The organism is Streptomyces sp. ICC4 (assembly GCF_003287915.1).
Classification (GTDB): domain Bacteria; phylum Actinomycetota; class Actinomycetes; order Streptomycetales; family Streptomycetaceae; genus Streptomyces; species Streptomyces tritrimontium.
The window spans coordinates 6,657,910-6,768,582 of sequence record NZ_CP030286.1 but is presented as its reverse complement, the minus strand read 5'-3'; the positions used below and the strand labels follow the sequence as shown (position 1 = coordinate 6,768,582).

The 110,673-nt window shown below is 71.9% G+C and carries 113 protein-coding genes, 1 tRNA gene, 3 pseudogenes and 1 riboswitch (2 of these 118 cut by a window edge); of the genes and pseudogenes, 69 read left to right on the top strand and 48 right to left on the bottom strand.

What is annotated here, in order from left to right; translation table 11 throughout:
• Positions 1-1,583: the 5' portion of a glycoside hydrolase family 20 protein gene (locus tag DRB89_RS31695; RefSeq protein WP_112453734.1), read on the bottom strand. The gene continues 58 nt to the left of window position 1, outside the view; only the first 1,583 of its 1,641 coding nucleotides appear in the window; it begins with the start codon at positions 1,581-1,583; its stop codon lies beyond the left edge, outside the window.
• A 613-nt stretch (positions 1,584-2,196) separates the two neighbouring features.
• On the opposite strand from DRB89_RS31695, the gene DRB89_RS31690 reads away from it, so the two are divergent.
• The 3 genes from DRB89_RS31690 (at position 2,197) to DRB89_RS31680 (ending at position 7,049) form a co-directional block, all read left to right on the top strand.
• The gene (locus tag DRB89_RS31690) at positions 2,197-5,094 is read left to right on the top strand and encodes a collagenase (RefSeq protein ID WP_239516423.1); all 2,898 of its coding nucleotides are present in this window, start codon (positions 2,197-2,199) and stop codon (positions 5,092-5,094) included.
• Positions 5,095-5,313: 219 nt separating this feature from the next.
• Entirely contained in the window at positions 5,314-6,147 is an 834-nt protein-coding gene (locus DRB89_RS31685; protein WP_112451883.1) for an SDR family oxidoreductase, read from the top strand.
• An 80-nt stretch (positions 6,148-6,227) separates the two neighbouring features.
• On the top strand, positions 6,228-7,049 hold the full coding sequence (locus DRB89_RS31680) for a hypothetical protein (RefSeq protein ID WP_162688808.1): 822 nt from the start codon (positions 6,228-6,230) through the stop codon (positions 7,047-7,049).
• 145 nt (positions 7,050-7,194) lie between these two features.
• Here the strand turns inward: DRB89_RS31680 and DRB89_RS31675 are convergent, their stop codons facing one another.
• Complete coding sequence (locus DRB89_RS31675; RefSeq protein WP_112463510.1) at positions 7,195-7,866, bottom strand: response regulator transcription factor; 672 nt, start codon at positions 7,864-7,866, stop codon at positions 7,195-7,197.
• The gene (locus tag DRB89_RS31670) at positions 7,863-9,056 is read right to left on the bottom strand and encodes a HAMP domain-containing sensor histidine kinase (RefSeq protein ID WP_112451886.1); all 1,194 of its coding nucleotides are present in this window, start codon (positions 9,054-9,056) and stop codon (positions 7,863-7,865) included. Before DRB89_RS31670 ends, DRB89_RS31675 begins: the two co-directional genes overlap by 4 nt.
• 109 nt (positions 9,057-9,165) lie before the next feature.
• On the opposite strand from DRB89_RS31670, the gene DRB89_RS31665 reads away from it, so the two are divergent.
• Positions 9,166-10,707, top strand: coding sequence for a hypothetical protein (locus tag DRB89_RS31665; RefSeq protein ID WP_112451887.1), 1,542 nt, complete (start codon positions 9,166-9,168; stop codon positions 10,705-10,707).
• Between the two features lie 120 nt (positions 10,708-10,827).
• Here the strand turns inward: DRB89_RS31665 and DRB89_RS31660 are convergent, their stop codons facing one another.
• Positions 10,828-12,885, bottom strand: coding sequence for a molybdopterin dinucleotide binding domain-containing protein (locus tag DRB89_RS31660; RefSeq protein WP_343234849.1), 2,058 nt, complete (start codon positions 12,883-12,885; stop codon positions 10,828-10,830).
• 191 nt (positions 12,886-13,076) lie between these two features.
• On the opposite strand from DRB89_RS31660, the gene DRB89_RS31655 reads away from it, so the two are divergent.
• From DRB89_RS31655 to DRB89_RS31635, 5 genes are read left to right on the top strand one after another with little or no spacing between them, the layout of a single operon-like run.
• Entirely contained in the window at positions 13,077-13,889 is an 813-nt protein-coding gene (locus tag DRB89_RS31655; protein WP_112451662.1) for a class I SAM-dependent methyltransferase, read from the top strand.
• Positions 13,886-15,457, top strand: coding sequence for an ABC transporter substrate-binding protein (locus DRB89_RS31650; protein ID WP_112451661.1), 1,572 nt, complete (start codon positions 13,886-13,888; stop codon positions 15,455-15,457). The genes DRB89_RS31655 and DRB89_RS31650 overlap by 4 nt, the downstream gene beginning before the upstream one ends.
• Entirely contained in the window at positions 15,454-16,401 is a 948-nt protein-coding gene (locus tag DRB89_RS31645; RefSeq protein WP_112451660.1) for an ABC transporter permease, read from the top strand. Before DRB89_RS31650 ends, DRB89_RS31645 begins: the two co-directional genes overlap by 4 nt.
• Positions 16,398-17,207: an ABC transporter permease subunit gene (locus DRB89_RS31640; protein WP_112451659.1), complete on the top strand. Its 810-nt coding sequence runs from the start codon at positions 16,398-16,400 to the stop codon at positions 17,205-17,207. Before DRB89_RS31645 ends, DRB89_RS31640 begins: the two co-directional genes overlap by 4 nt.
• Positions 17,204-18,676: an ATP-binding cassette domain-containing protein gene (locus DRB89_RS31635; RefSeq protein WP_112451658.1), complete on the top strand. Its 1,473-nt coding sequence runs from the start codon at positions 17,204-17,206 to the stop codon at positions 18,674-18,676. The genes DRB89_RS31640 and DRB89_RS31635 overlap by 4 nt, the downstream gene beginning before the upstream one ends.
• A 3-nt stretch (positions 18,677-18,679) precedes the next feature.
• On the opposite strand, the gene DRB89_RS31630 is transcribed toward DRB89_RS31635, so the two are convergent.
• From DRB89_RS31630 to rpsR, 6 genes are all read right to left on the bottom strand, one after another.
• Entirely contained in the window at positions 18,680-19,435 is a 756-nt protein-coding gene (locus tag DRB89_RS31630; protein WP_112451657.1) for a class I SAM-dependent methyltransferase, read from the bottom strand.
• A gap of 48 nt (positions 19,436-19,483) precedes the next feature.
• Entirely contained in the window at positions 19,484-20,683 is a 1,200-nt protein-coding gene (locus DRB89_RS31625; protein ID WP_112451656.1) for an aminotransferase class V-fold PLP-dependent enzyme, read from the bottom strand.
• Position 20,684: 1 nt separating this feature from the next.
• Positions 20,685-22,004: a pyridoxal-phosphate dependent enzyme gene (locus DRB89_RS31620; RefSeq protein ID WP_112451655.1), complete on the bottom strand. Its 1,320-nt coding sequence runs from the start codon at positions 22,002-22,004 to the stop codon at positions 20,685-20,687.
• Entirely contained in the window at positions 22,001-23,482 is a 1,482-nt protein-coding gene (locus tag DRB89_RS31615) for a Y4yA family PLP-dependent enzyme (RefSeq protein WP_112451654.1), read from the bottom strand. Before DRB89_RS31615 ends, DRB89_RS31620 begins: the two co-directional genes overlap by 4 nt.
• A 140-nt stretch (positions 23,483-23,622) precedes the next feature.
• On the bottom strand, positions 23,623-24,174 hold the full coding sequence (locus DRB89_RS31610; protein WP_112451653.1) for a GNAT family N-acetyltransferase: 552 nt from the start codon (positions 24,172-24,174) through the stop codon (positions 23,623-23,625).
• Between the two features lie 57 nt (positions 24,175-24,231).
• Positions 24,232-24,483 (bottom strand): 30S ribosomal protein S18, encoded by a 252-nt coding sequence (gene rpsR / locus DRB89_RS31605; protein WP_112463508.1) that lies wholly within the window; start codon positions 24,481-24,483, stop codon positions 24,232-24,234.
• A gap of 71 nt (positions 24,484-24,554) precedes the next feature.
• Here rpsR and DRB89_RS31600 point away from each other — a divergent pair, with 71 nt between their 5' ends.
• From DRB89_RS31600 to DRB89_RS31585, 4 genes are all read left to right on the top strand, one after another.
• Complete coding sequence (locus DRB89_RS31600) at positions 24,555-25,184, top strand: ATP-binding cassette domain-containing protein (protein ID WP_112463507.1); 630 nt, start codon at positions 24,555-24,557, stop codon at positions 25,182-25,184.
• Complete coding sequence (locus tag DRB89_RS31595; RefSeq protein ID WP_112448942.1) at positions 25,181-25,954, top strand: ABC transporter ATP-binding protein; 774 nt, start codon at positions 25,181-25,183, stop codon at positions 25,952-25,954. The genes DRB89_RS31600 and DRB89_RS31595 overlap by 4 nt, the downstream gene beginning before the upstream one ends.
• A gap of 131 nt (positions 25,955-26,085) precedes the next feature.
• Positions 26,086-26,934, top strand: coding sequence for an aldo/keto reductase (locus DRB89_RS31590; protein ID WP_112448943.1), 849 nt, complete (start codon positions 26,086-26,088; stop codon positions 26,932-26,934).
• Between the two features lie 17 nt (positions 26,935-26,951).
• Positions 26,952-27,383: an RICIN domain-containing protein gene (locus DRB89_RS31585; RefSeq protein ID WP_112453431.1), complete on the top strand. Its 432-nt coding sequence runs from the start codon at positions 26,952-26,954 to the stop codon at positions 27,381-27,383.
• Positions 27,384-27,445: 62 nt separating this feature from the next.
• On the opposite strand, the gene DRB89_RS31580 is transcribed toward DRB89_RS31585, so the two are convergent.
• Complete coding sequence (locus tag DRB89_RS31580; RefSeq protein ID WP_112463904.1) at positions 27,446-28,186, bottom strand: class I SAM-dependent methyltransferase; 741 nt, start codon at positions 28,184-28,186, stop codon at positions 27,446-27,448.
• Between the two features lie 17 nt (positions 28,187-28,203).
• Entirely contained in the window at positions 28,204-28,509 is a 306-nt protein-coding gene (locus DRB89_RS31575; protein WP_112448944.1) for a 4a-hydroxytetrahydrobiopterin dehydratase, read from the bottom strand.
• A gap of 217 nt (positions 28,510-28,726) precedes the next feature.
• On the opposite strand from DRB89_RS31575, the gene DRB89_RS31570 reads away from it, so the two are divergent.
• Both DRB89_RS31570 and DRB89_RS31565 read left to right on the top strand, forming a co-directional pair.
• Positions 28,727-30,541 carry an FAD-dependent oxidoreductase gene (locus tag DRB89_RS31570; protein WP_112448945.1) on the top strand — a complete coding sequence of 605 codons (1,815 nt, stop codon included), beginning with the start codon at positions 28,727-28,729 and terminating at the stop codon, positions 30,539-30,541.
• 23 nt (positions 30,542-30,564) lie between these two features.
• Positions 30,565-31,368, top strand: coding sequence for a helix-turn-helix transcriptional regulator (locus DRB89_RS31565; protein ID WP_112448946.1), 804 nt, complete (start codon positions 30,565-30,567; stop codon positions 31,366-31,368).
• Here the strand turns inward: DRB89_RS31565 and DRB89_RS31560 are convergent.
• Positions 31,354-31,776 carry a hypothetical protein gene (locus tag DRB89_RS31560; protein WP_112448947.1) on the bottom strand — a complete coding sequence of 141 codons (423 nt, stop codon included), beginning with the start codon at positions 31,774-31,776 and terminating at the stop codon, positions 31,354-31,356. The two genes, DRB89_RS31565 and DRB89_RS31560, sit on opposite strands and share 15 nt — an antisense overlap.
• Positions 31,777-32,068: 292 nt before the next feature.
• On the opposite strand from DRB89_RS31560, the gene DRB89_RS31555 reads away from it, so the two are divergent.
• From DRB89_RS31555 to DRB89_RS31510, 9 genes are all read left to right on the top strand, one after another.
• Complete coding sequence (locus tag DRB89_RS31555; RefSeq protein WP_112448948.1) at positions 32,069-33,136, top strand: hypothetical protein; 1,068 nt, start codon at positions 32,069-32,071, stop codon at positions 33,134-33,136.
• Positions 33,133-33,750 (top strand): toxin-antitoxin system, toxin component, encoded by a 618-nt coding sequence (locus tag DRB89_RS31550; protein WP_162688807.1) that lies wholly within the window; start codon positions 33,133-33,135, stop codon positions 33,748-33,750. Before DRB89_RS31555 ends, DRB89_RS31550 begins: the two co-directional genes overlap by 4 nt.
• A gap of 108 nt (positions 33,751-33,858) precedes the next feature.
• The gene (locus DRB89_RS31545; protein ID WP_204357729.1) at positions 33,859-35,337 is read left to right on the top strand and encodes an FAD-dependent oxidoreductase; all 1,479 of its coding nucleotides are present in this window, start codon (positions 33,859-33,861) and stop codon (positions 35,335-35,337) included.
• Complete coding sequence (locus DRB89_RS31540) at positions 35,334-35,822, top strand: hypothetical protein (protein WP_112448950.1); 489 nt, start codon at positions 35,334-35,336, stop codon at positions 35,820-35,822. Before DRB89_RS31545 ends, DRB89_RS31540 begins: the two co-directional genes overlap by 4 nt.
• Positions 35,823-36,738: 916 nt before the next feature.
• Entirely contained in the window at positions 36,739-36,930 is a 192-nt protein-coding gene (locus tag DRB89_RS31530; RefSeq protein ID WP_112451414.1) for a hypothetical protein, read from the top strand.
• A 148-nt stretch (positions 36,931-37,078) separates the two neighbouring features.
• Positions 37,079-37,705 (top strand): hypothetical protein, encoded by a 627-nt coding sequence (locus DRB89_RS45120; RefSeq protein WP_239516422.1) that lies wholly within the window; start codon positions 37,079-37,081, stop codon positions 37,703-37,705.
• Positions 37,702-39,438 carry a mobilization protein gene (locus tag DRB89_RS31520; RefSeq protein ID WP_239516421.1) on the top strand — a complete coding sequence of 579 codons (1,737 nt, stop codon included), beginning with the start codon at positions 37,702-37,704 and terminating at the stop codon, positions 39,436-39,438. Before DRB89_RS45120 ends, DRB89_RS31520 begins: the two co-directional genes overlap by 4 nt.
• Positions 39,439-39,518: 80 nt before the next feature.
• Complete coding sequence (locus DRB89_RS31515; protein WP_112451413.1) at positions 39,519-39,941, top strand: hypothetical protein; 423 nt, start codon at positions 39,519-39,521, stop codon at positions 39,939-39,941.
• 84 nt (positions 39,942-40,025) lie between these two features.
• The gene (locus DRB89_RS31510; protein WP_112451412.1) at positions 40,026-40,718 is read left to right on the top strand and encodes a hypothetical protein; all 693 of its coding nucleotides are present in this window, start codon (positions 40,026-40,028) and stop codon (positions 40,716-40,718) included.
• 243 nt (positions 40,719-40,961) lie between these two features.
• On the opposite strand, the gene DRB89_RS31505 is transcribed toward DRB89_RS31510, so the two are convergent.
• From DRB89_RS31505 to DRB89_RS31490, 4 genes are all read right to left on the bottom strand, one after another.
• The gene (locus DRB89_RS31505) at positions 40,962-41,870 is read right to left on the bottom strand and encodes a hypothetical protein (RefSeq protein WP_112451411.1); all 909 of its coding nucleotides are present in this window, start codon (positions 41,868-41,870) and stop codon (positions 40,962-40,964) included.
• A 98-nt stretch (positions 41,871-41,968) separates the two neighbouring features.
• The gene (locus DRB89_RS31500) at positions 41,969-42,715 is read right to left on the bottom strand and encodes a DUF317 domain-containing protein (protein WP_112451410.1); all 747 of its coding nucleotides are present in this window, start codon (positions 42,713-42,715) and stop codon (positions 41,969-41,971) included.
• Positions 42,716-42,739: 24 nt separating this feature from the next.
• Positions 42,740-43,033, bottom strand: a complete 294-nt coding sequence (locus tag DRB89_RS31495) for a hypothetical protein (protein WP_112453888.1) — start codon at positions 43,031-43,033, stop codon at positions 42,740-42,742.
• 52 nt (positions 43,034-43,085) lie between these two features.
• Positions 43,086-43,448, bottom strand: a complete 363-nt coding sequence (locus DRB89_RS31490; RefSeq protein ID WP_112453886.1) for a DUF317 domain-containing protein — start codon at positions 43,446-43,448, stop codon at positions 43,086-43,088.
• A gap of 301 nt (positions 43,449-43,749) precedes the next feature.
• On the opposite strand from DRB89_RS31490, the gene DRB89_RS31485 reads away from it, so the two are divergent.
• Positions 43,750-44,220, top strand: coding sequence for a hypothetical protein (locus DRB89_RS31485; protein WP_112451409.1), 471 nt, complete (start codon positions 43,750-43,752; stop codon positions 44,218-44,220).
• Positions 44,221-44,409: 189 nt separating this feature from the next.
• On the top strand, positions 44,410-45,438 hold the full coding sequence (locus tag DRB89_RS31480) for a hypothetical protein (RefSeq protein ID WP_112451408.1): 1,029 nt from the start codon (positions 44,410-44,412) through the stop codon (positions 45,436-45,438).
• Between the two features lie 11 nt (positions 45,439-45,449).
• Here the strand turns inward: DRB89_RS31480 and DRB89_RS31475 are convergent, their stop codons facing one another.
• Positions 45,450-45,767 carry a DUF6087 family protein gene (locus DRB89_RS31475; RefSeq protein ID WP_112451407.1) on the bottom strand — a complete coding sequence of 106 codons (318 nt, stop codon included), beginning with the start codon at positions 45,765-45,767 and terminating at the stop codon, positions 45,450-45,452.
• Positions 45,768-46,048: 281 nt separating this feature from the next.
• On the opposite strand from DRB89_RS31475, the gene DRB89_RS31470 reads away from it, so the two are divergent.
• Complete coding sequence (locus DRB89_RS31470) at positions 46,049-47,005, top strand: hypothetical protein (RefSeq protein ID WP_162688806.1); 957 nt, start codon at positions 46,049-46,051, stop codon at positions 47,003-47,005.
• Positions 47,006-47,129: 124 nt separating this feature from the next.
• Here DRB89_RS31470 and DRB89_RS31465 read toward each other — a convergent pair whose 3' ends face one another.
• A complete protein-coding gene (locus tag DRB89_RS31465; protein ID WP_239516420.1) occupies positions 47,130-47,384 on the bottom strand; it encodes an LPXTG cell wall anchor domain-containing protein in 255 nt (84 codons plus the stop codon).
• A gap of 72 nt (positions 47,385-47,456) precedes the next feature.
• Here DRB89_RS31465 and DRB89_RS31460 point away from each other — a divergent pair, with 72 nt between their 5' ends.
• From DRB89_RS31460 to DRB89_RS31385, 16 genes are all read left to right on the top strand, one after another.
• Positions 47,457-48,077: a DUF3631 domain-containing protein gene (locus DRB89_RS31460; protein ID WP_112451620.1), complete on the top strand. Its 621-nt coding sequence runs from the start codon at positions 47,457-47,459 to the stop codon at positions 48,075-48,077.
• On the top strand, positions 48,062-48,574 hold the full coding sequence (locus tag DRB89_RS31455) for a GNAT family N-acetyltransferase (RefSeq protein ID WP_239516419.1): 513 nt from the start codon (positions 48,062-48,064) through the stop codon (positions 48,572-48,574). Before DRB89_RS31460 ends, DRB89_RS31455 begins: the two co-directional genes overlap by 16 nt.
• Positions 48,571-49,266 (top strand): hypothetical protein, encoded by a 696-nt coding sequence (locus DRB89_RS31450; protein ID WP_112451621.1) that lies wholly within the window; start codon positions 48,571-48,573, stop codon positions 49,264-49,266. The genes DRB89_RS31455 and DRB89_RS31450 overlap by 4 nt, the downstream gene beginning before the upstream one ends.
• A gap of 30 nt (positions 49,267-49,296) precedes the next feature.
• Positions 49,297-50,007 carry a hypothetical protein gene (locus tag DRB89_RS31445; RefSeq protein ID WP_112451622.1) on the top strand — a complete coding sequence of 237 codons (711 nt, stop codon included), beginning with the start codon at positions 49,297-49,299 and terminating at the stop codon, positions 50,005-50,007.
• Positions 50,008-50,155: 148 nt separating this feature from the next.
• Positions 50,156-50,608 carry a hypothetical protein gene (locus DRB89_RS31440; protein ID WP_112451623.1) on the top strand — a complete coding sequence of 151 codons (453 nt, stop codon included), beginning with the start codon at positions 50,156-50,158 and terminating at the stop codon, positions 50,606-50,608.
• On the top strand, positions 50,605-51,057 hold the full coding sequence (locus DRB89_RS31435; protein WP_112451624.1) for a hypothetical protein: 453 nt from the start codon (positions 50,605-50,607) through the stop codon (positions 51,055-51,057). Before DRB89_RS31440 ends, DRB89_RS31435 begins: the two co-directional genes overlap by 4 nt.
• Positions 51,058-51,465 carry a hypothetical protein gene (locus tag DRB89_RS31430; RefSeq protein ID WP_112451625.1) on the top strand — a complete coding sequence of 136 codons (408 nt, stop codon included), beginning with the start codon at positions 51,058-51,060 and terminating at the stop codon, positions 51,463-51,465.
• 33 nt (positions 51,466-51,498) lie between these two features.
• On the top strand, positions 51,499-52,368 hold the full coding sequence (locus tag DRB89_RS31425; RefSeq protein WP_112451626.1) for a winged helix-turn-helix transcriptional regulator: 870 nt from the start codon (positions 51,499-51,501) through the stop codon (positions 52,366-52,368).
• The gene (locus tag DRB89_RS31420; protein WP_112451627.1) at positions 52,365-52,880 is read left to right on the top strand and encodes a hypothetical protein; all 516 of its coding nucleotides are present in this window, start codon (positions 52,365-52,367) and stop codon (positions 52,878-52,880) included. Before DRB89_RS31425 ends, DRB89_RS31420 begins: the two co-directional genes overlap by 4 nt.
• The gene (locus tag DRB89_RS31415) at positions 52,877-53,392 is read left to right on the top strand and encodes a hypothetical protein (RefSeq protein ID WP_112451628.1); all 516 of its coding nucleotides are present in this window, start codon (positions 52,877-52,879) and stop codon (positions 53,390-53,392) included. The genes DRB89_RS31420 and DRB89_RS31415 overlap by 4 nt, the downstream gene beginning before the upstream one ends.
• 8 nt (positions 53,393-53,400) lie before the next feature.
• Positions 53,401-54,663 carry an MFS transporter gene (locus DRB89_RS31410; RefSeq protein WP_112451629.1) on the top strand — a complete coding sequence of 421 codons (1,263 nt, stop codon included), beginning with the start codon at positions 53,401-53,403 and terminating at the stop codon, positions 54,661-54,663.
• A 35-nt stretch (positions 54,664-54,698) separates the two neighbouring features.
• Complete coding sequence (locus DRB89_RS31405) at positions 54,699-55,115, top strand: hypothetical protein (RefSeq protein ID WP_112451630.1); 417 nt, start codon at positions 54,699-54,701, stop codon at positions 55,113-55,115.
• Between the two features lie 56 nt (positions 55,116-55,171).
• The gene (locus DRB89_RS31400) at positions 55,172-56,449 is read left to right on the top strand and encodes an ATP-grasp domain-containing protein (RefSeq protein ID WP_204357864.1); all 1,278 of its coding nucleotides are present in this window, start codon (positions 55,172-55,174) and stop codon (positions 56,447-56,449) included.
• Positions 56,446-57,321, top strand: a complete 876-nt coding sequence (locus DRB89_RS31395) for a DUF317 domain-containing protein (RefSeq protein ID WP_112451631.1) — start codon at positions 56,446-56,448, stop codon at positions 57,319-57,321. Before DRB89_RS31400 ends, DRB89_RS31395 begins: the two co-directional genes overlap by 4 nt.
• Positions 57,322-57,336: 15 nt before the next feature.
• Complete coding sequence (locus DRB89_RS31390; RefSeq protein WP_112451632.1) at positions 57,337-58,173, top strand: hypothetical protein; 837 nt, start codon at positions 57,337-57,339, stop codon at positions 58,171-58,173.
• A 56-nt stretch (positions 58,174-58,229) separates the two neighbouring features.
• Entirely contained in the window at positions 58,230-59,141 is a 912-nt protein-coding gene (locus tag DRB89_RS31385; RefSeq protein ID WP_112463504.1) for a SpaA isopeptide-forming pilin-related protein, read from the top strand.
• Here DRB89_RS31385 and DRB89_RS31380 read toward each other — a convergent pair.
• The 4 genes from DRB89_RS31380 to DRB89_RS31365 all read right to left on the bottom strand — a co-directional run bounded on the left by DRB89_RS31380 (position 59,138) and on the right by DRB89_RS31365 (position 64,720).
• Positions 59,138-60,634, bottom strand: coding sequence for a hypothetical protein (locus DRB89_RS31380; RefSeq protein ID WP_239516418.1), 1,497 nt, complete (start codon positions 60,632-60,634; stop codon positions 59,138-59,140). The two genes, DRB89_RS31385 and DRB89_RS31380, sit on opposite strands and share 4 nt — an antisense overlap.
• A gap of 187 nt (positions 60,635-60,821) precedes the next feature.
• Positions 60,822-61,718, bottom strand: coding sequence for a geranyl diphosphate 2-C-methyltransferase (locus DRB89_RS31375; protein ID WP_112451594.1), 897 nt, complete (start codon positions 61,716-61,718; stop codon positions 60,822-60,824).
• 14 nt (positions 61,719-61,732) lie between these two features.
• Positions 61,733-63,136, bottom strand: a complete 1,404-nt coding sequence (locus DRB89_RS31370; RefSeq protein WP_112451595.1) for a family 2 encapsulin nanocompartment cargo protein terpene cyclase — start codon at positions 63,134-63,136, stop codon at positions 61,733-61,735.
• 171 nt (positions 63,137-63,307) lie between these two features.
• Positions 63,308-64,720, bottom strand: coding sequence for a family 2B encapsulin nanocompartment shell protein (locus DRB89_RS31365; RefSeq protein ID WP_112451596.1), 1,413 nt, complete (start codon positions 64,718-64,720; stop codon positions 63,308-63,310).
• Between the two features lie 472 nt (positions 64,721-65,192).
• Between DRB89_RS31365 and DRB89_RS31360 the strand changes: the two genes are divergently transcribed.
• The 3 genes from DRB89_RS31360 to DRB89_RS31350 all read left to right on the top strand — a co-directional run bounded on the left by DRB89_RS31360 (position 65,193) and on the right by DRB89_RS31350 (position 66,732).
• Entirely contained in the window at positions 65,193-65,426 is a 234-nt protein-coding gene (locus DRB89_RS31360; RefSeq protein ID WP_112451597.1) for a DUF6213 family protein, read from the top strand.
• A 210-nt stretch (positions 65,427-65,636) separates the two neighbouring features.
• The gene (locus tag DRB89_RS31355; protein WP_162688805.1) at positions 65,637-66,395 is read left to right on the top strand and encodes a VOC family protein; all 759 of its coding nucleotides are present in this window, start codon (positions 65,637-65,639) and stop codon (positions 66,393-66,395) included.
• Positions 66,396-66,417: 22 nt separating this feature from the next.
• The gene (locus tag DRB89_RS31350; RefSeq protein ID WP_112451599.1) at positions 66,418-66,732 is read left to right on the top strand and encodes a hypothetical protein; all 315 of its coding nucleotides are present in this window, start codon (positions 66,418-66,420) and stop codon (positions 66,730-66,732) included.
• An 8-nt stretch (positions 66,733-66,740) separates the two neighbouring features.
• Here the strand turns inward: DRB89_RS31350 and DRB89_RS31345 are convergent, their stop codons facing one another.
• Positions 66,741-67,064: a plasmid stabilization protein gene (locus tag DRB89_RS31345; RefSeq protein ID WP_112451600.1), complete on the bottom strand. Its 324-nt coding sequence runs from the start codon at positions 67,062-67,064 to the stop codon at positions 66,741-66,743.
• 79 nt (positions 67,065-67,143) lie between these two features.
• Positions 67,144-67,632: a flavin reductase family protein gene (locus tag DRB89_RS31340; protein WP_112451601.1), complete on the bottom strand. Its 489-nt coding sequence runs from the start codon at positions 67,630-67,632 to the stop codon at positions 67,144-67,146.
• 178 nt (positions 67,633-67,810) lie between these two features.
• Here DRB89_RS31340 and DRB89_RS31335 point away from each other — a divergent pair, with 178 nt between their 5' ends.
• Positions 67,811-68,176: an STAS domain-containing protein gene (locus DRB89_RS31335; RefSeq protein ID WP_112451602.1), complete on the top strand. Its 366-nt coding sequence runs from the start codon at positions 67,811-67,813 to the stop codon at positions 68,174-68,176.
• Positions 68,177-68,189: 13 nt separating this feature from the next.
• Positions 68,190-68,666 carry an ATP-binding protein gene (locus DRB89_RS31330; protein ID WP_112451603.1) on the top strand — a complete coding sequence of 159 codons (477 nt, stop codon included), beginning with the start codon at positions 68,190-68,192 and terminating at the stop codon, positions 68,664-68,666.
• Positions 68,667-68,678: 12 nt separating this feature from the next.
• Here the strand turns inward: DRB89_RS31330 and DRB89_RS31325 are convergent, their stop codons facing one another.
• The 4 genes from DRB89_RS31325 to DRB89_RS31310 all read right to left on the bottom strand — a co-directional run bounded on the left by DRB89_RS31325 (position 68,679) and on the right by DRB89_RS31310 (position 73,683).
• Complete coding sequence (locus DRB89_RS31325) at positions 68,679-71,462, bottom strand: SpoIIE family protein phosphatase (protein ID WP_112463503.1); 2,784 nt, start codon at positions 71,460-71,462, stop codon at positions 68,679-68,681.
• A 108-nt stretch (positions 71,463-71,570) separates the two neighbouring features.
• A complete protein-coding gene (locus DRB89_RS31320; protein WP_162688803.1) occupies positions 71,571-71,837 on the bottom strand; it encodes a hypothetical protein in 267 nt (88 codons plus the stop codon).
• A gap of 95 nt (positions 71,838-71,932) precedes the next feature.
• Positions 71,933-72,883 (bottom strand): class I SAM-dependent methyltransferase, encoded by a 951-nt coding sequence (locus tag DRB89_RS31315; RefSeq protein WP_112451491.1) that lies wholly within the window; start codon positions 72,881-72,883, stop codon positions 71,933-71,935.
• 164 nt (positions 72,884-73,047) lie between these two features.
• Positions 73,048-73,683, bottom strand: coding sequence for an XRE family transcriptional regulator (locus tag DRB89_RS31310; RefSeq protein ID WP_112451490.1), 636 nt, complete (start codon positions 73,681-73,683; stop codon positions 73,048-73,050).
• An 88-nt stretch (positions 73,684-73,771) separates the two neighbouring features.
• On the opposite strand from DRB89_RS31310, the gene DRB89_RS31305 reads away from it, so the two are divergent.
• Positions 73,772-74,800 carry an NAD(P)/FAD-dependent oxidoreductase gene (locus DRB89_RS31305; protein WP_112451489.1) on the top strand — a complete coding sequence of 343 codons (1,029 nt, stop codon included), beginning with the start codon at positions 73,772-73,774 and terminating at the stop codon, positions 74,798-74,800.
• 41 nt (positions 74,801-74,841) lie between these two features.
• Positions 74,842-75,090, top strand: a pseudogene (locus tag DRB89_RS45115) (MFS transporter); the annotation flags it as partial.
• Between the two features lie 126 nt (positions 75,091-75,216).
• Here DRB89_RS45115 and DRB89_RS31295 read toward each other — a convergent pair.
• From DRB89_RS31295 to DRB89_RS31275, 6 genes are all read right to left on the bottom strand, one after another.
• Positions 75,217-75,948 (bottom strand): hypothetical protein, encoded by a 732-nt coding sequence (locus tag DRB89_RS31295; protein ID WP_112451488.1) that lies wholly within the window; start codon positions 75,946-75,948, stop codon positions 75,217-75,219.
• A 212-nt stretch (positions 75,949-76,160) separates the two neighbouring features.
• Entirely contained in the window at positions 76,161-76,652 is a 492-nt protein-coding gene (locus tag DRB89_RS31290; protein WP_112451487.1) for a hypothetical protein, read from the bottom strand.
• A 147-nt stretch (positions 76,653-76,799) separates the two neighbouring features.
• The gene (locus tag DRB89_RS45110) at positions 76,800-77,063 is read right to left on the bottom strand and encodes a carotenoid oxygenase family protein (protein ID WP_239516417.1); all 264 of its coding nucleotides are present in this window, start codon (positions 77,061-77,063) and stop codon (positions 76,800-76,802) included.
• Positions 77,026-77,547, bottom strand: coding sequence for a carotenoid oxygenase family protein (locus DRB89_RS45105; protein WP_239516416.1), 522 nt, complete (start codon positions 77,545-77,547; stop codon positions 77,026-77,028). Before DRB89_RS45105 ends, DRB89_RS45110 begins: the two co-directional genes overlap by 38 nt.
• A 124-nt stretch (positions 77,548-77,671) precedes the next feature.
• Positions 77,672-78,112, bottom strand: a complete 441-nt coding sequence (locus tag DRB89_RS31280) for an SRPBCC family protein (RefSeq protein ID WP_112451486.1) — start codon at positions 78,110-78,112, stop codon at positions 77,672-77,674.
• 150 nt (positions 78,113-78,262) lie between these two features.
• Positions 78,263-78,829 (bottom strand): TetR/AcrR family transcriptional regulator, encoded by a 567-nt coding sequence (locus DRB89_RS31275; RefSeq protein WP_112451485.1) that lies wholly within the window; start codon positions 78,827-78,829, stop codon positions 78,263-78,265.
• Between the two features lie 177 nt (positions 78,830-79,006).
• Between DRB89_RS31275 and DRB89_RS31270 the strand changes: the two genes are divergently transcribed.
• From DRB89_RS31270 to DRB89_RS31260, 3 genes are all read left to right on the top strand, one after another.
• Positions 79,007-80,194: a PP2C family protein-serine/threonine phosphatase gene (locus tag DRB89_RS31270; protein ID WP_112463902.1), complete on the top strand. Its 1,188-nt coding sequence runs from the start codon at positions 79,007-79,009 to the stop codon at positions 80,192-80,194.
• 122 nt (positions 80,195-80,316) lie between these two features.
• Positions 80,317-81,153 carry an NmrA family NAD(P)-binding protein gene (locus DRB89_RS31265; protein WP_112451484.1) on the top strand — a complete coding sequence of 279 codons (837 nt, stop codon included), beginning with the start codon at positions 80,317-80,319 and terminating at the stop codon, positions 81,151-81,153.
• An 82-nt stretch (positions 81,154-81,235) separates the two neighbouring features.
• On the top strand, positions 81,236-81,835 hold the full coding sequence (locus DRB89_RS31260; RefSeq protein ID WP_112451483.1) for a TetR/AcrR family transcriptional regulator: 600 nt from the start codon (positions 81,236-81,238) through the stop codon (positions 81,833-81,835).
• A 324-nt stretch (positions 81,836-82,159) separates the two neighbouring features.
• On the opposite strand, the gene DRB89_RS43870 is transcribed toward DRB89_RS31260, so the two are convergent.
• Both DRB89_RS43870 and DRB89_RS31250 read right to left on the bottom strand, forming a co-directional pair.
• The gene (locus tag DRB89_RS43870) at positions 82,160-82,660 is read right to left on the bottom strand and encodes a hypothetical protein (RefSeq protein WP_112451482.1); all 501 of its coding nucleotides are present in this window, start codon (positions 82,658-82,660) and stop codon (positions 82,160-82,162) included.
• A gap of 241 nt (positions 82,661-82,901) precedes the next feature.
• Positions 82,902-83,315 carry a hypothetical protein gene (locus DRB89_RS31250; RefSeq protein ID WP_112449862.1) on the bottom strand — a complete coding sequence of 138 codons (414 nt, stop codon included), beginning with the start codon at positions 83,313-83,315 and terminating at the stop codon, positions 82,902-82,904.
• A 252-nt stretch (positions 83,316-83,567) separates the two neighbouring features.
• On the opposite strand from DRB89_RS31250, the gene DRB89_RS31245 reads away from it, so the two are divergent.
• The gene (locus DRB89_RS31245) at positions 83,568-84,320 is read left to right on the top strand and encodes an MBL fold metallo-hydrolase (protein ID WP_112449863.1); all 753 of its coding nucleotides are present in this window, start codon (positions 83,568-83,570) and stop codon (positions 84,318-84,320) included.
• 135 nt (positions 84,321-84,455) lie between these two features.
• On the opposite strand, the gene DRB89_RS31240 is transcribed toward DRB89_RS31245, so the two are convergent.
• Entirely contained in the window at positions 84,456-85,721 is a 1,266-nt protein-coding gene (locus tag DRB89_RS31240; protein ID WP_112449864.1) for a PTS transporter subunit EIIC, read from the bottom strand.
• Positions 85,722-86,077: 356 nt separating this feature from the next.
• Positions 86,078-87,379: a PTS transporter subunit EIIC gene (locus tag DRB89_RS31235; RefSeq protein WP_112449865.1), complete on the bottom strand. Its 1,302-nt coding sequence runs from the start codon at positions 87,377-87,379 to the stop codon at positions 86,078-86,080.
• Between the two features lie 164 nt (positions 87,380-87,543).
• On the opposite strand from DRB89_RS31235, the gene DRB89_RS31230 reads away from it, so the two are divergent.
• The 4 genes from DRB89_RS31230 to rdgB all read left to right on the top strand — a co-directional run bounded on the left by DRB89_RS31230 (position 87,544) and on the right by rdgB (position 90,048).
• Positions 87,544-87,891, top strand: a complete 348-nt coding sequence (locus DRB89_RS31230) for a PTS glucose/sucrose transporter subunit IIB (protein ID WP_275431979.1) — start codon at positions 87,544-87,546, stop codon at positions 87,889-87,891.
• Positions 87,892-88,020: 129 nt separating this feature from the next.
• The gene (gene rph, locus DRB89_RS31225; RefSeq protein WP_112449867.1) at positions 88,021-88,752 is read left to right on the top strand and encodes a ribonuclease PH; all 732 of its coding nucleotides are present in this window, start codon (positions 88,021-88,023) and stop codon (positions 88,750-88,752) included.
• A gap of 187 nt (positions 88,753-88,939) precedes the next feature.
• Complete coding sequence (locus DRB89_RS31220) at positions 88,940-89,326, top strand: hypothetical protein (RefSeq protein ID WP_112449868.1); 387 nt, start codon at positions 88,940-88,942, stop codon at positions 89,324-89,326.
• 92 nt (positions 89,327-89,418) lie between these two features.
• A complete protein-coding gene (gene rdgB, locus DRB89_RS31215; RefSeq protein WP_112449869.1) occupies positions 89,419-90,048 on the top strand; it encodes an RdgB/HAM1 family non-canonical purine NTP pyrophosphatase in 630 nt (209 codons plus the stop codon).
• A 62-nt stretch (positions 90,049-90,110) separates the two neighbouring features.
• Here the strand turns inward: rdgB and DRB89_RS31210 are convergent.
• Both DRB89_RS31210 and bcp read right to left on the bottom strand, forming a co-directional pair.
• Positions 90,111-90,193, bottom strand: a tRNA-Leu gene (locus DRB89_RS31210).
• 190 nt (positions 90,194-90,383) lie between these two features.
• Positions 90,384-90,851 (bottom strand): thioredoxin-dependent thiol peroxidase, encoded by a 468-nt coding sequence (bcp, locus tag DRB89_RS31205; RefSeq protein ID WP_112449870.1) that lies wholly within the window; start codon positions 90,849-90,851, stop codon positions 90,384-90,386.
• Between the two features lie 123 nt (positions 90,852-90,974).
• On the opposite strand from bcp, the gene DRB89_RS31200 reads away from it, so the two are divergent.
• The 3 genes from DRB89_RS31200 (at position 90,975) to DRB89_RS31190 (ending at position 92,180) form a co-directional block, all read left to right on the top strand.
• Positions 90,975-91,292, top strand: a complete 318-nt coding sequence (locus tag DRB89_RS31200) for a DUF3618 domain-containing protein (protein ID WP_112449871.1) — start codon at positions 90,975-90,977, stop codon at positions 91,290-91,292.
• Positions 91,293-91,338: 46 nt separating this feature from the next.
• Positions 91,339-91,683: a co-chaperone GroES gene (locus DRB89_RS31195; protein WP_204357783.1), complete on the top strand. Its 345-nt coding sequence runs from the start codon at positions 91,339-91,341 to the stop codon at positions 91,681-91,683.
• A gap of 75 nt (positions 91,684-91,758) precedes the next feature.
• Positions 91,759-91,828, top strand: a riboswitch (guanidine-III (ykkC-III) riboswitch).
• Positions 91,829-91,859: 31 nt separating this feature from the next.
• Positions 91,860-92,180: a multidrug efflux SMR transporter gene (locus DRB89_RS31190; RefSeq protein WP_112449872.1), complete on the top strand. Its 321-nt coding sequence runs from the start codon at positions 91,860-91,862 to the stop codon at positions 92,178-92,180.
• Positions 92,181-92,220: 40 nt separating this feature from the next.
• Here the strand turns inward: DRB89_RS31190 and DRB89_RS31185 are convergent, their stop codons facing one another.
• The 5 genes and pseudogenes from DRB89_RS31185 to DRB89_RS31165 all read right to left on the bottom strand — a co-directional run bounded on the left by DRB89_RS31185 (position 92,221) and on the right by DRB89_RS31165 (position 101,296).
• Complete coding sequence (locus DRB89_RS31185) at positions 92,221-94,461, bottom strand: transglycosylase domain-containing protein (protein ID WP_112449873.1); 2,241 nt, start codon at positions 94,459-94,461, stop codon at positions 92,221-92,223.
• Between the two features lie 203 nt (positions 94,462-94,664).
• Positions 94,665-95,300: pseudogene (locus DRB89_RS31180) on the bottom strand (pyridoxal 5'-phosphate synthase); the annotation flags it as partial.
• Positions 95,297-99,487 carry a trypsin-like peptidase domain-containing protein gene (locus tag DRB89_RS31175; RefSeq protein WP_239516415.1) on the bottom strand — a complete coding sequence of 1,397 codons (4,191 nt, stop codon included), beginning with the start codon at positions 99,485-99,487 and terminating at the stop codon, positions 95,297-95,299. The gene DRB89_RS31175 and the pseudogene DRB89_RS31180, both read right to left, overlap by 4 nt.
• 4 nt (positions 99,488-99,491) lie before the next feature.
• Positions 99,492-99,839 carry a CU044_2847 family protein gene (locus DRB89_RS31170; protein WP_112452407.1) on the bottom strand — a complete coding sequence of 116 codons (348 nt, stop codon included), beginning with the start codon at positions 99,837-99,839 and terminating at the stop codon, positions 99,492-99,494.
• 164 nt (positions 99,840-100,003) lie between these two features.
• Entirely contained in the window at positions 100,004-101,296 is a 1,293-nt protein-coding gene (locus DRB89_RS31165; RefSeq protein ID WP_239516414.1) for an acetyl-CoA acetyltransferase, read from the bottom strand.
• On the opposite strand from DRB89_RS31165, the gene DRB89_RS43270 reads away from it, so the two are divergent.
• The 3 genes from DRB89_RS43270 to DRB89_RS31150 all read left to right on the top strand — a co-directional run bounded on the left by DRB89_RS43270 (position 101,280) and on the right by DRB89_RS31150 (position 103,249).
• A complete protein-coding gene (locus tag DRB89_RS43270) occupies positions 101,280-101,444 on the top strand; it encodes a hypothetical protein (protein ID WP_162688802.1) in 165 nt (54 codons plus the stop codon). The genes DRB89_RS31165 and DRB89_RS43270 overlap by 17 nt on opposite strands.
• 120 nt (positions 101,445-101,564) lie before the next feature.
• The gene (locus DRB89_RS31155) at positions 101,565-102,764 is read left to right on the top strand and encodes an acyl-CoA dehydrogenase family protein (protein ID WP_112451113.1); all 1,200 of its coding nucleotides are present in this window, start codon (positions 101,565-101,567) and stop codon (positions 102,762-102,764) included.
• Positions 102,764-103,249, top strand: a complete 486-nt coding sequence (locus DRB89_RS31150; protein ID WP_112451114.1) for a nitroreductase family deazaflavin-dependent oxidoreductase — start codon at positions 102,764-102,766, stop codon at positions 103,247-103,249. Before DRB89_RS31155 ends, DRB89_RS31150 begins: the two co-directional genes overlap by 1 nt.
• Before the next feature lie 75 nt (positions 103,250-103,324).
• Here the strand turns inward: DRB89_RS31150 and DRB89_RS31145 are convergent, their stop codons facing one another.
• Positions 103,325-103,972 carry a TetR family transcriptional regulator gene (locus tag DRB89_RS31145; RefSeq protein ID WP_112451115.1) on the bottom strand — a complete coding sequence of 216 codons (648 nt, stop codon included), beginning with the start codon at positions 103,970-103,972 and terminating at the stop codon, positions 103,325-103,327.
• 289 nt (positions 103,973-104,261) lie between these two features.
• On the opposite strand from DRB89_RS31145, the gene DRB89_RS31140 reads away from it, so the two are divergent.
• The 3 genes and pseudogenes from DRB89_RS31140 (at position 104,262) to DRB89_RS31130 (ending at position 107,178) form a co-directional block, all read left to right on the top strand.
• Positions 104,262-105,068: a VOC family protein gene (locus DRB89_RS31140; protein WP_112451116.1), complete on the top strand. Its 807-nt coding sequence runs from the start codon at positions 104,262-104,264 to the stop codon at positions 105,066-105,068.
• Between the two features lie 383 nt (positions 105,069-105,451).
• Positions 105,452-106,342, top strand: a pseudogene (locus tag DRB89_RS31135) (serine/threonine-protein kinase); the annotation flags it as partial.
• Between the two features lie 335 nt (positions 106,343-106,677).
• Positions 106,678-107,178, top strand: coding sequence for an RDD family protein (locus DRB89_RS31130; RefSeq protein WP_239516413.1), 501 nt, complete (start codon positions 106,678-106,680; stop codon positions 107,176-107,178).
• 93 nt (positions 107,179-107,271) lie between these two features.
• Here the strand turns inward: DRB89_RS31130 and DRB89_RS31125 are convergent, their stop codons facing one another.
• Positions 107,272-107,553 (bottom strand): hypothetical protein, encoded by a 282-nt coding sequence (locus DRB89_RS31125; protein ID WP_112453065.1) that lies wholly within the window; start codon positions 107,551-107,553, stop codon positions 107,272-107,274.
• 538 nt (positions 107,554-108,091) lie between these two features.
• Here DRB89_RS31125 and DRB89_RS31120 point away from each other — a divergent pair.
• Both DRB89_RS31120 and DRB89_RS31115 read left to right on the top strand, forming a co-directional pair.
• Entirely contained in the window at positions 108,092-110,443 is a 2,352-nt protein-coding gene (locus DRB89_RS31120) for an immune inhibitor A domain-containing protein (protein ID WP_112453604.1), read from the top strand.
• Positions 110,444-110,554: 111 nt separating this feature from the next.
• A protein-coding gene (locus DRB89_RS31115) for a hypothetical protein (protein WP_112449852.1) crosses the window boundary here: on the top strand, positions 110,555-110,673 show its beginning. It continues 211 nt past the right edge of the window; the window shows 119 of its 330 coding nt (coding positions 1-119); it begins with the start codon at positions 110,555-110,557; the stop codon falls past the right edge of the window.

Here is a 110,673-nt window from a genome sequence, read left to right as displayed (position 1 = left end):
TCCCAGACCTTCTGGGACAGGGCCGCCAGCGGGAGGCGGATGCCCGCCGCGACCTGGGCCTGGGTCTGGGCCCCGGCCAGGTCGCACCAGACCGCGAGGCGGGCGCCGAGGATCTGGCCGGCGTACGTCGCGGGGACGGCCGCGGTGCCGCGCAGCACCAGCGGGGTCCACTGCTCGTAGATCCGGCGGCCGGTGGGATAGGTGAACTGGTTGGGCTCCCCCAGCACGTAGTAGAGGTACTCGTCGTTCAGGTTGACCACCTGGCGGCCCTCGCGCAGGTACTCCAGCGGCGGCCGGGCACCGCCCTCCTTGCCCGTCCAGTACTCCACCTGGATGTCCTTGGCCGGCTGGACCGCTCCGCCGGTGAAGAAGCCGTCGTTCCACGCCGCCGGTTTCCGGTCCGCCGAACGGACCACGTCCGCACGGTCGTTGAGCCATCCCGTCGCCAGGTCCTGGACCTTGCCCGCGGGCCCGTAGCGCTGCCGGGCGGCGGCCGCGAGCTGCGGGAAGGAGGCCTGCGGATCGCGGTAGACCAGCGCCTGGTACTCGTCGGCGCCCAGGTTCCAGATCGCACCGGGGAACAACGGCAGGTATTCCCGCAGGAGTTCGTCCACGAGCTTCGCCGCCGCCGGTTTCGCGATGTCGACCGCGCCCTTGACCGGCCGGCCCTGCACGTCGGTCAGCTGCAGCCCCGGGTAGGCGCGCAGGACCGCGCCGAGGTGGCCGGGCGAGTCGATCTCGGGGACGACCTCGATGTGCAGGCTCGCGGCGAGTGCGGTGATCCGGCGCACCTGCGCCTTGGTGAGGTGCGGGTCCGAGACGATCTCGGGGTGGGTGTCGGACTCGATCCGGAAGGCCTGGTCGTCGGAGAAGTGCAGGCCCAGCTGGTTCAGCTTCAGGTCGGCCATCTCGCGCAGCCGGGCCTCGATCCAGTCGGGCGTGAAGTGCTTGCGGGCGATGTCCAGGTTCAGGCCGCGCTGCGGCTTCGCCGGGGCGTCGCGGACGGTGCCCTCCGGGGCCGAACCGCCGCCCGCCACCTCCTGCTTGAGGGTGCGGGTGCCGTAGAACACGCCCGCCTCGTCCGGGCCGCTTATCCGGACCCGGCCGTCGCGCACGGTGAGCGCGTACGACTCCGGGGCACCGGACTTCGCCCCGCCGAGGGCCAGTTGCACGTCTCCGGGACCGGGGTCGGCCGATTCGGCGAATCCCATGCGCAGTTCACCGGCCAGCAGTTTGCCCTCGTCGGTCAGGGCCGCGGCGTCGGCCGGCGGTACGACGACCCGCGCGCCGGGGGTGGGCCGCCAGCCGGGACCGCGGGCCGGCTCGTGTTCCCGTACGGCCGGAACGGTGCGCGGGGCGGTCGACAGCGGGTACGAGGGCGTCGGCGAGGGTGCGGGAGCCGCCGGTTCGGCCGGACCCGCGGGTTCCGCCGGGGAGGCCGGCGCCGCCGGGCTCGTCGGGGCCCGGGCGCCGGGCGGGGCGGCCGCGCCGTCCGTGCACGCGGGCACGGCAAGGGCGACCAGCGCGGCGACCGTGGCCGTCGCGATGACGTGGCTGCGCCCGTGCCTCTTCGTCTTCCGCATCATGCACCTGTCTCCCCCGTACCAACCTGGCACGGGGCTGTCCCTTATACACCTCTCCGAGCCCACGAGACAGGCAGAAAACTCGTCGAGGAGGTGAATAAGGTGCAAATGTAACATGGACACCATCACAGTGGTCTGAGAAGAGTCCGGTTGCAGGTCTGGTGGTCCGGGCCGGCGGTGGATCCGTATGCGGCGATCAGGCCGCACCGTTTGCCACGGATCAGCACGGTCGACGCTGGACCCGGCCCCCGGCGCAGGCGAGTTCGCCCGAGGGAAAGCCGAGCGGCCCGCCGGGGAATCCGGCGGGCCGCTCGGCTTTCCCTCGGGCGAACTCGGCTGCGCCGGGGGCCGGTTCCAGCGTCGATCGGGATGAGCCGGGGCAAACGGGGCGGCCTGATCGCCGCACACGGATCCACCGCCGGCCCGGATCCCGAGAAGTGCAACCGGACTCTTTTCAGAGCCATGTGATGTGTGCCATGTTACATCGCACAGTTCATGGCCGTGTACACGACAGGGTTGGACTCCCCGCCAACTCCCGTTGAACGCACGGTGCGCACTCCCCTTTCGCCGTGTACCCAGCACGGCCGCGAACCGGCTCGGAGGCCCACCCCCCATGCGAAGCTCCCCCACGACCAAGGGCCGTTTCCGGCCCCTCATAGCCGCCTTGGCCTGCTGTCTGGGCCTGACCCTGCTCGCCCCCGCCGGCCAGGCCTTCGCGCGCGAGGTGAATCCCTCCGCCCCGGCGACGGCCTGGAAGTCGGGCGCCGCCCCGCAGCCCTCGACCGAGACGGCCGCGGCCGCCGCGCTGCGGGCCGAGCACGCCGCACGGCCGGACACGGCCCTGTCCGAGCGCGCTCCGCTCCGGGCCGCCGAGGACCCGGTGCGGAGCGAACAGCGCAGAACCGACGCGAAGTCGGCACCCGGCGCCCGCGCTCTCGCCGCGGCCTGCAACGTCGCGGACTTCACCTCGAAGACCGGCGCCGCGCTGGTCCAGCAGATCAAGTCCTCCGAGCTGGGCTGCGTGAACACGCTGTTCCAGCTCAAGGGAGCCGACGCGAAGGCCGCCTTCCGCGAGGCGCAGATGGTCTCGGTGGCCGACGCCGTGCGCTCAGGCGCCGCCAACTACCCCGGCGACAACAGCGCTTCCACCGGACAGCTCGTGCTCTACCTGCGCGCCGGCTATTTCGTGCAGTGGTACAACGAGTCCACCGTCGGCACCTACGGCCCGGCCCTGAAGAGCTCGATCCAGGGCGCCCTGGACACCTTCTTCGCCGCGCCGCGCTCGCGGGACGTGTCGGAGGCCAACGGCGCGACGCTGTCCGAGGCGGTCATCCTGGTCGACAGCGCCCAGGAGAACGCCCGTTACCTCGGCGTCGTCAAGCGCCTGCTGACCGGCTACAACTCCTCCTACGACAGCTCCTGGTCGATGGTCGCCGCGGTCAACAACGCCTACACCATCCTCTTCCGCGGCCACCAGACCCCGGAGTTCCTGCCCGCCGTCCAGGCAGATCCTTCCGTCCTCACCGTGCTGCGCGACTTCGCCGTGGCCCACGACGACCTGCTGGGCACCTCAAAGGCCTACCTGACGGCCAACGCCGGCCGTGAACTGGGCCGGTTCCTCCAGCACTCGGCGCTCCAGGCGACCGTCCGCCCGCTCGTCAAGCAGCTGCTCGACCGCGGCGCCATCACCGGCCGGACCGCCGCCCTCTGGGTGCCGCTGGCCGAGATGACCACCTCGTACGACGCGTCCAACTGCACCTACTACAACACCTGCGACCTGCCGAGCCGAGTGCGCGCCGCCGTGCTGACCGTGAACCACACCTGCGGCCCGACCCTGCGGATCGTCGCGCAGCAGATGACCAGCGCCGAACTGTCCGCCAGCTGCTCCAGCCTGGCCAACCAGGACGCCTTCTTCCACAACGTGGTCAAGGACGGCGGCCCGGTCGCGAACGACAACAACACCAGCCTCGAGGTGGTGGCGTTCGACTCCAGCGCCGACTACCAGACCTACGCCGGGATCATCTTCGGGATCCGCACCGACAACGGCGGCATGTACCTGGAGGGCAACCCGGCCGCCGCCGGGAACCAGCCGCGCTTCATCGCCTACGAGGCGGAGTGGGTGCGGCCGGAGTTCCAGATCTGGAACCTCAACCACGAGTACACCCACTACCTCGACGGCCGCTTCAACATGTTCGGCGACTTCGACGAGGGCATGACGACCCCGACCGTGATGTGGGTCGAGGGCTTCGCGGAGTACATCTCGTACTCGTACCGCGGCATCACCTACGACCGGGCCGTCACCGAGGCCGGCAACAACACCTACAAGCTCAGCACGCTGTTCGACACCACCTACGACAACTCCGACTCCACCCGCGTCTACCAATGGGGCTACCTCGCGGTCCGCTACCTGATCCAGTCGCACCCGCAGGACGTGGCCACGCTGCTCGGCCACTACCGCGCCGGCAACTGGGCGGCCGCCCGCACCCTGCTCACCTCGACGATCGGCACCCGCTACGACGCGGACTTCGCGGCCTGGCTGGCCAGGTGCGCCGCCGGCGACTGCGACGACACCACCGTCCCGCCCGTCAACCAGGCTCCGGTGGCCGGGTTCACCGCCACGGTGAACGGCCTGGCCGTCAACCTCACCGACGCCTCCACCGACGCGGACGGCACCATCGCCTCCCGCGCCTGGGACTTCGGTGACGGCACGAGCTCCACCGCCGCCAACCCGGCGAAGACCTACACCACGGCCGGCACGTACACCGTCCGGCTCACCGTCACCGACAACAAGGGCGCCACCGGGAGCACCAGCAAGCCGCTCACCGTGGGAACGTCCGGGCCCGCCGAATGCGCCGACGCCGACGTCCGGGTGCTCGGTGACAACTGCCACCGCTCCAAGGTCGCGGCCACCAAGGGGAACTACAGCTACTTCTACCTGAACGTCCCCGCCGGGACCACGTCCCTCAAGATCACCGTCTCGGGCGGCACCGGCAACGCCGACCTCTACTACAGCCCCACCAGCTGGGCCACGACGGGCAACTACACCGCCCGCTCCAGGCAGAGCGGCAACACCGAGACCCTCACCATCGACAACCCGGCGGCCGGCTACGTCTACATCAGCCTGTACGCCGTCAAGAACTTCGCCAACGTCACCGTCTCGACCCGGCTCCAGCCGGCCCCGACGGAGTGCGCGGACTCCGACATCCGGGTGCTCGGTGAGAACTGCCACCGCTCCAGCGTCTCCACGACCAAGGGGAACTACCGCTACTTCTACGTGAACGTCCCGGCCGGCACGACCTCCCTCAAGATCACCGTCTCGGGCGGCACCGGCAACGCCGACCTCTACTACAGCCCCACCGACTGGGCCACGACCGGCAACCACACCGCCCGGTCCAAGCACACCGGCAACACCGAGACCCTCACCGTCAAGAACCCCGCGGCCGGCTACGTGTACATCAGCCTGCACGCGGTCAAGGACTTCGGAGACGTCACCGTCTCGACCCGGTTCTGACCCCGGGCAAGCCGGCGGCCCCACCCCTCCCGCGAGGGGTGGGGCCGACGCGCGCGTCCGTACCGCGCGTCCGTACCGTGCGCTCGGGCCGTGCGCCCCCGCGCCTCCGCACGCCCCCGCACGAGGGATGACCGCGGACCGCGGGCCCCACGACCATGAACTGCCGCCCCCGGCCGGGCGGCACGAGATCCGGAGCGACACGTTCACCGCGGGGGAAGCATGGGAAGACGCTGGCTGGTCACTGGATGTTCCTCCGGGCTCGGGCACGCCCTGGCCACCGCCGCGGCCCGGGCCGGGGACGAGCTGGCGGTCACCGCCCGCAAGACCGCCGACCTGGAGGACCTGGCCGCCGCCTGGCCCGGCCGCATCACCCCGGTCCCGCTCGAACTGCGGGACGCCGCCTCCTGCGAGGAGGCCGTGCGCACCGCGGTCGACCGGCTCGGCGGAATCGACATCCTCGTCAACAACGCCGGCATCGGACTGTTCGGCGCGGTCGAGGAGGTCTCGGACGCCGAGCTCCGCGACCAGCTCGAGACCGTGCTCGTGGGCCCCTGGCGGCTCACCCGCCTCGTCCTGCCGCTGATGCGGGCCCAGGGACACGGCCACATCGTCAACGTCTCGTCGGTGGCCGGCCGGATGGCCTTCCCCGGACTGTCCGCCTACATCGCCGGGAAGCACGCCCTCGAAGGCATGAGCCAGGCCCTGGCCGCCGAGGCCGCTCCGCACGGCATCCGCGTCACCGTGCTCGAACCGGGCATGTTCGCCACGCGCTACGGGACCGCCATGCTCGAGGCGAGCCATCGGATCCCCGCCTACGACGGGACCAACCGCGAGATGCTGGAAGGCGCCCGCGGCCTCGCCGAAAACCCCGAGACCGGCCGCCCCGAGGACTTCGCGGCCCGGGTCCTCGACATCGTCGCCGCCGACGCGCCGACGCCCCTGCGGATCCCGGTCGGCGACGACGCCTACGGCTATCTGGACGTCGTGGACCAGGCCGCGCGCGAGGAGTACGCCGCGGCTCGGATCCTCGCGCAGGGCCCGCCCCCGGCCTGACGGCGGGCCGGCGGGCCTCCTCGACGCCAGGTGGCGGAGGCGGCCTACCTGGCCCGCCGCCGCGGGCCCACAATGGCGGGATGGCAGATGCCCCACGGGAGCGTCCCGCGCTCCTGCCCGACCTCGAACGGTCCCGCGCCGTGCTGGTCGCCTGCGACGACGATGCCGTCGTGGTGCCCGAGAGGCAGTCCGCGGCGCGGGCCGCGCAGCTGGCGCGGGCGCTGGTCTCCCCCGCCGCCGGCCCGGCGTTCCGACCCGGGAACGTCACCGTGATCACTTCGTGGCGCCGTCCCGCCGAGGTGCTCGACGCGGTCCGCCGCGCCGCCGGGGAGGCCGAGGACGTCCTGCTGTTCCACTACGTCGGCTCCGGTCCGCGCCACAAGGGGTTCGCCCTCGGCGGCGCCGCCCCGCTGCGCGCGGCCGCCGACCTCGTGCGGCGGAGCCCGGCGGCCCGCCGGGTCGTCCTGCTCGACTGCGAGGACCTCGATACGGCTTCGGGCTTCTTCACCCTCGGCCCGGAACCCGGGGGAAGCGGCATGCCGGGCGCGTTGTCCCTGGTCGGAAAGGAGCCGACCCTGTACTTCCCGGCCGGCGACGCCCTGGTCCCCGCCGGCGACGAGTTCACCGACACCCTCGCCGAGGCGCTGCGGTCCGGCATCACCGACGGTCCGGAGCTCCTCGACCTGGTGACCCTGCGCAACGCGGTCGAGGGCCGATGGGCCGAGATCGGCTACCAGGTCGAGAACGAGTACGTCAGCGCACCGGACAAGCTGCGCCTCCTCGGCGGCCGTGACGTGGCGCTGGGCAGGAACATCGCCTTCGGACCCGACGGCGACCGCGGCCGGCGCCCCTTCCACCTCGATGCGGGAGTCGTCGATCTCATGGAGCGATGGTGGGACTAGGACCCGCACGGCCGGAGCACGTACCCGCGACCGCGAGCGCGGTGGCGTGGAGTGAGACGGAGGAGCCCGGCGCCATCGCCCACATGTACGGTGTCGTCGCCGTCGTCACGTGGTGCGCCGGGGCGGCGGGGCCGGCGGGGCCCGGTCAGCCCCCGGGAGGCTCGGCGATGCGGTAACCCACCCCGGGCGTCGTCGTGATGACGGGCGGGCTGCCCAGCTTGCGGCGCAGCCGGCCCACGGTGACGGCCACCGTGTTGGTGAACGGGTCGGCGTTCTCGTCCCACACCTGCTCCAGCAGGTCCTCGGCGCTCAGGAAGCCCGGGCAGGCCCGCAGCAGCGCCTCCAGGACGGCGAACTCCTTTACGGAGAGCTCCAGTCGGCTGCCGTCCCGCAGGACGGTCCGGCGTGCCGGGTCGAGTTCGAGGCCGGCGCCACGCAGCGTACGGGCCTTCGCGGCCGGCCGGCGGCGGGCCAGCGAGCGGATGCGCAGGATCAGTTCCGGGAAGTGGAAGGGCTTGGCCAGGTAGTCGTCGGCGCCGAGCGTGAGACCGCTGACGCGGTCGCCGGGCGATCCGGCCGCGGTCAGCATCAGGACCATCGCGCGGTCGTCCCGCTCGGTGATCATCTGGCAGAGCGCGTCGCCGTGGATGCCGGGCAGGTCCCGGTCGAGGAGCACCACGTCGTACGCGTTGGCGTCCAGCTTGGCGGCGGCGGCCAGCCCGTCGTAGGCGATGTCGACGGCCATCCCCTGGTCGCGCAGTCCCTCGGCGACGACCTCCGCGAGGGTCCTGGCGTCCTCGACGACGAGGATCCTCACGACGCCACCCCCGCGCGGCCGCCCGGGGCACCGGCCGCCGGCGGCAGCGCGGCGGTCACCGCCAGGCCGCCCTGCGGCCTGGCCCTGAGGTCGAGGCTGCCGCCGTGCGCGGCGACGATCGCGGCGACGATCGACAGTCCCAGACCGGAGCTGTCCCGCGAGCCGGTCCGGTCGGTGCCGAGCCGCTCGAACGGCTGCGTCAGCCGGTCCACTTGCTCCTGGTCGAGGAGGCTGCCGCCGGTCTCGACGACGAGGCGGGCATCCGCACCCCCGCCCCCGCCCTCGTCCTCGTCCTCGGTGGCGATCCGGATCCAGCCGCCCTCCCGGTTGTGCACGATGGCGTTGTCGACCAGGTTCTGCACCAGCCGGGACAGCAGCGCCGGGCTGCCCCGCGTCCACGCCTCCGGCCGCACGCCCTCCTCGACGGTCAGGCCCTTCGCCGCGATGTCGGCCGCCCGGGCGCTCAGCGCCTCCCCCACCAGCGCGCCGAGCGATACGGGTTCCGGGTCGGGCAGGACCGCGTGCTGCGCCCGGGCCAGCACCAGGAATCCGTCCAACAGGCGGTCCACCCGATCGAGTTCGGTACGCACCCGGTCGGCGAGCAGCACGGTCTGCGGCGCGGGCTCCGGTTTGGCGACGGCCACGTCGAGCGAGGCTCGCATCGTCGCCAGGGGCGTGCGCAGTTCGTGCGAGGCGTTGGCCACGAACCGGCGCTGCGCGGCGAAGGAGGCCTCCAGGCGGATCAGGAGGCCATCGACCGTGTCGGCCAGCTCCTTGACCTCGTCGGCGGGTCCGGCCACGTCCAGCCTCTGGTGCAGGTTCTCCGCGGAGATCCGCCGCGTCGCCGCGGTGATCAGCCGCAACGGGCGCAGGACGCGTCCGGCGAGGACCCGGCCGAGCAGGAGCGAGACGGCCGCCATCACCGCCATCGCGATGAACGATCCGTAGAGCAGTTGGCGCGACTGCCGTCCGTGCACCTGCGCCAACTCCCGTTCCAGTGCGAGGACGTGCTGCGCGGTGACCGGTCCGGTCCCGCCGCCGGGCAACGGCTGTCCGGGGGCGGCCTGGGTGACGTCGCTGCCGGACAGCAGGAAGGTCAGGCCGAGCAGCACGGCGCCGGACAGCAGGAAGACGCCGGCGTACAGGATCGTGAAGCGCCGTCCGACGGTCGCGTTCCGCAGCTTGATCATGCCTTTTCCCCCTCGGGTCCGGCCGCACCCAGGATGCCCCACCGCGCCTAACAGCGGTATGACAGCGGCCGTTCGGACCGCGTTACGGGCCCGTCCGTAGAACAGGAACATGCTCACCAACAGAGAATCCCTCCTGTGGGAGTGGCGCCTGCTGCGCCGTCCGGGCCGGCTGGCCGCGCTGATCACGGCGGCCCTGCTGGTCCTCGTCTTCGGTCTGGTCTACGCGTTCGGCAACCACGCGTCCTGCCAGGGCGTCTGCCCGACCGACCCCACCGGGCCGGACGGCGCCCCGGTCAGCGACCAGTTCTACTTCGTCCACCGCGACCTGGGCGAGAACGGCAGCATCACGGTCCGGATGGCGTCCATGACGGGCACAATCACCTACCCGCCACCGCACCACGACCAGCTCGTCCCGGGCCTGACGCCCTGGGCGAAGGCGGGGATCATCGTCAAGGACGGTGTCCGCCAGGGCTCCTCCTACGCGGCGCTGATGCTCACCGGAAGCCATGGTGTGCGGATGCAGTACGACTACCGCCACGACATCGCGGGCAGCGCGGGCGGGGCCTCCGCCCAGTCCCCGCGCTGGCTCCGGCTGACCCGGTCGGGCTCCACCGTCACCGGCTACGAGTCCGCCGACGGCGGGCGGTGGACGAAGGTCGGCGAGGCGCTGCTGCCGGGCCTGCCCGCGACCGTGCAGGTCGGCCTGTTCGCCGCCTCGCCCGGTGACCTGACGCTGCGGCCCGTGGGCCTCGGCGGCGCCACCGAGCAGGTGCGCTTCGCCCAGGCCACGGGCCGCTTCGACAACATCTCCCTCGACGGCGCGGCAGCCGGCGGGGGCTGGAGCAAGGACGCCGTCGGCGAGATGAACAAGACCGACTGGGAAAAGCTCCACAACCCCTCCGGGGCGGTGGAGGAGGGCGGGACGATCGCCGTCAGCGGCTCCGGCGACATCGGGCCGGTCGGCGACACGGGCGGCGCGGTCTCCGTGGAGCGCCTCCTCGCCGGACTTCCCTTCGCCCTGCTCGTCGTGCTCGTGGCCGCCGCACGGTTCGGCGCCGCCGGGTCCCGGCGCGAACCCGGGCCGGGTGCGCCCGCGAACCGTGCGGAGGCCGCGGCGAGGGCGGTCGTCTTCGGAGTCCTCACGTTCGTGACCGGCCTCCTCGCCATGGCCGTCGTGATCCCGGTCGGCGCGGCCGTCCTGAGCGGGAACGGGGTCTCGGTCCTCGATGTGTCCCCGCTCACCGCGGTGCGCGTCGTGGCCGGCACGGCCGCCGCGCTCGCCCTGACCGGCGTGCTCGCGGTGGCGCTGGGCGCCCTGCTCCGGCGGGCCTGGCTCGCGGCGGCCGTCGCCGTCACGGTCATCGCGGTCCCCTACGCCGTGACCGCCTTCCCGCTGCTGCCGGACGGCGTGTCCCAGTGGCTGCTGCGGGTCACGCCGGCGGCCGGCTTCGCCGTCCAGCAGACCCGGGTCGCGTATCCCCAGGTCGTCGGCCACTACGCGCCGTCCGCCGGATACTTCCCGCTTCCGTGGTGGGCCGGGTTCGGCGTGCTGTGCGCGTGCGCGGCGGCCGTGCTCGCCCTCGCCCTCCGGCGGCGGCCGAGGTGCGGCGAGCCGGACGAGAGGGCCGTCCAGCCGGCCGACTGGAGGTGACCGAAGCCGGCGCGGGGGCCCACGGGCTCCCGCGCCGCGCCATGGGACGGCGGTGCGGTGCGGTCCGTGTTCCGGTCCGCCGCGGCCGTGCGACCGGGCCGGGCAGGCCCGCGGAACGGTTCAGGCGTCGATGACGAGGTCCGTCGTGGGGATGGACTGGCAGGTGAGGACGTCGCCGTCGGGCAGGTCGTCGGAAGGGGTGACGAGGTGTGCGGCGCTGCCCTTCAGGACGGTGCACGCGCAGCTCTCGCACTGGCCGACGCGGCAGCCCGAGGACATCTTCACCCCGGCGGCCTCGCCGAGGGCCAAGAGGGCCCCGTCGCCCTTCTTCCAGGTGGTGGAGCGTCCGGTACGGGCGAAGGTGACGGTGAAGGAGGCGTCGTCGGGAACCTCCACGTCGCGCCGGGTGGGCCGGAACTGTTCCCTGAAGACCTCGAAGCGGGGTACGCCGCGCTCCTTCAGCCCCTTGCCGAGGGCGTCGAGCATGGGGTCGGGGCCGCACATGTAGAAGCGGGCGCGCCGGGCCACGAGCCCGGGGTCCACGTCGTCGGGGGTGATGGAGCCGGTGCGGTCGTGGTCGGTGCCCGGCACCTCGTGGGGCAGGGGGTCGGCGTAGTGGTCGATGACCGTGAGCTGGGGGATGCGGGCGCGCAGGGCTCGGATCCGCTCGCGGAAGGGGTGGTCCGCGGAGTTGCGGTTGCCGTGGTGCAGGACGACTTCGGGGACGGTGCCGCCGGTGGCCGCGAGGGTTTCCAGGTAGCTGAGGAAGGGGGTGATGCCGATGCCTCCGGCGAGGAGGACGACCGGGTGGTCGGTGTGGGTGGGGATGACGAAGACGCCGCGCGGGTTGGCGAGGTGCAGCCGGTCGCCGGTCTTCAGCGTGCGGTGGACGTGTCCGGAGAAGGCGCCGTCGGGGATGTGCCGGACGGCGAGGTGGTAGGCGGTGCGTCCCGGCTCGATGGCGGGGCCGGTCAGCGAGTAGCTGCGCGCGCCGGCCGGGTCGGCGGGGGCGCCGCCCGGGTCCTCGGTCCGGACGGTCAGGTGCTGGCCGGGCCGGTGGTCGGGCAGGGGGCCGCCGTCGGCGGGCTCCAGGCGCAGGGCGCGTACGCCGGGGCTGACGTCGGCCAGTTCCGTGACGGTGAAGGGGCGGGTGCCGGTCCAGGTTCCGTCGGCGGGGAGGGGACGGATCTCGCAGACCGCCGCGCGCAGCGGTACGGAGCCGCTGAGCGGGTCGGTGCTGGTGTGGTCGATGAGCCGGTTGAAGTTGTGGCCGGCGGGGCTGGTGGGGTCGGAGCCGGGGAGGGCGAGGTCTTGGGCCTCCTGCCACCAGCCGTACTCGCCGACGACCACCGAGGGGTGGAGGGAATCGTCGAAGCGGGCGCGCAGGCGGATGGAGCCGATCCGCGTGGACAGCTCGGTCCACTGGCCCTCGGTGATGCCGCGGGCCGCGGCGGCCCGGGGATGGATGTCGACGGACGGGTCGGGGGCGCGGCGGCGCAGCGAGGTGAGGGAGCGCTGCTGGCTGTGGACGAAGTAGCCGTGCTTGGCGCAGGTCAGCACCAGGGGGAAGGCCTCGTCCACGGGCGCCGGGGCGACGTGTTCGGGGACCGGCGGATAGCCGTGCTCCAGGAGTCGTTCGGAGTAGAGCTCGACGCGTCCGGTGGGCGTGCCGAAGCCCCGTACGGCGCCGTCCCCGCCGGTCGGCTCGGCGTACTTGCGGTACGCGAGCTCGCGCGGGGCCCGTACGCCGCCCTGCTGCTCGCGCAGGCCGGCGACGGTCAGGCCGAGCGGTGCCAACTGCCAGTTCCAGGCGGCTTCCACGTCGCCGTCGAAGAACTGCGCGCCCAGGCCGAGCCGGCAGGCCAGGTCGAAGACGATCTCGGTGTCGGAGCGGGAGTCGCCCTGGGGTTCGATCATCCGGGGCCGCAGCTGGACGTGTTCCTGGGCGCGGTGGCTGATCTCGAAGCCGAAGCGCAGGGCCTCGTGCTCGTAGGCGCTGTTGACGGGCAGGACGATGTCGGCGCTCGCGCTGGTGGGGGTGTGGAAGAGGTCGAGGTGGACCTGGAAGTCCAGCCGGCGCAGGGCGGCCGCGGTGCGGTCGGAGCCGGGCTGGGCGACGACCAGGTTGGAGCCGAAGCCGATCAGGGCGCGCACCGGGTAGGGGCTGCCGGTCTCGATGGCGGTGCACAGGTCGCCGGCGTTGATGTAGCCGGAGGCGGGGGGACCGAGCGGATACTTGTCCAGGCCGAGGGCCTTGGCCCGCTGGACGGGGTCGACGAGGGAGAAGGGTGCGGCGGGGTGGTACGGGCGTCAAAGGTGTATAAGAGACCACCCCCACGTGCCGACGCCTGCCCCCGAAGCGAGACCCGATGACCACTGGCAACCTTCTGACCGACCATCCCGAGCTGTACGAAGAGCGCTTCCCCGACCCGGAACACCTCGCGGCCCGCTGGGCCGAGAGCGTGCTGGCACGGTACGACGCAGGCCAGCGCGTCCTCGACGTCGGCTGCGGCACCGGCCGCGACGCCGCCTGGCTCCACCACCGGGCCGGCCGCCAGGTCACCGGCATCGACACCTCGGAGTCGATGCTGGCGCACGCCCGCAGCCGTCACCCCGGCCCTGCCTACCACCGCGCCGACATGCGCGACTTCGACCTCGCGGCCACCTTCGACGCCGTCGTCTGCCTGGACAGCGCCCTGCTCTACTGCCACACCAACGACGACCTCACCGCCTTCCTCGCCCGCTGCCGCGCCCACCTCACCCCCGGTGGACTGCTCGTCGCCGAGATGCGCAACGGGGCCTTCTTCCTCGGCACCACCGAACTGCTGGACGGGCCCCGCACCGCGACCGCCGCGTGGCGGGGCGTCACGTACACCTCCCACACCACGCTGTACGTCGACCACGCGGCGCAGCTGCTGCGCCGCCGCCGGACCTGGACCACGGACGACGACTCGCCCCCGGCGGAGCAGCACTCCGCCTGGCGCCTGCTCTTCCCCCAGGAGCTCCGGTACTTCCTCACCACGGCCGGGTTCGAGGTCCTCGACCTCTACGACGGCCCCGGACCCCGCACCGAACCGCCCTGGCGCGAAGGAGAGGCCCCCCATCGGACCGCGAGTTCCGACCGCCTCCACCTCGTAGCCCGGCTCAAGCCCCATCACAGCAACGGAGACAGCACCTCGTGAACGACCAGTCCAGCCGCCTCGCCCGAAGAACTTTCATCATCGCCGGCAGTGCCACCGTGCTGGCCCTCACCGCCGGATGCGGCAGCGGTGGATCCACCGAGCCGGACGCCAAGAACGCCGAGGCCGGCACCCCCAAGCCCGGCGGCCGGCTGCGCGCCGCCTTTGCCGGCGGCGGGGCCAACGAGACCCTCGACCCGCACGCGGCCAACCTGTTCGTCGACGCCGCCCGCGCCAAGGCCCTCTTCGACAAGCTCGCCGACTTCGGCGCCGACCTCGCCCCCGTCCCGCGGCTCGCCGAGCGCTGGGAGCCGAACGAGGCCCTCGACACCTGGCGGATCACCCTGCGCAAGGCCGCCTTCCACGACGGCAAGCCGGTCACCGCCGAGGACGTCCTCTACAGCTACGGCAGGATCGCCGATCCCAAGGGCACCTTCCGGGCCAAGGCCTCGCTGGAGCCCATCGACCTCGCCGCGAGCCGGGCCGTGGACGCGACCACCGTCGAGTTCAAGCTCAAGCGCCCGTACGCAGAGTTCCCCAACGTGCTCGCGGCTTTCGGCGCGTACATCGTCCCCAAGGACGCCGCCACCTTCGACAAGCCCATCGGATCCGGTCCGTTCAGCTTCGTCTCCTTCAAGCCCGGCAGCTCTCTCGTGGTCAAGCGCAACGACGCCTACTGGGAGGGCGCGCCGCACCTCGACGAGCTGGAGTTCGTCGTCGCGACGGAGGAGTCGGCGCGTGTGAGCGCCCTGCTCGGCGGCCAGGTCGAGTACGCCCACGAACTCAACCCGGCCACCGCCCGCGCCCACGAGGGCAAGGGGGGCAAGATCGACGTCGTCCGCCTGCCCGGCAGCGGCATGCAGGGCTTCGTGATGAAGACCGACCGGGCGCCGTTCGACGACAAGCGGGTCCGCCAGGCCTTCTTCCTCATCGCCGACCGCAAGGAGCTCGTCGACGGGGCACTCTCCGGCGCGGGCGAGATCGGCAACGACCTCTTCGGCAAGGGCTACCAGTACTACGCGAGCAACCTGCCGCAGCGCACCCAGGACCTGGAGAAGGCCCGCGCACTGCTGAAGGAGGCCGGCGCCGAAGGCCTCAAAGTCACCCTCGACACCGCCCCCGCCGCCACCGGCTTCATCGAGGCCGCCGGAATCTTCAAGGAGCAGGCGGCCAAGGCCGGGGTCACGGTCGAGGTCAAGGTCGGCAACAAGGACACGTACTGGAAGGACATTCTCAACTCCGGAACCTTCGCCTCCTACCGGTCCGGCGCCATGCCCATCGAGTCCCACGTCTCGCAGCGGCTGCTGACCGGCTCCACCACCAACGCCACCAAGTGGCAGCAGAAGGACTTCGACGACCTGTACCAGCAGGCCCAGTCCACCCGCGACGCCACCCAGCGCGCGGCGCTGTACGAGCGGATGCAGCGTCGGCTCTACGACGAGGGAGGCTTCCTGATCTGGGGCTTCGCCGACTGGATCGTCGCCACGACCCCCAAGGTGCGCGGGGTGTCCAAGGAAGCCCCCGCCAACACCCTCGACTGGGCCCGCTTCGACAAGATCTGGCTCGCGTGACGCTCCACCTGTCATGGGTCGGCCGCCGTCTGCTCCTCGGTCTGGGGCAGACGGCGGCCGTGGTCCTGTTCATCTTCGTCCTCACCGAGGCCCTGCCCGGTGACGCGGCCGTGGCCCTCGCCGGGGACCAGCCCGACCCCGAGCGCATCGCCCGCATCCGCGAGGCCATGGGCCTGGACCGGCCTACCTCCGCACGGCTCCTGGACTGGGTCACCGGCATGCTGCACGGCGACCTCGGCACCTCCCTGGTCACCGGCCGGCCCGTCACCGGCTACCTGGCCACGGGTCTCGGCCCCACCCTCGTCCTCGCCGCCGCCACCCTCGCGCTGCTCGTCCCGCTCTCCGTCGGGCTCGGGGTCCTGGCGGCCCGCCGTGAGGGCGGCCTGCTGGACCGGAGCGTCAGCGCGTTGACCCTCGGCGTGCACGCCGTACCCGAATTCGCCTTCGGGGTGCTGCTGGCGACCGTGTTCGGGCTGTGGCTCGGCTGGCTGCCACCCACCGCCGTGGGCGCGGACGTCTTCTCCGAGCCTGCCGTACTCGTGCTGCCGGTGATCGTCCTGCTGTCCCGGCCGGTGTGCACCATCAGCCGCCTGGTGCGCGCCGGGATGATCGACGCGATGGCGTCGCCGTACGTTGCCCAGGCGCGCCGCTACGGAGTATCCCCTTCACGCATCCGCTGGACGCACGCCCTGCCCAACGCCCTCGCCCCCGCCACCCAGCAACTGGCCCGCACCTGCGACTGGCTGCTGAGCGGCGTCATCGTCGTGGAGGCCCTCTTCGTCGTCCCGGGCCTGGGCACCGTACTCATCGAGGCCGTCGCCGCCCGCGACGTCCCCGTCGTCCAGGGCATGGCCGTCGTCTTCGGAGTCGTCACCGTCCTGGTCAACCTCGCGGCCGACCTGGTCGCGCGCCGCTTCGCCCCCCGCTCGGAGGTGGCGGCATGAAGCACACCCTGCCGAGGTACGCGCTCGCCCTCGGGCTGGTCGCCGTACCGCTGCTGCTCGCCCTGCTGGGGCCGCTGGTGGCCGGTCCTGCCGGTCCGCGTTCCGTCTCCTTCGCCACTGGCCAAGGTCATTGGCTCGGCACCGACTTCACCGGCCGCGATGTCTGGCGGCAGGTGCTGTTCGGCGGCCGGTCCGTCGTACTGGTGGCCCTCGCCGCGACCGCGCTCGCCTACCTCGTCGCCATTCCTCTGGGTCTCGCCGCCGCCCTTACCCGCCGTACCTGGCTGGAGGACGTACTGATGCGGCCCCTGGACGTGGTGATCGCAGTCCCCTCGCTGCTCCTGGTGCTGCTCGTCGCGGCGACGCTCACCCCCGGTCCCGTCGGGCTGACCGCCCTGGTCGGGCTAGCCGCCGCACCCGACGCGGCACGTGTCGTCCACGCGGCGGCCGTGGAGGTGTCCTCCCGGCCCGCCGTCGAAGCGCTGCGGGTGCAGGGCGAGTCCTGGTGGCGCACTGCGATGGGCTATGTGGCGCGCGCCATGCGCCGCACCCTCGCCGCCGATGCCGGGATCCGGCTGACCGGCGCCCTGTACTTGGTGGCCACGGCAGCCTTCCTCGGCGTCGGCGTGCAGCCGGACGCCGCCGACTGGGCGGTGATGGTCGACCGCAACCGCACCGGCCTCTTCCTCCAGCCCTGGGCCGTAGTGGTGCCCGCCCTCCTCATCGCCGCCCTGTCCATGGGCACCAACCTGCTGTTCGACGCCGCCCTGCACCGACCGGACCACACGAAGGGAACGAAGCCATGAGCCTGGTCGCAGAGGTGCAGGGCCTTAGGGTGGAGATCGGCGGGCGGGTGATCGTCGACGGCGTGAGCCTTGAGGCCCACGCCGGCAAGGTCACGGCCGTCATCGGCCCGTCCGGCAGCGGCAAGACCACCACGGGTCTTGCCCTGCTCGGTGAATACCCGCAGGGCGCCACGGTCGAAGGGACGATCACTACGGCGGGGGGCGCGGTGGGATACGTACCCCAGCACCCCGCGGCCGTCCTCAATCCCGCCCGCCGCGTGGGAGCACTGCTACGGGACATCGCCGCCCGCCGGGGAGGCGACCGTGGCGAGATCCGCGGGCGCGTCGAGAAGGCCCTGTGCCTCGCGCAGATCCCGGACCCCGCGGCCGTACTGCGCCGCTTCCCCCACCAGCTCTCCGGCGGCCAGCAGCAGCGGGTCGTCCTGGCGCAGGCGCTGCTGCTGGGTGCCCGCGTCATCGTCGCCGACGAACCCACCACCGGACAGGACGTCCTCACCAAACAGGGCATCGTCGCGGAACTGGCGGCGGTGGCGCGCCAGGGCATCGCCGTCGTCCTGCTCAGCCACGACCTCGACGTGGTACGAGAGCTGGCGGACGAGGTCGTGGTCATGCGGGAAGGCCGCGTCGTGGACCGAGGGCCGACCTCGTCGGTGCTCACCGACCTCCCGCAGGAGGCGCCCCGCGCAGCGCGAACAGCCCGCCCGCGCGGGCCCGTACGTCTTGAGGCACAAGACCTGACCGCGAAACACCGCGCAGCCCGGGGCACCATCGACGTACTGAGCGACATCGGGGTCTCGGTGGCGGTGGGGGAGTGCCTGGCGCTCGTCGGCCGCTCCGGCAGTGGCAAGACCACCCTGGGACGCTGCCTGGCCGGCCTGCACTCCGCGTACGACGGTACGGTCCTGCTCGACGGGACCCCGCTGCCGCGCAGCCTGCGATCGCGCACCCGCGCCGAACTGGCCGCCGTGCAGTACGTGTTCCAGGACGCGAAGGCCGCCTTCGACGAACACCGGCCCGTCCTAGACCAGGTCGCCCGCAGCGCGGTGCGCCTGCGGGGGGCGGATCGGCACGACGCCCGCCGGGCGGCCGCGGCGACCCTTGAGGAACTGGGCCTGACCGCGAGTCTCGCCGAGCGCCGCCCCGGCGGGCTCTCGGGCGGTGAACTCCAGCGGGCCGCACTCGCCCGGGCTCTGCTGGCGGAGCCGCAGGTCCTCATCTGCGACGAGATCACCTCCGGTCTCGACCCTGTCACGCGGCACGCCATCCTCGACGTACTCGCCCGACTCCGCGAACGCACGGAACTCACCCTGGTGTTCATCACCCACGACCTCGCGGCCGCGGCCTGCCTGGCCGACCGGATCGCGGTCCTGGACGCGGGCCGCATCGTCGAGGAAGGGCCGGCCCCCCGCCTGATCGACGCACCACAGCACTCGTTCACCAGAGCCCTCCTACAGGCCGCAGCGCGGTGAGGATCAGCGCACGGCGACCAGCACATGGCTGTTGCCGAATTGCCAGACGGTTCCGACGTGTCCGAACCCCGCCTCGCGCAGCAGCTCGACATGGCCGGACAGAGGAAGGTCATTGCCCTCGCAGGGCGGATGGCGGCGCTCGCCCCGCCCTGCGAGGAAGGGCGCGAATTCGGGATCGGCGGCGGCCCCGGACCACCAGGACTGCCAGTCCTCGTGGGTGAAGGCCAGGCACCGTTCGGAGTGTCGGCGGCCGATGTCGAGAGCGAGATCGCGGATCCTCGCGGAATCCGGGCTGATGTGGTCGCCGTTGACGAGCACCCCGCCGGGCCGCAGCCGTTCGGCGAGGTCCCGGTAGACGTTCCGCAAGCTGGGCTCACCCAGATAGTGGAGGGCCGTGGTGGAGACGGCCGCGTCGACCGGGCGGTCCAGGGCGAGCGCGTCGAGCCATCCCGGCGCACCGATCAACGCCTCGACGTACCGCAGGGCCGTGCCGTAGTGCGCCCTGCCCAGTTCCAGCAGCAGCGGGTCGGCATCGACGGCCAGAACATCCGCGGTGGGCAGCCGACTGGCCAGCCGCGCGGCCAGAGATCCCGGCCCGCTGCCCAGGTCGACCACCAGCGGGGCGGGCCGGCCGAGCGTGACGCGTTCGACCACGTCCGCGATGACGGTGAACCTCTCTTCGCGGTCGACCGCGTAGCGCTGCTGCTGGCATTCCCAGCGCTCCACCCAGCGCGCGGCCGCCACCGTACTCATGCTCATAGCGATCGAATCGCCTCCGTCACCGTGACCACAGTCTGCTCATGAAAATCATTGCAGTCCGGCGAGCGCGGTGAGCAACTTCGTCATCTCTTCGGGCGTGTTGTACACGTGCAGGCTGACCCGCACCGAGCCGTCCCGTACACTCCGCCCGGCCTGGCAGTGATCGTCCGAGCGCACCATGAAGCCGTGGCTGAAAAGGATGAACCCCAGGTCCTGGGAGCTGATCCCGCGATGCCGGAAGGTCACGATGCTGCTCCTGCGCTGCACCTGCGAGCCGGCCGTGAGGCTGGTCTGGCAGCCGAGGACCTCGTACGCCGGCATCCGGCTCAGTCCGTCGGTCAGCAAGGCCGCCAGCGCCACGGTCCAGCGCTCGATCCGGTCGGTCCCGGCGGCGTCGAGCCAGTCGAGCGCCGCGGCCAGGCTCGCGATGCCGGCCGTGTTCGGGGTGCCCGGCCAGCCGCCCGGCCGGAAGCCCGGTCCGCGCAGGCCCCGGGCCCAGACGGCGCCGGTCCCCGGCAGGGCGAGAGCCTTGTGACCGGAGAAGACCAGGAAGTCCACGTCCAGGTCGGCCACGGAAACCGGCAGATGGCCGATGCTCTGCGCGGCGTCCACACAGATGACCACGTCCGGGCCGACCACCTCACGCATGCGGTGCACGTTCATGTCGACGCCGTAGACGTGGTGCACGTGGGTGGCGGCCACGAAGCGGGTACGCGGTCCGACGGCCCTGGCGAGCGCCTCCGGATCGTAGTCCCCGGAACCCGCCTGGTACGGAAGTTCGCGCACCACGATCCGTACCCCTTGACGGGCCAGCAGCGCCCGGGCTTCCAGCCAGGGCGCGAGGTTCGCCTGGTGGTCGGCGAACGGTACGAAGATCTCGTCCCCGTCGGCGAGCAGCGCGGGCAGCCAGTCCCGCGCGACGGTACGCAGCCCCTCCGAGGCCCCGCTCGTGAAATGCACCGATGACCGGTCCGGATCCGGGTCGCCGAGGAACTCCTTGACCCGCTCGCGCGTGCGCTCCACCAGGGCCGTGGTGGTGTTGGCCCAGGGGTACGAGCCACGGCCCGCGTTGGCGTTGGAGGTGGTGAGGTAGGCCTGTACGGCGTCCAGGACGGCCTGCGGCTTCTGCGTGGTGGCAGCGCTGTCCAGGTACGCCGGGTCCGGGTGGCTGACTATCAGAGGGAACTGCGCGCGCAGCGGCCGTTGCCACGACGCCAACTCCTCGAGTTCGGCTGCGGGGTCCGCCATGTCAGTCACGTACCAGCGGCGCGCCCGAGTCCCGCCAGGCGATGATGCCGCCGGCGAGGCTGCGTACGTCGGGGTGGCCCATGCGCGTGAGCAGGGCCGCGTACCGGGCGGACTTCTCGCCGACCGGGCACACCAGCAGCACTGATCGGCTCTTGCTGAACGGAAGGCCTCCCCGCAGCAGTTCCTCGAACAGCTCGTCGACGATGTTGACCGAGCCGTCGATGTGGAGGGCGGCGTACGCGAAGGGGCCGCGCAGGTCCACCACCAGCGGCTGCTCCACCCCGATCCACTTCTGCGCCGCGTCGACCTCGACGGCCGTCACGGCGTCCAGCTCCGCGGCGGTCAGGGTGGCGACCGAGTTCTTCACGGGCGCCCTTCCCAGCAGCTCCGGCCGGCGCTCGCGCACGTAGCCGAGGTAGCTCTCCGCCCGGTCGCAGACGATGAAGACGGCCGTCCGCTTCTCGGTCAATGCGGCGTCGAGCGGCTGGAGATGGCGTACGGCGCCGTGGTAGGCCGCCCCGCCGGTGGGGCCGGCGAGCAGGCCGCACCGGCGCAGCAGCGTCAACATCCCGTCGATGGCCTCGTCCGCGCTCACCGGTTCGATCGTGTCGTACACGCCAGGGTCGAAAAGACCCACTTCCTGTACCTCGTCGATGGTGCGGATGCCGGGGATGAAGTCCGATTTCTGCCCCACCAGACCGATCACGCGCACCGCAGGATCGTGAGCGCGCAACGCCGAGGCGACCCCGGTGGAAGAGCCGGCGGTGCCGACGCAGGCAATGAACCAGTCGGGCGCCCGGCCGTCCAGGTCCGCGATGATCTCCGGTCCGGTGCCTTGCGCGTGCGCCTCGGCGTTCAAGGGGTTGAAGTACTGGTCGGTGTGGAGGTGAGCACTGCCGGGGCGGTTCAACTGCTGGTGGAAGAGGGTCAGCGGGTCCTCGGTGTCGGTGGGGTCCAGACACTCGCTCCGGCCGGGCAACTCCTCGATCTCCGCGCCCAGCAGCAGGAGCAGGTCCTTGATCTCGGGGATGCGCATGCGGTTGGTGACGCTCTTGAAGGGCAGCCTGTGAAGACCGGCGATGAGGGCCAGGGCCTTGGCCGTGTTTCCGCTGGACAGCTCCACGATCGTCTCGCCGCGCTCCGCGGCGTCCGCCAGTCCCGGGCGGACCATGTTCCAGGCGGCCCGGTCCTTCAGCGAGCCGAAGGGGTTGAGCATCTCCAGCTTGGCGTAGAGGTCGATGTTGCGCAGGCCGTGCACGGCCGGGTCGATGCGGACCAGCGGCGTGTTGCCGATGGCCTCGATGATGCTCTCGTACCTCATCCCTGCTGTCCCCCCGTACGTGCGATCGGCCAGTAGTGCTCGTCCAGGCACCAGCTCCAGGCCCCTGTCTCCTCTTGGTGGGCCACCTCCTGGACCGCGACCTTGCGGGCGACGGGCTGCTGTTGGGCCTGGGTGGCGCTGAAGTCCATGCAGTAGCCCGCGGTGTTGGCGAAGGCGAGGAGGTCGCCGGGGTTCGGCAGCCGGGGCAGGAACACCGTTCTGCGGGTGATGAGGTCGGCCTCCAGGCAAAGGTTGCCCATCAGGTGCACTGCGACCGGCTCCGGTGGGCCCGCCGCAGGGCCGTTGCGGGGAACGACCACGGGGTCCATCAGGACGCTGTGGTCCTCCAGGCTGACGTCGCCGGCGTTCATCGCGAGGCGGACCAGATGCTCCCCGGATTCGGTACGCCGTACCTCCAGCACCCTGGCGAGGGAGAGACCGCACTGGTCCGCCAGCGCCCGGCCCGGCTCTGCGTAAAGGTCGTACAGGCTCTCCAACAGCAGGGTGCCCAGCGGGCGTCCCAGGCCCGGCGCGGGGCGCGAGAGTAGCTCGTCGAGGTAGTCGGGGCCGACGACGGGCCGGTGTGCCGGGTACAGCCCGAGGGCCCCTTTGAGGGTGCTGTTCTCCACGCGCAGGCCGTAGCCGTGCCCGCCCCAGGTCAGGGGTGGGCGACGGCCCATGACGGCGTGGGTGAGCTCGGTGGTGTAGCGGTCCCACTGTTCGGCGTGGGCCAGGTAGCTGACGCCGAAGCCGCCGCCGACATCGACGACGCTCGGCCGGAACCCCCGGATGCGTAACTCCTCCATGGCCCGCAGGCACCCCTCCAGCGCCGTCGCCTTCTCGTCCAGGCTCGTGGTGTCGAGGTGGTAGCCGACACCGATCGGCTCCAGCGCGTCCTGGTGGCGTTCGAGTACGTCGAGCAGGTCGTTCAGGGACTTCACGGAGGTGCCGAAGCGGCTGCGGCGGGAGAGCACCTTCGCGCCGGACGTCTCGAACTCGGACAGCCGCAGCAGCACCCGCAGGCGCGGCAGGCCGTACGCGCCGACGAGACCGGCGGCCTCTTCCAGCTCCGCGGCCCCGTCGGCATTGACGGTCGCTCCGGAGCGGGCGGCCAGCCAGAGGAAGGCGGGGTCCTTGGGTCCGGTCGCCATGATCCGGTCTCCGGTGAATCCGGACCCGAGCGCATGCTGCAACTCGCTGAGCGAGGCGGCGTCGAGGGCGGCGCCGGTCGTGGTGAGCCGCCTGACGAGTGCGCTGGAGCGGTTGGCCTTGTGCGCGAAGTAGACCTGGCCGCCGAGGCGGCGCCGGCGCAGGACGGAGCGGAAGCGCGCCACGTTCTCCGCGAGCTGCTGAGGCAGCACCAGGTTCAGGGGTGATCCGAGCCCGTCCACGAGCGTATGCAGGAAGGCAGACTCGTCCAGCAAGGACGTCAGCCGCGGTTCAAGGCGCGGCTCCAAGTACAGAGGTGCGTTGCTCATCCCAGCTGTTCCCTCCCCGACGAGGAATACGTACCGGTTTCGGCAAACGGTCATACGACCGTAACCCTCGCCGGGCTCTTTGCCCCCGGCTCGGCGGGGGAGGGACCGCAACACGTCGGCGGACGGCCGGATCGGGACGGTCAGAGGGGCAGGCTCATCAGGATCTCGTCCCGGTCGTCACCCGGGGCCACACGCAACGCACGGGGCCATCGGCCGACCTCCAGCCAGCCCAGCTTGCGGTAGAACTCCTCAAGCCCAAGGCCGCCTCTGGCGGCGAGTGACAGCCTTTCCAGGCCCATCTCGTCCCGGGCGAGGTCACGGACCCGATTCATCAGTGCGGCCCCGATGCCACGGCCGCGATAGCGGGGGTGGGTCTGCACGTGGTTGATCACGCCGCAGTGCGCGACCAGGGGATGCGGATCGCGGCGGACGATCAGCCAGCCGGCGAGGTCGCTGTCGACGGTGGCGATGAGCAGCCTGCGGCAGCGGGGGTCGAGCCCGTGGATGAGCTCGTCCACCACGGGCCCGACGACGCGTGCGCTCACCGGTGGCAGCGGGAATCCGGCGGCGATGACGGCGCCGCCGGCGTTGGCCACTGTTTCCCAGCAGTCAACGAGCTCCCGTCTGAGCACCGGGGTGACGTCCTCGGGGTGGGTGATGTCCAGGAATGCGGGGGCCTTGTGCACCGTCATGTCCGGCAGCCTCCCAGAGGCATCGTGGAGGAGTCACGGAGAGAAGGCCGCGAGTCCCTATCGGCTGGTGCCGTAGGGGAGCAGGGCCATCTCGCGCGCGTTCTTGATCGCTGCGGCGAGCCGGCGCTGCTGCTGGGCCGTTACGCGGGTGACGCGGCGGCTACGGATCTTGCCGCGGTCGGAGATGAACTTCCGCAGCAGGTCGGTGTCCTTGTAGTCGACGTAGGTGATCTTTGCCGCGTCCAGGGGGTTGGGGCGGGACTGTAGCGGCTCCTTCGGGGGCTCCGCCCCCGGACCCCCGCGCCTCACACGCCGGCGGGGCTTCACTTGAGCTCCGGGGTGTCACCGCCGGGTATGACGGGGGGCTCGTGTTGCGCGGGGTGGACCTCTTGGTGCGGCGCGGGGAGATCCTCGCGGTGCTCGGGCCGAACGGGGCCGGGAAGAGCACCGCCTGCCGGGTGGCGGCCGGGGCGCTGCCCGTCACCGGCGGGACCGTCCTCGTGAACGGGCGGGACGCCACGCGCGACGGCGCGGTACGGCGCTCGCGGGCCGGGGTGCTGCTGGCGCCCGAGGGGCGGGGGATCTTCCCCGCCCTCAGCATCGAGGAGAACCTGGCCCTCTACCTGGGGGACGCGGACGAGCGGGACGCCGTCTACGAACGGTTCCCCCGGCTGCGCGAGCGGCGCGCGGTCGCCGCCGGGGCGCTGTCCGGCGGGGAGCAGCAGATGCTGGCCCTCGCTCCGCTGCTGCAGCGCCCGCCCGCGGTCCTGATCGCGGACGAGCCCTCGCTCGGGCTCGCCCCGCGCGTGGTGGACGAGGTGTACGCGCTGCTCACCGAACTTCGCGACGCCGGCACCGCGTTGCTGCTGGTGGAGGAGAAGGCGGCCGAGATCCTGGGGATCGCCGACACCGTCGCCTACCTCTCCCAGGGCCGGGTCTCCTGGTGCGGCCCGCGCTCCGAGGTGGACGCGGACCGGCTGACCGAGGCCTATCTGGGGGTGGCGACGTGAGCGGCGACGACTACGTGCTGGAGGCCACCGGCATCAGTGTCCGCTTCGGCGGGGTCAAGGCCCTGACCGGCGTCGACCTCGGGGTCCGGGCCGGCGAGGTGTGCGGGCTGATCGGGCCGAACGGGGCCGGGAAGACCACCCTGTTCGACGTCCTGTCGGGGATCCGCCGGCCCGACCAGGGGCGGATGCTGCTCGACGGGGCGGACATCACCCGCCGCTCCCCCGTCTGGCGGGCCCGGCACGGAATGCGCCGGACCTTCCAGCGCCAGCAGTTGTTCGGGCAGCTCAGCGTCGCCGACAACGTCCTCGTCGCACAGGAGTGGCGGGGCGGAGGCGGCGGTTTCGCGGCCGACCTGGTCTCCTCGCCCACCCGGCGCCGCCGGGAGCGGGAGCGGCGGGAGCGGGCGGCCCGGGTGCTGGCGGACTGCGGGATCGGCGCGCTCGGGGACTCGTACGCCGGCGGTCTGCCGGTGGGCCGGGCCCGGATGGTGGAGCTGGCGCGCGCCGTGGCCGATCCGCCCCGGGTTCTGCTGCTGGACGAGCCCGCCTCGGGAATGTCCGCGCCCGAGCGCGAACGGCTGGCGGAGGTCGTGCGCCGGCTGGCCGAGGAGGAGGGCTGCGCGGTGCTGCTCGTCGAGCACAACGTGGCCTTCGTGATGGACCTCTGCACCCGGGTGGTCGTGCTGGACCTGGGGAGCGTGCTCGCCGAGGGCACGGCCGCCGAGGTACGGGCCGACCCGCTGGTCCGGGAGGCCTACCTGGGCGCCTGAAGCTCGTCCCTCCCGCCGTACGGGTTCACCCGTACGGCGGGAATAGGCCACCTCGGTGCCAGGTTGTCGCCGGTCGTAGGAGTACCCGTACGTACCCGTACCACCGAGACGAACCGAGGGAACGACCCGACGTGAACCAGGTCCCCACCATCAAGCTCAACAACGGCACGCCCATGCCCCAGCTCGGCTTCGGCGTCTGGCAGGTCCCGGACGACGAGGCGGCGCAGGCCGTGGGCTCCGCGCTGGAGGCGGGTTACCGCAGCATCGACACGGCCGCCATCTACGGCAACGAGGCGGGCACCGGCAAGGCCATCGCCGCGTCCGGGGTGCCGCGCGAGGAGCTGTTCGTCACCACGAAGCTGTGGAACGGCAAGTCCGAGACCTGGGGCCGGGACAACGTGCTGCGCGAGTTCGACGCCTCGCTCGCCAAGCTGGGCCTCGATGAGATCGACCTGTACCTGATCCACTGGCCGCGCCCGATGCGCGACGACTTCGTAGCCATCTGGAAGGCCTTCGAGGAGATCGCGGCGAGCGGCCGCGCCAAGGCCGTGGGCGTGTCCAACTTCCGCCCCGCCGAACTCGAGCGGCTCGGCGCCGAGAGCTCCCTGGTCCCGGCCGTGAACCAGATCGAGCTGCACCCGCTGCTCCCGCAGGCCGAACTGCGCGCCGTGCACGCGCGCCTGGGCATCGCCACCGAGGCCTGGTCCCCGCTCGGCCAGGGCAAGGACCTCCTCACGCTGCCGGCCGTCGCCGTGATCGCCGAGAAGCACGGCCGCTCGGCCGCGCAGGTGGTGCTGCGCTGGCACCTGCAGCTCGGGAACGTCGTGATCCCCAAGTCCGTGACCCCGTCGCGGATCCGGGAGAACCTGGACGTCTTCGGCTTCGAGCTGGACGCCGCCGACATCGCCGCGCTGGACGCCCTGGGCGCGGGCGCCTCGGCCCGCCGGATCGGTCCCGATCCGGCCGAGTTCGACTTCTGAGCCCGTCCGTGAGCGCGCTGGCGGCGCCGGACGGCGTGTACCGGATCCGCAACGTCGCCAGCGGGCTGCTGCTGCGGGTCGAGAGCGGGAACCGGGTGGGCGTCGGGCCGGACGGCGGACCGGACGGCGGGCCGGACGCGTCCCGGCAGTGGGAGGTCACCCCGGTGCACAGCGGCGGCGGGATCTTCCACGTGGTCAGCGTGCACAACGGCAGGCGGCTCGACGTCGCGAACGCGTCGACGGAGAGCGGCACCCGGGTCCAGGTGTGGAAGGCCAACGCCTTCGGGGCGCAGGAGTGGATCGTCGAGGCACACCTCGACGATCCGGGCGTCGTCTCGCTGATCGCCGCCATCAGCGGGCTGCCGCTGGAGGCGGACGCGCAGGGCGGGGCCCGCCAGTGCGAGGACGAGGACTCGCCCGCGCAGTGGTGGCGCCTGGAGCCCGTCTGAGCGGACCGGGCCCCGCCGCGCGGCGCCCGTCCGAGCGGACCCGGGCCGCCGCGCGGCGGCCGTCAGTCGCGGACGAAGCGGAACAGCCGGTACGTCGGCTCCGCGCGCGGGGTGTCCGGCCCGGGCAGGCGTTCCAGCCGGCCGGCGAGCTCGCGCGGGGTGGTCCCGCGCGGGCGGACCCGGGAGGCGTACCGCCCGGCGAGCAGTGCGGCGGCGCTCCCGCGCGGGGTGCGCCCCTGGCCGTACCCGGTGAAGCGGGCTTCGCCGGCGGGGCGCAGGCCCGCCGCGGCCGCGTGTGCGGTGACCTCGGGTGCGGCGTCGGCGGGGCCGGGGGTGAGGTGCGGCGCGAGCACCTCGTCGATGTCGCTGCCGACGTCGTGGGCGGCGTCCTTGTCGACGGTGGTGACGAACACCCCGCCGGGCCGCAGCACCCGCCCGGCCTCGGCGATCACGGCGGCCACCGCACCCGGTGCGCGCAACAGGTGCAGCAGCCAGACCGCGCTGACCGCGTCGAGCGAGCCCGGGCGGACCGGGAGGCGGGCTCCGGAGGCCAGGACCACCGGGACGCCCCGGGAGCGGGCCATGGCGGCCATCCCGTACGAGGCGTCCGCGCCGAGGACGCGCAGCCCGGGGCGGGCGGCGGCGATCCGGGCGGTGACGATGCCGGTGCCGCAGCCGAGGGCGAGCAGGGTCCCGGTGGCCGCCGGGAGCAGGCCGAGGACCGCCGCGGCGGCGGCCTCGGCGCGCGGGGCTCCGCCGCGCGTGGCGTCGTAGGCCTCGGCCTCGGCGTCGTAGTCGAGCAGGGGTCGCGCCACCGCCATCAGGCGGCGCCGTGGGCGGGGGCGAGGGACTCGACGCGCTCGGCGAGGGCGAAGTCGGCGGCGGTGACGGAGTCCGCGGCGTCGTGCGTGTTCACGGAGACGCGGACGGTGTTGTAGCCGAGCGTGAGGTCGGAGTGGTGGTTCAGCTCCTCCTGCACGGAGGCGATGTGGCTGACGAGGGCGCTCGCCGCGAAGTGGCTGCCCAGCCGGTAGGTCCGGATGATCCGGTCGTCCTCGAAGGCCCAGCCCGGGAGTTCCCGCAACCGGTCCTCGATCTCCTTCTGCGAAAGCGGCTCTCTCGACATCCACAGGCTCCTTCCCCGTACACGACTGCCCGATTGACCTGACGTGAAGTCAAGGTTCCCACAGCTCAGGGCACAGGGAAGGTTTCGCGCCATAGTGCGTGCGGGTGCTTCCGCGCCTTCCGAGACCACCGCGACGCCCCTATGCTCCTGCGCCGGACGTGACTGTTACCGCCGGTAATACCGCTGGGTATCGACCGGGTATCGAGGGGACACCATCGTGACGCGCACAGGCAACTCCAGGCGCACGTTCATCGCGGGGGCCGCGGCCACCGCCGGCGCGTTATCCACGGCCGGGGCCCTGGCCGCCCCGGCCGAAGCGGCCGCCGGGACGGAAGCGGCCACCGGGGCCACCGGGGCTGGCACCACCGGACCGGCGCGCCGCGTCGCCGTCCTCGGCGGCGGGGTCGCCGGCCTCACCGCCGCACACGAACTGGCCGAACGCGGCTACGCGGTCACCGTGTACGAGCGCCGGGCGCTCGGCGGCAAGGCCCGCAGCATGGACGTACCGGGCAGCGCGCGCGGCGGCCGCCGCCCGCTCCCCGCCGAGCACGGCTTCCGCTTCATCCCCGGGATCTACCACAACCTGCCCGACACGATGCGGCGCATCCCCTTCCCCGGCAACGCCAACGGCGTCTGGGACAACCTGGTCGCCCCGCGCGAGATGATGTTCGCCCGCGCGGCCGGCCGCGAGGACCTGCGCGCGCCCATTCCCTGGCCGGAGCACGCCCCCGCCGAGCTGACCCCCGACGAGCTGCGCCGGGCCCTCACCGGCATCCTCCAGTCGCTGGTCCGCCTCCCGCTCCACGAGACGGCGTACTTCGTCAACCGCGTCCTCGTCTTCCTCACCAGCTGCGACGAACGGCGCGAGGACCAGTGGGAGCGGACCCCCTGGTGGGAGTTCACCCGGGCCGCCCGCATGTCGCAGGAGTACCAGCGCATCCTCGCGATCGGCATCACCCGCAACATCGTGGCGACCAAGGCCGAGGAGGCCTCCACCCGCACGGTCGGCACGCTCGGCGAGGCCTTCGTCTTCAACCTGCTGGGGCGGGGCGCGGACGGCCCGCCGGACCGGATCTTGAACCTGCCGACCAACGAGGCGTGGATCGATCCGTGGGAGGCCCGGCTGCGCGCGCTCGGAGTCGAGTTCAACATCGGCTGGACGGTGCGCGAGGTGCGCTGCGCGGACGGCCGCGTGAGCGGGGTGCTCGTCGAGGACCCGGCCGGGGCCGTGCGGACCGTCACCGCCGACCACTACGTCAGCGCGCTGCCCGTGGAGCACGCCCGCCCCACCTGGAGCGCCGCGCTGCGGGCGGCCGACCCGATGCTGGGGCGCTGCGACGAGCTGCGGACCGACTGGATGACGGGCATCCAGTTCTACCTCACGGAGCGCGCGCCCCTCGTCCACGGACACCTCAACTGCATAGACTCCCCCTGGTCGTTGACGGCGATCCAGCAGGCCGAGCACTGGCCGGCGCGCGATTTCCCCGCCGACTACGGGGACGGCGCCGCCGTGGACTGCCTGTCGGTCGACATCTCCGAATGGGACAAGCCCGGGATCCTGTACGGGAAGACGGCCAAGCAGTGCACCCGCGAGGAGATCGCCCGCGAGGTGTGGGCCCAGTTGAAGGCCTCGCTCAACGACACCGGCAGGACGCTGCTGTCGGACGGGAAGCTGCACTCGTGGTTCCTGGACCCCGGGGTGGACGGGACGGGCACGCCGAACCCCACCAACCAGGACCAGTTGCTGATCCACCCGACCGGCACCTTCCACAACCGGCCGAGCGCGGGCACCCGCATCCCCAACTTCTTCCTCAGCGGGGACTACGTGTCCGTCGACATCGACCTCGCGACGATGGAGGGCGCGAACGCCTCGGCCCGCGCCGCCGTCAACTCCCTGCTGGACCGGGACGGTTCGAAGGCGTCGCGGTGCACGGTCCGGCCGATGTACCGGGCCCCGGAGTTGGAGCCCTTCAAGCGCAACGACCTGTGGCGCCACCGGCTCGGCCTGCGCAACGCCTTCGACCTGGGCTGAGCCGGCTGGGCTAACTTCGTGTCATGACGACTGCGAAGGTGGGCGCCCTGCTGCGCATGTGGCGGGAGCTGCGCGGGATCAGCCAGCTGGAACTGGCGGGCCGCGCCGACTCCTCCTCCCGGCACATCAGTTTCGTGGAGACCGGCCGCTCCCGGCCGAGCGAGGAGATGGTGCTGCGGCTCGCCGACCGGCTGGACGTGCCGGTGCGGGACCGCAACGCCCTGCTGCTGGCGGCCGGTTACGCGCCCCGATACGCGCACACCCCGCTCGACGATCCGTCGATGACGGTGCTGCGCGAGGGGCTGGAGCGGCTGATGGCCGGCTACGAGCCGTATCCGGCGCTGGTGGTGGACGCGACGTACAACGTGGTGGCGGCCAACCGGGGCATCATGATGCTGATGGAGGGGCTGCCCGAGCACCTGCTGGCCGGCCCGCTCAACGCGATGCGGCTGACCCTGCACCCCGAGGGCCTCGCCCCGCGGATCCGCAACCTGCCGCAGTGGCGGGGGCACCTGCTGGAACAGATGGAGCGGCAGATCGCGCTGGTCCGCTCGGCGCCGCTGCGCGCCCTGTACGAGGAGGTGGCCGCCTATCCGGCCCATCCCGCCGATCCGGCGTCGGAGCGGCCCGGCGGCGCGCCGGAGGAAGTGGTCGCGCACATCGCGCTTCCGCTGCGGATCGAGCACGACGGACACCTGCTCTCCTTCGTCTCCTCCATCTCCACCTTCAACACCCCGATGGACGTGACCGTGGCCGAGCTGGCCATCGAGACCCTGCTCCCCGCCGACCCGGCGACGGCGAAGTACCTGCGGTCACTGGCTCCCTGAGCCCGCCCGCAGCGCGAGGTGCTGCAGGAGCGCGAAGGAGCCGACGACGAGCGCCTGCGCCGGGATCCACAACGCCCCGGCCACGGTGGGGGAGAACCAGGCGAAGACGGCGACCAGACTGAGCGCGGCCCAGGCGCAGTTCGTCTCGATGACGAGCTTCACCGGGAGGGCCGGGGGCTGCGGGCGCGAGGCCAGCAGGGCGACGCCCGCGCCGTAGACCAGCAGCAGGGCGCCGAGCCCGAGCAGCAGGCCCTGCCCGACTCCGAGCAGCCGGCCGAGCGGAGCGGAGAAGGCGGCGTAGGCGAGCCCGTTGCCGGCGGTGACGACGGCGTCGAGGGCGAGCACGCGGCGCAGCGCGAGCCGCGGGACGGGGGTGCGGGCTACGGCGGTGAGCAGGGTTGCGGACATGGCGGATCAGCCTCCATCGAGGATCGAATGCGCTGGCGGGGTACGGGTGACCCGGGCTCCGGAGCCGAGTGCGCGACCCCGGAACCCGATGGCCCCACTGTGCCGCCGGGGCCCCGGCCCGGTCGATTACCTCCGGGGTCATGCCCCTCGGCGGGGGTCCGGCGTCCCCACCTTCTTTGAGCCGGACGGAAAGAAAGGTGGAGGGTTTCCCTGTTCCGCCACGGAACCGGGGACTAGGCTTCACGCAGAGCGACCAGATCGAACCTTCTCTCTACTGACGGAGAAACGCCCGGTGCCAGCCGCCGACCGACCCGACCTCACCGCGGCCTGGGGCCGCGTCTCGGGGTTGGCGGAGCGGCGCGGACAGGACCCCGCGCAGGTGCTCGCCGCGGAGCGGCTCGGCCACCTGTCCGGGGTCGACCCGGCGCGCATCCCCCGGGTGTTGGCCGGCACCGCCACCGAACCGCCCTTGTGCGAGCGGGTGCACCGGCGCTTCCTGCGGCTGCGCGCCACCCGGCTCGACAAGCACGGCCGGGAGTGGCCGCTCTGCGCCATCGCCGAGGACTTCGACGCCCCGGGGGCCTCCCTCGGCCCGCTCAACGCCGGCACCGGACTGCCCCGGCTCGGCCACGCGGCCGGCGTGCAGCGGTTCTTCGGGGTCTACGCCGGGTTCCTCCTCGCCGACGCCAAGAGCGCGGTGGAGCGGGCCCTGGCCGCCACCGGTCCCGGGAGCGGCTCGGGGGGCGACGACCTGGAGCACCTCTCGTACCTCACGGGCATCACCCCGCAGGACATCCGGCTCACCCTCGACGGGAACCCGCCCCGCCTCCCCCTGAAGGAACAGGTGCGCGGCCGGTTCGAACACCTGCGCCGCACCAGGCCCCGGGCGGACGGGCAGCCGTACTCGCTCTCCGCGATCGCCGGGTCCTTCGACGCGTCGGGCCAGTCCCTGACCCGCCTCGCCCAGGGCGAGGGACTGCCCAACCTCGCGGCGGCCGCCGGGATCCAGCGCTTCTACGGGGTCGAGAGCGGATTCCTGCTGGCCGACGACACCGAGGCGCTGGCCGCCGCCCTCGCCGGGATCCAGCGCGAACTGGAGTCCGAGGAACGGTCCGCCGAGAACCCGATGCTCGCCGTGATGCGGGCGCACGACGTGCGCGGCATCGTCACCCGGGCGGGCCGGCTCTCCCCGGCGGGCTGGAGGTCGCTGGCCGACCACCTGGACGACCTGCTGGCGCGGGAGGGGCAGTTGGGCCGCCCGCCCGGGCCCGCGCCGCGCCGCGCGGACCAGCGCGCCGCGGGCGCCGGCGCCGGCGCGCGCGGCGACCACGCGGGCACCGGCGAGGGGGAAGCACGGTGAGGACCACACGGGCCATGCGCAGGCTCGGCGACGATCTGCGGGCGGCCGCGGAAGCCGCCGGAGCCGCCCGGCCCGCCGGAGCCGCCGGAGCCGCCGGGGCCGCCGGAGCCGCCGGAGCCGCCGGAGCCGCCGACATCATCGGGGCCCTGTGCGCCGCCTACGGGCGCGTGCGCGGCGGGCGCCCGATGGAGTTCCGGTTCGCCTCGTTCCCGCCCGACACGGCCAGCGGGCTGTGGCTCGGGCTGGAGGACCGCGACCTCCTCGTCATCGAGGAGCGCACCCGGCCCGAGCACCAGCTCGTCATCGCCTGCAACGAGATCTGGCACGTGCACGAGGGCACCTGCGGCCGGCACGGCCCGGGCATGGCCGTCGCCGCCCGGCTGACGGGCCGCGGCGGCAGCCTCGCCGGTCTGCTGGACTCCGACCGGGGGCTGGGCTCCGTGGTGCGGCAGGCGGCCGCGCGCGCCGACCGGGAGGACCCGGCGGAGATCCGCGCGGAGACCTTCGGGCTGCACCTCGGCAAGATCCTCAAGGCGTTCCTCCCCCCACCCCGGGAGGCAGAGGTCCCCGAAGCGATCGAGCGGATCAAGAGCTCGTTCGGCTGGGGACGTTGAGCGCGGACCCGTGAACACGCCCGGCGGCCCGCCACCGCCCGCCCGCCCCGCCGACGCACCTCCTGCGCCGATGCGTCCTCGCACGGCCCCGACAGAGAGCACCACACGATGACCAAGTCTTCCCCGCCCCGGCACGCCGTCGTCATCGGCGGCAGCCTGTCCGGCATGCTCGCGGCAGCCGTCCTCGCCGAGCACACGACGGTCACGATCATCGAGGCGGACGCCCTGCCACAAGGCCCGGAGCCGCGCCGCGGACTCCCCCAGGCCCGGCACACCCACCTGCTGTGGTCCGGCGGCGCGCGCGCCATCGAGAAGATCCTGCCCGGCATCACCGACGACTGGACGGCAGCGGGCGCCTTCCGCCGCAGCCTGCCCACCGACCTGGTCACCAAGACCGCCCAGGGCTGGCTGCCGCGCCACGGCGAGATGCAGTTCAACATCTCCTGCAGCCGCGACCTGCTCGACTCGGTGGTCCGCTCCCGCGTCATCGGACTGGACGGGGTCACCATCCTCCAGCAGAGCCGGGTCCGGGGCCTGGAAGGCACGGCCGACCGGATCACCGGGGTCCGGGTGGACACCGCCGGAGCGGAGAACCGCCTGGTCCCCGCCGATCTCGTGGTCGACGCGAGCGGCCGCGGCTCCCGGTCCCGCACCTGGCTGGAGGCGCTCGGCGTGAGCGGCCTCAAGGAGGCCGGGGTGGACTCCGGGCTCGTCTACGCGACCCGCATCTTCGAGGCGCCCGAGGGCGCCCACGCCGCGGGCTTCCCGATCATCAACGTGCAGTCCGACCCCCGGGTGCCCGTACCCGGCCAGACCGCGACGATCGTCCCGATCGAGGACGGCCGCTGGCAGGCCACCCTGTCCGGCACCCGCGGCGGCCAGCCCACGGGCGACCCGGAGGCCTTCATCCCGTTCGCCAAGGGGGTCCGCGACCCCATCGTCGGCGAGCTCCTCGAAGGCAGGAAGCCGCTGACCGACGTCTCGGTGACCCAGGGCACCGCCAACCGCCGGATCTTCTTCGAGAAGGCCGACCTGCCCGACGGCTTCTTCGCCGTCGGCGACTCGGTCGCCACCTTCAACCCGCTCTACGGCCAGGGCATGACCGTCGCCGCCCAGGGCCTGCTGGCCGTGCGTACGCTGCTGCGCGCCAAGGGCCTGTCGCACCCGTCCATCGGCCGCGAGGCGCAGCGGGCCATCGCCCCGCAGGTGGCCGTCGCCTGGGACCTCGCCACCTCGCAGGACATCCTGTACCCGGGCGCCACCGGCATCGAGCCGCGCGCCGGGGCCGGACTGCTCAACGCTTACGTGGACCGGCTGATGACCGGCGCCACCACCAAGTCCTCGCTCACCGCCGCCCTGCTCCAGGTCATCACCATGAACCGGGCTCCCTCGTACTGGATCCGCCCCGGCGTGGTCTGGGACGTGCTGCGCGCCTCCGGGCGGGGCGCCCCGAAGGCGCCGCCGCTGACCGCCGCCGAGCGGACGGTCGCGGGCCTGGACCAGGACGGGCCGGCCGCGCCCGCGGCGCCCGCCGGGGACTCCGCGGGCTCCCCGGACCCCGCCGATCCCGTCGGACAGGCCCGGTGATCGAAGGGCTCGTGCTCTACGTGCCGGGTGCGGTGATCGCCACGGCACTGGTGGTCAAGGCGCCGACGCTGCGGCGGGGCCGGGACCAGCCCCTCATGCGCGCCGTGTGCACGCTGCTCGTCGTGGGCTCGCCGGCCGTGTTCCTCTCCGCGCCGCCGACCATCGTCGCCGTCAACCGGCTGACGGGCGTCGCCAACTTCTCGGCACCCCTGGTGTACAGCCTGCTCACCGCCTTCTCCGGCGCGTGCATCGTGCTGATCCTGCACTGGAGCGGCCTCGCGGCGGCCTGCCGGCGCCGGCAGGCGGCCGACCGGGCGGGCCGCGGCGCGGAGGGCGCCGGACTCGGCACCGGAGCCGGTGCCGGTGCCGGCACCGGCCGCCCCGCTCCGTACCCGCTGGACTCCCGCCCGCTGACCGAGCTGGCCCGGGAGTTCCACGCCTCGCCGATCGTGGCCGAGGCCCGCCGCCGGGCCGCGGGGGTCTGACGGCGGGCCTGTGCGGCCGCAGGGGGCCCCGGGGCGCCCGCGGCCGTGCCGTCTACACACCCGGCGCTCAGAAGACGGCAGAGGAGTTTTCTGCCGGTCCGGTGGGCTCGGAGAGGTGTATAAGAGGCAGGGCCCCCATCGGCCTCGATTCGGCGCAGCCATCGGGGACCGTCACCGGCCTGGGGACCGGGGACCGCCACAACGGGGACCGACCTGGCACGGTCCCCAAGCTGAACCCCGGCCCCAACACGGTCCCCGTCCCGCGCGGGGACCGTCCCGAGGGGACCGACGGTCCCCAGCACGGGGACCGTCCTGAGACTGTCGCCCCACCGGGGACCGGCAACGAGCCCCGCACGGTCCCCAACTCGGTCCCCAACCCCAAAGCCGCCGGCGGGGACCGGGCGGGGCACGCGCCCGCAACGGTGCGGAACAACGGCGTCAGCGGGGACCGTCCCCGCCACGACCGCACCGTCTCGGTCCCGGGGACCGGGGACCGTAAAGGGACGGTCCCCGGGACCGAGACGGACGGTCCCCGTCCCCACCCTGCACCGGATGGGGACCAGGACGACGCCGGGGACCGTGACGGGGACCGGGGCAACGCCGACCCCGAGGACCCGCCGGCGAAGCCGCGCCGGGGACCGGTCCCCAAACCGAAGCGGGGGACGGGGAACCGCGTCCCAGACCGGTCCCGCACCGGAACGGGACCACGGTCCCGCTCCCGCCTCACCGAGGACGAGATCGTCGACCGACTGCGTCCCCACGTTCGGACCGCACTTGAACGGGACGGCAACGAGTCGGTCACCCGCGTGCAGCTGCGAGCGATCATGCGCGCCCAGCAGATCCCCATCCGCAACGACCGCCTTACCCCCGTCCTCGCCCGACTGCGCGACGACAACACCAAGACGAGGAGCCCCCGATGAAGACCTGTCCCCGCTTCACTCGCATCCGCACCGACTTCGAGCGCGACATCCGCTACCTCGGCAACTACGCCGCCCACCACCAGGGAACGCCCCAGTCGAAGACCAGCGCCCGGAACGCACTCGGCACCAAGCAGCGGATGGCCGAGGCCCTCACACGGCACTACACGCACTGCCCCGAATGCGGATGACTCACCCATAACGGCAGACAGGGTGCCCCCTGAGGCACTCCACAGGGCGGCCCAGGCTCCTTGCCGGGCCGCCCAGCGTTCGGGCAGCAGGTTCCCGAACGCCCCACCGCAACCCCGACCGCACCAGCTCCACGAGGACCCGAACCCGATGACGAACCCGCCGAACAGTGCGACCACCGCTCCAGATCAGCCGGACTACAACTCGCTCTCGCGGCGAGCAAGTTGGGACGGAAGCGTAGCTTCCGTCACACCCGCCCCCGAGGGGGCGGGAGAGGACCTGCACCAGGGGGCGCAGGTCCTTCTGTCTTCGACCGGGGGCGGATCGAAGTCAGGGCAGGAGGAGAAGCCGTCCGAGCGTCGCAGCCGCCGTGACCGCGCCGACCGCGCCCGACAGCGCCCGCGCCAGCCGCGAGAGAAAAAGCGACTGCACCAGCCCAATACCCGCTTCAACGAAGAAGAGTTCTCGCTGATCAAGTCCGCCGCCGCCCGATGCCATCTGTCCGTCGCCGGTTTCCTCGCCCGCTCCGCTCTCGCCGCCGCCCGTGACCTCGACCGCACCAGCGCCGAGATCGCCGACGAGCGCGAAGTGATCACCGCCCTGTTCGATAGCCGGCGCAGGCTCGGCTGGGCCGGCAGCAACCTGAACCAGGTCTCCAAGGCCTTGAACTCCGGTGCTGACGTCCCCCAGCTCGACACGGCGCTCTCCGCCGTCCAGCGGGCCGCCGAGACGGTGCACGAAGCCGCGGCACAGCTGATCGCGCAGCGCACGTCGTGATCCCCAGCGTCAACGACCCCGGCTCGCGGACCATCGGCCTCCTCGCCTACCTGTACGGGCCGGGCAAGCACGAGGAGCACACCGACCCGCACCTCGTCGCGTCCTTCGACGGCATGTCCCCCGACCCCGGCCGGGATCCGAAAGCCACCTTGAAGGACCTCCAGCAGCTCCTCGACCAGCCCGTCGAGGCCCTCCCGGAGCACGCCCGACCCGCCAAGCACGTGTGGCACACCTCCGTGCGCGCCACCGCGGGCGACCGGATCCTGTCCGACGAGGAGTGGGGCGAGATCGCCCGCCGGGTCGTGGCCGCCACCGGCATCGACCCTGGCGACGGCGAGCCGGCCTGCCGCTGGGCCGCCGTACGGCACGCGGACGACCACATCCACATCATCGCCACCCTGGTGTGCGAGGACGGCAGCCGCCCCGACGACTTCCGCTCCGGCAAGCGAGCCCAGGCCGAGTGCCGCCTCATCGAGAAGGAACTCGGCCTGCACCAGGTCGCGCCCGGGGACGGGACCGCCGCCCAGCGCCCCACCAGCGCCGAACGCCACAAGGCCGAGCGCCAGGGCCGCGAGCGCACTGCCCGGGAAGAACTGCGCGAGACCGTGCGCCGTGCGGTCGCCGGCGCCCAGAGCGAGGGTGAGTTCTTCGACCGCCTGGCCTCGGCCGGCCTGCTCGTCCACAAGCGGGTCGCACCGTCCGGTGACCTCCTCGGGTACAAGGTCGCGCTCCCCGACGACCGCAACAAGAAGGGTGAGCCGGTCTTCTACCCTGGCGCACGGCTTGCCCCGGACCTTTCCCTGCCACGCATCCGTGAGCGCTGGACGGACCCCGTAGCGGCCGGGCCGGACGGCGAAGGCGTCACCGCGGATGCTCCGCTGCGCTCGGTGCCCGGGCCTGCCTCCGCACGACGGGCCGCAACGACCGCAGCCTGGCAGGCGGTGCTGGTGTTCGACGATGGCGACGACGGCGTGATCTCCGCGCACATCGCGGCGGCTGGCGAGGTCCTGGACGCACTCGCCAAGACCTCCGCCGCGCACACCCGCAAGCAACTTGGCGAGGCCGCCTCCGTGTTCGAGCGGGCCTCGCGCTCCCACGTCCGAGCCGCACGGGGGCACGACCGCGCCCTGCGCCAGGCCGCCCGTGACCTCGTTCACGGCGGGCCGGCGCTCGGCCGCGGGGAGGACGGGGCGAGCACCGCGATGCTGATCGACATGGCGTTCTTCCTCGTCACCGCCGCCGCGGCCTGGCACGGCAGGAAAGAGCACGCCCAGCAGGCCGCCGCTGCCCTCCAGGCCGCCGAACACCTGCGCGCCGCCTACCAGGCCGCAGCCGGCCACCCCATGGCCGTACTCCACCAGCGGGGCCGCCTCCTGCCCCCCGCGCTCCAGCGGCGGCATGCCGCCGTCCTGCGCCAAGCGGTGCCGGAGCTCGCCGAGCAGGTCCTGGCCGAGGCCGGGTGGCCGGCGCTCGCCTCTACCCTCGCCGACGCTGAAGCGGCCGGCCACGATCCGGCCGGACTCCTCGTGCAGGCCACCGGGCGAAGGGAGTTGGATACCGCATCCTCGGTCAGCGATGTATTGGTGTGGCGGCTGCGCCGTCTGGCCGGGCTCCCCGCCGACGCCTCCGCGACACCGCTACCCGGAAACACCACCGCCCAGCCGTCGCGTTCGCACACGAACGGCCCCGCGAACACCCGCCAGGACGAACGCAACCGGGCCCGTGGACATTGAGAGATTTTAGAGTGGAACGACGACAGGGGTGTGGTGCACGATCTATGGTGCCCGGCAGGACAAGGACGAGGGGGGACCTCATGTTCGGACGCAATCGCGAACGACGAGAACGACTCGAAGCCCAGCAGCAGTGGGAAGCGTGGAGTGCGGCGCACGTCGAGCCGCCGCTGGAACCGGAGAACCAAGGACCGGGGCCCGTGCCGGTCGTGGACGACTTCCTGCCGCCCGACCTGCGCATGCCGACGCGCGAGGAACTGGCCGGGATGCTGACGGCCCATGACAGCCCGCTCGTCCTCGACGGTGAAGTCCGCGCCTGCAGCGAGTGCGGTGCGTACCGGAAGTGGATCGTCGCGAGCACCACCGATGGTGTGTGGCTGCGCTGCCCGGCCGGCCACCAGCAGGTCGAGCCCCGCCTCGATGCGGCCTGGTTCAACACGATCAGCGGGCCCATCACCGCACAGCACGCCTCGTACGAGGAATGCCTGCGCTTTCTCGGCCACTGACCCAACCCCTGCCACCCGCAACGCCGGAGGAGAGCCCCACGGGGGCCCGGCCGTCAGACCCGATCGACCACCCCAGGGGTTCACATGCGCATGCGCGCCATCGCCACCAGCTTGGCCATCGCGGCCTCCTTCGCCATATCCGGCTGCTCCAGCAGCACCGCCGCAGGTTCCACCTCGCCCTTCGGGGAGCTGTCGGGGCAGCCCAAGGCCAGCGCCTCGGCGTCCAGCACTCCCCTGTCCTCCTCCTTGCTCGCCGGACGCCTGCTCGTCGAGGCCGACCTCGGTCAGGACTACGCACTCAAGCCCGAGACCCCCGCCCGTCACGACGACGTGACGGTGATCGGCTGTCCGGCGCTGGAACAGCTGGGCGGTGACGCCGCCTCCGGTGGGAGCCTGGACTTCCCGAACAAGGCGAAGGCTTCCTTCCTCTACAGCGGCGACACCGGATCCGAAGTCTCCGAGGAGCTCTACAGCGATACCGCGCCGAAGCTGGCCGCTGGTACGAAGCGGATCTTCGACGCGATGACCGGCTGCCCCGTCTACCAGGTGGTGGTCGGCAGCAAGCCCATCAAGATCGCCACGCAGAAGCTCGCCGCCCCCGCCCTGGGCGACCAGGCCTGGAGCCAGCTGCTGACCTTCACCGCCGGCGGGCAGGACAGCGTCGTCAAGCAGACGGCCGTCCGCTCCGGAGCCGTCCTGCTGATCGTCTCGGGATCACCGGCCCTGGTCGACTCCCACGTGGAGAAGGCCCTCACCAAGGCCCACCCCGCAAGCTGACCGCACCACGCGCCCCGGCCCCGCCGCTCCCCCAGGAACGGCGGGGCCGACCTGCATTTCGGGGGCTGCTTGGGCGCCCAGAGCCCGGAGGAACAGGGCCCGGGATACGCGACAGGCCCGGTTCCCTCCTCCTTGCGGAGTGGGAACCGGGCCTGACTGGCTACCGGGGGTTCCTGACGTTGGGGCACCCCGTGCTCGGGGTGCCCTGACCAGTTCCGTGACACCCCGACGTATCGCGGCTCGTTACGCCTCCCGTTGCTGGGCGGGCCGTACGGTCGCGCTGCCGTCGTCGAACGGCCGCTGGATACGGAGGAGCCGGTCGCCGTGGACACGGGCATCGGTGACGCGGTCCTCGCCGGACAGATAGACGACGAGGTCGACGCGGCTGTCGTAGCGGCGCCGGGAGACGGCGACGACGTGGTGGGCTTCATCGCAGCCAGAGATCGCGTACCGGTCGCCCGGCTCCAGCACCCACGCCCGATCCTCGAAGGCGCCGTGCACATCAGCTCGCCACACTGCCGCCTGCCCACGCATCTCGGGCAGGGTGTACATCTGGCGGACGGTCTCCTCCTCCGCCCACAGGCGCAAGCAGCCGGGGCACTCGTGGGACCCGGCGGCCGGAACGGTCGGCTGCCGCTCACCGCAGTACGTCTGCCCGGTGGCACCATTGCGGCGGTGTCCCACGCCAGAGCGACCGCCGCCCGGCAGGGTCCACAGCATGCTGGCATCGCTATGACACGGCTCGGCCGCGGGCAGGACGAGTTCGCCCGCTCGCCGGCGGAGCGCGTCCAGGGTCTTGGTGAGGTGTGCGCAGTTGGCGCAGGCCCGCTTGCCGGAGGTACGGCGGTAGTCCAGGGCCTTGCCGCAGTAGCCGAGGAGGTGGCCGGGGATCGGGCGGTGGGCGGCCGCGCTCCTTCCCGCACCGCATGCGGGCCTGGCCTCCAGCTCGCCGGAGTAGGGCAGGGTCATGAGCACCAAGATGGCCCTCGTGCAGCTCTGGCAGGTCTGGTGGGCTGTGTGGTCGCCGATCGGGGCGAGGTCGGGCGAGTGCGTCGCACAGGCCGTCAGGAACTCGGCGTCGCCGAACATCAGGCCGTAGTGGGCGACGCCGTTGGTGCGGCCAGTGGAAAGTCGGATCAGGGTGTGGGGCAAGGGGCCTCCTGGGTGGCAGGGAACTGGACATGCCGAAGGAGCTGCCGCCGGCCTGGAGATGGCCGGACGGCAGCCCGTTACGGTGCAGCGCAGAGAGGTCAGCCGGGAAGGCTGAAGGTAAGACGTCCCGCAGCGAGTTCCGGAAGGACTCGACGCCGCACCGGGGCGGGAGAGGCGATCGAGGCGGCGAAGGCCGCGACCAGGTCGTGAGGGGTGCTGGCACTGAAGGTCGCGCACCAGAGGTAGGGGGAGCCAAGGACCGGCTCGGCCCACGCCTGCCACCCCTCAAGGTCCGGGCGCGGGTCCCCGTCCTGGATCCCCGCCGGCAGCGGCCCTCGGGTGAAGCCCGCCGACATCCCTGCGTCCCAGGCGGTGGTCTCCGGCTGGTCGAAATCGCGGGGCCAGCCCATGGCCGTCAACGCCGTCATGACGGACTCCGGGCCGCAGTAGTTGACGGCGGGATCCGTACGGGCCTCGACAGCGAGGAGGAAGTCCGCGACGGCCTCGTGCGGGGTGTCGGGGGTGAAGTACGCGTTCCACTCAGCCAAGGCGCTGTCGCGGTGAGGACGCGCGGAGACCTGCCAGGCCACGGGCAGTCCGCCGAGCAGGAAGGCGTTGTCGGTACGGATCCATTCGGCGCCACTCAGCCCGTTCGGGCTCAGGTAGAGCAACGTGCTGCGGGCGGTCGTCCAGCTCGCCCAGCCGGCCTCAGCGAGGGTGTCGCCGATCCGGTCGGCGAGGACGCCGTCATCACCGGCGAGGTGGCGGGGAGAGACCCAGTAGGACGGGCCCGGGTCGGGGGTGGACGGGTAGCGGGAAGAGCGGGGGTTCAGGGGCGCCTCCAAGGCAGTACGGAGCGGTGGAACGGGCTACAGGTTTCCGGTGGCACCTCGGCGCCGGCGGGACGGAGCTTCGACTGGCTCGTGCCAGGCCAGTTCAACGGCTGCAGGCTTGGGCAAGGGGCCGAGCTGCTCGCCGCTCTCGGCGAGGTACACGACGGTCCGGCCCTGCGGGTCCACGGCGCTGACGATGGAGCCTGCCGTGTGCTCCATCGGGAAGAGCGGGTTGATGGCCATCCTGAGGATGGCATCGCGGTCGAACTCGGAGAGTCGGTCGATAATCTCGCCGATGGTGTACTCCGGTGCCAAAGTGGGCTCCTTCATCGTCAACAGGACGCGTGCGCGACGTTCGTGCCAAGCGCACGCGGGGAGAAGTTCAGTGCGAGCGTACGGGCGCGGAAGTGACTATGACCTCAGCCACCACTGCGGCTACGACTTGGGCGGGGGTCTCGGTGTCGAAGGTGACGCGATATCCGGGGACGGCAGCTGTGCCCGTGACGGCAATTACCCAGCCGTCGCTATCTGTGCCGGGGCGTCCGGTGGGGAACCAGCCCAGGTAGAAACGGCCGTCGCGCGAGTTGATGTGCACATCGGCCCGGTCGTCCACGACGAGTTTAAAGTCCTCGTCGGTGAACTGGTCTATCACCTTGGCTGGCTGTCCCGGCCCAAGCCGCCAGGTACGCAGTCGCAGGGCCTCGATCGTGGTGGAGAATCCGGGCTTCGCTGTGTCCACGGCCAACGACAGACACCTCTCTGACCTGCGGTTTCTTGGGAAGGTGTCCACGTTGACATCCGTTGCGGCGTTGCACCAGTCTTTTGGGCTTCTTTCTTGTCTGCCCCAGGCGAACTGGCACTTCACTACGCTCCGGTGAAGGTCGGCCCCATACCATTCTGCACACTTTCTAACGTTAACTCCGAAGCTGTCCTCGGCAGGAAGAGCCGCCAGGACGACCGGTCTTACATGCCCGCTGCGACATCGATAGTGGTAAGACGGGACGATTATCCCGTACCGCCTCCCCAAATTCCGCTAGAAGGAGGCCATGACGGAATCCGCTGACCCTTGGATGGTCGATGCGGTGTGGCGGGCAACCGACCTGACTCGCGCCTACCTCTCCCAGAACCGGCTCCAGGTCGAGGCCTGCCTCTCGGGTCTGGACACCGGTCGGCTAGAGCGGGTACGCGCTTGGCTGGTCCTCGAACACGACGAGTTATTCGACAGGTTGGGCGAGCCAACGATGGCGGTGCGCCACCTGGATGTTGTGGCAGCCCTGTCGCCCATGGAGAACGAGTTAGCCACGTCGGTGGCTGTCCGCCGAGTCGCGGCGCAGGAGACGAGGCTTACTGCCGCACTGGGGGATCTGGCGCTACCAGACCAGGTACACGCTGTCGCGGTCTGCACCACGGTCATGGCGCTGCAGGCCCTTGGGCGTGTCCGCGCGCTGGAAGAAGTCGACGCGAAGGCTGTGGAGTACGAGCGGTTGGGCCACCCGAGGCCCTATCCAGCCATCTGAGGCCTCGGTCGCTCACTCGAGGAAAAGGTAGAGCTGGGATGGCCAAGGAGGGCAGACTTGCTCCTGGAGAACAGCCGGCCTCCCAGTAGCCCCGCGTACGCGGGGATGCAGCCCGTCACCGGCGCGGGCTGACATAGCGCGCCTCGAACCCGTCAGCGCGCCGCCTACTGTCCTGGGAGGACCTTCGCCATGACCCGTGCCAGCACGGACTTTCGTCCGCCCGTGAAGTTGTCTCCGCGCGCGAGGAAGGCTTGGCACGCGCTGCATGATCGGCTCGGCGCGGTGCACTCCAGCGCAGGGATCGACCGGCGGGCCTTCGAAGAACTGGAACGTGAAGGCCTGGCCGTCGTGACTCACCTCGGGCGGCTGGAGTGGGTGGCGGAGCACGGGGCGAGGGATCGCACTCCCCTGTCAGTCAGCGTTCCCGCCCCTGTCAGGCCGCCTGTTCCGGGTGACGATCTGCCCGATCGGATCGCGTTTCAAATCCGAGGCGCCGCGCTGTTGGCGGCCGCCCGCATTCACCGGGACCGCGGCCACGATTGCCAGGAAACGACGGACGATGGCCAGACCGCGGGGTGGGTGTACGGGATCTACGACAGGGAGTTCGGCTGGGTTTCCGCCGACGCCCAGACCGAAACACCCCGCTACGCCTCACGCGAGGAGGCTGCCGAAGCCCTTCGTCTTGCGCGCCGCGAGGAGCTGGCCGCCACGGAGACGGCGCGACTTGCTGTCGCACACGTCCACCCCGGCGCGCATATCTTCCGTCCGGTGGAGGATCCGGGTGGACAACTGGTGGGGTGGACGTACCACACCAGCCCCGAAACCCTCCTACAGGCGTCGTGGGTGACCACCGGCAATGCGGTGGGCCGCCGGACATACCAAGACGAGGGGGTCGCGGCAGCCGCCCTGCTGGAGCACCTTTCTGGGCCTGCGGAGCACTGGCAGGACGACCAAGCTCGGGAGCGGGCGCGGGCTGTCTACCGTCGCGCCTTCGACATGATCCCGGTGCTCGGGGAGAACGCCGACCGGCCACTCCTCGGCTGGACATTCGGCGTGGTCCCCACCCACATGGGCTACGGCCGTGGGTTCAAGTACGGATGGGTGACGGCGGCCGGAGTAGTCAGTGGCGAGCTGACGGATGCCCGGGAAATGGCATGCCAGGACCTTGCTGCCTCCTGGGTACTTGATCAACCGTACGTACCTTCGGCAGCCCGGTAGCTTGGCATGGTTCAGGGCCTGGGCTTGCGGTGACGTCCGGTGCCCGGAGCCAAAGGGTTGCGTCCCGTGACGGGACCGGTGGTCTCGGTCTGGTCGGCGGCCCTGCCCTCGGACGGGGTGAGGACGAGACAGGCCGCCGCGTAGTTGTCCACGACCATGACCGCCTGCCAGTCGAAACCGTCCCACTCCACGATCATGCGCGGGGCGTCGGGATCGATGTGGGCGGCCCGCTGCGGACCAACGCCGAGGGTGATGGCCCTGAGCTGACCTGGCTGGCGTAAGCGCGCCTGTCGGCGGGCGAACCAGCGCTCGAATGGTTCGTCGTTCATGGTCGTACCTCCGTGAGGGCAGCACCCTACCGAAGTCGGACAGCAGGCCGCCCCCCTTCTCCCGGGACCGAAGGAGGTGGCTCCAATTCGGAGGGCCCAACTTTACCGAGTGGTATGGGGGTCACTGGAATGGGTGACAGTCGGGAACTAGTGCTGTCTGTCGATCGTCTTGCTGTGTCAGTGGCCTCGCGTCCGTAGCCGGGCCTGCTTTCCTGCGGAGGTCAGCCTTGCCCAAGCCTGTAGGCAGATACGTCTACTGGTCCGAAAGGCTCGTCGGTGAGGTGATCGACGACAACGGGATTCGACTGGACCATCGCATCAAGCCCGCCTTGAATCTTGGTCTGGCGGGCAACGGCATCAATCTCGCCGGCCGGGATCGCGAGAACACCACCTTCGACATTGCCGAGAAGCTGAAGAAGAAGCTCCGCAGGTCCATCGTCACGGACTTCGACGCCCCGACTTCCGGGCAGTACGTTCAGGGAGCGGGCTGGGCCGAGGTGGCGGAGTTCCAGCGGTGGGGGTTTCCCGAGCACCGCCTCCCGGGGCGGACCGCCCTGACCCACATGCAGACCGTCACTCAGCAGGGCCGCCGTGTCGACCTCTGCCTGTTCGGGAGCCTGAAGAACCTGAAGGGTTACGACGTCCCGGAGGAAGACTCTGCCGGCGGATGGACCTCGTCGAATGCTCCGTTGATCGAGGAGTTCCTGGCCCGCAGGGGCGCGGGGGTGAGCGCCAGGAGGGGACCGGCGTATTCGCTCGACGACGAGGAGGCCGCTCGGGAGATCCTCAAGGTCTCGCTGACGCAGGGCATCTACGGCGACCCGGCTGATCACCAGGGGCGTCCCGAAACCCGCGGCTACACGATTATGGGGTTCGACGCGACTGAGTACGTGGCCGTCATCTACAAGGATGTGACGCTCACGCCGAGCCGCTGGAACCTCCGCGGAGACCCGGAATTGGCGGGCGTCAGCCGCATCCTGATTGGGGCTCCGTTGTGGATGCGCACGACGCGCCAGGACAGCATCAAGGTGCACTACGGAGAGAACAGGGTGCTGGTCCCCAGCGTTTGGGACAGGCTGAGTGCGCCCGCCATTCCTCCCGCCCCCGGGCGGACTGCGGGGGATCTTCCGCCGTTCACCCAGCAGGACCCCATGCCCGGCCAGGCACCGCACCCCGAGCTCGACCCGGCAAACGTCACTGGGTCTCGGCCCCGACGCTTTCGAGGCAGCCCAGGCTGATCCGGGCAAGGGCCCGGGTTCAAGCAGCAGCCCGTCGCGGAGACGCCAAGAGGCCCCAGGAACCGGTCGTGCTCGGTTCCTGGGGCCTCTTGGCGTTAGTGATCAGTTCTGGGTGGTGGTCCGGTCAGCCGGTGGTCTGGTCATCCTCGACCGCGTTGCGGCGTCGGCGTACGGCGAACAGCGCACCGCCGCCCGCGGCGATCAGGACTCCTGCCCCGGCCAGCAGCCATCCGGTGGCGTCCGCGCCGGTCTGGGCGAGGGAGCCCGTGGGAGCGGGCGAGGATGCGCTGGAGGTGGTCTGCTCCGGGGTCGGGGCCGCGGAGCTGGTCGGGGGCTGGGAGGTGGCGGTATCGGAGAGGCGCATCACGAGTGCGTCCACGTTGCCGGGCTGGTAGTAGCCTGTCTTTCCCCAGCCCGCGCTTCCCCCCACCCCGAAAGGTCCCACCCGTTGATGCCCTTCCCCAACTTCCTCGACAGCTTCGCCATCAACCTCCTCGGCGCCACACCGCTTGAGGCAAACCCCCGGCACCGGGCCATCCTGGATGCCTACACCGACGTCCAGAACCTCGACCGGCGCCTGCTGACCGACATCGCCACCGCGATCGAGGCCGGCAAGGGAACCGCCCAGCAGCTGGAGGCGTGCATCGACGCCCTGGCCGAGCGCTTCATCGCTGGCTACCAGCTGTCACTTCTCCTGTCCACCGACTGCTGCTGCGCGGAGGACGCAGCCGAGGCCGAGCCCTGCGTGCCCTGCGGTCTGGAACGGGACGAGGAGTGCTGCCAGGATCCGGAACGGCCGGGCGACCTGCTCGAAGCCTGCCTCGGAGTGTTCGCCCAGCTCGGCGACCCGTATGCCGTGGCCTCCGCCGACCTCGTCGATGCTCTTCGAGACCTGCCGGGCATCGCCGGGAAGCACTGGCGATACAGCGATCTCACCCAGGCCCGGCTCGCCGAGCTCCTGGCCCCGCACGGCCTGCGGACCCGCGACATCACCCTGCCGGACGGCCGGCGCCGCAAGTCCTACCAGCTCGACGCCCTCTTCACCTCCATGGGCGTGTGCACCAGCTGCTGAACACCACCACGGCCACCCGCATTCGGACGGCGACCATCGCGGACTGGCCGCTCATCGAGACGTTCCACCGCAGCTGCTCAGCGCAGGCCCTGTACCGCCGCTGGGGCCGAGCCCAGATCACCCGCCGCGACATCGAGCGGTTGCTGCACCACTCCAGCTGTTGGATCGCTCTGCTTGCCGCCGACAAGGTGGTCGCCCTCGGCTCGGCCGGACCCCTCAGCCGACAACCCGGAGTCTTCGACCTCGGCCTGCAAGTCGCCGACGCCTACCAGCGCCGCGGCATCGGTCTCGCCGTCGCCCGGCACGCCGTCACCCACGCCCGTTCCCAAGGCGCGCACACCCTCTCCGTGTACACCGAGGCGTCGAACCTGCCGATGCTCGGCCTGGTCCGGCACCTCGGCCACTCCACCGAGATCCGAGAGGGCACGCGCCTCGACGTCCGCGTGCCGCTGTCCGCCACCGACTCGACGGCTTCCCGGCTCACTCGAAGGAGGTGATCTCCCTGCCGTCCAACACGCCGCAGGCGAAGGCCCTGACCAACCTTGACCACCGCGTCGAGCTGGCCACCGGTCATACCGTCGACCTGCTGTGGACCTACCACGACCGCGGCCTGCTCGACGAGCCGCTTGGCCGTCTCGCCGAAGCCCACCGCTCCCTCTCCGATGCCGAGCGAGGCGTCACCTTCTACCGGGTCCTGCTCCAGCGCCTCGCCTCGGGCGAACTGCCCTTTGATCAAGCTCTCTTCAGCCGCATTGACCGGACCGTCGTCCAGCTCAAGGAGGCCACCGCGGTACGTGATGCCCGCCAGGAACAGATGGTCGCCGTGCTGGAGCCGCTGGAGTCCGCCCATACGACGGCCTCCGCGACGACAGGTGCGGACCTGATCGCCCACGAGTTCGCCGCGCTCCTCGCCATCAGCCAGGGCGCCAAACTCCATCAGCACCTGCAGACCGGCCGCATGTCCGTCGTGACGGCCTCCGGAGCACGGATCGCCCACCCGGTCTTCCAACGGCTCGAAAAGGCCCGACTGGTGGTACGCGACACCTCCCATCCCCTCCACGCCGGACAGCCCGTCTCGCTCACGGAGATCGGCCGCACGACTGTGACCGGCACCGCCCGTCCTTCGGCTCCGTCCGTGCCCGCGCCCCGTGCGGGGGCCTGGCCGGCGCCTTCGGCCCGGTCCCGCTGACCTGCCCCCCCGCCTCACGAAATGAGTTGAATGCCGCAGTCCGACCGCCGGCCCGACTTCCGCCTCGACGGCTTCGAGCCCGCCAATGACACGGTGGAGCAGGACTTCGAGGATCACATCGACTCCGAGCACGAGTCCATGACCACACTCGCCTCCCATCACAGCCCCGACGGCCGAGCAAGCTTCTACGTGATCCACAACGGTGCTGTCACCTGGGGAATCCCCGGCGAACCGCAGCTCATCGCGCTGCGCATCGAACGAGACATAACAGCCAAGTCGTTCAGCTTCGAGCACGCCACGCTGCCGCTTCCGGCGATGGCCCAGTCCTGGCTCATCAAGCGCGGCTGCCCGGCCGAGGCCATCGCCCTGCCCCCGGGGATGGGCACCCAGCCCGCCGACGCGGCCACCGTGGCCCTGCAACAGCGGGTCGCGACAGACGGCGACCGCTTCGCCCTGCTCGGCAGCTACACCGGCGACATCTCGACCGGCCCCGAGGTCACCGTGGTCCTGCGTGCGCTGGACGAGAGGGTGGAGAAGCCCTTCCGGGTCCTGCTGGAGCAAGCCGACCTCGACGCCTACACCCACACGCTGCGCGAGGGCGCCTTTGAGACCTACGAAGCCGCCGTGGACTGGTTGGAGGACCGCTCCACCCCGCTTCCGCCGGCCGCGCCGTCCACCCGGACCACAAGCCCCACCGCCCCGCCGGTCGCTCCGCCGCAGGTCCGCGGCCGGGCCCGTTGAGGCTGGGCGCGCCGGAACATAGCAGCACATCCCCGGTCAGCCAAACCGGGGATTCTCCGGACCCTAGGAACTGGGCCCACCAAACCACTTCGGGCCACTTCCCACCTTTCGCCTTGTCGCCCCATGACCTCATGGAGAGGAGTCCGCCATGCCCGACGACCTCGACGACGTGCTGGCCGCCTTCACCCAGCAGATCCAAGCCCGCTTCCAGATGCCACTCCACCAACTGCGCGACGCCGTAGCGGCCGTCCCCGAGGCGAATCCCGATGCGACGACGGTGGTCCGCTGGTACGGCCACCTCGAAGAGGCCCAAGTACTGCTGTCCCGGGCCGAGGACGACCTGGTGCTCGCCCTCGACCAGGCGCCCGTCGGGGAGCTCGATGACCCGGTGATGGCCCTCGCCGACCGTGTGAACGCACTGGTCGCCGTACGGGACGGCCGCGCCATGGTCGTCCGCCACCTCCTCGACGACAACGCCCCGGGCCGGCGTACGCCGGGACCCTGGCGCGGGACCCTCCGCACGGGACCCGCCATCGAGACCACGCCCGTCGCACGTACGGCCGCAGCGCCCTCCCTCCCGGTCAGGGGAGGCATGCGATGAGCACCTCGACCAAGCCGACGAGCCAGGACGCGTACCTCGAAGAGGTCTTCGGTGCCCCCCTGGCCCATCTCTATGCCGCCGCGGCATCCGGAACGGCCACGCCAGCCGAGCAGCGCGCGCTCGAACTGCGCTCCTTCCTCGCCCTGGCCGAGGAACAGGTTGCCCACGTCCGTGACCGCGTGCACCGCTACACCGCGCCCGACGCGGACATGGGCGCACTGTCCGCCTCCGAACTGCGCTTCGACGCGCAGTGGATGGACGCGGCACTCTCCGCCCGCACCCAGTACGTCAGCGCCCTGGAGCAACTTCTTCGGAGCATGCCCCCGCCAGGCGCGCCTCGGCCGGAGAGCAGGGTGCGGTTCAACCCGCGCAAGATCACCACCACTGCCGTGCCCGGGGTGCCGCCGCTCGCGGCGGACCCCGCGGTCCACGGTGCGAGAGGCCACTGATTGCCCCACGACACCTCCCGGCTGATCGCCGAGCACATCGAAGCCCTCTACGGCCGACCACGAGCCGAACTCGAAGCGCACGCCGACTCCACCAGCCACCCGAACATGCTCTCCGCGCTCCTGTCCGCCCACGCCGCAGTCGAGTTCGCCGAACGCGACCTCGACTTCCAGCTCCAGCGCCTGCGGCAGCTAACTCACCCCGAGCGCGAGACCAGCCGGTTCACCGCCGGCCACATCCACGACTGTGCCCGGCGGATCGGTGAAGCCGTTGCCGTCCGCGACACCCAGGCCCGGCACGTCACCGCAGTGCTCCAGAGCCTGCACCGCACCCCCGCGCCGGAGACCACACCCGCCGCCCCGGCCACACCACCGGTCCCGGCCGCCATCCCGGCCTCTCGCGCCCGCTGACCCCCCTTTCACCACGTTCCAGGAGCACCCCCTTTGGCTACCACCGGCCTGCCCAAATCCATATCGTCCGACCTGTCCCGAGTCACCCAGAGCCTGCAGATGCTGGCCCCGCGATGGAACATCTGGGTGCTGCTGACCATGTCCGAGAAGCCGATGCGCTACCGGGAGATCAAGAGCGCCCTGCCCTGGCTCCCCGACGGCCAGCTCCACCCCCGGCTCGTCAGGCTCGTCGACTCAGGCCTCCTCGACCGAACCGAGTACGAATCCCAGGACGTCCTGTACGACCTGTCCGCCCGCGGCCGCGAACTGCTCCCGGTCCTCGGCGTGATCGCCGCCTGGGGCGGCAAGCACCTGGAGAAGGAAATGGTGCTGGATCCGGCGACCGGTCACCGTGTATCCAAGGCCGTGCCCCGCGCACAGGACATCGAGGACACGATCGCGCTGATCGGCCCCCGACAGGCGACCCCGATCCTGTGGGCGCTGCGCATCCGCGGCACATCCAGCGCCAAGGCCCTGGCCGCCACCGCCATGCCCGACCGGCACCTGACCAACGTCTACGCGCCGCTCAACCGCCTGGCCGAGGACTTCCTCGTCACCAAGGACAGCGAGGGCCGCGTCGAACTGACTGCCGCCGGACGGGATCTGGCCCCGGTCTACCAGGCGCTGTCCGCCTGGGCCGCCGGCGCTCCGCTGACCGAGGCCGCGAATCACCCGGTGTGGGCGCCGAAGCCCGAGGAGCCCCGGGACCGCCAGGCCATGTGGGCCACCACGCAGCCACGTACACCGGCGGTGCCGACGACCCAGCCCCGTGCGCAATGGAAGGCGGGCGAACTGTTCTTCTCCCACACCACCACCGTGATCCGCCCTGTCGGCGCGGCGGCGACTGGAGGGCGTACCCGATGAGCACCGACACCCACGAGGCCGCCCTGATACCGGCCACGGCCGCACTGTCCCACCCGGGCCTCATCCGGATCATCAGCGAGATCGACGACAACGGGCCGCTCCACCGGCATCTCCTGAGCCGGACCCTCACTGGTCTCTCCCCCTGGCAGCGGCGCCAGGCCTCCGCAGTCGGGCGCGCGCTGGGCCTGCTGAAGGCCTCCTCCGACGACGGGATCCCGAGCCTGGACCTCACCCCGGCCGGAGAAGCGCTCGCCGATGTCTACGACACCGCGGCCCGCTGGGCCCGCACCCACCACCACCCCAGCGACGTCAGCGACTTCGTCACACGGGTCCAGGCCACGCTCGCCCTGCTCGGCTCGGTCCAGCCCCGTCCCGGGCACGCACCGGAGCTGGACTACGAGTCCCTGGACGAGCCCAAGACGGCACTCACCTCGTGGATCCGCGACCACGGGGCGACCTTGGCCACGCAGCTCACCGGTGCCTCCCGCGACGAGATGGAGCTGGCCGCATGAGCACCACGCGGTACTCGGGGGCTATCGCCGATCTGGGGACCAGCGAGGTGGCGCGCGTGGTCGGCATGGACCCGAACGTCTGGGCCTTCGCGGCGATGAAGGAAGCACCCGATCATGTGCAGCACACGGTCATGGCCGTGATGGACACGGCTTTGAGCCTTGACACCGTGCAGCGGCAGCTCCTGGAGGACGCGGCTCGCGGCGTCGAAGCGCTGAACGCGACCCTCAGCGGCCGTGACATGCGTTGGGGCGGTCACCGCTGGACCGAAGGCCCCCTCGGCAACGGAGCCGCCCGTATCGAAGCGTTCGCCATCAGGCGCGGCGCCCTGTTCCGTCAGCTCGACACGCTCCTGGCCCTCTACCAGCACGCTGTAGCCGAGCCGAGCCCCCCGGCCACTGCGTCGAATGCTCTGGGCGTGACCCCCCCCGGCACAGAACCCGCCGAAGCCGCGCGCACCGCGCCGCTGAACCGTTCCTGTCCTGCTCGCCGCGGCGGGCGTCTTCTTGCGTGAAAGCGACGATGACCGATCTTGTGATCGCCGGCCCACGGCATGCCCTCCTCCCGCAGCTGTCCCTGCTGCGCCGCATTTACCTCCCGCGTACCGCTGACGCTGGGGCGTTCGCCATGACGACGTACGGCATCCCGCTGATCGTGCTGGCCACCACCCGATCCGCCACCCTCACCGGCATCGCGTTCGCGCTGGAGTGGATCCCCCGCCTCGCGGCGTTCTCCCTGGCCGGGACGATGGTCGACCGGCACGGAACCAAGCGGGTCTTCCGCATCGCCTCCGTGCTGCGCGCCCTGGTAGTCCTCGCCGCTGCCGTCATCCTGCCTACCCAGGCCGGAGGGCCGGGAGAGACGATCACGGTGATGGCGCTCGCCGCCATCACCGGCGTCGCCACCGAGTTCTCCTACATCGCGGCTGAAACCGCGGGGGCGGCGGCCAGCAAGGACGCGGGGGATCGGGCCCACCGGGTGCAGTCGGCTCTCCTGGGCATCGACCAGACCGCCACCCTCGCCGGCCCGGCCGCCGCCGGGATCCTCCTGCACTGGGCCGGCGTCACTGGCACCCTGATCACCATCGCCGCCTGTTCTCTCCTGGGCGCCGCCCTGGCCCCCTGGCACCGCGAGACCCGCCTCGTCCCCGCCGCCGCGTCCGCGCTCACCGGACTGCGTACGGGATGGACGACCCTCGTCTCGCTGCCGGCCCTCGCGTGGCTGATCGCCGGCCTCACCGTCTCCAACCTCGCCACCGGCATGCTCCAGGCCGCCGCCCCGATCATCGTCGTGCAGCACCTGGGCTACTCCAGCGCCGCCGTCGGCGTCATCTGGTCGGCCGCCGCCGCAGCCTCCCTCGTCACAGTCGCCTGCTGCCGCTACGCCATCGACCGCGTCGGCCTCTGGCCCACAGGGGCCGCCAGCGCGGTGGTCGCAGCCCTGGCCGGCCTCGCCGTCTCCCAGGCCGACACGTACCAGCAGCTCCTGGTCCTGACCGCCGTACTGATGGCTGGCGAAGGCGGCATGACCGTCGTGCTGCGCACCCTGCGCTCCCACCTCATCCCCGAACGGGTCTTCGGCGCCACCCTCAGCATCACCATCCTGATCATGCTCGCCCCGTTCCCGCTCGCCGGAATCCTCGTCGCCCTTACGCCCGCAGCGGCGCTCGGACACGTCCTGACCGGCTGCGCAGCCCTCCAGGCCATCGGCCTCCTCGCCGCGTTCTGGCGCCTGCGCCAGGAACCCGCCATGCGCCACCGCGCTCCCGCACACAAGCGGCCCTGACCTCCCCATCCCCGCTCACCCGACCAGGGAGACCCATGCCCCCGCACCCCTCGGCCAGCTCCTCACTCCACGCGGACCAAGCAGCCGCAGCAGGAAGCCTCGTACGCCTGCTCACCGACCGCTTCGACACCCTGCCCACCGCCGACACCACCGCCCTGGCACAGACCCTGCTGGCCCAAGACGGCCTCGTCACCGACATCCAGCACCTGCTCCGCGCCATATCCCACTGGTCGGGCACCACCGGCCCCGCCCTCTACGAGGGACCGCTCCCCTTCGAAGTCCAAGACGCCCTCGGACAGGCAGCAGACCAGCTGGCACCGCTGTCGGCCCTGGCCAAGGAGACGACGTTCCCCCGGTCGCCGTCCCGCAGGCAGCCACTGTCCACGACCGCGGCCCCCGTGCCCCGGAACCCGTCTGTGGTCCCAGCAGAGGGTGCCGCCCGCCGTTGCTGAACCCGTCCCGTACTCGCGAGCCACGCCCCCCGTCCGACCCGAAAGGCACTTCACCCTTGCCCCCGTCCAAGACCCCCCGCACCTCTACCAGCCGCCCCGTTGTTCTGGTCGTCGCGCCGAACGACGAGCTGTACCGCGGCTACTGCCTGCGATCCGTCGCCGCCGCCTACGACACCGTCGTCATCACCCCGGCTCCACTCACCTGGGAGAAGCCGCTCGTGGTCGACTACGAGGTCACCGACCCGTACGACATCCAGGCCCTCCTGGCAGCGGGGGAGGCCCTGGCCGCGCGCCGTCCGATCTCGGCCGTCCTCACCTGGAACGAGATGCTGCTGGTCAACACCGCGGAACTCGCGCAGCACCTCGGTGTGGCAACCGACGCGCCGGACATCCTCCACGGGTGCCGGAACAAGGCCACCAGCCGTGAACTCTTCGACCACTACCGGGTACCGTCCGCCCGGTCGCTGAAGACCGCCAACCTGCTGGAGGCTGCCCTCGCCGCCGAGTTCATCGGCTACCCCGTCGTCGTCAAACCGGCCGGGCAGGCCGGCAGCGTCGGCGTCATCCGCGTGGACCGAGCCGAAGAACTCCCCGCCGGCTTCGAGTTCGCGACCGAAGGTGCGAGCCTTTGGGGCGGCGAGTCCACCGACGTCCTGGTCGAGGAGTACCTCGACGGCGAAGAGATATCCGTCGAGTGCGTCACCCACCGCGGAGTCACCACCCCGGTCGCCGTCACCCGCAAGCAGCTCGCCTTCGCCCCCTACTTCGAAGAAGTCGGCCACACCGTGGACGCCGCCGACCCCCTGCTCCGCCGCGTCGGCCCCGTCGCCCAGGCAGCCGTCGCCGCCCTCGGACTCACCACCGGCATCCAGCACGTCGAGATGCGACTCACCAGCACGGGCCCGCGGATCATCGAAGTCAACGGCCGGATCGGCGGCGATCTGATCGGCAAGCTCGTCCTGCTCGCCACCGGCATCGACCTGCCGCGCGCTGCCGCCGACCTCGCCCTCGGCGTCCAGCCCGACCTGACCCCCACCAGGAGGCAGGCCGCGGCCGTCGCCCTCCTCTACCCCGAGGTCTCCGGCACCCTCGTCGAGCGAGGCATCGACCCGGCGTTCTTCGATGACACCGACTGGCTGGAGCAGGCCAGCTGGATCCTCTCCCCGGGCCAACAGGTCGCCCTGCCGCCGGAGGGCGACGTCGATGTCGCCCGCGTCGGGCTGTACGTCGTCACCGGCTACGACGCCGCGGAGGTCGAGGAACGTCTCGCCGAGACCGCGCGGCACGTCACTCTCACCGTGCAGCCCGCCGCCCGGACGGAAGGTGCCGCGTGACGTACACCCCGGAAGGCGACGTATACGTCTCCCCGCGCTACCTCGCGGGATCCGACTGGTGCGGCGACGCAGCCTTCGTCCCCGTGAAGCACTGGCCGGCCGTCCACCTGGAGGACGGCCCCTGTCAGATGCTGATCACCTCACCCGACCAGCGGATCCGTATCGGTTGGTACGGCGACGACTTCGACGTTTACAAGATCTCCGCCAGCGAGGACGCTTCGTCCCCGACGCGATGGGCGGCGACCTTCAACGACGTCTTCCCCGCCGAGATCGTCGCCGCCTTCACCTCCGCGCTCGAACGCGACTGGGAAGCACGTAAGGACCAAGATCCCTTCACCGAGGCCCCCTCCCCATACTGGGCAGCGCGGGTCCAGCCGCTGCTCGACGTGGGATGGAAGCACCAGCGGCTTCCGGGATCGGTCACTCTCGGCGGCGGCGGCCGCAGCAGCCGCACCTCCGGGCCCTTCGTCGAGATCACGGCCCCGGACGGCACCGCGGGCGTGTCCATCAATGTCGGCAGCGAAGCCCTCGACGACGAGACGGTCCTGCTGTGGGCCGGACCCTCCGGCTGGAACCGAGCAGAGGCCCGGTTCACCTCCAGCACGCCCGCCCACCTGATCGCGGCCACCGCGAAGGCCCTGCTCGACCCGGCACCCGTCCTGCGCTACCGCGAGCTCCTCGCCCCCGAACTCGCCGCCCTGGCGCAGCTCGCCCCGCTCGCCCCACCGAAGGCGCCAGCCCCGACCCCGCTGGATGTCCAGCGCATCCAGCGCCAGCCCCCGGTGATCACCACGCACAGCGTGCCGCGCTGGACCACCGCCACCCGGCCAGCCGCAGCCACGCCGCCCGCCGGCCGCTCAGCGCGCCGTTGACCCAAGGAACAGCCCGTGTCCCTGCACGCCAAGGAGTTCTTCGACAGGCTCGAACTCCCCTTCCCCTTCGGCACCGTCGTCGGTGACGTCTATTACGCCACCCCGACCGCCTCGCCGATCCGCCTGCGCATCGAGTTCGCCCGCACCATCAGGGACCGTGAATACGGCGGCCTGCGCCTGACACTCATCCACGCCGAGAACGGCACCCTCGACACCGTGCACCTGAGCTTCGCCGAGCACGGCACGTTCACTCGCCGCGACGCCGAACGCGGACCCGGCACCGGCCACGGGGTCATACGTGACTGGCACAAGGACGGCCCACCTCCCTGGGCCGGCGCCGACCTCACCGGGTTGCGCACGGTGATCGTGGACTTCGTCCAGGTCTCCTGGCCCGCCCTCATAACACCTGCGGGCTTCGCCGAGCGCAGCCCCTGGGCCGAGCGCTGGCACGAGGAGTTGTGGGCGACCGACACCGTCACGCTCACCCGCCTCCACGAAGCGACGGAACATGTCCTCGCCCTGGTCGACGGCGGCACCTACGACGACGTACCCATCACTGACTCCCTGCTCAATGCCCGCTACTACGTGCGGGACATGCTCGGCTTGCGTCTGGACCAGGGAATGGTCGCCGAGGCCGAGGCCGTCATCCAGCTCACGGGACGCCCACTCGGCCCCGAAACCGCCGACGCCCTCACACGCATCGCCAGCATGCCGATGGACCAGCAACGCGCCATCGCCCATGCGGCCTGGCAGCGGCATGCCGCCACACCCACCGCCCCGAGCACAAGCGCCCCTCCCGCACGCTCCGTCCCTGCCCCGGCGCCGGCCCAGACGCCAGCCCGCAGCCGCTGACTCCCGCCCCTCGGGTGACCCCACCACCATTCCCTGACCCAGGAGACCCCTTCTTCATGCGCGCCCACCGAACCGCAGCCACCGTTGCCGCGACGACTCTGGCCACCAGCACCCTGATCTGGGCCCCGACCGCCTTCGCAAACGCCCCCGAGCCGCAGCCCGGCACCGTTGAAATCACCAAGAATGACCCCGACGGAGCCCTCCTCGCCGGCGCCGAGTTCTCCCTGCTGGACACCCTCAACGGGACCAAGGCCCTGACCGGCAAGACCAACGCGGAGGGCATCCTTCGCTTCGAGGACGTCGCCCCTGGCGTCTGGCGGGTCAAGGAGACCTCCACCGGCAGCCCGATCCACGACCTCGCTCCGGACCAGGACGTCATCATCACCCCGGGCCAGGCCGTGAAGCTCACGATCATCGACCACTTCAAGCCCGCCGACCTCACGGTCACCAAAACCGACAAGACCAGCGGCAAGCCGCTCGCCGGAGCCGTCATCAACATCACCTCGGCCAGCGGCGACGGCAGGCCCGTCACCCTGACCACCGGCAAGGACGGCACTGCCAGCACCAAGCTCCCCGTCGCGGCCCGCGCCGGCACCGTCTACACCGCCACCGAGACCAAGGCACCCGAGGGCTACCAGCTGAACTCCGCTCCGGTGAAGATCACGGCCAAGCCCGGCGCCCCGGCCACCGCCGCCTTCACCAACACCAAGAAGGAACAGCCGACTCAGCCGCCCGCCACCCCGACGCCGCTGGCCGAGGTGATGTTGATGACGGCTCCGGCGAGCGGCTTGCCGCTGGTCTTGTCGGTTTTGGTGACCGTGAGGTCGGCGGGCTTGGACCCCGCCCTCCCCGCGCGCGCCGTGACCCTGCTGCGCCGCGAAACCGCCTACCAGAGCGCGGCGGCCCTCGCCTTCACCGCCCTCACCCAGGCGTGGGCGTCAACCACCGCCCGCCAGGACACCCCCTAGCCCTTCAGGCGGCGGAGCATCTCCTCGGAGACGCGGCGCTGGAGGTCTGCCAGCTGGTCCGGGGTGTAGCCGGTGAGGTCGCCCGGGTCCGCCGGGTTCCCGGGCTTCTGTTTCTTCTCCTCCTCCCGACGCTGGAGTTCGCGCTCCTCCGGTGAGCCGGGTGCCGCGTACGCGCACCGGATGAGCGCGCCGTCGGCCGCCTTCAGGCACGTCGCCTCGCGGCCGTCCACCTGGCCCCTGCCCTCCACCCGGTAGCGGATGTTCTGTTCGCTGCCGACCGTGGCGGTCCAGGTGCTGCCGCCGGTGGGAACGAGCTCGAAGACCCTGTCGTCGTTGTAGCAGCAGACGTCCCGGTACTCGGCCTTGATCAGCGCGACGAGCGCCTTCGGCGACGACCACGTCGGACTGAGCCGGTGGACGGTCATCGGCGCCAGCCCGGCGCCCTGGTGGCGCGTCGGCACCGTGGACACGGCCACGACCGAGCGGGCCTCCCCCTGCGGGGTGAGGGGGGTGACGTACGCGCTGCGGCCGCTCGTGTCCCGGTACTTCAGGGTGAACTCCGACTCGTTGCCCTCGTTGGCGCCGTCCTCGGACTCGTCCCAGCCACTGCGCTCGAACCACCAGTCGGAGAAGCTGCCGACCGCCGCGGTGCCCTCCCGCTGCCGGGCCGCGAGGCTCAGCGGATAGGACGGGCCGGGGACCGCGGCCGTGTCGGTCGTGATCGTGAGCTTGCCGGTCCGGCCGTCGTAGAGCGCGAGTCCGGCGGGCCGCTCGGTCACCACCAGCGTCCCGGTCTGGCGCTTCAGCGGGACGACCACGGTCGGGGTGCCGCCCGAGCAGGTGACGTAGGCGTCGCCGGCGTCGAAGCGCAGCCAGCGCTTCTGCGCCGAGATCTTCCGGCCGAGGTTGTGGTTGAACCAGCCGCCGATCCTCGCATCGGCCACGTCCACGTCGAAGGAACAGCGTTCCTGCGTACGGCTGTTGCCGCCGAGCGGAATGTCCTGCACGAGGCCGACCTCGTATCCGGACAGCCAGCCGCGCCGTTCGACGAGGGTCGCGAACCGGTCCGAGTCCGGCAGGTAGGTGATGTCGGAGATCTCGCCGGTGACATCGCCCAGGTGCGGAGCGGCCTGCGCTTTGCCGACCACGTAGGGCGCCCTGGCCGCCAGTTCGGGCACGGCCTCCGCCACGATCCGTACGTCCCGCATGTACTCCCGGTCCTGGAGGTACGCGCCGTACACCAGCCACCAGATCGTGACGCCCAGCCCGAGGACCCCGCACAGCCAGCCCAGGGCGACCGCCGCGCCGCCTCCGCCGCTCCGGCGGGCATCGCGCCCCTTCCCGCGGAGTCGCTTCACCAGCAGCCACACCGCGGTGACGGCGACGACCCCCAGCAGCGGTACGGCCAGCCAGGACAGGATCTTGCGGAACTCCCAGATCACGATGGTGGTGAAGTACGAGGCCCACCAGAGGAAGAGACCCGCGAGCAGCACGGGTAGCCCCACTTGCCATGCCCGTTTCATGCACGCCCCCCGACGTCGGCCTGCCCGGGTGTGTACCCAGCCTGCGGACGGCTCAGTCACGCCGGCCTCCGGCCCGGCGCGAGGGGGCCGTGCCCGTCGGACGACGGGCCCGGCCCCCGGGAGGCGGCGACGGCCGGCGGCGCGGCCCCCGCGCCCGTCAGACGCGGTCGGCGGCGATCAGGACGTACTGGAAGGAGCCGTCCTTGTAGGAGTTGATGAACGCCTCTTCGATGCCGGTGACCAGCCTGGACGTGGCCCGCAGCTCCCAGTAGGGCAGGGTCTCGGGGGTCAGGTCGATGACGGCCTGCGGTACGAGGCGGTTGTCGGCCATGGCACGCAGGTACTCGCGGCGGGAGTGGATGTTGCACTCGAAGTGCGCGTTGATCTGGGAGACCCACTTCGAGGGCTGGCCGTAACGCGGGTTCCAGCAGCCGGTGACGGTCACGTAGCGGCCGCCGACCTCCAGGACCCGGGAGTGCTCGGCGAACAGGTCGTGCAGGTCGACGTACATGCTCGACTCGTTGTTCCACGAGGCCGCTGCCTGCCCGGTCTCGAAGGGCGTGCCGAGCATGTTGCAGACGCGGGCGCGGACGTGGTCCTCGATGCCGAGCTCACGGGCGCGCCCGTTGGCGAAGTCGGCCTGCTTGGCCGACAGGGTGACTCCCTCGACCTTGCATCCGAAGCGCTGGTGGGCCATGACCATCGAGCCGCCGCGGCCGCAGCCGGCGTCCACGAGCGTGTCGCCCTGCCCGATGGGGCCGAGGTGGTCCAGGAGCAGTTCGGCCTGCGCCGACTCCAGCCGGTGGAGTTCGGCGACCAGCTTCTTCTCCGCTTCGCTGTCGTCCGCGTCGCCGAGGGCGGAGTGGTCGACGTCGCCGATGCCGTAGTGGTGGTGGTAGAGGCCGTCGACGTCACCGAGGCGCAGGTTCACCGGCCGGGCCTCGTTGTTCCAGTAGCGGGCGATGTCCCCCTGATACGGCGTCGCGGGCCCGGGGATGGTCACGGAGGGGCCAGCGGTGGTGACGGTGGCGGGTGTGAAATCGGTGCTGGTCACGAATAGGTCCGTCCTTACCAGAAGTCGGGCAGGCTGTAGCGGTAGGTGTTGGTCTGGTGCCAGTGGTGGTTGCCGTCGACCCACACGGCCACTCCGCGCAGGAAGCGCAGCACGCTCGGGACGGGGCAGGCCGCCGCCAGGGCGGCGGCTTCGGCCTCGAAGTCGTGCATGAGCTCGTTGTGGACCTCGACCGCCTTCAGGTAGGCCTCCTTGTCGGAGGTCCCCTCGCGTTCGGCGATCACCACGGGCAGGTTCATGTGCCGGCCGGGGGCGGCGAGTTCCTTGGTGTACGAGTACAGGTCGTTGACGATCGTGGTGGCGTTGCCGGCGAGCGCGATGACCCGCTGCATGTGCGCCTGGGCGTGCAGGTCGGCCGGCAGTTCGTAGCCGCCGACGGTGTCGGTGATGGTGGGGCAGGGGCGGAAGTTGTTGAACTGGCGCATGGCCAGGTACTCCCACACTTCCGGGACGTACTCCGTCTGGGCCCAGGCCGCCTCCGCGAGGTACCCCAGGTGCAGCCGGGCCATGTCGTGCCGGTACCGGTCGGCCTGGGACGGGGTGGATTGCCGGACGAAGTACTCCATGGCGGAGCGGTAGGCCCGCCGGGGCGCGTCCGAGTGGAGCGACCGCTCCCACTGCGGCTCGTACTCCTTCGTCGTGTGGAGGGGGTCGAGGGCGGTGTGCGCGAGCAGGAGTCGTCCGCCGAGGCCGATGGGCGAGCCGCCGTGGTCCTCGCAGTAGCAGTCGTCGACCGCGTTCTCGGCGACCATCAGCCGGGTGGCGATCATCAGGTGCTCGATGGTGGGGGCGTCCGGGTGGCAGGCGACCATGTAGCGCCCGACGGAGAAGCCGTCGAACTGGTCCTCCCAGTCCTCGGGGTACAGCTCCACCTCGTCCAGCGCCCACGCCTTGATCCTGCGGCTGACCTCCTCCACCCGGACCGGGTCGGGCTCCGCCACCGGGTGGTGGTAGAGCCCGGGGATCGGACGGCCCGCCGGCGGAGCGCCGGGCTCCGCGGCCGCCGGGGGCACGGCGGGGCCCTCGCGCCGGGCCGGGTGCAGGCCGACCGTGCCCAGGCCGCTGGGGCCGCGCAGGATCCGTTCGAGGGCGGGGTTCACCCGCCCGGCCGCGGCGGCGGCCTCCCCCGCCGGCCCGGCACCCGGGGCGCCGATGCCGGGTGCGGGTACGGGCGCGGCCACGGGCGCTTCCGCGGGCACGGCCCTGGCGGGAAACGCGGGGCCGGTGGGCAGGGCGGGCGGCAGCGCGGTCAGGGCGCCGGAGGCATCGGCTCCGGCTTGCGCCTGGCCCTGCGCCTGGGCTTGTGCGTGGGCCAGGGCCGCGCCGAGGATCTGGGCCCCGAAATGGGCCGCGGCCGCGGGCAGGCTCGACTGCAGGGGGGAAGGCCCGGGATCGGTCATCCGTGACTCCTCGGTGGGGTGGTGGGGCCGTCCCGGATCCCGGGCGGGCTCGGCCGGCCCGGGAAGGCCCGGGCCGTCGCGGCGGGCGCGGCTGTCCCGGCCGTCCCGTCCCGGGGAAGGTCGGCTGGGGGCCTGGTGCCGGTGAACCGTTCCGGTCACAGCACTGGGTGCTCAGCCGCTCCGGCGGGCGATCTGCACGTTCTCCAGCACGCCGAGCGCGTCGGGCACCAGGATCGCGGCGGAGTAGTAGGTGGTGACCAGGTAGGAGATGATCGACTTCTCGTCGATGCCCATGAAGCGCACCGACAGGCCCGGCTCGTACTCCTCCGGCAGACCGGTCTGGCGCAGGCCGACGACGCCCTGGTTGTCCTCGCCGGTTCGCATGGCCAGGATCGAGCTGGTGTTCTCCTTGCTGATGGGGATCTTGTTGCAGGGCAGGATCGGCACCCCGCGCCAGGCCGGGACCTGCTGCCCGCCGACGTCGACGTGGTCCGGGTAGAGCCCGCGGGCGTTCAGCTCACGTCCGATCGCCGCGATCGTCCGCGGGTGGGCCAGGAAGAACTTGGTGCCGCGGCGGCGGCAGAGCAGCTCGTCGAGGTCGTCCGGCGTGGGCGGGCCGGAGTGGGTCTGGATCCGCTGCTTGAAGGCGGCGTTGTGGAGCAGGCCGAACTCCCGGTTGTTGACCAGCTCGTGCTCCTGGCGCTCGCGCAGCGCCTCGATGGTCAGCCGGAGTTGCTCCTCGGTCTGGTTCATCGGCCCGTTGTAGAGGTCGGCGACCCTGGTGTGGACCCGCAGGACCGTCTGGGCGATGGAGAGTTCGTACTCGCGCGGCTTGAGTTCGTAGTCGACGAACGTGCCGGGCAGGTCGGCCTCGCCGGTGTGGCCGGCCGACAACGCGATCTCGGCCTCGCCGTGCTTGTTCTGCCGCTGCAGGGGCAGCGAGCTGAACTGCTCGATGTGGGCCTGGAGGTGCGGCGCCGCGGCCAGCACGGCGGCGAAGTCGGCGCGGGAGAGCGTGAGCAGCGTACCGGCGGTCTCCGCGGTCGCGGTGTAGTCCCAGGCGGCATCGGCGTCCAGCAGGGCGTTCTCGCCGAACCGGTCGCCGTCGGCGAGGGTGGCGACGGTGACGTCGTCGCCGTACTTGCCGATCGAGGTCTGGCTGATCCGGCCGTGGGCGATGAGGTGGATCTGCTCGGCGGGGGCGCCGCGCTGGACCAGCACCTCGCCGGCACGGAAGTCGCGCTGGGCGCACCGGCCGGCGATCGCCGCCAGCACCTCCTCGTCGTCGAAGCCGTGCAGCAGGGCCAGTTCGCCGAGCTCGCGGGGGATCACCCGGACGTGGGCGCCGTCCTGGACGAACTCGATGCGCCCGTCGCCGACCGTGTAGCTCAGCCGGCGGTTCACCCGGTAGGCGCCGCCCTTGGTCTCCACCCAGGGGAGCATCCGCAGCAGCCAGCGGGAGGTGATCTCCTGCATCTGGGGGGCGGACTTGGTCGTGGTGGCGAGGTTGCGGGCAGCCGACGTGCCGAGGCTGGACTGCTGAGGAGGATCCAGCTGGGCTTCCGGGCTGGTGTCAACGGTCATCGGGGCGAGCGCTCCTTCGTAAGGGCGGTGATCGGCGTGCGTGCGCTTCACGGTGCGGGAGGAAAGGAGGGGAAAATCCTGAATCCGTCCGGATCCGGGGGAACCGTAACCGCCGGTGGGCCCGGCTCCACGGGCAAAAACGTTGGGGTTGCTTCGTTCCAGTGATCTCCTCCCACAGGAGGTTTGCCCCGACGAACGACGAGGTTTCGGACTGGTCGAGACCTGTCCCCGTGAGGGGCGGCCGACCGGCCGTGGACCCCTTCGCACGGTGCGCCTGCCCGGGCCCGGGTGGCCGGCCGCGGGGGCCGGTACGGGTTCGGCGCGGGGCCGGGACGAGGTCGGTACAGGGCCGGGACGAGGTCGGCGGAGAGGGCCGCCCGGACCGGGTGCCCGCGCCGCGCGATTGCCGGGCCGCCGAGCGGGTAACCGCTTGGTGACACGTCCGGACGACGTTTCTCGGAGAGGCGGATCCATGATCCAGGTATCGATCCCGCTGGTCCCGGCGGATGACGGCGCACTGCTGATACCCGCCGATCACGTCACCGACCTGCTGCGCCGCCTCGCCGCCGACTGGGTGGAGCCGGCGGACCGGGGGGCGACGCGGGGCGACGAGCAGACCGTCCTGGACCTGGCGGGCGTGCTCACCGAGATCGCCGATCAGATCGACGTCGAATGCATCGGGTTCGCATCCGCCCCGAAACCGTAGTGCGGCTCCGGGCTGCCGCCCCCGGGTGCTGCCCCCGGCACTGCCCCCGCGGCTGCCGGCCGCCGCCCGCGCCGGGGGCGCGCGGCGGGGGCGCGCGGCGGGCCCGCGAGTAATGTAGGAAGAGCCCGGGTCGCATGAGGCGAATGGGGTTGGACTGGCGTGTCGACATCAAGCCACGAGACATTCGGTGCACCGTGCTGGGTCAGTCTCATGACCCGCGACCTCGGTGGCGCCCAAGAGTTCTACGGCGCGGTCCTCGGCTGGGAATTCCGTCCCGGCCGGCTCGGCGAGGGCTTCTCCGTCGGCTTCCTCGACGGGGTCCCGGTGGCCGGCCTCGGCGCACTGGCCCGGGCGTTCTCGATCCCCGTGGCCTGGACGCCGTACTTCGCCGTGGACGACGCCGACCTCACGGCCGCGCGCATCCGCGAACGCAGCGGGACCGTCGCCGTCGGCCCCCTGACCTTCGGCACCGGCCGGGCGGCGCTCGCCGCCGACCGCGACGGGGCGACCTTCGGGATCTGGCAGGGCAGCGCGATACCCGACTGGGGTGTCGGCGGCGAGGCCGCGCCCGCCTGGCTGGAGCTGCGCACCAGGAACGCCTTCGACGCCGCCATCTTCTACGGCGAGGTCCTGGAGTGGGCCTGTGACCACGCGGGCTGCTGCGAGGTGGCCTACGCGGAGGAGGACGACCACATCCTGCTGCGCCACGGGAGGCAGACGGTGGCCCGCCTGCGCGGCGGGGCCCTGGCCGAGGCCCCCGACCCGAACGTGCGGCCGCGCTGGGACGTCCACTTCCGGGTCCCCGATGTCGAAGCCGCCGTGAAGACGGCCACCGCGCTGGGCGGCAGCACGTTCCCGGACCCGGACTCGCCCCCGGGCCCGGGGCCCCTCAACCTCGAGACCACCCTGCGGGACCCCGACGGCGCCGTGTTCTCCGTCGTGGGCCCGGCCGGTCCGGGACTCTCCTGACACGGGCGGGAGGGGCTGCGCGATGGACGGATCCGAGCTCTCCCGGCAGGAACGGATGATCCTCCACGGCATCGAGTCGGAGCTGCGCGCCGACCAGCTCCTGGACCGCAGGCTCCGTAGGCTGCGCCGCGGGATCCTGCCCTGGGCGTTCTCCTGGTCCTCGGCCCGGTCCTCCGCCGCCTGGGCGTCCCCGGGGAGCTGGACCCGCCGCCACCGGGTCGGCCTGTGCGCCTGGCTGCTCTGCGCCGCCTGCGCGACCCTGCTCGGGTGCGCCGCCGCCACCTCGTCTCCCCCGCTGATCTGGGCCTTCGACGACGGCGCGCGCGGGGAACGCTGAGACCGGCTTCAGCGGCCGAGCTCGCGCTTCAGTGCTGCCTTGTCCATGGAGGAGCGGCCGTGCAGGTTGCGGCGCCGGGCCTCCGCGTAGAGCTGGTCGTACGTCGGCCCCCGCGCGCCCTGGTGGGAGCGCCGGCCGCCGCGCTCCGCCGAGGACATGTCCTCGATCGAGCTCCTGCTGGCCGTCTTGGACTCCCCCGCTCGGGCCCGTTCCTTGTTGACGGTCCGTGCGGCGATCTCCTTCGCCACCTCGGCGCTCTCTCCGCGCTTCTCGGCGCTCTCCTTGATGTGCTCGTACTGGCGTTCACGCTTGGGGCTGGAACCGCGGGGCATGGTCACCCACTCCTTCTCCGAGGTGGTACGGACAGGTCTGTGGGCGCCTACCCGCGGCTCCGCTTCCTAGTCCCGGCGGTCAGGCCGCGTGGCCGGCCTTCAGGTCGCACACGTCGCCGTAGCGGAGCGGCCGGGGCTCCGGGCCCCCGGCGGGTCCGGACGCCTCGGTGGGCGCCAGCAGGAAGCCCACGTGGTCCCCGCCCTCGATCCGCTCCTCGATCCGGCCGGTGAACCAGGTCCGGACCCCGGCGAGCACCGGCCCGCCCGCCTTCCCGGGGCGCCAGTCGACGCGCGCGAACTTGTCCACCCGGTCGCCCGTCTCGCCGCCGAAGAGCTCCGCGAGCTCCCGCTGCCCGTGGCTCAGCGCGTGCACGGTCAGGTCCGAGGCTCCGCGCGCGACCCGGTAGGTGCGGTTCTCGACGGACAGCCACACCACGAACCGGGGCGGATCGATCGAGCACTGCGAGGCGAACCCCACCAGGCAGCCCGCCCGCTCCCCGTCGGCCGCGACGGTGACGACGTACATCGGGGCGTCGAACCCGCCTCCGAAGGGATCCCGCTCCGCCATGACGACTCCTTCCGACCGTGACCCGGGCGCCGGACCGTGCCGGTGCCGGTGCCATCTGGCGGCTACCCCCTCGCAGGACCCCAAACCCGGCGGCGGGGAATCACCGCCGGGTTTGGGGGCCTGCGAGGGGGTAGGCGCGGTGTGTCCGGATCGGAAGACCGCCCGAAGGGGGTGTGTGATGGCGACGGCTGACGAAGACCGCTTCGCGGTCGAAGTACGGCCCGTCGCGGGGGCCACCGTCCTGGCACTGGCCGGGGAGCTCGACCACGATACGGCCGGGCCCTTGCGGGAGGCGCTCGAAGCCGCCCGGGCAGGCGGCAGGCAGCGGCTGCTCGTCGATTTCAGCAGGCTCGACTTCTGCGATTCCACCGGGTTGAACGTGCTGCTGCGCAACCGGCTCGCGGTACGGGAATCCGGTGGCAGCCTCGAACTGATCGGCCTCCACCAGCCGATAGAGCGGATGTTCCACATCACCGGCGCGGACGGGCTCTTCCCGCTCCACACCGATGTGGAGGCGGCGCTGGCACATCACCGGCCCGCGTAGCGGAGGAGGAGCGATGACTGAGCGCCGGCCACCGGAACGGACCCGGCGCCTGGTACTGCACGACACCGCGGACGTCGTCACCCGATGCCGCGACTTCACCCGCCGGGCCCTGGCCGAGTGGCAGTGGCTGCCGGAGGCCGGGAGCGGAAACGGGAGGGTGGCCGGGAACGGAACCGTCAGGGGCCGAGCGGACGAGGCCGCCGAGGACGCCCTGCTGATGGTGTCCGAAGTGGTGGCCAATGCCCGCATGCACGCGGGCGGGCCGACATCGCTGCTGCTGCGCCGCACGGACCGGGGGCTGCGCATCGAGGTGACCGACGGGAGCCCGGTCACGCCGGCCGTCAGGCTCCCGCCCGACCCGACCCGGCCCGGAGGCCACGGGCTGCTCATCGTGGAGCGGCTGGCCCGGGCGTGGGGGTCGGAGCCCGTGGACGGCGGGAAGTGCGTATGGCTGGAGCTCGACGCGCCGCCGGCCCGCAGGCCGGGCTGAGCCCCTCCCCGGTCAGGGCCGACGGCGGGCGGTGTCGGCATCGGGGGCGTCTTCGGGGACGTGGATGTCCAGCGCGCAGATGTCGTCGCGGTTGCCCGTGCACAGCGCGGCCAGCATCCGGGCGAGGGATTCGCCGCGGCCCTCGCGCAGGAGCCGCACCGTGGCCGCGGCGAGCCGGTCGAGTCCGGTCCCGATGTCCTCACCGGGCTCCTCCACGAGTCCGTCGGTGTACAGCAGCAGGTGGTCGCCGGGCAGCAGGTCGATGACGGCCCGCCCGTAGGAGGCTTCGGAGGAGGCGCCCAGCAGGCTGCCCCGGGGCTGTTCGAGGAAGGCCGCCCGGCCCCCGCGGACCAGCAGGGGCGGCAGGTGTCCGGCCCGGACCCAGACCAGGCGCCGGTCCCAGGGCTGGTAGCGGGCCATGACCATGGTGGCCGTGGCGGTGGCGGAGGGGTCCGAAGCGGTGTGGAGCAGCAGGGTGTTGAGCCGGCGCAGGACGTCGGGGAGGGCCGAGCCGGTGATCGCCATGCCCTTGGTGGTGAACCGCAGCTGGGCCATGGTGCCCACGGCCGCCAGTCCGTGGCCGGCGACGTCTCCGACGACGAACAGGGCGCTCCCGTCGGGGAGTTCGATGGCGCTGTACCAGTCGCCCCCGACGTTGATCCCACTGTCGGAGGGGACGTAGGCGACGTCGACGCACAGGCCGGCCAGCTCCAGGGACTGCTCGGGGATCGGCAGCAGCGTGTCCTGGAGGCGTGCGGCGAGCGCCCGTTCGGCCTGGAGCATGCCCCGCTGGAGGAGGACGGCGCGCTCGCTCTCGCGCAGCGCGAGTTCGACGTCGTGCTGTGCGGTGAGGTCCTGGAAGAAGCCGTGCACCTCGACCGGGGTGCCGTCGGCGTCCGTCAGGGCCTCGGCGACGATCCGCAGGTGGCGCACGCCGTGTGCGGTGGCGATCCGGAACGGCTGGTCGACGGGCTCGCCCTCGCCCAGCAGCCGCCGGATGGCCTCGCCCAGGACCGGGAGGTCCTCGGGGAGGAGGTGGCGGGGCAGCTCCTCCCAGGTCATCGGCCCCTCCCGGGGGTCGCGGTCGAAGACGGCGTAGACCTGGTCGGACCAGGTGACGGTGTCCGTCACCAGGTCCCAGCCCACCCAGCCGAGGCTGCCCAGCCGCTGCATGTCGGCCAGCCGCCGCGCCTCTCGCTCGCCGGTGTCGTGGCGGATCCAGGACACGACGAGGCGGTCCGCGAGCCTGGACGCCCGGACCGAGTAGACGGACCGGCGCGGGAGGCCGGCGACCACCTCCTCGTAGGTGAAGGGCTCTCCCTCGTACGCGGTTCCCGTGGTGAGCGTGTCCAGGTACCCGTCCCACAGCGCGGTGCCCGCCACGGTCGGGTACGTCTCCAGGACCCGGCGGCCCACGAGCTCCTTGCCGCGCCGCCCGGCCACGTCCACCGACTCGGGCGCCGCCGCGTCGATGCGGTAGTCCTCCACCTCGCCGGTCGGCGAGCGCAGCGGGGTGAGCAGGATCGCGGACCCGGCCAGCGCTTCCAGGATCCGCTGGACGGACGTCGCCTCGGCGCCCGCCCCGTCGGCGTCGCCGGGCCGCTCCGGGGCTCCCAGCGGGCCCGCGCACAGCCGGGCCGCCCGGCGCAGCAGCGCCCGGGTGTCGGCCGCGAAGGGGAACGGATGCGCGCGCAGGAACCCGATGGCCGCTCGCGGGGGGCCGTCGCCGTCGCCCGGTACGGGGAGCCACGCGCGCGCGGGCCAGCGGTCCGGCGGGTCCCCGATCAGGAGGTAGCGCCGGGCGTCCTGGGCGGGGTCCTCCAGCCACAGGGCGCGGCGCCCGGCGATGGCCTCGTGGGCGGCGATGCCGGTGAGCGGGGGGACGCGGCGCCACCGCTCGGCCAGGGCCTCGTCGATGCCGGCGCTGCCGGTGAGCTCCAGGCTGCCGGCGGCGGTCAGGGAGTAGATCATCACGGCGTCCAGGTCGGCGGGCCCGCCGAGTACGGTCCGCAGCAGCTCGGCGATGCCGTCGCCGTCGTGCGCCGCCGCCAGGCCCTCGGCGAGCCGGCCCGGGAGCGAGCGCAGCGCGGCGTCGCCGTGGCGGCCGCGGACGGGACGGCGCGGGGGGCCGGCTCGCCGAGGGCTCCCGGCCGGGGGGTGGGGCAGCGGAGTCCCGGGAGCCGTCGAAGGGGGCATCGGCGCCACGGGAACGGGCCCGAAGGACGGCTGCGGCGGGGCGGCTGCCGGGGCGAACGGCCGGGCGGGCGGCCGGGGTTCGGCCAGGGTCCCCCGAAGGGCTGCCTCCCGGTCGGCCACGTCCGCCACCAGGTCCGGTGACACCGCCCCGCTCCACTCCTCCCCCGCGGCACCGACCCGCGCGAGCACCTCCTCGGCGGTCGGGCGCCGGTCCGGATCCTTGGCGAGGCACTCCCCCACCAGGGCGAGGAGCTCGTGCGGAACGCCGTCGAGGAGGGGCTCCTCGTGGACGATCCGGTACAGGAGGCCGGGGAGTTCCAGCTGCTCGCCACGGGCCAGGAAGGGGCTGCGGCCGGTCGCCGCGTAGACGAGTACCGCGGCGAGCGAGAACACGTCCGCCGGCGCCGCGGCCACCGCTCCGGTCGCCTGCTCGGGCGCGAGGTAGCCGGGCGTGCCGATGACCGTTCCCGTCTGGGTGTGGCGCGGGTCGCGCACGGCGCGGGCGATGCCGAAGCCGATGAGGAACGGCCGCCCCCGGCCGAGCAGTACGTTCGCCGGCTTGATGTCGCGGTGGACCACACCCGCCGCCCGTACCGCCACGAGCGCGGGCAGCCAGCTCCCGGGCCAGGCACACCACGGCCGGGGTGGCCAGCGGCCCGCGCCGGTGCACCCAGTCGCCCAGCGACGGCGCGGCGACGTACTCCGTCGCTAGTGCTGGGACGACCCCGGGGCGCTGAAATCCACCACGGAGACCGTCCACGCGGAACGTACGCGGTCGTTGGCGCGTATCTCCCGTGCGAAGCGGTCGGCGAAGTCCCGATCCCGGCTCAGCTCCCGGTGCACGGTCTTCAGGGCGAGCGGCCGGCCGGACGCCGTCCGGGCCAGGAACACCTCGCCCATGCCTCCCTCGCCGAGCCGGGCCAGCAGACGGTAGCAGCCGATCTCCGACGGGTCACCGGGCCGCAATGAATCCACGAACTCCCCCTGCCTCCGCGTACGTTGTCCGGACGCCCGGGCGTACGGACCAGCCGGTGGAGTCACCCTGGACCCTGTCGAGGGTGCGTCTCGGATCAATTGCCGCGGCGTGCCGCCCAGACCGTGCGCTCCGTCCGTACGACGAGGTCTTCGCGGCGCAGGACGCTCTGGGGTCCGTCGGTGTCGAGCAGCCGGTCGAGCGCCGTGAGGTCTTCGGGCGCGAGGGCGTCGGCGACGCTGAGGCGCAGGCGCCGCAGGCTGCCGAGGGCGTACGCGGCGACCGCCTCGTTGTGCGCGCCGTCGATGTCCACGGTGACCACGCGTTCGCCGTCGAGGGTGAATCCGGCGCCGGTGAGCTTCGGCCCCCAGTCGGCGCCGCGGTGGGGAACGTGCTCGGCGTGGTGGCCGTCGCTCGCCGTGTGGCAGCGCTCTTCCAGTCCGGGCCGCTCCTCCGGGGCGCCCTCCGGCAGGAAGCGCGGGAAGCCGGCCAGCTCCACGACGGCGAACAGGCCGCCCGGGGCGAGCAGTTCGCGGACCTGGCGCAGGGCGCGGTCGGGGTCTGCCATGTGGTGCATCGAGGCCGAGGCCCACACCAGGTCCGGCGTGCCGAGGTCGGGCCACTCGGCGGCGTCGAGGTCTGCCCGCACGGTACGGACGCGATCGTCCACGCCCCGGGCGCACGCCTTCTCCCGCAGGCGCTGGAGGTGCCCGGCCGAGGAGTCGACGGCGGTGACGTGGGCGTCGGGGAAGCGGTCGAGCAGGGCGAAGGTGCCGGCTCCCGTCCCGCAGCCCAGATCCACGATGCGGCGCGGGGCCACCTGCAGGGGCAGCCACGCGGTGATGGCGGCGATGTGCTCGCCGAGGACCTCCGCGTCCAGGTCGAGGATCTCCGCCTGGCCCTGCCCTTCGTCCTCGTGCTGGTGGTGGCCGTGCTCGGGATTCCCGTGCTGGGCGTGTCCGTGCGGAGTGTGTCCGAGCTGGGCGTGTCCGAGCTGGGCGTGTCCGAGCTGGGCGTCTGCGTGCTGGGCGTGGTGTGCGTGGGTCATGGATCCACCGTAAGGCGCTCATGCGCTGGGAGCACGACGGGTTGCCAGTTACGCAAGGAGATGGTCGAGCGGGCTGCCGGACGCGCAAGACGCGCCCGCACGGATCAGCGGTCGGCGGTCAGCGGTCAGCGGTTCACGGGACGCGCCTCCGCGCCTCCGCGCCCTCAATGGTCGTCCGACCCCCGGGGATCACCGTCCCTGCCTGCGCCACCGCCACCGCCACCGCCACCGCTGTCGCGCTGGTGGCCGCGCCGGGCATCACGGTCGAAGATGCCCAGGATCTCGCACGGCCCCCCTTCCGCCCCGATCGCGTGCGGCATCATCGTGGGGAACTCGGCCGCCTGGTTGGTCTCGATGCGCAACCGGCGGTGCCCCAGCAGCAGGATCGCCGTACCGGACAGGACCACGAGCCATTCGCGCCCGGGGTGCGCCCGCATGCGGGCGGGGTTGTCCGGCGGCGGCTCGGTCATGCGCTGGCGGACGACGGTCATGCCCGGGTCGCCCTTCACCGGCCAGCGCATCAGCCCGTGGGCGCCGTCGATCACCGGACTCGTGACGACGTCGTCGGCCGCGGTCTCGACGAGCTGGTCCAAGGTGGTGTCCAGCGCGCGGGCGAGGGTGACGAGGCTGTCGAGCGCCAGGCGGCGCTGGCCGTTCTCGATCCGGCTGAGCGTGGACTGGCTGAGCCGGGCCCGCACGGCCAGCTCCTCCAGGGACCAGCCCTGGGCCACGCGCAGGGCGCGGATCCGCTTGCGTACCAGGCTGTCCAGATCACCGTCTTCTTGCGTCATGCGCAACATCGTATGCCCGTGCTGCAAGTCCGGGTTAGCGTCGTGTGCAGACGGCCCAAGCCCACCGGGGCCGGCACGGAAGAAGGAGTCCGACGACATGAACACCACCACTGCCGCCTACGGGACCGACCCGCTGCCGAACGCAACCGTCGACGCCGTGGTGATCGGCGGCGGCGCCGCGGGGCTGAACGGCGCGCTGATGCTCGCCCGCTCCCGCCGCTCGGTCGTCGTGATCGACAGCGGCACCCCGCGCAACGCGCCCGCCCAGGGCGTGCACGGCCTGCTCGGCCTGGACGGCACCCCGCCCGCCGAACTGTACGGGCGGGGCCGCGAGGAAGTGCGCCGCTACGGCGGCCTCATCGTCTCCGGCGAGGTCACCGCCGCCGAGCCTGCCGGGCCGACCGCCGACGGCGACCTGCGCTTCAGCGTCACCCTGGCCGACGGCCGCACCCTGACGGCGCGCCGCCTGCTGGTGGCCACCGGCCTGCGCGATGTGCTGCCCGAGGTACCGGGGCTGGCCGGGCACTGGGGCGGCGGCGTGGTCCACTGCCCGTACTGCCACGGCTGGGAGGTGCGCGACGAGCCGATCGGCGTCCTCGCCACCGGCCCCGCCTCGGTCCACCACGCCCTGCTGTTCCGCCAGCTCACCGACGACCTCGTCTACTTCACGCGCGGCACCGGGCTGGATGCCGAGACCCGTGCGCGCTTCGCCGCTCGCGGCATCCGCGTCGTCGACACCCCGGCCGATGGGGTGGTGGCGGTGGTGGAGGACCAGGACGGCGCCATCGCCGGTGTGCGCCTGGCCGACGGGCAGGTCGTCGCCCGCCGCGTCCTCGCGGTCGCCACCACGATGCGGGCCCGGACCGAGGGCCTGGCGGGCCTGGCCCTGCCCATGGAGGACCTGCCCGGCGGCGGCCGGCGCTTCGCCTCCGGCGCGGGCGGCAGCACCGGCGTGCCGGGGGTGTGGGTGGCCGGCAACGCCACCGACCCCACCGCCCAGGTCGGGGCCTCCGCCGCGGCCGGCGCCCTGGCCGGCGCGCAGATCAACGCCCTCCTCGCGATGGCCGACGCCGACGCGGCCGTCGCCGCCCTCACCGCAGGCGTGAGCGCCGCCGCCACCGCCTGACGCACGCCGGGCACACACTCGCGTCGGCTCCCGACCCGACCGCCGCGCGCGCCGGCGCACGCCCGACCATGGCCGCCGGCATCCTGCCGGCCGGCGCCGGCCCGGCCCTCATGGCCGGCACCGTCTCCGTCGGCGGCGGCTACCCGTCGGTCCTTCCCGGCATGCTCGCCATGGGCGTCGGCACGGGCCTGGCGATGACGCCGTCCACCGAGGCCGTCACCGGCTCCCTGCCGCGTGAGCGCCAGGGCGTCGCCTCCGCACTCAACGACGTCACCCGTGAGTTCGGCACACCCGCGGCCCGAGGACCCCGACCCCGGTCCCGGTGTCGGTGTCGGCCCAGGACCCGGAATCCGCCGGGACGCTCGCCCCGCGCTGACTCGCGCCGCACCCGGCGGCTCGGCGACCCGGTCGGACCGTCAGGCCGGGGCGTTCCAGGCGGTCATCAGTCCGTCCAGCCACGCAGGCGGCAGCTCCGCCGCGTCCCACTCCTCCCGCAGCGCCTGCGGCGCGACGACGAGCCGCTCCAGCACGGCGATGCTCGCGACGGAGTGGACGAGCGAGAAGCGGCCGTGCACCGCGATGGCGCTGCCCGGTCCGAACGCCGCGAACAGCCGCTCCAGCCGGGACCGGTGGGCGGCGGCGAACTCCGTCAGCCGCCCGGCGTACCGGGCGCGCTGGCGGGGGCTCATCGTGGCGAGGACGGCCCCGAGCACTTCGTCGGTCGCCTCCGGATCCAGCTCCGAGACCGCGGTGAACGACAGGTAGAGGGGCGTGAGCGCCACTTGCGCCCGCTCCACCTCCATGCGCCCGGCCCGCGGGTGCTCCCCGGCCGGGCTCTGCTCCCCGTCCGGGCTCACGACCTGGAGCAGGGTCCGCTCGGTGACCGCGCCGAGCTCCGTCAAAAGGTCCCCGGCGCCGTCGAGCCAGCCCGACTCGTACGCCTCGCCCTTGTCCCCCGGCGCGGTGCGGCCGCCGCCGCTCAGCTCCTCGTACGCGAGGGCCAGTGCGCCGGCCTCGAGGAGCCCGATCAGTTCCCGCGCGTCATCCGAAGGAACCCCCGACCGGGCGAGGAGCCGCAGCAGCGTCGTCCTCGCGTTGTCGACACTGGCCTCGTCGGGCCACTGCCATCCCTCGTCGGCCGTGCCCATCGGTTCCTCCCCCTCGTTCCGACACCACACCGCTCGGCGCCTCGTCATGATCGGGATCGCCGTCAAGGAGGCCTATCCGGCCCCCACGTCACGATATCCTCCCCCGCGCCGAGCAGGGCCGCGGCACCGGTCGGGAACCCGGCCGGGGGCGAACCCGACCCCAAGGGGGTCGGGTTCGCCCCCGACCGTCGCTCAGGAGTCGGCCGGACGGCCTAACCGCCGGCCGCCTGCTCGGCGGCGCGCACCTGCGCGGCGAACTCCTTCGCCCTCAGCCGTTCCAGGGTTCCGCCGTGCCGCCGGGCGAGCTCGTCGGCGGGCTCCGGCTCGGACTCGCGCAGGTCGACGATGAGCAGGGCGGCTCCGTCCTCCACCCGGCTGCTCAGCATGATCATGCCCGCACCGCCCTCCTGCATCCGCAGGTCCTCCGCCGCGCCGCCCAGGGCCACCCCGGCGGCCGCGCCGAGGAAGACGCCGATGGGGCCGCCCACCAGCCCCAGGAGACCGCCGGCCAGACCCGCGCCCGCGGTGGGGACTCCCGCGCCCGAGACGTGGCTCTCCGGTACGTCGAGCAGTCCTTCGGCCGACCGTTCCAGCACGGCGGCCTGCCGGAGCCCCGGCAGGCCGACGGCGTCCTCGTAGGCCGCCCGGGCGGCCTGCGCCTTCGCGAACGTGATCAACAGGATCTGGTGGTGGCTCTCCGCCATGTCGAATGCCTTCCTGCCCGGCTCTGTGGGTCGATTCGGCGCGCTTACCCGACCCTCACGAGTGCACACGCTTTCACAGTGGACCTCCCGGCGCCCCGTCACGCCACACCGGGGACTCGGCCTCCCCGGGCCTCCAGGCGACACCCGTCAGCGGTCGGAGCCGTCGAGGGCGCTGTCGGGGATCCAGGAGCCGTGGATGCCGTCGGCGACCTGGCGAGGGAGGTGGACCGCGGCGATCCGGTCGAGGCCGGACGCGTCCAGGACCAGGAGGGGACGACCACGGCCGTCCTGGTCGGGGAACGAGACCGCGTACTGGTAGCGGTGCTCGGTGCCGATGAACTCCTCGTTGAGCGCGGTGAATTCGATGGCCAGGTCATCGAGGGTCTGCTCGTCGACGCGGCCGGCGGCCACGTCGACGACCCATCGGCGGTTGTGGGAGCGGGTGTTGGGCTCGGTACCGCGGCCGGGGGCGCAGACCCACCAGTTCCAGGAGAGCCGGGCCTCGGGGCATGACGCCGATCCGGGCCGGCTGCGCGTCGTTCCAGCCGTAGGGGATGCCGGAGTGCTCGGCGGGGTCGAAGGTGACCGTCCCCTCGATGAAGACCACGTGGTTGCGGGTGAGGGCGAAATCGTGCTTGAGGGAGGCGGTCGCCCCCGGTACGTCGGCACTGTGGGTGAGCTGCCCCTCGGCATCGGACACGTGGTGCGTGAGGTGCGGCGGGAACGGCGAGGAGCCGAAGAGGTGCAGTTCGCCGGTGGCCGGGTCGGTCTTCGGATGCGCGGTCATCGCACCGCGCAGCTTGCCGTCGAAGTCGTGGGTGCCGGCGGTGCCGGCCGTCAGATCGGGGCCGTGCTCGGTCAGGTACGGGGCGCCCTCCAGGGCGGGGGTGCGCACCCAGCGGTTGCGGTACCACTCGGCGCGGCCCTCGCGCAGCCGGATGCCGTGGCGGTGGTGATGGGCGGGGCGATGGCAACGGCCACGGCCGCGGCGGGCGGGCGACGCCGTGGGGCGCCGGGCGTCAGCCGGTCCGCTCGGCGCGGGCCTTGAGGGCGGCGAGCCAGGCGGTCAGGGAGTCGCGCAGGGCCTGGCCGAGCTCGGCGGCCGCGGCGTCGACAGGGGCTCCGCTCCAGGACTCCTCGGTGCTGACGCGCACCTGGCCGCCGGTCCGCTCGAAGGTCCACACGTGGACGCCCTCGATGCCGCCGGCCGGGCCGCCCCAGACCAGCCGCTCACCGGGGACGATCTCGCGGACGGTGGAGGTGATGTCCAGTCCGTGCGTCTTCCAGCTGAAGGAGTTGCCCGGCAGCAGCGGGCCGTCGAGCTCGGCCTGGTCGACGTCGGCGTTCCAGCTCGGCCAGGCGTCGATGTCGGCGTGCAGGGCCCAGACCCGCTCCAGCGGGGCGTCGATCAGGGTGGACAGGCGGACGATGACGGGAGCGGTCTCGTCGATGGTGAACATGGCTGCTCTTCCTCTCGGGTGACGTGCACGAGTGCATGTGTTGAATGAGTGAGTGGCTAACCACTCACATTTGACTGCCAAGAAACGGCGGGCCGTATGCCCCGCCGACAAGCCCCGCCGATAAGCCCAGCCGTCCGGCCGGGCCCGGCGTCAGTAGTGCGTGATGCCCGCGGACAGTGTGCGGATCCAGGGGGCGTCCACCTCGTCGGCCCGCATCGAGACGATGAGGTGGCACAGCATGCCGAGCGCGAAGAACTGCTGGACCTGCTCGTCGGTGCCGCCGGAGGCGCCGCGGACGTACTCCACCAGCCGGGCGTAGCCCCGCTGGACCGCCTCCCGCACGGCCGGCTCGGAGACGGCCGCGGCCTGGGCGTGCAGCTGGATCAACATCAGGTCGTTGTCGCTGATCAGCAGCGCGTACGAGTCCCCCATGGCCTCCAGCACCACCTCGGCGGAGCTCCCCTTCGCCTCGGCGGCCGCCCGCTCCAGACTGGCTCGGACCTGCAGGAAGCAGTGCTCGACCACCGCGGTGAACAGCAGTTCCTTGCTGGGGAACAAGCGGTAGACGTACGCCTGCGAGATGCCGGCCGCCTTCGCCACCTCGGTCGTGGTGGTGCCCCAGTAGCCGCGCGCCGCGAAGGCGCCGATGGCGGTGCGCAGCACCGTCTCACGGCGCTCCTCGGCGGTGGACAGCTTGCGGGGTCGTTCGTTCTTCATGTGAGTACTCAACCACTCACACTTTTGACTGTCAACGCCTCCGGCGAGGCCGCCCGGCCACGAGTCGCCGACTCCTCGTCCGCGGTCAAGCCATACGCTGGTGAAAGGAGTGTGCTGGGAGGCGTCGTGCCGGAACGGGATGGCTCGGAAGGCGGCTCGGAGGATCGCCTGCGCGCGATGGAAGAGGCCCTCGAGCGGATCGGGACGTCCTTCGACGAGCGGGTGACCTGGCGGGAGCTGGCGGGCTTCGCGTTCCGGAACCTGTGCGACGCAGCGGCCGTGGAGCTGGCCGGCCACGGCGGCAGGAACGAACGGGTGGCCGCGGCCGGCGCGACGGACCTCCTGGACGGCCTCCCCGCCGAGATCCCCGCCGAGATCCCCGCCGAGATCCCCGCCGAGATCGCCCCCGAGGCCCGCGCCCCGGACGAGGGGCATCCCGCGCAGGCCCGTACCGGCCGTGGCTCAGGGGGTTCGCCGCACCTCGTCTCGGTGCCGCTGATCGGCCGGGGCGAGCCCTACGGAAGGCTCCTCGCGGTCAGGGAGCAAGCGCACGGCGGCTTCAGCGACCACGAGACGGCGACGCTGCGCTTCGCGGCGCGCCTCGCGTGCGTGCACATCGGCCACGCACGGCGGCTGGCCGCGACCGAGCGGATCGCACTCGACCTCCAACGCGCGCTGGTGGCCGAACCGGGCCGGCCGCACCCGAACCTGGAGGTCGCCAGCCGCTACCTGCCGCTCGGGTCCCGCTCCCTGGTCGGCGGCGACTGGTTCGAAACCGTCCGGCTGCACTTCGGCCGGACCCTGCTGGTGGTCGGAGACGTCATGGGCCACGGCCTGGAGGCGGCCGTCGACATGAACGCCTACCGCACCCTGCTGCGCGAGGTCGCCTCCACGGATCTCGCCCCGCACCGGGTGCTCCGCCAGCTGGACGCCCTGTCCGCGGCGGACGGCGACCGCCGCCCCGCGACCTGCCTCATCGTCCGCGTCGATCCCGCTCGCGGTACGGCCGTGTACGCCAGCGCGGGACACCTGCCGCCCGCCGTCTTCGCCGCCGCCGACGGCCGGGGCCGACTGCTGGAGGTGCCCGTCGGCCCGCCGCTGGGCACCGGTGTCGGCGGATACGACGCCGTCGCCCTGCCGTTCACCGAGGACCAGACCGTCCTGCTCTACACCGACGGGCTGGTGGAACGCCGTGGCGAGGACATCGACACCTCCCTGGCCCGGCTCGCGGCACTGCGCATGGCCGCCGGGGCCGGGGTGTCGGACGTGGTGGACGCCGCCTGCCGGGGACTCGACGCACGGCACGCCGAGGACGACGTCGCCGTCCTCGCGGCCCGCCTCCGCCCCCGGCCGCCCCATCCTTGATCCTTGCTAAACGGACCGCCAGTCCGTATGGTCCACTCCATGCGGACCAACGGTCCGTTTTCGGTCGGGTGTCCCTTCAGGGAAGGGCGGCCGCGCCTTCGAGCGGAACGGAAGACTTGACCATGAACACCCCCACCACCCTGGTCATCGGGGCCACCGGCACCACCGGCCGCCGGGTCGCCGCCGGGCTGTCAGCCGAGGGCCACCGCGTCAAGGCCGCCGGCCGACGCGCCACCCCCGTGGCGGGCGGGCAGGGCGTCCTCTTCGACTGGAACGAGCCCTCGACCTGGGACGGGGCCCTCGACGGCGTCGAGCGCGCCTACCTCGTCCCGCCCGTCGGCTCTCCGGACCCGGCCTCCGTCATGCTGCCGTTCCTCCACCGGGCGCGGACGGCGGGCGTGCGCCGGGCGGTGCTGCTCAGCTCGTCGGCGATCCCCGCGGGCGGTCCGGCGGTGGGACAGGTCCACCAGGCCCTGCCCGGCCTGTTCGGGCAGTGGGCGGTGTTGCGGCCCTCCTGGTTCATGCAGAACTTCACCGCCTCCACCCCCCACGGGCGCAGCATCCGTGCCGAGGGCGCCGTCATGTCGGCCTCGGGAGAGGGCCGCATCGGGTTCGTCGACGCCGAGGACATCGCCGCCGTCGCCGTGCGCGCGCTGGCCGACGACCGGGCCCCCGACACCGACCTGATCCTGACCGGGCCGCAGACGCTGAGCTACTCCGACGTGGCCGCGATCATCACCGAGGCCACCGGGCGGCCCGTGGTGCACCGGCAGCTGACCTTCGAGCAGCTGCGCGACCGCTGGGCGGCCGAGATACCGCTGGAGTTCGCCACCCTGCTGGCCGGCATGGACCGCGCCATCGCCGAGGGGGCCGAGGACCGCACCTCGGACGCGGTCGAGCGCCTCACCGGCCGGCCGCCGGGCACGTTCCGCGCGTTCGCCGAGCGGGAGCTGTCGTGAAGCGGCGGCGACCCGTCCGGGCCGGGAGCCCACCGCATACCATTCCCGGGGGCCGGGACAGGCCGAAGACCGAGGAGGATCCGTGGCCCAGCGCACAGAACGCGCCGACGCCCTGCGCAACCGAGAAGCCGTCCTGGCCGCGGCCGACGCCCTCTTCGCCGCCAGCAGCAGCCCCCACAGCGTGTCGATGGACGAGATCGCCGCGGCCGCGGGCGTGGGCAAGGGCACGCTGTTCCGCCGCTTCGGCGACCGCGCCGGCCTGATCGGCGCCGTGATCGCCTCCCGCCTCGAACCGCTCCGGCAAGCCGTACGGGAAGCACGGGACGCCGCCGACCGCGCACCGCGGCAGCGGGTGCTGGACCTCCTCGACGCCTCGCTGCGCTTCAAGATCGAGAACCGGAACCTGATGTCGGCAGCGGAGGACGCCGGGCTCAGCAGCCCCTACCGGGCCGGGCACTACGGCTGGTGGCACGAGACCCTCCGTACCGCACTGGAGCAGGTGCCCGGAGTGCGGGCCGCGGACTTCACCGCCCACGCCCTGCTGGCCGCCATCCGCGCCGACCTCGTCGCGCACCTGATCGACGAGCGGAACATGACGCCCGAGGCCCTGCGGTCCTCGCTCGCGGCCCACATCGGCAACGTCCTCGGCGGCGACAGCGACAGCGGACCGCCCGGCGCGTAGGCCGTCTCTTGCCCGGTCCGGCTCCACTTCGGCCGGATGACCGTGCAGCGACGCCGTGGCCGGACACCGACGTCACGGCCGGACCGTTGCCCGGTCCGCCTCCGCCTCCGCCCGCGCCAGCGCCTTCTGCCGTACGGTCCGCAGCGCGGCGAGATCGTTCGCGTGGTCGGCGCCCAGCGTCTGCTCGGCATCGCCCTGCGCCGCCGCGACGGCAGCGGCGCGGCCGGCCCTGACCTGGCAATCGGCGCCCGCCTTCGACAGCTTCAGCTCGACGCCGGCGACCGCGTGGATCCCGGCCGGGTCCTACCCGGCGGACCTTCCCGGTCACAGCACCAGCGTGCCCGCGTCCGCTCCCGCGTCCTTCACGCACGCACTCCAGGCACCCTGCGCCTCCACATGGCGGCCGTCGGCCCGGACCTTGTCTACCAGGGCGTCGGCGAGGACCTGGAAGGTGTTGTAGAGCCTGTGGCAATCCGGCCCGAACAGGCCGGACTTGGCGTCGCTGACGCAGGAGTCCGAGTGGTAGAAGAACTGCCGCCCCAACGGCATCTTCAGGTCCACGCGGTGCGCGGGCGTGCCCAGCAGGGCCTCCTTCCAGCGGTCGTTCGCGCTCTCGCCGGCGTTGGCGTCCTCCTGCGGCCGCACGGCCAGCGCCGTGCTCGTGATGCCGTACCCGTCGTCGACCGCCTGCGCGACGGCGAGCAGCCCGTAAGGATTCGCGTCGGCGATGCGGTTGCCCGTGGCCAGCGGCTGGGGGCGGTAGGTGAAGCCGCGCCGCCGCATGCAGGCGGCGACGAGATCCTCCTCCGCCGCGTGCAGGGCCACGCGCTGCGGCTCGGAGTAGTAGGTGACGCCCCCGAAGGGGCGGGGTGCGGAGAGCGGGGCGGGGCTGGGGTCCCGGGCCGGGACACCGGCGGCGGTACGTCAACGAGGGCCCGGGGTTGCCGGGGTTGCCGGGGCCAAGAGTGCGGCCGGCACGCCGGCGTGGCGCGCGGCCGGATCCTTGTCACCGACCCCGTCGCCGACCTCGCCGCCGCCCCCGTCGCCGTCCGCACCAGGACCCGCTTCAGTCGGACGCCGACCCGAGCCCCTTCACCTCGTCCCACACCGCCGGATCCACCGTGCCCAGCCGCCGTGCCCGCGCGAACTCCCACACCGACACCTCCGTCACCCGGTCCGCCTCCAGGAACCCGCCCCGCGACCCCACCACGCCCGGCGGCAGCGGGATGACCCCGGCGCGCCGGTCGTCGTACTTCCCGGTGATCCACGCGACCCGCGCCCAGTGGCCCCGTACGCCCAGGACCAGACAGGGCCTCCCACCCGGCAGGGACCACAGGTCACCGGCCCCCGGCCGCGGCGCGGGCCCGGGCGCGTGCGGCGGCTCGGCGCTGTGGGGCGCCCGCCGCGCCCGCCGGGGGACCAGCACCAGCAGGACCACGGCCACCACCGCGGCGACCGCCGGCCACCAGGACGTGTCCATACTCCGACCGTAGTCGCGGCCGCACCGCCCGGCGCGGCGGCCGCACCACCCGTACCCGCCACCCGTACCCCGTACCCGCGCCACCGCCGGACGGCAACCCGGATCCGCCCTGTCGCTCCCCCGGGTGACAGCACAGGTGATTCCCCCCACAACGGCCCGCCGCGGAGGAGCGACCGAAGGTTTCGCGCCTTACGCTCGACCCACGCACGGCCCGCATTCCGTCCACGGACCGTCCACGGAGGTTCACGCTCCATGAAGCTCACCGTCGTCGGCTGTTCGGGTTCGTTCCCGTCCGCGGATTCGGCCTGTTCGAGCTACCTCGTCGAGGCCGACGGCTTCCGGCTGCTCCTCGACATGGGCAACGGCGCCCTCGGCGAGCTCCAGCGGCACATCGGGCTCTACGACCTCGACGCGATCTTCCTGAGCCATCTGCACGCCGATCACTGCATCGACATGTGCGCGTACTTCGTGGCCCGCTACTACCGCCACGAGGGCGGCCGCTGCGGCACCATCCCGGTCTACGGCCCCGAGGGCACCGAGAAGCGGCTGTCCACGGCCTACGAGGACGTCCCCGACGAGCGGTCCATGAGCGAGGTCTTCGACTTCCGGACCCTGAAGTCCGGCACCTTCGAGATCGGCCCGTTCCAGGTCCGCACCGAGAAGGTCTGCCACCCGGTCGAGTCGTACGGGATCCGCGTCGAGCACGGCGGCCGCTCCCTGACGTACTCCGGTGACACCGGCGTCTGCTCCGAGCTGGGGCTGCTCGCCGAGGACACCGACCTCTTCCTGTGCGAGGCCTCCTTCACGCACGGCAAGGAGGACATCCCCGACCTCCACCTCAACGGTCGCGAGGCCGGCGAGTACGCCCGGGGCGGCCGGGTGGGTCGGCTCGTGCTGACGCACATCCCGCCGTGGACGGACGCCGAGCAGAACCTGGCCGACGCCCGCTCGGTCTACGACGGCCAGGTGGATCTGGCGTACGCGGGCGCGGTCTACGAGGTCTGAGGCCTGGAGCCTGAGGCCTGGAGTCTGAGGCCTGGAGTCTGAGGCCTCAGGCAGGACACCCGCATCAGCCGTACGACGAAGCCCCCGCCCTCCCTTCCGGGAGAGCGGGGGCTTCGTCGTGGTGGGGCGGGAGACCTACTTGGCCTCGGCCTTCTCCATCTCCGCGAGCTCCTCGTCGGACTCGCGGCCCGGCGTCGGAAGGTTGAACTTGGTGATCGCGAAGCGGAAGCCGAAGTAGTAGACCGCGGCGAAGACCAGGCCGATCGGGATGATCATCCAGGGGGACGTGGCCTTGTTCCAGCCGAGGCCCAGGTCGATCAGGCCGGCGGAGAAGGTGAAGCCGGCGTGGACACCGAGGGCCCAGGTGACGGCCATGGACACGGCCGTCAGCACCGCGTGGATGGCGTACAGCACCGGTGCGATGAACATGAACGAGAACTCGATCGGCTCGGTGACACCCGTGACGAACGAGGTGAGGGCGAGCGAGACCATCATGCCGGTGACCGCCTTGCGGCGCTCCGGACGGGCGCTGTGGGCGATGGCCAGGGCGGCGGCCGGCAGGCCGAACATCATGATCGGGAAGAAGCCGGTCATGAACTGTCCGGCGCTCGCGTCGCCGGCCCAGAAGCGGTTCAGGTCACCGTGCACGACCGCACCGGCGGCGTTGGTGAAGTCACCGATCTCGAACCAGGCGACGGTGTTGACGAACTGGTGCATGCCGATCGGGATCAGCGCGCGGTTGATGAGGCCGAAGATGCCGGCGCCGATGGAGCCGAGGCCCGTCATCCACTCGCCGAAGTTGGTGATGAGCTCGCCGATCGGCTCCCAGGCCAGGCCGAAGAAGACACCGACGAGGACGCCGACGAAGGCCATGACGATCGGGACCAGGCGGCGGCCGTTGAAGAAGCCGAGCCAGTCCACCAGCTTCGTGCGGTGGAAGCGCTGCCACAGGACCGCGGCGAGCAGACCCATGATGATGCCGCCGAGGACACCCGGGTTGTTGTACGTCGCGGCGACGTCCACACCCTTGTTCTCGGTGGTGTTGATGACGGCCTCGGTCACCGGGAACGCGGTGAGCACGTTCTTGTAGACGAGGAAGCCGACGAGGGCCGCGAGGGCGGTGGAGCCGTCGGCCTTCTTGGCGAAGCCGATCGCGACACCGATGCAGAAGAGCAGCGGCAGGTTGGCGAAGACGGCGTCACCGGCGGTGGCGAACACCGTGGCGACCTTGCCCCAGCCGAGGCCGTCCTTGCCGAAAACGTCGGGCTGGCCGAGGCGCAGCAGAATACCCGCGGCCGGCAGGACGGCGATGGGCAGCTGAAGGCTGCGGCCGACCTTCTGCAGACCCTGGATCAGGCCGGAGCCCCGCTTCTTGGCGGGAGCGGCGGTGGCCGTACTCATCAACTTCCTCCAGTGGACAAGGCGCTGCCTGGGGACATGGAAAAGGGGGCGGCGGCGTCTCAGGAAAGGGGAGGACCTCGGGGCCGAAAGGCCCACGTGGTCTAAACCACTCAGTGGTGTAGACCAGTTTTAGCACGTGAGGTCTGGGTAAGGAACCCACCAATTCCGTGGGGGAGGACACATCGGGGCATACAACGCAAAGGCCCTCGGACCTGTGGGTCCGAGGGCCTTCGACACTCATCTGACTGCCCTGATCAGGGCTTTTGGCACTCCGTACGGGGCGTTCGGCAGGTGCCGGACGGGCCTTTCGGCAGGGCTTCGGCGGCTCTTCGCCGAGGCTTCGGTCCGCCCCCCGCTCAGGCCTTGGTGTTCTCCGCCTGCATCACCGCGATCTCCTCGTCCGACTCACGGCCGGGCGTCTTGATGTCCCACTTGGTGATCGCGAAGCGGAAGACGGCGTAGTAGACGACCGCGAAGCAGAGTCCGATCGGAATGATCATCCAGGGCTTCGTCGCCAGGCTCCAGTTGATGACGTAGTCGATCAGTCCCGCCGAGAAGCTGAAGCCGTCGTGGACCCCGAGGGCCCACGTCACCGCCATCGACACGCCCGTCAGCACCGCGTGGACCGCGTACAGCGCCGGCGCCAGGAAGAGGAAGGAGTACTCCAGCGGCTCGGTGATGCCGGTGACGAAGGAGGTCAGGCCGACCGACAGCATCAGGCCGCCGACCTCCTTGCGGCGCGCCGGCTTCGCGCAGTGGGTCATCGCCAGCGCCGCCGCCGGCAGGGCGAACATCATGATGGGGAAGAAGCCGGAGAGGAACTGCCCGGCGTTCGGGTCTCCCGCCAGGAACATCGGGATGTCGCCGTGCACGGTCTGGCCGTCCGGCTTGGTGTAGCTGCCGAACTGGAACCACACCGGCACGTTCAGGAACTGGTGCAGGCCGATCACCAGCAGTGCGCGGTTCGCGATGCCGAAGATGCCCGCGCCCACCGACCCCAGGCCCACCAGCCAGTCCGAGAAGCTCTCCAGCGCGTTGCCGATCGGCGGCCAGATCCACAGGCACAGCACGGCGAAGGCGATCGCGATGAAGGTCATGATGATGGGGACCAGGCGGCGGCCGTTGAAGAAGCCGAGCCAGTCGACCAGCTTGACGCGGTGGTAGCGCTGCCAGAACCAGGCGGCCAGCAGGCCCATGATGATGCCGCCGAAGACCCCCGGATTCTGGTAGGTGTACGCGACGAAGGCGTCGCCCGCCCCCAGGCAGGCGCCCTTGATGTCCTTGGTGCCCTCCGGGCAGGACTTGGGGAAGGCGCGCAGCACGCTGCGGTAGACGAGGAAGCCGACTGCCGCCGCGAGTGCGGTCGAGCCGTCCGCCTTCTTGGCCAGTCCGATCGCGACGCCGATGCAGAAGAGCAGCGGCAGGCCGAGGTCGGCGTCGAGCAGGGCCCCGCCCGCGGACGCCATGACCTTGGCGACGTCCGTCCAGCCCAGGCCGTCCTTGCCGAACACGTCGTCCTGGCCCAGCCGGTTCAAGATGCCCGCCGCCGGCAGCACGGCGATCGGCAGCTGGAGGCTCCGCCCCATCTTCTGCAGCCCTTGGAACAAGCCGTTCCACCACTTCGTCTGTGGCACTGCTGCCGCGCTGCTCGCGCTCATCCGCGTCCTCCCTGACCGGCCCGTTTTTGGCAGTCGCGACACTTGCGGCACACTGGTGTAGACCACTTGTGTCGCGGTCGCATTTCACCCGCCCGAGGGCAGGTAGATGCTGATCGTCATCATTCGGCAGATGGCGGGCATTTGCTCGTGTAGCTGGGCCAATCGTGAGTTACCGTGACCAAGCGGACCACGCCGGCCGGTCAGTTCGCACCATCCGCCGGCCGACAGGCAACGGCGGCCGCCGAGACTCGTTCTTCGTAGAACTCAGGGAGAAACACATGGCCACCAAGGCTGAGAAGATCGTCGCCGGGCTCGGCGGCATCGAGAACATCGAAGAGGTCGAAGGCTGCATCACCCGCCTGCGCACCGAGGTCATCGACCCCAGCAAGGTCGACGAGGCAGCGCTGAAGGCCGCCGGCGCCCACGGCGTCGTCAAGATGGGCACCGCGATCCAGGTCGTCATCGGCACCGACGCCGACCCGATCGCCGCTGACATCGAAGACATGATGTGAGCTGAGCCCACCGGCTCGCCCCCACACCCGTACGTACGACAAGACCCCGCCCGGACGCACCCGGACGGGGTCTTCTCGCGCTCGCGACGGGGTGCTTCCCGGCCCCCCGCACCGGCTAGGCTCGCTCCCATGTCTCGCATCGACGGCCGTACGCCCGAACAGCTCCGCCCGGTCACCATCGAACGCGGATGGAGCAAGCACGCGGAGGGCTCCGTCCTCGTCTCCTTCGGGGACACCAAGGTCTTCTGCACCGCCTCCTTCAGCGAAGGCGTCCCGCGCTGGCGCAAGGGCAGCGGTGAGGGCTGGGTCACCTCCGAGTACTCGATGCTGCCCCGCGCCACCAACACCCGCGGCGACCGCGAATCCGTACGCGGCAAGATCGGCGGCCGCACCCACGAGATCTCCCGCCTGATCGGCCGCTCGCTGCGCGCCGTCATCGACTACAAGGCGCTCGGCGAGAACACCATCGTGCTGGACTGCGACGTCCTCCAGGCCGACGGCGGCACCCGCACCGCCGCCATCACCGGCGCCTACGTGGCCCTGGCCGACGCCATCGCCTGGGGCCAGCAGAAGAAGCTGATCAAGGCCGGCCGCAAGCCCCTGACCGGCACCGTCGCCGCCGTCAGCGTCGGCATCGTCGACGGCGTCCCGCTCCTCGACCTCTGCTACGAGGAGGACGTGCGCGCCGAGACCGACATGAACGTGGTCTGCACCGGCGACGGCCGCTTCGTCGAGGTCCAGGGCACCGCCGAGGGCGAGCCCTTCGACCGCAAGGAGCTCAACGCCCTCCTCGACCTGGCCGCCGGCGGCTGCGCCGACCTCGAGGCCCTCCAGCTGAGCGCCCTGGAGCTCTCGCTCTAGACCCTGTCCGGGCCCGAGCGGGGCCCTGTCCGGGCCCGATCGGCAACCGCGGGGCGCGTCGCTGCGTCTCACGGGGTACGGGTGCACGGCGTCGAAGCCGTGCACCCGTCCACGTCCGTGTCCACGTCCGTGTCCCGGCACCCGTGCCGGGACGCGTCCACACATCAGACTCACCCTGGGGGCCGAAGTGAAGTCGAAGTACCGCCTTGCCGCCGTCGCCCTGACCGCGGCGCTCGCCATACCCGCGATCACCTCCTGCGACGCCATCTCGACGGCGATGGACTGCGCGAACACGGCGGTCGCCATCACGGACGGCGCGAACGACCTCCAGCAGGCGGTCTCGCAGGCCGGCAACAGCCCGCAGGAGGCCCAGAACGCGCTCAACTCGATCGAGGCGAACCTCAAGAAGGTCGGCGACCAGACGGACAACGCCGACCTGAGCAAGGCCATCTCCTCGATGAACACGGCCGTCCAGAACGTCCGCACCTCCCTGGAGGGCGGCAACACCGCCCCGGACATCACCCCGGTCGCTGACGCGGCCAAGGAGATCTCGAAGGTCTGCACCCCGGGCTGACGCCGACCGGGCCGACGCCGACCGGGCCGACGCCGACCGGGGAGCCCCGCCGCCCTGGCGGGGGCCCGGACCGGGGGCCGGATAATGGGGCCATGACGACCTCGACGCCGACTCCCGCGCCCAACCTCCTCGTCCTGGCCACCCGCAACGCGGGCAAGGTCTCCGAGCTCCGCTCGATCCTGTCCGACGCCGGCCTGCCGCACGAGCTGGTCGGCGCGGACGCGTACCCGGAGATCCCGGACGTCAAGGAGACCGGCGTCACCTTCGCCGAGAACGCGCTCCTCAAGGCCCACGCCCTGGCCCAGGCCACCGGCCTGCCGGCCGTCGCCGACGACTCGGGCCTCTGCGTGGACGTGCTGAACGGCGCCCCGGGCATCTTCTCGGCCCGCTGGGCCGGCTCCCACGGCGACGACGCCGCGAACCTGGCGCTCCTCCTGGCCCAGCTCGGCGACATCGACGACGCCCACCGCGGCGCCCACTTCTTCTGCGCGGCCGCCCTCGCCCTCCCGGACGGCACGGAACGCGTGGTCGAAGGCCGCCTCCTGGGCAGCCTGCGCCACGCCCCGTCGGGTACGGGCGGCTTCGGCTACGACCCGATCCTCCAGCCGGCCGGCGACACCCGCACCTGCGCGGAACTCACACCGGCGCAGAAGAACGCCATCTCCCACCGGGGCCAGGCCTTCCGCGCCCTGGTCCCGGCGATCCGGGAACTGCTGGGCTGAGCCCGGCCCCGGACACACCGAAGGCCCGACTCTGTGAGTCGGGCCTTCGGTTCATCGGGCTGTGCGGCCTGAGGGATTCGAACCCTCACGGGATTACTCCCATTGCGACCTAAACGCAAGGCGTCTACCGTTCCGCCAAGGCCGCTCATAACCGGTCAAATTCCAACATCGGGCTCGACCGGCTGCCGATCAGTGTACGGCGGTCCGGGGTTCGCGGGCGACAGGCTTCCGTGGGTGATTCCGGCGCCAGGCGTCCGTTGCCGCACGGCCGTTGGGATGCGGCGTTGGGATGCGGCCCCGACGGATCGGGCCCGCTCCGTCGGGGCGGGCCGGGGTCAGATGCCCAGGTCCTTGATGATCTTGGCTACGTGGCCCGTCGCCTTGACGTTGTAGAAGGCGCGCTCGACCTTGCCCTCCTCGTCGACGACCACCGTGGAGCGGATGACCCCGGTGACCGTCTTGCCGTACAGCTTCTTCTCGCCGAACGCCCCGTAAGCCGTCAGGACCTCCTTCGAGGGATCCCCGACCAGGGTGACCTTCAGGTGCTCCTGCTCGCGGAACTTCGCCAGCTTCTCCGGCTTGTCGGGGGAGACGCCGATGACGTCGTAGCCCGCCGTGGCCAGTACCGCCAGGTTGTCCGTGAAATCGCACGCCTGCTTCGTGCAGCCCGGCGTCAGCGCGGCCGGGTAGAAGTACACGATCACTTTGCGGCCCTTGTGGTCGGCGAGCGAGACCTCGTTGCCGTCCGCGTCGGGCAGGGTGAAGGCGGGGGCGGCGTCGCCCGGCTCAAGTCGCTCGCTCATCTTCAACAGTCTCCTCAAGAGGGGATCGGTACGGTCTCGAGACTAAGCTGCTGACAGACTGTTCGTGGTGGGCGATGCCCCCTACGACGGACCCGACCCGACCACGACGACGGAGGCAGCGCGGTGCCGGAAGCCAGGACCCCCGCACAGATCGAGGCGGACATCGTCCGCCGCCGCGAGCAGCTCGCCGAGACGCTCGACGAGATCGGTGTGCGCATGCACCCCCAGACGATCATCGGGGACGCCAAGGCGAAGGTGATCGGCACCGTCGACCACACCGTCGGCCGTGCCGTGGCGACGGTGAACCGCCTCGTCACCGACGCCCGCGACGGGCTGCGGCACGAAGACGGCGCCCCGCGCGTCGAGCGGATCCTGCCGGTGGCCCTGCTCGCGATCGGTGTCGTGGGCCTGCTCGTCGTGTCGGCGCGGCGCAAGCGCTGATGCGCGTGGGGGGTGCGGGGCGGGCGCGGGCGGGTAGGTTCGGGGCGTGAGCGAGAACACCACCACCCACGACAAGCTGCCCATCCGCATGCTCCACGACCGCGTGCTCGTGAAGTCCGACTCGCCGGAGGGCGAGCGGCGCTCGGGCGGCGGCATCCTGATCCCCGCGACGGCGGCGGTCGGCAAGCGGCTGGCCTGGGCCGTCGTGGTCGCGGTCGGGCAGAACGTACGGACGGTCGAGCCGGGGGACCGGGTGCTCTACGACCCCGAGGACCGGGCCGAGGTGGAAGTGCGCGGGGCGACGTACGTGCTGATGCGCGAGCGGGACCTGCACGCCGTGGCCGCCGAGCGGCTGGAGGGGTCGGACGACTCCACCGGGCTCTACCTCTAGGTTCGGCGGAGTACGCGGATCCTTGGATTCCAAGATCGAGAAGGGCCGGTGACCACCGTCACCGGCCCTTTTCGTGCGTTTTTGCTACGGTGGTGGGGAACCCCCGACGAGACGCGCCGTACCGGGAACGACAAGACGACGCACCCCGTTCCGCTCTCGTTCTGGAGGTGCCTGTCATGGCCTGGGTTCTGCTCGTCATCGCCGGTGTGGTCGAAGTCGGCTGGTCGATCGGCATGAAGTTCACCGAGGGGTTCACCCGGCTCTGGCCGAGCCTGTTCACGGGCGCCGGCATCGTGACCAGCATGGTGCTGCTGTCGTACGCCGCGAAGACCCTGCCGATCGGTACGGCGTACGGCGTGTGGGTCGGCATCGGCGCCGCCGGTGCGGCGGTGCTCGGCATGGCGGTGTTGGGGGAGCCCGTCACCGCCGCCCGGATCTTCTTCATCGCCCTGCTGCTGGTCGCCGTCGTCGGCCTGAAGATGACCTCCGGCCACTGAGCCCGCGGCACGGGCGGGGGTCCGTGGACCCCCGCCCGCGCTATTCCACCAGGTCCGCCGGCGGGCGCAGGCCCTCGGTGGCGCCGCCGCGGTTGCCGCCCGTGGCGCCGCCGTCGTTCTGGCCCCCGGTGGTCTGGCCGCCGTTCGTCTGACCGCCGTTCGTCTGGCCCCCCGTGGTCTGACCGCCGGTGGTCTGACCGCCGTTCGTCTGGCCGCCGTTCGTCTGACCCCCGTTCGTCTGGCCTCCGTTGTTCTGCCCGCCCGTGTCCTGGCCGCCGTTCGTCTGCCCGCCCGTCGGCGGGGTCGGCGTCGGGCGGTCGGGCCGGCCCGAGGGGCGCTCGCCCGGGGTCTCCTCGGGCGGGTTCGGGTTCACCGGCGGCGCCGGAGGCAGGTTGGCGCCCGGCATGAGCTCCAGGTCGAAGTCCTCCGGGTCGCTGTCGGCCAGGGCCGTCTTCGTGTACTGCGCCCAGATCCGGGCCGGGTAGCCGCCGCCCCCGATGCGGGCCTCGCCGAGCGCTCCGTAGAGGGATTCCAGGCTGCCGGTGTCCGGGTCCTGGCCCATCATCGAGACGACCGTGACCAGGTCCGGGGTGTACGCGGCGAACCAGGCCGAGCGGTCCAGTTCGCCGGTCCCCGTCTTGCCCGCGGCCGGGTGGCCGGCGGCGAGGGCGGCCGTGCCGGTGCCGTTGTCCACGACGCTGACCAGCATGGACGTGGTGGTGTCGGCGGCTTCGCGGCTGACGGCCTGGGTCGGTTCGCGGTGCGGGAGCGGAACGGTGTCGTCCGCCTTGGTGATCTTCTCCAGGAAGGTGTGCGGGGTGTGGCGGCCGTGGTCGGCGAGGGTCGCGTAGGCCTGGGTCATGTCCAGGACGCTGGCCTGCATGGTGCCCAGTGCCATGGCCGGTCCCGCGTCGAAGTTCGGGGTGCTCTCGGGGACGCCGAGGGCGATGGCGGTCTGCTTGACCTTGTCGGTGCCGACGTCGACGACCATCTGGGCGAAGACGGCGTTGACGGAGAGGTCGGTGGCGGTGTTGACGGTGATGTTGCCGTAGCTGATCTGCCCCTCGTTCTCCGGGGCGTAGGGGATGCGGGTGCCGACGACGCGCCGCTTGTTGTCGCCGTTGTAGATCGTGAACGGGGTGATCGTGCGGCCGTCCTGGGTGCGGGAGTTGTTCTGCACGGCGGAGGCGAAGACGAACGGCTTGAAGGTGGAGGCCACTTGGAAGTCGTGCCGGGTGGCGTTGTTGACGAACTGCTTGGTGTAGTCGATGCCGCCGTACATGGCGACGACCTTGCCGGTGGCCGGGTCGATGGAGACGGCGCCGGTGCGCACGACGCGGTCCGCCTTGCGCTTCTCGGGGTCGAGCTTGCTGACCATCTTGTCGTTGACGGCGTCGACGATGGCGGTCTGGCGGCTCTTGTCGATGGTCGTGGTGATGCGGTAGCCGCCCTCGGCGAGGGTCTTGTCGTCGAGGATCTTGTTCTCGACGATGTAGTCCTTGATGGCCTCGACGAGGTAGCCGCGCTGCCCGGACAGTCCGGCGGCCGGGCGGACCTTGCCGGGCTCGGGGAAGCGGGTGGCCGCGCGTTCGGCGGGCGTCATCCAGCCCTTCTTGACCATGCCGTCGAGTACGTAGTTCCAGCGGGCGAGGGCGCGTGCGCGGCCCTGGGGGTGGGAGACGACGTCGAAGGCGCTGGGGGAGTTGAGGAGGGTGGCGAGGTAGGCGCCCTCGGCGGTGTCGAGCTTGCCGACGTCCTTGCCGTAGTAGGCCTGGGAGGCGGCCTGGATGCCGTAGGCGTTGCGGCCGAAGTAGCTGGTGTTCAGGTACCCCTCGAGGATGTAGTCCTTCGACTTCTCGCGACCGAGCTTGATCGCGATAAAGAACTCCTTCACCTTCCGCTTGATCGTCTGCTCCTGGCCCAGGTAGTAGTTCTTGACGTACTGCTGGGTGATGGTCGAGCCGGACTGGGTGCCCTTGCCGGTGGCGGTGTTCCAGGCGGCGCGGAGCATCGCGGCGGGGTCCACGGCCCGTTCGGAGTGGAAGTCGCGGTCCTCGGCTGCCAGAACGGCCTCCTGGACGGTCCGGGGGATCTGGGAGAGCGGCACGTTGACGCGGTTGACCTCGCCGTCGCGGGCGAGCTGGGTGCCGTCGGAGTAGAGGTAGAGGTTGGACTGCGCGACGGCGGCCGCGTTGGCGGGCGGGATGTCGACCAGCAGGTAGCCGGCGACCAGGGCGCCGCCGCCCAGCAGGGCGATCAACAGGAGGCCGCCCAGGACCATGCGCCAGGTGGGCAGGGCCCGGCGCCAGCCGGTGCGCTTGCGCTTGGCCTTCTTCGCCGCCTTCGCCCGCTGCTTGTCCGTCTTCTCCGTCCTCTCCGCCTTCTTCGCGTCCTCGGGGCTCCCCGCCGGTCCGGGGGCTGTCCCCTATACACCTCTGACGCCGCCGACGAACCAACCTGTGTAGACGTGTTGGCGGTGGGGGTGCGGGTGTAGCGGAGGCGGGTGTGGCGGCGGGTGGCGTCGCCCTGGAAGAACTCGACCTCGGTGGGGGCGAGCACGTACCGGGTCCACGTCGGCGCCGGGGCGTCCGGCTCCGTGCCCGCCTGGTCCCAGGACGCCGCCGAGGCGCGGGCCAGCTCCTCCGGGGAGGACAGCACCTCGCTCTGCCGGCCCGTCAGCGCCGCCGCGAGCGCGCCGCGCGAGCGGACCGCCAGGTCGGCCCGGCTCTCCGCCGCGTCGCACGCCGTGACCCGGCCCCGGATACGGATCTGGCGGGCCACGGACGGCCAGTAGAAGCCCAGCGCGGCCTCCGGCTGCCCGGCCAGCTGCCGCCCCTTCCGGCTGGTGGAGTGCGAGGCGAAGTGCCAGCCGCGCTCGTCGGCGTCGTGCAGCATCAGCGTCCGTACGTCGGGCCGCCCGTCCGCGTCCACCGTCGCCAGGCTCATCGTGTGCGGCTCGGGCTGCCCCGCCTTGGCGGCGTGCGTGAACCACTCCCGGAAGAGCGCCAGCGGCTCCGCCGGCGCGGTGGCCGGGTCGAAGGAGGGCAGCGGGCCGTCCCAGACGCGCAGGGAGTGCAGAGTGGTGTGGAAGTCGTCGTCGGGTGCGGTCTCGCTGGTCATGGCGCGAGCCTAGCCCCGGGCGGCGGGGCCGGCTCAGGCGCTGGGCACGCGGTGCCGGCGGATTGACCGGACAGGTATGCCGTCCGTTCCTCCTCGCCGAGGTCGCGGTTGATGGCCCGGCAGATGTCGTCGATCGCATCCTCGGGGTCGTCGTGCAGGTCGAGGTGGTGCAGCCGGACGGTGCCGTTGTTGCTGCCGATGGCGAGAGTGGATCCGTCGGGGCTGAACACCGCCGAAAACAGCACGTCGGACTGGGGCAGGGTGGCGAGGGTCTTGCCCTTTTCCGCATCCCACAGCCGCACAGTGGTGTCGGCGCTACTGGTGGCGAGCGTTCCGTCGGAGCTGAACGCCACCGAGTTCACCCATCCGATGTGGCCGGGGAGGGTGCGACCATCGCCGGTGTCCATGTCCCACAGCCACGCGGTGTTGTCGTTGCTGCCGGTGGCGAGGGTGGATCCGTCGGGGCTGAACGCCACCGAGCCCACTGGTCCGGTGTGGCCCGTCAGGGTGTCCATCAGTGCGCCGGTGTCCACGTCCCACAGCCGAGCGGTGTTGTCGGTGCTGCCGGTGGCGAGGATGCGTCCGTCGGGACTGAACGCCATCGAGCTCACCGTCCCGATGTGTTCCATCGATACACTGAGTTTCGTGCCGGTTTCGGCGTTCCACAGCTGCGCTGTGGCGTCGCGGCTGCCGGTGGCCAGGGTGGTTCCGTCGGGGCTGAATGCGACTGAGGTCACCCAGTCCGTGTGATGGGTCAGGGGTTCGCGGGCCTTGCCGGTGTCCATGTCCCACAGCCGCGCGGTGTTGTCGTTGCTGCCGGTGGCGAGGGTGGTTCCGTCGGGGCTGAACGCCACCGAGTTCACGCTGTCCGTGTGACCGGTCAGGGGTTCGCGGGCCTTGCCGGTTGTCACGTCCCAGAGTCGCGTTGTGCCGTCGTAGCTGCCGGTGGCGAGGGTGGTTCCGTCGGGGCTGAACGCCACCGAGACCACGGCCTGGGTGTCGTCGGCCAGGGTGTCGACGGTGCCCACGTCCCACAGTCGCACGGTGGTGTCGTCGCTGCCGGTGGCGAGGGTGGTTCCGTCGGGGCTGAACGCCACCGAACGCACAATGGCGGTGTGGCCGGCCAGGACAGTGAGGATCGCGCCGGTTTTCACGTCCCAGAGCACCACGCTGTTGTCGGCGCCGCCGGTGGCGAGGGCGCGTCCGTCGGGGCTGAACGCCATCGAATACACCGCGTCGGTGTGGCCCACCAAGATGCGCTTCTTGCCGGTTTCCACGTCCCACAGCACCACGTTGGCGTCGACGCTGCCGGTTGCCAGGGTGTGTCCGTCGGGACTGAACGCCACTGAATACACCGTTCCGGCGTGTTCCATCGGCTTGCCGAGGGTCTTGCCCGTTTTCACGTCCCACAGCAGCGCGGCGCCGTCGTGGGTGCCGGTGACGAGGGTGCGTCCGTTGGGGTTGAACGCCAGCGACCACACCGAGTCGGTGTGTTCCATGGGGTTGCCGCGGCGCGTGCCGGTTTCCACGTTCCACAGCTGCGCTTTGCCGTCGTCGCCGGCGGTGGCGAGGATGGTTCCGTCGGGGCTGAACGCCACCTGGTTGACCCAGGAGGCATGTTCCATCGGGTCGCCGCGGCGCTTGCCGGTTTCCACGGTCCACAGCTGTGCGGTGCCGTCCTCGCTGCTGGTGGCGAGTGTGTCTCCGTCGGGGCTGAATACCGCGGATCCCACCTTGGTGTCGTGTTCCAGCGGCTCGCCGACGGTCTTGCCTGTCTTCACGTCCCAGAGCAGCGCGCTGCCGTCGTTGCTACTGGTGGCGAGGGTGGTTCCGTCGGGGCTGAACGCCACCGAGCGCAACTCGGCGGTGTGGCCGTCCAAGCGTCGCTGTAGTGGGAGGGCCGCGGCGTTCCGCAGGCCTTCCTCGGACTCGGACGTGCCATTGGTGCGGAAGGCCCGGATGGCCAGGAGCGAGGCGAGGTCGGGGCTGGTGCCGATGAGCATGCTGGACTGGCCGGCGAGCTGGCGGGAGAGGGCTTCGTTCTCCTCGTTGATGACTGCCCGCCACTGCCAGACGGCTCCTCCCGCGGCGATGAGCGCGAGGACGAGGAGGGAGGCCAGGATCGCGTTGAGGCGTCTGCTGCGCCGGATGGCGGCCTGTTGGTGTTCCTTGCTGGCGGTGAGGAAGGCGGCGATGTCGCCCGGCAGTCGGCGCTGCTGGGACCATTCCAGGCCTTCCGCGAGCGCTGTTCCGCCGAGCAGGTCTCCGGGGTGGTTGCCTTCGGCATAGCGGGCCTGCCACGCGCGGGCGTTGTCGAGCCACTCCTGGAAGCGGTGATCCTGCCTGACCCATTCGCGCAGGGTGGCCCAGTCGCGGATGAGTGCGTCATGGATCAGTTCGGCAACCGGCAGAGCGGGAGGGGTGTTGTGGACCAGGGAGACGCGGGGTGTGTGGGTGGTGATGATGCGATGACCGGTGAGGGTGGCGAGGACCTCGTCGATGTCTTTGCCGCTGTCGCTTCCCCCGCTGACGTCGGCTGCCAGGTCGCGCAGGTCGTGCAAGGGGACCTGCTCACGGACGGCGGGGATGTTGCGGTGGGGATCGGCCGAGTGCACCAGGGAGGTCAGGATGCGCTGGGCGATGGGCAAGCGGTCGGGAGGCAGCTGGGTGAGGGCGGTTTCGCACCAGGTGGTCAGGCTTCCGGTGACTTGGCCGATGCGCTGGTAGGCGTCGTGCGTGAGGTATCCGTCCTTGCGCCTTTGCCACAGCTGGCTGAGTGCCAGCTCCAGCAGGGGCAGTACGGTGACCGGCGCGCAGCGGGTCGTGGTGCCCTCGGGTGTGGTGGCCAGGACGTCGGTGATGATCTGCTCGGGCAGCCCGAGCTCGAAGTGGGCGCCCGCGTTCTCGGCGGGCCGGGTGATGATGTCGTGCAGATCCTCCTGGCTCAGGGTGCCCGGGATGTTGAGGAGTCCTGGCATCGCGGCTTCCAGCAGCTTGGGTGCCAGGGCGGCCTGCTGAGGGTAGAAGTCGTCGCGCATGATCAGGATCACGGAGAGCGCGGCGTGTGATCTGACCGCGGTGGTGATCTGCTCCGTGGCGGCCAGACGGCGTTCCAGTTGCCGGCCGGTGGAGGGCTGGGTGAAGAACTCTTCGAACTGGTCGACGATCAGTACGAGGCGCTGACAGCCCGGTTCGGCGGCGAGTTTGTGGGTCACGGCTGCGGCGATCCCGTCGCTGTCCGCCCCGAGCAGTCCGGCACGCTCCAGCTCGGCGAGCAGGTCCTGCCTCGGCCGGACGAGCACGGACGACCACATGTCGCTGCCCGGCAGTTCGCCCGCGGCGAGGGCGGGCAGGACACCGGCCTGGACCAGGGAGGATTTGCCCGAGCCGGAGGGCCCGAGCAGCAGGGTGACCCGCTGCTCGGCCAGGTTCGCCAGTACCTGCCGCACCGCGTCCTTGCGGCCCTCGAACCACTGGGCGTGTTCCGCGGTGAACGACTCCAGTCCCCGGTAGGGGCACACGTCCTGCTCGGTCAGCTCGGGCCACACCTCGCGCAGTACCTGCGTGGGGGTGACATAGGCGATCTCCTGCCCCCGCTCGTTCTCGTCGGGGGTGGTGATCTCGGTGACCATGCCGATGACCAGGCCGGTCCCCTCGTCCACGACCGGCCCGCCGCTGAATCCGGTGGTCAGGTCGTTCGCGCCGGTCAGCTGCAGATGGACACCCCTGTTCTCGGTGGCCGGCAGCAGGTCCCCGGCCGCGCCGTAGCCGTAGTGACCGCCCGGCGGAGCCTGGGCGGGGAACCCGAACGAGCGGACCCGGTGACCCCCGCAGCCCGCCGCCGAACCCAGCGCCAACGGCGCCGGCCAGTTCGACGTACCGCTCAGGCGCAGCATGGCCACGTCTTGGGCCTCCGGGTCACGCCACGGCTCTTCCAGGACGAGAGCCTCCGCCCCGGGCGCGCCGTCCACGTGTGGGAAGAGCAGCCGCACGGTCTCGCCGGGCCCGCTGCCGGCGGCTCGTACGACGTGCGCGCAGGTGGCCAGGATGTCCTCGGTGACCAGGAATCCGGCCCCGGCCACCTCGTCGTCCGGTCCGAGGATCTGGGCGACGGCGAAGGGCAGCCCGGAGGGGCGGTCACCGTTCGGGCCGTTGCCGCCGTTGCCACCGTTCCCAGTGGTGTTCACGGGATCAGTCCTCGGGCCCGTCGGCACCGGGACGCCCGGGACGGTCCTTCGCCCACATCATGGTGACCTTCAAGTGGGAGTTGAGGCTGCTCTTGGTGATCACGGCGCCGGCCTCGACCGCGAGGTCGACGCCGAACTCGATCGTGATCCCGTCAGGGCCGGCTTTGCGCAGCTGGTCGAGCGTGGCGCGCGATGCCTCGGCGACCGAGCCGAGGGCCTCTTGCAGATTTCCCGGCAGGTCGCGAATGGCGTCGCCGACGCGCCCTGCCTTCACAGGCCCCTGAGCCGTGGCCGGAGCTTCGACCAGGAGGGAGCCCCCGCCTTCCAGCGGAATCCGAGCCAGATGTGTCACGGATCCTCCTCGGTGAGGAAGCCCGGCGTCGAGTGCGTCGAAAACGCCGCCCATATCGCGGCACCAGGGCGGACGGGAAACCCCTCGCCGGCCTCGAGGGCACGGCGCCGCCTCACTTGATCATCACCCCATCCGGTGCATACCGCATCCCGAGAGCGGCAGGGTCATCCCCGGCCCAAGATCACCGTTCCCGACGAGCAGAACCAGCCGCCCGTGCCCGAGGCGAGGGCTACCCGGGGGAGGGCGCCGTCGGGTTTGCGGACCTGGCCTTCGCCCGCCTCGCCGCGCAGCTGGCGTACCGCCTCGACCAGCAGGAACAGCCCGCGCATGCCGGGATGGCAGGCCGAGAGGCCGCCGCCGTCCGTGTTGACCGGGAGTTCGCCGTCCCGCAGGAGGCGGCCCTTCTCGACGAAGGCCCCGCCCTCGCCCTTCGCGCAGAAGCCGAGGTCCTCCAGGGTGACCAGGGTCATATAGGTGAAGGCGTCGTAGATCTCGGCCAGATCCACGTCCGCGGGGGTGAGTCCCGCGCGGGCGAAGGCCTGGCGGCCCGAGACCGCCGCCGGGGAGACCGTGAAGTCCTCCCACTCCGACATCGTGGTGTGCGAGACCGAGGTGCCCGAGCCCAGGATCCAGACCGGCTCCTTCGCGGTGTCCGGTACGTAGTCCTCCGCCGCCAGCAGCACCGCGCAGCCGCCGTCCGAGCGGATGCAGCAGTTCAGCTTCGTGAAGGGGTCCGCGATCATGCCCGAGGACAGGACGTCGTCCACCGTGATCGGGTCGCGGAACATCGCGTCCGGGTTGGTGGCCGCGTTGGCCCGTGCCTGGACGGCGACTTCGGCGAGCTGTTCCAGTGTCGTGCCGTACTCGTGCATGTGGCGCCGCGCGGCCATCGCGTACTTGGAGACCAGCGTGTGCCCGTACGGGACCTCGAACTGCAGGGGTCCCCGCGCGCCGAAGGAGAGGTTCGAGGTCCGGCGGCGGGCCTTGATGTCGGCGCGCGCGGTGGATCCGTAGACGAGGAGGACCGCGTTGGCGTGGCCGGCGGCGATGGCGTCCGCCGCGTGGGCGGCCATGACCTCCCAGGTGGAGCCGCCGACGGAGGTGGAGTCGACCCAGGTGGGGCGCAGGCCCAGGTACTCGGCCACTTCGACGGGCGCGAGGATGCCGAGGCCGGCCGAGGCGAAGCCGTCGATGACCGAGCGGTCGAGGCCGGAGTCGGCCAGCGCGCGGCGGGCGGCCTGTGCGTGCAGGGCGTACGGGGTGGGCCCGTCGACCCGGCCGCAGTCCGAGAGGGCGACGCCGACGACGGCGACCCGGCGGCGGGGCGTGGGCGGACCGGGCGTGGTCCGGCGGGCCGTGGACAGGCCCGGCGCGGTCCGGTGGGCCGTGGATGGGACCGACGCCGACTCCGACTCCGACGCCGACGCCGACGCCGACGCCGTGGACGGGCCAGGCATGGACGCCGACGCCGACGCCGACGCCGTGGACGGGCCCGACGCCGACGCCGACGCCGTCGACGGGCCAGGCGCCGACGCCGACGCCCTGGACGCGGAGGGCGGAGCTGCCGGGGGCATGGGTCCGGGCATGGCCCGACGGTACATCTGACGGGCAGTCAGTTTCTAGCCCATGTGGCGGCGCCCGCGCACTGAAGCGCCCCGCCCCCTGTGCATCTGGCGCCACCCGCCCTAACATGACGGCCCGTCAGATACGGGGAGGAGCCCGACGATGGATGCCGCCTTCACCGCGGAGCAGGACGAGATGCGCCGTACCCTGCGCGAGATCCTGGGCAAACGCTGCGGCCCGGACGAGGTCAAGGCCGCCGTCCGCACCGCCGCCGGACACGACCGCGAGCTGTGGCAGCAGCTCGCCCAGCAGCTCGGACTGCCGGGCATCGCCGTGGCCGAGGAGTACGGCGGTGTCGGCTGCACCCCCGCCGACCTCGCCCTGGCCTGCGAGGAGACCGGGCGGGTGCTGCTGCCCTCGCCGCTGCTGGCCACCGCCGTGCTCGCCGCGCCGCTGGTCACCGCCCTGGGCACCGGAACCCAGCGCTCCACCCTGCTCCCGCCGCTCGCGGCCGGCGGCCTCACCGCCGCCCTCGCCGTCCCCGGCCCGGCCCTCGCCACCGCCCTCGCGCTCACCTCGGACGACGTCCGCGGCGACTGGGCCGGCGGAGGCCGCGCCGGAGGCGTGCAGGCCCGCGCCGTGGACGGCGGCTGGCGGCTCTACGGGGAGGTCGCCCAGGTGCTCGACGGGCACAGCGCAGCCCTGCTGCTCGTCGCCGCGCACACGGGGGGCTTCGCCCGCAGCCGCACCCTGCTCTTCCTCGTACGGGAGGACGCGCCCGGCCTCGTACGGGCCCGGCAGGCCACCCTCGACGAGACCCGGCCGCAGGGCCGCGTCCAGCTGAGGGACGTCGAAGCCGAACTGCTCGGTGGCGGCGGCCCGGACGCCGGAGCGGACGTGCTCGGCGCCCTCGCCGCAGCCGGCCGCGGCGCCGCCGCCGTCCTGGCCGCGGAGGCGGTCGGCGCGGCCGGGCAGGCACTCGCCCGCACTGTGGAGTACGTACAGCAGCGCGAGCAGTTCGGCCGGGCCATCGGCTCGTTCCAGGCCGTCAAACACCGGCTCGCCGACCTCTACGTACAGGTCCAGGCGGCCCGCTCGGCCGCCTACTACGCCGCCTGGGACCCGCACCAGGGCGGCCTCGCCCTCGCCCAGGCCCTGGAAGCCCTGCGGACCACCGCCGGCGAGGCGATCCAGCTGCACGGCGGCATCGGCTTCACCTGGGAGCACGACGCCCACCTCTACTTCAAGCGGGCGGCCGCCGACGAACTGCTCTTCGGTCCCGTCCACCGGCTGCGCGCCCACGCCGCGGACGCCGCCGGCCTGTTCACCCCCGCCCCACGGAACGAGAAGGTGGCCGTCTGATGGCTGTGTCCGCCGGCGTCGGCGTCAAACTGATGCAGAAGGTCTCCTCGACCCTGCTGTTCGCCAAAATCGCACCGCACGTCATCCCCGCCATGGACAAGGCGGTGCACAAGCTGACCCGCGGCAAGGTCATCCTCAGCGCCCAGATGCTCCCCGGCGTGATCCTCACCGCCAAGGGAGCCAAGACCGGCGCCCCGCGCACCACCCCGCTCGCGTGCATGCCGGAGCAGGACGGTGTGAGCTGGCTGTTGATCGGCTCCAACTTCGGCCGCCCCGGACACCCGGCATGGACCGCGAACCTGCTCAAGAACCCTGACGCGGACGTCAGTTGGAAGGGCACCAACATCGCCGTGCGCGCCCGCCTGCTGGCGGGCGAGGAGCGCGCGGCCGCCTGGCAGGCCGCGTTGAAGTTCTGGCCGCCGTACGCGACGTACCAGGCGCGCATCGAGCGCGAGATCCGGTTGTTCCGCCTGGAGCGTCGCTGATCGCGGCGGAGGTCCCGTAGGGGCTGACGGCGGCACAGGCCGCCGAGGGCGGCGGACCCGGTGGGGGTCCGCCGCTCACTTCGTGGGCTTCTTGCCCGTGATGCCGAGGTGGACCAGGAGCGCCAGGTTCGGCTTCAGCTCGGCCTGCTTGACGCCCCAGGTCTGGAAGCCCTTCTGGTGCGAGGCGACCGCGGCCAGCATCGCGACCAGCGAGCCGGCCATCGCGGCAGGGCTGACGTCCTTGTCCACCTTGCCCTTGGCCTGGAGGTCCTTCATCGACTCCGTGAGGGAGTTGGTGACGGAGTTGAGGATCTTCATGCGGATCTTGTAGAACCGCTTGTCGCCCTCCGCCGCGCCGAGGTCGACGACCCGCAGGATCGCGTCGTTGCGCCGCCAGAAGTCCAGGAACCCCTCGACCAGTTCTTCGGCCGCGGCCCACCCCGCCTTCCCGACCCACGCGCGTCCCTCGACCAACGAGGTCAGCTGCGCACCCTCGTTGGCCATGCGCTCGGCGATCTCCAGGACGGCGCCCTCGACGTCCGGGAAGTACTGGTAGAAGGTCGCGGGGGAGGTACCGGCCTTGCGGGCGACGTCGATCACTTTGACGTCGCGGTACGGCGAGGAGCTGAGCATCTCGCTGAGGCAGTCGAGCAGCTTCTGCCTCGTCGCCTGACCGCGCCGGCCGGCAACGCGGCCGTCGACGGTGCGTACTTGTCCTGTCATGCCGTCAGCTTACCGAGGGGGGATCGGCGCGCTATTCGGCCGCCTGCAAATGGGGTTACGGGGTACCTGGCCTGGGCGTACCCCCCTCCCGGCAGCGGCGGGCGGCCGCTTTCGGCCGGGCGGGCCCCACGGGCGCGCCATCCGACTTGAGTCCCTATCCCCCGAATAGTCTTATCAACAGGCTGTGGACAAGTTTTCGGGCACATCATGATCCGGAGGTGCACGGCTGGGCGGGTACGGCGGGGCGCACACCCCCACACACCCCCGCACAACGGAAGGAACCGGGCTCATGGCCGCATTCGCGGAAGGCGCACCCTGCTGGGTCGACGCCTCCCTGCCGGACGTGGAGGCGGGCAAGCGCTTCTACGGTGAGCTCTTCGGGTGGACCTTCGCCGACGGCGCGGGACCCGAGTACGGGCACTACACCCAGGCCTACAGCCGGGGCCGCAACGTCGCCGCCCTCGCCCCCAAGCCCGACGGCCGCATGCCGACCGTCTGGGGCGTCTACCTCTACACGACCGACGCGTACGCCTGCGCCCAGCGGATCCGCGCCGCCGGCGGCCAGCTGGTGATGGACCCGATGCCCGTCGGCCCGTACGGGACCGCCGCGATGGCCGCCGACCCCGGCGGCGCCGTCTTCGGCCTGTGGCAGCCCGGCACCCACCACGGCTTCGACGCCCAGAACGAGCCCTACACGTACTGCTGGACCGAGGTCTACACCCGCGCCCGCGACGCCGTGGACGTCTTCTACGCCAAGGTCTTCGGCTACGTCCCCCGGGACGAGGACGTCGCCGACGGCTCCGGCGGCGCCGAATACCGCCTCTGGTCCCCGCCCGGCAGCGCGCCCGGCCCGGAATCCGCCGTCATGGGCCGCAGCCTCATCACCGACGCCTTCCCCGCCGTCATGCCCGCGCACTTTCTCGTCTACTTCGCCGTACCGGACTGCGACCAGTCCGTCGCCATGGTCCAGCGCCTGGGCGGACGGGTGACCGCGGACCCCTTCGACACCCCCTACGGGCGGATCGCGGTCGTCGCCGACAACCAGGGGGCGGTCTTCGGGCTGCTGTCGGAACCCCGCACGAAGCCGGGCCAGTAGCCGTACGAGAGCCCGGCCGGTAGCGGTACGAGAGCCCGGCCGACAGTCGTACGAGCCCGGGCCGACAGCCCTACGAAAGCCCGCGCCGAGCCCGCGCCGAGCCCGCGCCGAGCCCGCCCGGCACCCCGTACGGGCCTCGCGCGCGGCCCCGTACGGGCGCGGGCGCGTGATCCCCCGGCGGGTTCCCGTACGAACCCGCCCGCGTACCCGGGGCCGGACCAGGCCCGGGCCTGACAGAATCGGTGTGCGCGACCGCGGGCGGCGCCCGGCGGTGCGACGCCGCACGGGCCGACCGCCGTGTGCCGGCGCGCGTGCAGGTGGCGTGCTTGTTGGAGGAGCGGGGGCCCGCGCGGGAGCCCGTACGGGGATGGGTGTGGAGGCGAGTGGTGGAGCAGCTGACGCAGCACGACCCGAGACGGATCGGCCCCTTCGAGGTGCTGGGACGGCTCGGCGCCGGCGGCATGGGGCTGGTCTATCTCGCCAGGTCGGCATCCGGCCGGCGGGTCGCGATCAAGACGGTGCGCACCGAGCTCGCCGAGGACCAGCTGTTCCGCGTGCGCTTCACCCGCGAGGTGGAGGCGGCCCGCGCCGTCTCCGGCTTCTACACCGCGGCCGTGGTCGACGCCGACCCGCGCGCGGCCGTGCCGTGGCTGGCCACCGCGTACGTGCCCGCGCCCTCCCTGGAGGAGATCGTCCACGAGTGCGGGCCCATGCCCGCCCAGGCCGTACGGTGGCTCGCCGCGGGCATCGCCGAGGCCCTGCAGTCCATCCACGGGGCCGGCCTGGTCCACCGTGACCTGAAGCCGTCCAACGTGCTCGTCGTCGAGGACGGCCCGCGCGTGATCGACTTCGGCATCGCCAGCGGCGTCTCCAACACCCGCCTGACCATGACGAACGTCGCCGTCGGCACCCCCGCCTACATGTCGCCCGAGCAGGCCAAGGACTCGCGCAGCGTCAAGGGCGCCAGCGACGTCTTCTCGCTCGGCTCCACCCTCGTCTTCGCCGCCACCGGGCACCCGCCCTACCACGGGGCGAACCCGGTGGAGACGGTCTTCATGCTGCTGCGCGAGGGCCCCAACCTGGAGGGGCTCCCGGACGAGCTCCGCCCGCTCATCGAATCCTGCATGCAGATGGACGCCACGCAGCGGCCCACCCCGGCCGACCTGCAGGCGCAGCTCGCCCCGCACCTCTTCGAGGGCGGCGACGAGAGCGGCACCGCCTCCGCCTGGCTGCCCACGCGCGCCGTCGCGATGATCGAGGCCCGGCGCGCGGGCCACCGCAACGCCGCCGCAGCGGCAGCCGCTGCCGCCGCCGCAGCCTCCGCGGCCTCCGCCGCAGCGGCCTCGGCGGCCGCCGCCTCCGCCGCGGCCTCCGTGCCGGCCCCCAGCGCCCACCTGCCCGGCCCGGGCGGCCCCGGCATCGCCGCCGGGCCCGCCACGCACCGCCGCCCGCGCGGCGGAGCCGACCCCTGGCTGGACCCGCGGACCGGCCAGGCCGTCCCCCAGCGCCCCGCGCACCTGGTCCCGGTGGTGGAGGCGGGGGCTACCCGCCCCCGCCGCCCCCCTACGGAGGCGGCGGAGACCCGTACGGCGGGGGCGGCGGCCACGGCATGCCCGACCCGCTCGCCGGGATGCCCCCGCTCGCCGACTTCGGCAAGCGGCTCGCGGCCCGGGTCCTGGACGTCCTGATCATCGCCGTCCCGCTCTTCCTCATCCAGCTGGCCGTCGGCGACCGCAACCGCTACACGGTCAAGACGAACGACGGTGAGGACGTCACGGAGGTCATCACCAAGTCGTACAGCGGCAGCGGCCTGGTCATGACGCTGATCTCGATCGCCGCGTACGTCGGCTACGACTGGTGGTTCACCAAGAAGAACGGCCAGACCCTGGGCAAGAAGTGGCTGGGCCTGCGCGTCGCGATGCTCAACGACGGCAGCGTCCCGCAGTCCGGTGCGGCCCTCGGCCGGGCGGCCGTGCTCTGGCTGCCGACGCTCATCTGCTGCTTCTGCCTGTGGCCGATCGCACTCGTGATCTCGATGCTCGTCGACAAGCCCTACAAGCAGGGTCTGCACGACAAGGTGGCCAAGACCGTGGTGGTCCGGGCGACCTGACGGCCCCAGGCGTACGCAGCTCGGCGCGCGGGCGGTCTCCCCACCGGGGAGGCCGCCCGCGCGGCGCTGTGCGCGCCCGGCGAAGGCGAAGGCTCAGTGGTGCACGGGGTGTTCGACGGCCGCGGCGGCCGCCACGTCCCGCGGCACGGTGTCGGGGACCGGCGAGGCGGTCCTCGGGCGGGTCGCCGCGTGCCGCCCGCGCCGGCGAGGGCCGGGGACGGTGAGGGCGACGAGGAGCCCGAGGGCGAGCGCGGCGGCGGAGATGACCGCGACGCCGAGCCCGGTGCTCGTCTGCGAGAGCAGCAGCATGGCGATCGTCGACACGATGACGGTGGCGGACCCGTAGGCGAGCTGTGCGGCAGTCGGACGCGGCATGACGATATCCGTCCTCGAAGCGGGAGGGGGAGTCGGCTCGACCAGGTCTGGCGTCAAGTGACTCTACGACGGTGGATGCCCGAGGGGAACTGTCGGTAAGCGCGACCTAACCCATCTGAACCGCGCCAGCGGAGCACAGGGGGGCGCACAGGGTCATTTCTCCGGGCTGATGCGAGCGCGAGTGGAGGGGGTGTCGAGGTGGGGCGGGACGGGCGCGGGGGCCGGAACGCGTCCGCCGGGTCTCCTGAGGCGTCCGCCGGCGGGGCCCCGGACGTACCGTTCGTCCGCTATGGCCCGCGAACGTCCGAATAGCGGAACTGACTGACCGCATAGTGCAGTTGTAAGGAACAAGTCAAGGTCTGTCTTTTCTCGCGACTCTCCGGTCAAATGTCGTCACTTGAGACGCGCGCCGCACGGAACCCCCCACTCCTCCGGAGACGTTCCGCACCACGTTGCGGCCGCGGGAGGGGAACGACTTCAAGTGACCAGCAACTCCGTCAGGCGGCGTGCACTGCGCGCCGCCGCAGTCGGTGTGACCATGGCCGCGACCGCGGCCACCGGCGCGGCCTACACCTTCGCGCAGGCCGAGCCGGGCCCGAGTGCTCCGGCCGCCGACCGCCAGGACCCGACCGCTCCTTCCAAGGAGAAGGTCGAGCACGACCTCAAGGGCCCGTTCAGCGACCAGCAGGCGAAGGCCAAGAAGGCCGCCCTGGAGCAGGTGCTGTCCGGCAAGAAGGACGTCGAGCAGCGCGGCGCCTCCAAGGTCGTCAAGCTCGACGAGAAGAAGTACGTCGAGCTCGGCCGCGAGAAGACCGACAAGATCTTCACGATCCTCGTCGACTTCGGCGACCAGGTGGACAGCACCACCATGTTCGACCCGGACGGCCCGGGCGGCCCCAAGCCGCCCGCGCCCAAGTACGGCGGCACCCCGGGCCCGATGCACAACCAGATCGCCCAGCCCGACCGTGCGACGAACAACAGCACGGCCTGGCGCAAGGACTTCAACCGCGCGTACTTCCAGGACCTGTACTTCGGTACCGGCAAGGGCAAGAACTCGCTGAAGACCTACTACGAGAAGACCTCCTCGGGCCGTTACTCGGTCGACGGCGAGGTCGCCGACTGGGTCAAGGTCCCGTACAACGAGGCCCGTTACGGCTCGAACTACTGCGGCCAGAGCAACTGCTCCAACGTCTGGGACACGGTCAAGGACGGCGTGACCGCCTGGACCGAGGGCCAGAAGAAGGCCGGCAAGACCGACGCCCAGATCAAGGCGCAGCTGTCCCAGTACGACCAGTGGGACCGCTACGACTTCGACGGCGACGGCAACTTCAACGAGCCCGACGGCTACATCGACCACTTCCAGATCGTCCACGCGGGCGAGGACGAGTCGGCCGGCGGCGGCGTGCAGGGCACCAACGCCCTGTGGGCGCACCGCTGGTACGCCTACGGCACGCAGGCGGGCAAGACCGGCCCGGAGAACAACAAGGCCGGTGGCGCCCAGATCGGCGACACGGGCATCTGGGTCGGCGACTACACGATGCAGCCCGAGAACGGCGGCCTCGGCGTCTTCGCGCACGAGTACGGCCACGACCTGGGCCTGCCGGACCTCTACGACACCTCCGGTGGCGGCGAGAACTCGGTCGGCTTCTGGTCCCTGATGTCGGCGGGCTCCTGGCTCGGCAACGGCAAGGACTCCATAGGCGACCTCCCGGGCGACATGAACGCCTGGGACAAGTTCCAGCTGGGCTGGCTGAACTACGACGTGGCCAAGGCCGCGACGAAGTCCACCCACAAGCTGGGCGTGGCGGAGTACAACACCAAGGACAAGCAGGCGCTCCTCGTCGAGCTGCCGAAGAAGCAGGTCAAGACCGAGATCGTCGCTCCCGCCGAGGGTTCCTCGCAGTGGTGGAGCAACATGGGTGACGACCTCAAGAACACCCTGACCCGCTCGGTCGACCTGACCGGCAAGTCCTCCGCGGCCCTGTCCCTCAAGGGCTGGTGGGACATCGAGGCGGAGTACGACTTCCTGTACACCGAGGTCTCCACGGACGGCGGCGCCAACTGGACCCCGCTGGCCGGCACCGCCGACGGCGTGGACCTCCCGGTCGACGCCTCCGGCAGCCCGTCGCTCACCGGCGTCTCGGGTGCCTGGAAGAACCTGAACTTCTCGCTGGACGCCTACGCCGGCAAGAAGGTCGACCTCCGCTTCCGCTACCAGACGGACGGCGGCGCGGGCGGCAAGGGCTTCACGGCCGACGCCCTCACCATCACGGCGAACGGCTCCGCGCTGTTCACCGACGGTGCCGAGAACGGCGACAACGGGTGGACCGGCAAGGGCTTCTCCCGCGTCGGCAACGGTTTCACCAAGGAGTACGCGCAGTACTACCTGGCCGAGAACCGCCGCTACGTGTCGTACGACTCCACCCTCAAGGTGGGCCCGTACAACTTCGGCTTCGCCAACACCAAGCCGAACTGGGTCGAGCACTACCCCTACCAGGACGGTCTCCTGATCTGGCAGTGGGACACCTCCCAGAAGGACAACAACACCAGCCAGCACCCGGGCGCCGGTCTGATCCTTCCGATCGACGCCAACGCCAAGCCGATGAAGTGGTCGGACGGCACGCTGCTGCGGAACAAGATCCAGCCGTACGACGCGACCTTCAGCGCGTACTCCACGGACGCGTTCACCCTGCACAAGAACGGCGAGTCGCTCTTCGTCAAGCCGAAGCCCACGAACCTGGTCTTCGACGACCACAAGGGCAAGTACTACTACGACGAGAACCCGACCGGCTCGGTGAAGGTCACTGACACCAACACCAAGATCAAGATCGTGAAGGAGCCCTACGACGGTCTCCAGATGACGATCGAGGTCGGCCCCTCCGTTAAGTAATTCGGTAAAGCCGCAGGTCAAAACATGATCGGCCGTCGCCCCCTAGCGGGCGGCGGCCGATCGCGTTTAGATGCGTGGGCTGAGTTTCTTATTGACGGGGGAGATGAAGACATGCCCGGTGGAGGTTTCGTCCGATTGCCAGGCGGCAGCGTGGTCGTCGCGCTCACGCTGCCCAGACCGTCCGAGCGGAGCGCCGCGGACGGCGCCCCCGAAGGCGGAAACGTCCGCGT

Coding starts and splice junctions, on each gene's coding strand:
- DRB89_RS31690 (WP_239516423.1), top strand. CDS start 2,197: ATGCGAAGCTCCCCCACGACCAAGGGCCGTTTCCGGCCCCTCATAGCC.
- DRB89_RS31685 (WP_112451883.1), top strand. CDS start 5,314: ATGGGAAGACGCTGGCTGGTCACTGGATGTTCCTCCGGGCTCGGGCAC.
- DRB89_RS31680 (WP_162688808.1), top strand. CDS start 6,228: ATGGCAGATGCCCCACGGGAGCGTCCCGCGCTCCTGCCCGACCTCGAA.
- DRB89_RS31670 (WP_112451886.1), bottom strand. CDS start 9,056: ATGATCAAGCTGCGGAACGCGACCGTCGGACGGCGCTTCACGATCCTG.
- DRB89_RS31665 (WP_112451887.1), top strand. CDS start 9,166: ATGCTCACCAACAGAGAATCCCTCCTGTGGGAGTGGCGCCTGCTGCGC.
- DRB89_RS31655 (WP_112451662.1), top strand. CDS start 13,077: ATGACCACTGGCAACCTTCTGACCGACCATCCCGAGCTGTACGAAGAG.
- DRB89_RS31640 (WP_112451659.1), top strand. CDS start 16,398: ATGAAGCACACCCTGCCGAGGTACGCGCTCGCCCTCGGGCTGGTCGCC.
- DRB89_RS31635 (WP_112451658.1), top strand. CDS start 17,204: ATGAGCCTGGTCGCAGAGGTGCAGGGCCTTAGGGTGGAGATCGGCGGG.
- DRB89_RS31630 (WP_112451657.1), bottom strand. CDS start 19,435: ATGAGCATGAGTACGGTGGCGGCCGCGCGCTGGGTGGAGCGCTGGGAA.
- DRB89_RS31625 (WP_112451656.1), bottom strand. CDS start 20,683: ATGGCGGACCCCGCAGCCGAACTCGAGGAGTTGGCGTCGTGGCAACGG.
- DRB89_RS31620 (WP_112451655.1), bottom strand. CDS start 22,004: ATGAGGTACGAGAGCATCATCGAGGCCATCGGCAACACGCCGCTGGTC.
- DRB89_RS31615 (WP_112451654.1), bottom strand. CDS start 23,482: ATGAGCAACGCACCTCTGTACTTGGAGCCGCGCCTTGAACCGCGGCTG.
- DRB89_RS31610 (WP_112451653.1), bottom strand. CDS start 24,174: ATGACGGTGCACAAGGCCCCCGCATTCCTGGACATCACCCACCCCGAG.
- DRB89_RS31575 (WP_112448944.1), bottom strand. CDS start 28,509: ATGTCGAGAGAGCCGCTTTCGCAGAAGGAGATCGAGGACCGGTTGCGG.
- DRB89_RS31565 (WP_112448946.1), top strand. CDS start 30,565: ATGACGACTGCGAAGGTGGGCGCCCTGCTGCGCATGTGGCGGGAGCTG.
- DRB89_RS31560 (WP_112448947.1), bottom strand. CDS start 31,776: ATGTCCGCAACCCTGCTCACCGCCGTAGCCCGCACCCCCGTCCCGCGG.
- DRB89_RS31545 (WP_204357729.1), top strand. CDS start 33,859: ATGACCAAGTCTTCCCCGCCCCGGCACGCCGTCGTCATCGGCGGCAGC.
- DRB89_RS31530 (WP_112451414.1), top strand. CDS start 36,739: ATGAAGACCTGTCCCCGCTTCACTCGCATCCGCACCGACTTCGAGCGC.
- DRB89_RS45120 (WP_239516422.1), top strand. CDS start 37,079: ATGACGAACCCGCCGAACAGTGCGACCACCGCTCCAGATCAGCCGGAC.
- DRB89_RS31515 (WP_112451413.1), top strand. CDS start 39,519: ATGTTCGGACGCAATCGCGAACGACGAGAACGACTCGAAGCCCAGCAG.
- DRB89_RS31510 (WP_112451412.1), top strand. CDS start 40,026: ATGCGCATGCGCGCCATCGCCACCAGCTTGGCCATCGCGGCCTCCTTC.
- DRB89_RS31495 (WP_112453888.1), bottom strand. CDS start 43,033: ATGAAGGAGCCCACTTTGGCACCGGAGTACACCATCGGCGAGATTATC.
- DRB89_RS31485 (WP_112451409.1), top strand. CDS start 43,750: ATGACGGAATCCGCTGACCCTTGGATGGTCGATGCGGTGTGGCGGGCA.
- DRB89_RS31480 (WP_112451408.1), top strand. CDS start 44,410: ATGACCCGTGCCAGCACGGACTTTCGTCCGCCCGTGAAGTTGTCTCCG.
- DRB89_RS31475 (WP_112451407.1), bottom strand. CDS start 45,767: ATGAACGACGAACCATTCGAGCGCTGGTTCGCCCGCCGACAGGCGCGC.
- DRB89_RS31460 (WP_112451620.1), top strand. CDS start 47,457: ATGCCCTTCCCCAACTTCCTCGACAGCTTCGCCATCAACCTCCTCGGC.
- DRB89_RS31445 (WP_112451622.1), top strand. CDS start 49,297: ATGCCGCAGTCCGACCGCCGGCCCGACTTCCGCCTCGACGGCTTCGAG.
- DRB89_RS31440 (WP_112451623.1), top strand. CDS start 50,156: ATGCCCGACGACCTCGACGACGTGCTGGCCGCCTTCACCCAGCAGATC.
- DRB89_RS31435 (WP_112451624.1), top strand. CDS start 50,605: ATGAGCACCTCGACCAAGCCGACGAGCCAGGACGCGTACCTCGAAGAG.
- DRB89_RS31420 (WP_112451627.1), top strand. CDS start 52,365: ATGAGCACCGACACCCACGAGGCCGCCCTGATACCGGCCACGGCCGCA.
- DRB89_RS31415 (WP_112451628.1), top strand. CDS start 52,877: ATGAGCACCACGCGGTACTCGGGGGCTATCGCCGATCTGGGGACCAGC.
- DRB89_RS31410 (WP_112451629.1), top strand. CDS start 53,401: ATGACCGATCTTGTGATCGCCGGCCCACGGCATGCCCTCCTCCCGCAG.
- DRB89_RS31405 (WP_112451630.1), top strand. CDS start 54,699: ATGCCCCCGCACCCCTCGGCCAGCTCCTCACTCCACGCGGACCAAGCA.
- DRB89_RS31385 (WP_112463504.1), top strand. CDS start 58,230: ATGCGCGCCCACCGAACCGCAGCCACCGTTGCCGCGACGACTCTGGCC.
- DRB89_RS31370 (WP_112451595.1), bottom strand. CDS start 63,136: ATGACCGATCCCGGGCCTTCCCCCCTGCAGTCGAGCCTGCCCGCGGCC.
- DRB89_RS31365 (WP_112451596.1), bottom strand. CDS start 64,720: ATGACCGTTGACACCAGCCCGGAAGCCCAGCTGGATCCTCCTCAGCAG.
- DRB89_RS31360 (WP_112451597.1), top strand. CDS start 65,193: ATGATCCAGGTATCGATCCCGCTGGTCCCGGCGGATGACGGCGCACTG.
- DRB89_RS31355 (WP_162688805.1), top strand. CDS start 65,637: ATGACCCGCGACCTCGGTGGCGCCCAAGAGTTCTACGGCGCGGTCCTC.
- DRB89_RS31350 (WP_112451599.1), top strand. CDS start 66,418: ATGGACGGATCCGAGCTCTCCCGGCAGGAACGGATGATCCTCCACGGC.
- DRB89_RS31345 (WP_112451600.1), bottom strand. CDS start 67,064: ATGCCCCGCGGTTCCAGCCCCAAGCGTGAACGCCAGTACGAGCACATC.
- DRB89_RS31340 (WP_112451601.1), bottom strand. CDS start 67,632: ATGGCGGAGCGGGATCCCTTCGGAGGCGGGTTCGACGCCCCGATGTAC.
- DRB89_RS31335 (WP_112451602.1), top strand. CDS start 67,811: ATGGCGACGGCTGACGAAGACCGCTTCGCGGTCGAAGTACGGCCCGTC.
- DRB89_RS31330 (WP_112451603.1), top strand. CDS start 68,190: ATGACTGAGCGCCGGCCACCGGAACGGACCCGGCGCCTGGTACTGCAC.
- DRB89_RS31315 (WP_112451491.1), bottom strand. CDS start 72,883: ATGACCCACGCACACCACGCCCAGCACGCAGACGCCCAGCTCGGACAC.
- DRB89_RS31310 (WP_112451490.1), bottom strand. CDS start 73,683: ATGTTGCGCATGACGCAAGAAGACGGTGATCTGGACAGCCTGGTACGC.
- DRB89_RS31305 (WP_112451489.1), top strand. CDS start 73,772: ATGAACACCACCACTGCCGCCTACGGGACCGACCCGCTGCCGAACGCA.
- DRB89_RS31295 (WP_112451488.1), bottom strand. CDS start 75,948: ATGGGCACGGCCGACGAGGGATGGCAGTGGCCCGACGAGGCCAGTGTC.
- DRB89_RS31290 (WP_112451487.1), bottom strand. CDS start 76,652: ATGGCGGAGAGCCACCACCAGATCCTGTTGATCACGTTCGCGAAGGCG.
- DRB89_RS31280 (WP_112451486.1), bottom strand. CDS start 78,112: ATGTTCACCATCGACGAGACCGCTCCCGTCATCGTCCGCCTGTCCACC.
- DRB89_RS31275 (WP_112451485.1), bottom strand. CDS start 78,829: ATGAAGAACGAACGACCCCGCAAGCTGTCCACCGCCGAGGAGCGCCGT.
- DRB89_RS31270 (WP_112463902.1), top strand. CDS start 79,007: ATGGAAGAGGCCCTCGAGCGGATCGGGACGTCCTTCGACGAGCGGGTG.
- DRB89_RS31265 (WP_112451484.1), top strand. CDS start 80,317: ATGAACACCCCCACCACCCTGGTCATCGGGGCCACCGGCACCACCGGC.
- DRB89_RS31250 (WP_112449862.1), bottom strand. CDS start 83,315: ATGGACACGTCCTGGTGGCCGGCGGTCGCCGCGGTGGTGGCCGTGGTC.
- DRB89_RS31245 (WP_112449863.1), top strand. CDS start 83,568: ATGAAGCTCACCGTCGTCGGCTGTTCGGGTTCGTTCCCGTCCGCGGAT.
- DRB89_RS31240 (WP_112449864.1), bottom strand. CDS start 85,721: ATGAGTACGGCCACCGCCGCTCCCGCCAAGAAGCGGGGCTCCGGCCTG.
- DRB89_RS31235 (WP_112449865.1), bottom strand. CDS start 87,379: ATGAGCGCGAGCAGCGCGGCAGCAGTGCCACAGACGAAGTGGTGGAAC.
- rph (WP_112449867.1), top strand. CDS start 88,021: ATGTCTCGCATCGACGGCCGTACGCCCGAACAGCTCCGCCCGGTCACC.
- rdgB (WP_112449869.1), top strand. CDS start 89,419: ATGACGACCTCGACGCCGACTCCCGCGCCCAACCTCCTCGTCCTGGCC.
- bcp (WP_112449870.1), bottom strand. CDS start 90,851: ATGAGCGAGCGACTTGAGCCGGGCGACGCCGCCCCCGCCTTCACCCTG.
- DRB89_RS31190 (WP_112449872.1), top strand. CDS start 91,860: ATGGCCTGGGTTCTGCTCGTCATCGCCGGTGTGGTCGAAGTCGGCTGG.
- DRB89_RS31185 (WP_112449873.1), bottom strand. CDS start 94,461: ATGGTCCTGGGCGGCCTCCTGTTGATCGCCCTGCTGGGCGGCGGCGCC.
- DRB89_RS31165 (WP_239516414.1), bottom strand. CDS start 101,296: ATGCCTGGCCCGTCCACGGCGTCGGCGTCGGCGTCGGCGTCGGAGTCG.
- DRB89_RS31155 (WP_112451113.1), top strand. CDS start 101,565: ATGGATGCCGCCTTCACCGCGGAGCAGGACGAGATGCGCCGTACCCTG.
- DRB89_RS31150 (WP_112451114.1), top strand. CDS start 102,764: ATGGCTGTGTCCGCCGGCGTCGGCGTCAAACTGATGCAGAAGGTCTCC.
- DRB89_RS31145 (WP_112451115.1), bottom strand. CDS start 103,972: ATGACAGGACAAGTACGCACCGTCGACGGCCGCGTTGCCGGCCGGCGC.
- DRB89_RS31140 (WP_112451116.1), top strand. CDS start 104,262: ATGGCCGCATTCGCGGAAGGCGCACCCTGCTGGGTCGACGCCTCCCTG.
- DRB89_RS31130 (WP_239516413.1), top strand. CDS start 106,678: ATGCCCGACCCGCTCGCCGGGATGCCCCCGCTCGCCGACTTCGGCAAG.
- DRB89_RS31125 (WP_112453065.1), bottom strand. CDS start 107,553: ATGCCGCGTCCGACTGCCGCACAGCTCGCCTACGGGTCCGCCACCGTC.
- DRB89_RS31120 (WP_112453604.1), top strand. CDS start 108,092: ATGGCCGCGACCGCGGCCACCGGCGCGGCCTACACCTTCGCGCAGGCC.